Here is a 106785-nt window from a genome sequence, read left to right on the forward strand (position 1 = left end):
TTGCGAGGCGTTTTTTTGTTGGCGTCCGTATCACTTCACTTTTTGTGGGTTCATTGCGGCGCAGGGCAACTTTTGATGGCGGCTTGAAACGCCTTGTCGTAGTCCACGTAGGTTTCGGGGTCGTAGGGGATAATGTGTAAAGTAAAGCCTTCAGATTTTCCGTAGTAACTGATGGATTGATCGACGTTCACGGCCCAAAATCTGCCTGCGTGCTCGGCTATCAAATCGAATCCGTGAGAGCTCAGAACGCTATTCTCATCAAGCGCAGAGAAGCGATAGCGCAGAGGCTTATACCAGTCGGGCACGCTGGTAATCGCCGCCAACGCCTCCTTGGCGGGTTGTTCATCCGCCTTCTTTAGATACCCGTTCCAGATGGCGAATTTCTCGGTGCTTTCCAGTTCGGAATATGGGACTGGCAAGGGATCACGGCTGATCAATCGAGAGCCACCACAGTGAAATACCCAAAGGCCCGTCTTCACAAAGTCGTCAGCGTAGATCACCACGCCGTTGCCGAAATCGCTGTTATATTTGCTCGTCATCATTTCAAATCCACAATATCCCGGAACCAATGCGACGGCTGCTGCAATCCAGAAGAGCTTACTTCGGAAGAAATTCAATGTCATAAAGCGTCGCTTTATGTGGATTCATTGTGGCGTAGGGCAGCTTTTGATGGCGGCTTGAAACGCCTTGTCGTAGTCCACGTAGGTTTCGGGGTCGTAGGGTTCGATAGACAAGGTAAAGCCCTGAGTCTTGCCGTAATAGCTGAGAGATTGGCGGACTCTCACCCCCCATGACCGGCCAGCATGTTCGGCTATCAGATGGAATCTGTGGGCGCTCAAGCCGCTGTTATCGTTAAGTCCAGAATAGAGATAGCGCAGGTGCCTATACCAGTGGGGAACGCTCGTAATGGCCGCCAGCGCCTCCTTGGCGGGTTGTTCATCCGCTTTGCTTATGGGGGAATTCCATATCTTGAACTGCTTGGTGCGTTCCAGTTCGTCGAAAGGGACCGGAATCGGTTCTCGGCTGATCAACCGAGAATGGCCGCAGTGCAGCACCCATAGCCCCGTATTTACATAATCGTCGGCATAGATCACCACGCCGTTACCGAAATCGCTGTTATATTTGCTCGTCATCATTTTAAATCCACAATATCCCGGAAACAACGCGACGGTTGCAGCAATCCAGAAGAGCTTATTTCGGTAGAAACTCAAAATGACCTCCTGGTACGCCAAAGGGAGTCCCGCCGGAGATTACGGGATGACTCGCGCCACTGGTCTGATAGGTAAATTCGTGGTGCTTGTTGGATTTTTGTCGCTCCGCATCCAGCGCAACCCACTGCTTGCACCACGCTTCCGCGGGCACTGCGTTACCGGTGTTTTTGCACAATTTTCCCAATTGGCGCTCTTCGAACGTCCCCCAGGTGTTCTTGTAATCCGACCTGCGAATATAGGCGCGCACCTTCACTCGCAAATGGTTAGCCAGCAATTGCGCCAGGCTTTCATTGGTTTGCGGAAAGAATTGGACACCTTCCTCGATCGGGTAATCCGGGCGATTGCCCATACCGGTCCGGCAGGCATAGCTGTCGACCCGTGCCGAGCTGGAGAACGCCGACTGGGAAATCTTCTGGCAGTTCAGCACATCGAGAGACATTCGCGCATCGTCGCCGAGCTGATAACCGAAAGCGATGCGTTGAGGCACGCCATGACTGAACAAGGACAGGCGCTCGATCGGCGACTGCTTCCGGTCCTTGCCATGGTTCAGATATTGAATCAGCGCATCGGCGCTCGTTACGCGAACAAGAGCCGCCCCATAGACATCGGCCGACTTCGCCGCAGCTTCTAGCATGGCTTCGCTATACGCCGGCGTGAACAACACCAGCGTCCTTGTCGATGCGGCCTTGTGGCGCCTGAATTCGGCCAGCTCGCGCACGGCCTGACCGATAAACATCATCTTGTTACCTGAACCCCGGTCGTGCTGGCTCCCGGCGACCGCGATCCATTCGGGCGTCGATGAAGCGGCGATATTCCCGGGGCGCATCAACAATGCCCCCGCCATTGCGGCACGCTGCTCCAGATGCGGATCGGCCAATAGCGCGGCCATCAGCGATCGATTCACCAACCCACCCGGGTGCACGGCGCCCATCTTGGCAAAGTCGACGACGACATGGCTAGCCGTACCGCCCCAAAGGAAGCCTCCGGCCGTATCGAAGCTGCCTGAGGTGATGGTCCCGCCGTGAGTGGTCGGGCTGCCCGAATAGGCCAACGGCAAATTGCCGACGGTGATGGACGGAAAGCCTGCAGTCAGGACTGCACCGCAGGCGCAGGCGTCGCCAACGCGCGCGGCGCCAAAATGATTGACGTTGGAATCGGCGGAAGCGGATGTTATGGCTGAAGTGCCATGAATTGGGCAGAGATGCATATCGCCCAGTCGAGCGACAGGGAGCATGCATGTTTCCTCGTTGGCAGTTCGACGGAGAGCATCGACACTACCGAATCCACGCATGCCAACTATTGCTTTTGCTCAACTTGCTCCGCACCAAAAACAAAACCCCACACTCCGGAAAGTGTGGGGTTCGTCAGTGCGCCGCGACCTCGTGAAGGCGAGGCACACGCGTCAGCTGCGCACCGCTACTTTTTCTTCTCGAACTCGAACTGCGGCGCGGCCGGTTCGCTGTCCTGCGACGGTGCTGGCAACTCCAACTGCCCACTGCCCGAGGCACCCGGCGCTGGTGCCCCCGGGGCCGGGGAGGCCGGTGCCGATGGCGCCGCAGGCTGGCGGGATTCCAGGTCGATACTCAGGTCACGCGTGATGCTGCGGTCCTGCTGGACCACCTTGCCGGTGCTGACCAGCCCCGGGAACACGATGATCAGCGCCACCATGACCAGCTGGATCACGACGAATGGCACCGCGCCCCAGTAGATGTCCGTGGTCTTGACCTCGCGCGGCGCCACCGAGCGCAGGTAGAACAGCGAGAAGCCGAACGGCGGGTGCATGAACGAGGTCTGCATGTTCACTGCCAGCAGCACGCCGAACCAGATCAGGTCGATGCCGAGCTTGTCCGCCACCGGGCCCACCAGCGGCACCAGGATGAACGCCAGCTCGAAGAAGTCCAGGAAGAACGCCAGCAGGAAGAACAGCACGTTCACCGCGATCAGGAAGCCGGTCTGGCCGCCCGGCAGCGCCGTCAGCAGGTGTTCCACCCAGAGGTGGCCGTCCACGCCATAGAACGTCAGCGAGAACACCCGGGCCCCGATCAGGATGAAGATCACGAAGGCCGACAGCTTCAGCGTGGACTCCATCGCCTGCTTGGTCAGGCTCAGGTTCAGGCGTCCCTTGATCATCGCCAGCACCAGCGCGCCGAGTGCGCCCATGCCGCCGCCCTCGGTGGGGGTGGCAATGCCGAGGAAGATTGTGCCGAGCACCAGGAAGATCAGCGCGAGTGGCGGAATCAGCACAAACGTGACCTTTTCCGCCATGTTCGACAGCAGCTTCAGGTTCAGCGTCCTGTTGATTACCGCCACGACGAAGGCGAACAGGATGGCCGCGCCCACCGAAATCACCAGGCGTTCATCCAGCGGCGCCTCGGGCTTGTAGAGCTTGTCGACCGCCACGCCCACGGCGATGGACAGCACGGTCAGCACCAGCACCGAGCGCGAGCCGGTGGCCCCGCTGGACTCGCGGAAGGTGCGCGCCTCGATCGGCAGCGCCGGCGCGGCGGCCGGGCGGATCAGCGTCACCATCAGCACGTAAAGCATGTACAGGCCGGTCAGTACCAGGCCGGGCACGAACGCGCCCTTGTACATGTCGCCCACCGAGCGGCCGAGCTGGTCGGCCAGCACGATCAGCACCAGCGACGGCGGGATGATCTGCGCCAGCGTGCCGGACGCCGCGATCACGCCCGAGGCCAGCCGCTTGTCGTACTTGTACTTCAGCATCAGCGGCAGCGAGATCAGCCCCATCGAGATCACCGACGCCGCCACCACGCCCGTGGTGGCCGCCAGCAGCGCCCCAACGAAGATCACCGCGTAGGCCAGCCCGCCCCGGATCGGCCCGAACAGCTGGCCGATGGTATCGAGCAGGTCTTCGGCCATGCCTGACCGCTCCAGAATCAGCCCCATGAAGGTGAAGAACGGGATGGCGAGCAGGGTGTCATTCTCGATGATCCCGAACAGCCGGCTCGGCAGCGCCTGGAGCAGCGAGGGCGGCAGCATGCCCAGCTCGATGCCGACGAACGCGAACAGCAGCCCGTTGGCGGCCAGTGCGAAGGCAATCGGGAACCCGGACAGCAGGAATACGACCAGACTGGCGAACATGATCGGCGCGATGTTCGCGGCAAGGAAATGCGTCATCGTGGCGACCTCTTATTGTTTTTCCGACCGGCCGGTCGATGCGGCCTGCGCGATGGCGGCGATTTCCTCGGCCGGATCGGTCGCATGCTTGCGGAACGCCGAGAACGGCAGCAGGCCCTTCAGGTAGGCGATGCGCTTGATCAGCTCGGAAATCCCTTGCAGGATCATCAGGAAGAAGCCCGCCACGATCAGGAACTTGGCGGGCCAGCGGATCAGGCCGCCGGCGTTACCTGACATCTCGTGCCCGGCATACGACAGCCAGAAGTACGGAATCGCCAGCCAGAGGATGATGCAGCAGATAGGCAGCAGGAAGAACAGCACGCCGAAGATGTCGATCCAGACCTGCTTGCGCTCGGACAGGTGGCCTGCCACCACGTCGATGCGCACGTGCTCGTCGCGACGCAGGGTGTAGGGCGCCCCGAGCAGGAAGACCCCCGCGAACAGGTACCACTGCATTTCGAGCCAGGCGTTGGAACTGACACTGAAGCTGTAGCGAATGATGGCGTTCCCGGCGCAGATCAGCACTGCGACCAGGATCAGCCATTTCGCCCACTGCCCGATGAAATCGTTCACGGCATCGATAAGCCGCGAGATTTTCATGAGGAAAGACATGTGATCGTCCTAATGGGTACTAAGGGGGCTACTAACGGGGATACGGGGGTGGCGCGTTAGTCTACGTCCTTCGATGCACGGCTTCGCTAGGGTGAATCCCCAGTTCGTCACATTTTTGCCGCGATTTGAGGCAGGGCGCATTGCGCGAATCCCCAAAATGGTGTGCGCGGGGCCTGCGGGAGGGAGAAAGCGGGGGAGGGCGAGGGTTGGGGCGGCAGGACAGCCGCCCCGGTGCTACGAACTTCGTCAGGTCCGGGGCGGACCGATCAGCTTTGCAGCGCAGCGCGGGCGGCCTTGATGGCAGCGCGCACCTGGGCCGGCGCCGTGCCGCCGATGTGATCGCGGGCGGCCACGGAGCCTTCCAGCGTCAGCACGGCGTGTACGTCGTCGCCGATCAGGCTGGACTTGTCGCCCAGGCCCGAGACCTCGCGCAGCTCGGCCACGGTGAGGTCGGCCAGGTCGCAGCGGCGGTCGTCGCAGGCGCGCACGGCGTGGGCCACGGCCTCGTGGGCGTCACGGAACGGCAGGCCGCGCTTGACCAGGTAGTCGGCCAGGTCGGTGGCCGTGGCGTAGCCCTGCAGCGCGGCGGCGCGCATGGCCTCCGGCTTCACGGTGATGCCCGGCACCATGTCGGCAAAGATGCGCAGCGTGTCCACCACGGTGTCCACCGTGTCGAACAGCGGTTCCTTGTCTTCCTGGTTGTCCTTGTTGTACGCCAGCGGCTGGCCCTTCATCAGCGTCAGCAGGCCGATCAGGTGGCCGTTCACGCGGCCGGTCTTGCCACGGGCCAGCTCGGGTACGTCCGGGTTCTTCTTCTGCGGCATGATCGAGCTGCCCGTGCAGAAGCGGTCGGCAATGTCGATGAAGCCGACGCGCGGGCTCATCCACAGCACCAGTTCTTCGGAAAAACGCGAGACGTGCGTCATCACCAGCGCGGCGGCGGCGCAGAATTCGATGGCGAAGTCGCGATCGGACACGGCATCGAGCGAATTGCGGCAAACGCCGTCGAAACCGAGCTGGGACGCCACGAACTCCCGGTCGATCGGGTAGCTCGTGCCGGCCAGCGCGGCGGCGCCCAGCGGCAGGCGGTTGACGCGTTTTCGGCAATCGGCCATGCGCTCGGTGTCGCGCGTGAACATTTCCACATAGGCCAGCAGATGGTGGCCGAAGGTGACCGGCTGGGCCACCTGGAGGTGGGTGAAGCCGGGCAGGATGGTGTCGGCGTTCTGTTCGGCCAGGTCCAGCAGCGCGCCGCGCAGGGCGCCCAGCAGGCCGATGATGTTGTCGATCTCGCTGCGCAGCCACAGGCGGATATCGGTGGCCACCTGGTCATTGCGCGAGCGGCCCGTGTGCAGGCGCTTGCCGGCGTCGCCAACCAGCGCGGTCAGGCGGGCTTCGATATTCAGGTGGACGTCCTCGAGGTCGAGCTTCCACTCGAACGCGCCGGACTCGATCTCGCCACGGATCTGCGTCATGCCACGCTCGATCTCGGCGCGGTCCGCCTCGGCGATGATGCCTTGCTTGGCCAGCATGGCCGCATGGGCCAGCGACCCCGCGATGTCGAACAGCGCCAGGCGCTTGTCGAAGAAGACCGATGCGGTGTAGCGCTTCACCAGGTCGGACATCGGTTCGGAGAAGCGGGCGGACCAGGCTTCGCCTTTCTTGGCAAGTTGGGAGGTCATGGCAGGTGGGGTGGGGCAGGCGGAAAATCGGAAACCGCGATTATATCGCCTTGATGCGGGCGAAACCGGCTTGTCGGTACCTCCCCCTGCCAGGAAGGCACGGGGAGGCAACCGGCGTATACATCACATTCGGTCAGCCGCTGTTGCGCAGCCCGGCCGCCACGCCGTTGATGGTCAGGTGGATGCCGCGCCGCACGCGCACGTCGTCACCGTCCTTGCCAGCCCGGTAACGCTTGAGCAGTTCCACCTGCAAGTGGTTCAGCGGGTCCAGATAGGCAAAGCGGTTCTTGATCGAGCGCGCCAGCAGCGGGTTGTCGGCCAGCCGTTCGTGGCGGCCGGTGATCAGCGCGAGCATGTCGCTGGTCAGGTGCCACTCGGCGCTGATGCGCGCGAACACGCTCTTGCGCAGCGCGGTGTCCTCGCACAGCTGCGCGTAGCGGGAGGCCACGGCGAGGTCGGTCTTGGCCAGCACCATGTCCATGTTCGAGAGCAGCGTCGAGAAGAACGGCCAGCTCTTGACCATGCGGCGCAGCGTGGCCACCGTGGCCTTGCGCGATTTCTCGTCCGGCGCCTCGTCCACCAGCGCCTTGACCGCGCTGCCGAAGCCGAACCAGCCCGGGAGCAGCAGCCGGCACTGGCCCCAGGAGAAGCCCCAGGGAATCGCGCGGAGATCCTCGATCTTGCGGTTCTTCTTGTCCATCAGCTTGCGCGAGGCCGGCCGCGAACCCAGGTTCAGGTCGGCGATCTCGGTGATCGGCGTGGTGGCGAAGAAGTAATCCTTGAAGCCCGGCGTCTCGTAGACCAGGTCGCGATAGGCGGTGAAGGCGCGGTCGGACAACTGCTGCATCACGCCCTCGAACGACTCCAGGTCCTTCGGCGCGTTCTGCGTGGGCAGCAGCGAGGCCTCCAGCGTGGCCGCCACCACGGTTTCCAGGTTGCGCCGGCCGATTTCGGCATTGGCGAACTTGCTGTTGATGATCTCGCCCTGCTCGGTCAGCCGGATCTGGCCGTTCACGGTGCCGGGCGGCTGCGACAGGATGGCCTGGTAGGTCGGCCCGCCCCCGCGCCCCACGGTGCCGCCGCGGCCATGGAACAGCCGCAGCTTCACGCGGCGGGCCTCGAACAGCTTCACCAGCGCCAGTTCGGCCTTGTACAGCTCCCAGTTCGAAGTCAGGAAGCCGCCGTCCTTGTTCGAATCCGAATAGCCGAGCATCACCTCCTGTTCCACGCCATGGTGGGCGATGACCGAGTCGAAGCCGGGCAGGTCCAGCAGCGACTGCATGATGCCGGCCGCGTTGCGCAAGTCCTCGATGGTTTCGAACAGCGGGATGACCATCAGCTCCATGCGCGCCGGATCGGTCTTGCTGCCGAGCGTGCCGCGCAGCATGCCGGACTCTTTCTGGAGCAGCATGACCTCGATCAGGTCAGACAGCGTTTCGGTATGCGAAATGATGTAGTTGCGGGCCACGCGCTTGCCGTAGCGGGCGCGCAGGTCGCGCGCCATGGCGAAGATCGCCAGCTCGCTGCGCGTCTGCTCGGAATACTCGTGCCACGGCATGGTCAGCAGGCGCGGCTGGCGCAGCTCGGCCAGCAGCAGTTCGCGCTTGCGGGCCTCGGGCAGCGCGGCATAGTCGCGCTCCACGCCGGCGGCGGCGAACAGTTCGGCGATCACGGCCTCGTGGACGTCGGACACCTGGCGCATGTCCACCGAGGCCAGGTGGAAGCCGAAGATGGCGATGGCGCGCTGGAGTGCGTCGATGCGCGCCTGGGCCAGCGCCACGCCGTGGTGGGTGCGCAGGGAATCCATCACGACCTGCACATCGGCGGCGAATGCCTCGGCGTTGTCGTACGGCGCCACGTCTGCCACCGGGTGGCGCTGGGCCTCGTGGCCGGTGAGCTTCTGCGAGGTGGCGGCCAGCCGTGCGTACATGCCGATCAGTGCGCGGCGGTACGGCTCGTCGGAACGGTGGTCGGAATGGTCCGGCGAGGCATCGGCCAGCGCGATCAGCTCGGGGCTGACATCCACCATCAGCGACGACATCGACAACTCCGCGCCCAGCGCGTGCAGTTCGTCGAGATACCACCCCATGATCAGCTGCGATTGCTCGCGCGCGGCGTGCTGAAGCGTCTCTGAAGTCACATTCGGATTGCCGTCACGGTCGCCGCCAATCCACGAGCCCATCTGCAGGAACGGGGCGAGCGGTGCCGGCGCGGTGCCGGCCTTGCCCTTCTTGCTGGTCGGGAACACGGCGGCGATGTCTTCCTCCATCTCGGCCATCAGGCGCGGAATGCCGTGCAGGAAGGTGGTGCGGTAATAGGAGAGGGCGTTCTCGATCTCGTCCACCACCATCAGGCGGTTGTTGCGCAGCATGCGGGTCTGCCAGAGCGTGGTCACGCGGGCGCGCAGTTGCGCCGTGTTGTGGTCGCGCTCGCGGGCGGTCATCGGCAGGTCGCGCTCGGCCAGCAGGCGGGCGATTTCGCGCTCGGCGTCGAGAATACTCTTGCGCTGCACCTCGGTCGGGTGGGCGGTCAGCACGGGCACGATCAGCGCTTCGTCGAGGAACTTGCGCAGCTGCTTGCCGGTGACGCCGGCGGCGTCGATGGCTTCCAGCGCGCGGGCCAGGCTGCCCGGCTGCGGCGGCGAGCCGGCCAGCGCATGCACGCGGCGGCGGCGATTGTGGTGCTGGTCCTCGGCGATATTGGCCAGGTGCGAGAAATAGCTGAAGGCGCGCACCACCTGATTGGTCTGGTCGCGCGACAGCCGCTTGAGCAGGCGGTCCAGCTCGGCGCCGGCGGAGCGGTCGTTCTCGCGGCGGAAGCGCACGGCGGTCTGGCGAATCGTCTCAACCAGATCGAACGCGGCCTCGCCCTCCTGCTCGCGCACGCAGTCGCCCAGCAGGCGGCCCAGGAAGCGGATGTCCTCGCGCAGCGGCAGGTCCTTGTCGGCGGTACGGCGCGCGGGCGAGGCCGCGGCGGCGATGGCCGCATCGGCGACCGTCGCGCCATTGGCGGCCACCACGGCCAGCTTGGCACGGGCGGCGCGCGGCTTCGCTGGGGCGGCGGAAGTGCCTTTCGCTTCACGCGGAACGGGGTTTGACTTGGTGGACTTGCGGGCAGGGGTGGTACGGGTGCGGCCCGATGGGCGCGCGACGGGCTGGGTCATGCAGTCATCTCCTCTGTCTTTTATAGGGTGCCGGTCGCCTTGAAGGCGCCCTGGTCATGTCCGATGCACAGCGAAGCGATTTCTGGCGCATTCCGGGGCCTGAGGCCGCCGGGGTGCGTGCTAACATGCGCGCATGCAAGCACCTGCGTCTCCGTCTTCTTCGTCCGCTGCCGTATCCCGCAGCATGCCGCACAAGCTCGTGATCGCCTCGCGCGAAAGCCGGCTGGCGATGTGGCAGGCTGAACATGTACGTGCTGCGTTGCAACAATACTATCCCTCGTGCGATGTGTCTATTCTCGGCATGACGACAAGGGGTGATCAAATTCTCGACAAGTCCCTGTCCAAGGTAGGCGGCAAGGGGCTCTTCGTGAAGGAACTGGAGGTGGCGATGGCCGAGGGCCGCGCCGACCTTGCCGTGCATTCTCTCAAGGATGTGCCGATGGAGCTGCCCGCCGGCTTCGCGCTCACCGCCGTGATGGAACGCGAAGACCCGCGCGACGCGCTGGTCTCGTCGCAGTTCGCCTCGCTGGACGTGATGCCGCCCGGCACCGTGGTTGGCACGTCGAGCCTGCGCCGCGAGGCCGCCCTGCGCACCCGCTATCCCCATCTGGTCATCAAGCCGCTGCGTGGCAACCTCGACACTCGCCTGCGCAAGCTGGACGCCGGTGAATTCGGCGCGATCATCCTGGCTGCGGCCGGGCTGAAGCGGCTGGGGCTGGGCGAGCGAATCCGCGCGCTGATCGAGCCGGAGGCCTCGCTGCCTGCGGCCGGACAGGGCGCGCTGGGCATCGAGATCCGTTCCGATCGCCCCGAACTGGCCGCGTGGCTGGCGCCGCTGAACCATACCCCGACGCTGCTGGCGGTGTCGGCCGAGCGCGCCGTGTCGCGCCGGCTGGGCGGCAGCTGCCAGGTGCCGCTGGGCGCCCATGCCCGCTGGCGTGGCGATGCCCTGCAACTCGATGCCTTCGTGGCGCTGCCGGACGGCAGCCGCGACGTGCGTGCGCACGCAGCCCTCGCGGTGGACACCCTGGACGCAGCCGAGCAGCTCGGCGCGGCGGTGGCCGGCGACCTGCTCGCGCGCGGCGCCGAAGACGTGCTGGCGGCGCTTGCTGCGGCGGGTCCGACCTGAGGCGCGCGCGATGCCCCGCCCGACCGTCGTAGTTACGCGACCTGCCGGGCAGTCCCGGCAACTGACCGAGGCGCTCCAGTCCGCCGGACTGGACGTGCTCGGCTTCCCCCTGCTCGCCATCGGCCCGCCTGCCGACGACGCCGCGCTGCGTGCGGCGCTGGCCCGGCTCGCCGACTATGCGCTGGTGGTCTTCGTCAGCCCCAATGCGGTGTCGTTCGCGCTCGATGCGCTGGCGCACGTGCAGAACGCGCCGGCGCTGCCGCAATGGCCGGCCGAGGTGCCAGTGGCCGTGGTGGGGCCGTCGAGCGTGGCCGCGCTGGCCGAACGCGGCATTGCCGCGCCCGCCTATCGTGTGATTGCCCCGGCCGGGGCGCATGGCAACGCCGAAATCCACAACGAACCGGCGCGCTTCGATTCCGAGGCGCTCTGGTCCGAACTCGACACCACACCCGGCGCGTTCTCGGGCCAGCGCGTGCTGATCGTACGGGGGAACGGCGGGCGCGACTGGCTCGGCGACCGCCTGCGCGATGCCGGCGCCACCGTCGATGCCGTGGAGGCTTACAGCCGCACGCTGCCGGAACCCACGGCCATGCAATGGCAGGCCGTGCGCGACAACCTGAAACCGGGCGCGCCGCCCTGCGCATGGCTGTTGACCAGTTCCGAAGCCGTGCGCAACCTCGACGCGCTGGCCCGGTTGCACCTGTCGCCGCAGGAACACGAGCGTCTGAAGCAGATGCAGTGCATTGCGCCGCATGCGAGAATTGCCGCGCAGGCGAACGCGCTGGGCTTCGCCCATGTGCTGCCCGCCGCGCCCGGCGACGCCGGCCTGCTGGCCGCCTGCACGCAGTGGGCCGATGCCCACGCGGGGCCGGCGGAGGCGCTGGCCCGCCCAGATACATCCGACACCCCGGTGGTGGCCGTCGCCCCGACGCCAGCCCCGCGCGCGCCGGTTCCAGATTCCCCGTCAACGAAGGTTGATCGCGTGACGCCAGACACTACGTCCTCCTCCTCATCAGCCTCCGCAGCCGCCGCGGCATCGGCCCCGCCGCCGCACGTTGCGCCGCCCACAGGCGCTGCCGCCAGTGCTCCCGCTGGCTCCGCTGCCCCCGCCTTCAGCGCACCGCGCCGCATGAACCCGTGGTGGATCGTCGCCGCCGTGATCGTGCTGGCCACCGCGGCGGGCTTCTGGTGGCTGCAACTGCGCGTGGAACACCTGACCCAGGAGCTGGCGCGGCGCCAGCAGAACAACGACGCGCTGGTCCAGGAGACCCGGGTGCTGTCGCGCAACGCGCAGGAAACGGTTAAGGAACTCCAGGCCAAGGTCGGCGCGCTGGACGGCCAGGTGGTCGAGACCCGCGACAAGCAGGTGGCGCTCGAACAGGTCTACCAGGACCTGATGCGCAACCGTGACGACTGGGAGATCGCCGAGATCCAGCAGTTGCTGACCAACGCCGGCCAGCAGCTTCAGCTCAGCGGCAACGTGCAGGTGGCGCTGGCTGCCCTGCAAAGTGCCGACGCCCGGCTCGCGCGCGCCGACAAGCCGCAGTACAACCAGCTGCGCCGGGCCCTCGCGCGCGACATCGCCCGCATGAAGGCCGTGCCGGATACCGACCTGACCGGCGCCGCGATCAAGCTCGATGAATCAATCAACCAGATCGACGTGCTGCCCCTGCTGTCCGGTGAGCGCATGCTCGACCGCACGCCGGGCGAGAGTGGCAAGCCGGCCAGTGCGGCGCAAGCATCACAAAATGCCCAGCCGGCGCCCGAAGCCGGCAACGCCTTCACCCGCCTCTGGCACTACGTGCTGGGCGAGATGGGGCAGGTGATCCGCATCCGCAAGGTGGACGACGCCAACGCGCTGCTGCTCTCCGGCGACCAGGGCTGGTTCCTGCGCGAGAACGTGAAGCTGCGGCTGCTCAACGCGCGGCTGGCGCTGCTGTCGCGCAACGAGCCGGTATTCCGCAATGACCTCGCCGCCGCCCAGGCGCTGATTTCAAGATATTTCGATACCCGCTCGCGCCGCGTGCAGGGCGTGCTGACCCTGCTCAAGCAGGCGCAGGCCAGCGCGGTCTCGGTGTCGCTGCCGACCATGGCCGAGAGCCTTGGCGCGCTGCGTGCCCTGAAGAAGGAGTAGCCATGCGACTTCTGTTCTGGGTAGCGGTCCTGTTCGCCGGCGCCGTCGGGCTGGCGCTGTTCACGCAGTTCAACCACAGCAACGTGGTGCTCTTCTACCCGCCGTACCGGGTGGAAATGTCGCTGAATCTCACGCTGGCGCTGCTGTTGCTGCTGTTCTTCGTGGTGTGGACGATCCTGACCACGTTCCGCCACCTCTCCGAAATGCCGCGCCGCGCCGCCGCTTACCGCGAACGCAGCCGCATGAGCAAGGCGCAGGCCGCGCTGCGCGAGTCGATCGAAAACCTGTTTGCCGGACGTTTCGCCCGGGCCGAGCGCGCCGCGCGCGACGCCCAGGCCTGGCCGGAACAGGCGCAGACCGCCGCCCTGGTGGGCGCGCGGGCCGCGCACCGGATGCAGGAATCGGAACGCCGCGACGCGTGGATGGCGCAGGTCACGGACCCCGAGCGCGCCCAGGCGCGGCTGGTTTCCATGGCCGAACTGCTGGTCGATGCCCGTGACGCCGAGGGCGCGCTGGAAACCATCGCCCAATTGCAGTCACAGGGTGGGCGGCAGATCCACGTGCAACGGATTGCGCTGCGTGCGCACCAGCATCTGAAGAACTGGACGGAGGTCCTGCGGCTGGCGCGCTCGCTGGAGAAGCGCAACGCGCTGCACCCGGTGCTGGCGCTGCGGCTCAAGCAGCTTGCCGTGGAGGCGATGCTCGACGAGCGTCGCCATGACGCGGAAGGGCTGTACCACTTCTGGCGCTCGCTGTCGCCCGATGAGCGGCACGCGGTGCGCATCGCCGAGCCGGCGGCGCGCTACTTTTCGGCGCTGGGCCGCCAGAACGAGGCGCGGCGCATTGTCGAGGAAGCGCTCCGGGTCAACTGGGACAGCCGCCTCGTGCAGCGCTACGCCGAATGCGCCGAGCGCGGCAAGGCCCTGCCGCAGATCCAGCAGGCCGAGAAATGGCTGACCGAACATCCGGTCGATGCGGATTTGTACTACACGCTGGGCGTGCTGTGCCTGGGCGAGCAGCTCTGGGGCAAGGCCCAGTCGAACTTCGAGCGCGCGTTGAAGTACGCCGATCCCGAATCGCAACGCCGCCTGCGCGTGCGCACCCACCTGGCGCTGGCCCGGCTGTTCGAGGAAACCGAACGCCCCGAGGATGCCCAACGGCATTATCGGGAAAGTGCGATGTTGGCGGCCTGAGCCGCCAACCCACCCAGTTCTCTCGCCGGTCTCTCTCAGTTCTCTCTCAGTTCTCTCTCAGTTCTCTTCTTCGGCCAGCTTTGCCCGGGCGGCCGCCTTCGCCTTCGGCGTCTTGACCACCGCGTAGCGCGCCAGCGTCTCTTGCCGGGCGATGTCGTGCTGCACGATCGGCCTCGGATAATGCTCACCCAGCTTCACGCCCGCCGCCGCCAGCACATCGTCTGGCGCGGTCCACGGCGCGTGGAGGTACTTGTCCGGCAGGCTGGCCAGTTGCGGCAGGTACTTGCGGATGAACTTCCCGTCCGGATCGAACTTTTCCGATTGCGTGACCGGGTTGAAGATCCGGAAGTAGGGCTGCGCATCGCAGCCCGTGGAGGCCGCCCACTGCCAGCCGCCGTTGTTGGCTGCGAAGTCGAAATCGTTGAGCTGGTCGGCGAAATACTGCTCGCCGCGCCGCCAGTCCACACCCAGATCCTTGACCAGGAAGCTTGCCGTCACCATCCGCAGCCGGTTGTGCATATAGCCGCTCTGGCGGATCTGGCGCATCGCCGCGTCCACCAGCGGATAGCCGGTGGCGGCATCGCACCATGCCTGGAAGTAGCCCTCGCCGGTCTGCGGGGCGACCCAGCGCAGGCCGTCGTACTCGGGGTGGAACGACTTGCCGTCGGCCACGCGCGGGTGGTGATGCAGGATCATGAAGTAGAAGTCGCGCCAGATCAGTTCCGATAGCCATACCGCCGCCCCGGCGCTGGCGGCGCCGCCGCGCAGCACGGTTTCGTGGGCGGCGCGGGCCAGGGTGCGGATCGAGATCGTGCCGAAGCGCAGGTGCACGGACAGGTAGCTCGGCCCGCGCAGCGCAGGGAAGTCGCGGCGCTGGCCGTAGTCGCCGATCCGGGCCAGGAATTCGTCGAACAGCGCATGGGCGCCGTCCGAGCCGGTCGGCATGGCGATCTCGGCGAGGTTGCTGGGCGCGAAGCCGAGTTCGGCCAGCGTGGGCAGGTCCCGGGCATACCGTGCCGGCACCGGGGCCAGCGCGCGGCGGTACTTATCCACAGGGTAGGGGCGCAGGTCGAACGGCTGCACCGTGCGCAGCCACGCGTTCTTGTAGGGCGTGAACACGGCGAATGGCGCGCCCTGGCCGTTCAGGACCTCGTCGGCCTCGAAGATGACCTGATCCTTGAAGGTGAACAGGAGGCGGGCGTCGGCGGCCAGCGCGTCGCGCACGGCGGCATCGCGGGCGTTGGCGGACGGTTCGTAGTCGTGGTTGGCGAACACCGCCTCGGCTTCCAGGGCGGCCGCGAGTTGCGGGATCGCCTCGCGCGCCATGGCATCGAGCACGATCAGACCGCCGCCCCATTGGCTCAACGCCGCGTGCAGCGGGGCCAGCGAGCGCAGGATGAAGTCGACGCGCCGGTCCGCCTGGAGGCCCCGTTCCAGCAGGGAATCGAGGATCTCGCGGTCGAAGACAAACACGCACCATACCTGTCGGCAGTGCTTAAGGGCATAATGCAGCGCCGCGTGGTCGTCGGCGCGCAGGTCGCGCCGGAACCAGACCAGGCCGCGTTCGAAGCGTTGGTCGACACGATACGGCGCGCGGCCGGCGGCATCCGCTGATTGGGGCTGGGACGATCTTGGCATCGTCGTACCCTAACATATGGATACCCCGGCATCACATCCGCATTTCAGAGCATTCCCATGGCCATGACACTCGATCGAATTCTGCAATCCCAAGGCTTCGGCACGCGCCGTTATTGTGGCGACCTCGTGGCCGCCGGGCTGGTCGAGGTCAACGGCGAGCTATGCGAAGACCCCGGCGCACGCTTCGAGGTGGATGGCCTGCAGCTCACCGTGGACGGCGAGGCGTGGCTGGCCTGCACCAAGGCCTACCTGATGCTCCACAAGCCCGCCGGCTATGAGTGCTCGCAGCGGCCGCGCCACCACGAGAGCGTCTACAACCTGCTGCCGGTACCGCTGCGCCAGCGCGAAGTGCAGGCCGTGGGCCGGCTCGACCACGACACCACGGGCCTGCTGTTGCTGACGGACGACGGCCAGTTCATCCACGCCCAGACCTCGCCCAAGCGCAAGGTGCCGAAGTTCTACGAGGTGACCACGGCCGAGCCGGTAACCGAGGCGCAGGCCGAGGCACTGCGCACCGGCGTGAAACTCGACGACGAACCGGCCCCGATCGCCGCCGAAGGCTGCGAAATCACCGGCGAACGCAGCCTGCGACTGACCCTGATCCAGGGCAAGTACCATCAGGTGAAACGCATGGTGGCCGCCGCCGGCAACCACGTGAGCGGGCTGCACCGGAGCGCCATCGGCCGCCTGCAGCTCGACCCGGCACTGGCGCCGGGCGAATGGCGCTGGCTCACGGCGGAAGACCTTGCCGCGCTGAAGCCGGCCGACTGACGGGCCGTATCGACGAACCTCCGGTGACGGATGCTGCGCAGGCCGGCAGAAAGTTTCGGGCCGACCGGCGGCGATTTGATAAAATGCAGCCATGGCGACGCCCGAAGCTCCAATCAATCTCACGAATCAGTTCCTGATTGCCATGCCCGGCATGGCCGACCCGACTTTTTCGGGTTCCGTGGTCTACCTTTGCGAGCACAACGAACGTGGCGCGCTCGGCCTGGTCATCAACCGGCCGATCGATATCGACATGGCCACGCTGTTCGACAAGATCGATCTCAAGCTCGAAATCCAGCCCGTGGCCCATCAGCCTGTCTACTTCGGCGGCCCGGTACAGACCGAGCGCGGCTTCGTGCTGCACGATCCGGTCGGTGTCTATGTGTCGTCGCTGGCGGTGCCGGGTGGGCTCGAGATGACTACCTCCAAGGACGTGCTCGAAGCCGTGGCCAACGGCAGCGGGCCGCACCGGTTCCTGCTCACGCTGGGTTATGCCGGCTGGGGCGCCGGGCAGTTGGAGGAAGAATTGAGCCGCAATGGCTGGCTGACCGTCCAGGCCGATCCCGAGATCATTTTCAGTGTGCCGCCCGAAGAGCGGTTCGCCGCCGCAGTGCGCCTGCTGGGCATAGATTTCACGATGCTCTCGGGCGAGGCGGGGCATGCCTGACCAGGCGGGGCGCGCGACGCCCCCGGACGGCACCGTCCTCGCCTTCGACTATGGCGAGAAAAAAATCGGCGTGGCGCTTGGCAATTTCATCACCCGGCAGGCTCGCGCGCTGACCATTCTTCCCAATGTGACCGTGGAAGGCCGCTTCGAGGCCGTGGGCGCGCTGGTGCGCGACTGGACCCCGGTGCAGTTCGTGGTGGGCATGCCGGTCAACCCCGAAGCCGGCCCCGACGACGCCGAACAAGCTTCCATGCGACTTGCACGCCGCTTTGGCAACCAGTTGAACGGCCGTTTCGACCTGCCGGTGGCCTTTGTGGATGAGCGCTACAGCTCCCGCGCGGCCGCCATGGCCGGGGCGAAGCGCGGCGCGCTGGACGCCGAGGCCGCCCGCATCATCCTGCAACAGTATTTCGACGAGCTTCCGCTATGACCCAGACCTCCACTCCCGACGCCGAGGCGCTCTACCACGCGCTGCGCGACCAGGCCCAGGCGCTGATGCCGGCGGCCGAGCGCGCCAAGTGGTCCGTGGCCGGCATCTACTCCGGCGGCGCCTGGATTGCCGAGCGCCTGGCAGCGGACCTGAAGCTCGACAGCCACGGCGTGATCAACGTGGCCTTCCACCGCGACGACTACGCCAAGAAGGGCCTGCACAGCCAGGCCCAGCCGACCACGCTGCCCTTCGACGTGCAGGACCGCAACATCCTGCTGATTGACGATGTGCTGGCCACGGGCCGCACGATCCGCGCCGCCGTGAACGAATTGTTCGACTACGGCCGCCCGGGGCGCGTGGCGCTGGCGGTGCTGGCGGACCGTGGCGGCCGCAACCTGCCGATTGCCGCCGACTTTGCCGCGGCCACCATCGAACTGCCCCAAGACAAGACCCTGGTGCTGTCCCGCCAGGGCGAGGGTGCCGCCACGCGCTTCGCCTTCGCCACCGAAGCCCGTGCCTGACCGGCCCCGACCCGATACGCCGCAAGCCACCCAGACCGACCCTGCCCGCGCCCGACCTGCCATGACCAAGATGTTCCGCAACCCGCAGCTGACCAAGAATGGCGAACTGAAGCACCTGTTGTCGATCGAGGGGCTGTCGCGTGACATGATCACGCACATCCTCGACACCGCCAGCCAGTTCGTCTCGCTCTCCGACTCGGACCGCGACGTGAAGAAGGTGCCGCTGCTGCGCGGCAAGAGCGTGTTCAACCTGTTCTTCGAGAACTCCACGCGGACGCGCACCACGTTCGAGATTGCCGCCAAGCGGCTCTCCGCCGACGTGCTGAACCTGAACATCAACGCGTCATCCACCAGCAAGGGCGAATCGCTGCTGGACACGATCAACAACCTCTCGGCGATGTCCGCCGACATGTTCGTCGTGCGCCACGCCAGCTCGGGCGCGCCGTACCTGATCGCCGAGCACGTGGCGCCGCATGTCCACGTGATCAACGCCGGCGACGGCCGCCACGCACACCCGACGCAGGGTTTGCTGGACATGTACACGATTCGGCACTTCAAGAAGGATTTCACCAACCTGACGGTGGCAATCATCGGCGACATCCTGCATTCGCGGGTGGCGCGCTCGGACATCCACGCGCTGACCACGCTCGGCGTGCCGGAAGTGCGCGCGATCGGGCCGCGCACGCTGCTGCCGTCCGGGCTGGAGCAGATGGGCGTGCGCGTCTTCCACAACATGGAAGAGGGCCTGAAGGGCGTGGACGTGGTGATCATGCTGCGTCTGCAGAACGAGCGGATGAGCGGCGCGCTGCTGCCGTCCGCGCAGGAGTACTTCAAGGCGTACGGGCTGACGCCGGAGCGGCTGGCGCTGGCCAAGCCCGATGCCATCGTCATGCACCCGGGACCGATGAACCGCGGCGTGGAGATCGACTCCGCCGTGGCCGATGGCTCCCAATCGGTGATCCTGAACCAGGTGACTTTCGGCATCGCCGTGCGCATGGCCGTCATGGGCATCGTCGCCGGTAACAACGACTAAGACGCGCCTCCCAGAACAACCGAACGCCAAGCGACAGAACATGAAGATTCACATCCAGGGTGGCCGCCTGATCGACCCGGCCGCGAACCTCGACGCCGAGCAGGACCTGTTTATCGCCGCCGGCAAGGTCGTCGGCGTAGGCCGCGCGCCGGCCGACTTCAACGCCAACAAGACGATCGACGCCCGCGGGTTGATCGTCTGCCCGGGGCTGGTGGACCTCTCTGCGCGGCTGCGCGAGCCCGGTTATGAATACAAGGCGACGCTGGAATCCGAAGTGGCCGCCGCCACCGCCGGCGGCGTGACCAGCCTGGTCTGCCCGCCCGACACCGACCCGGTGCTGGACGAGCCGGGCCTCGTAGAAATGCTGAAGTTCCGCGCCCGCACGCTCAACCAGACCCACGTCTACCCGCTGGGCGCGCTGACGCTGGGCCTCAAGGGCGAGATCCTGACCGAGATGGGCCAGCTGACCGAGGCCGGCTGCGTCGGCTTCAGCCAGGCCGAGATGCCGATCCGCAATACCCAGGTGCTGCTGCGCGCGATGCAGTACGCGCAGACCTTCGGCTACACGGTGTGGCTGCGCCCCGAGGACCCGTTCCTCGGCGGCGGGGTGGCGGCAAGTGGCGCGGTGGCGTCGCGGCTGGGCCTCTCGGGCGTGTCGGTGATCGCCGAGACCGTGCGCCTGCATACGATCTTCGAACTGATGCGCACCACGGGCGCGCGCGTGCACCTGTGCCGGCTGTCGTCGGCTGCCGGCCTGGAACTGGTGCGGCAGGCGCGCAAGGAAGGGCTGAGGGTGTCGTGCGACGTCAACATGCATCATGTGGCGCTGACCGACATGGACATCGGCTTCTTCAATAGCCAGATGCGCTTCTCGCCGCCGCTGCGCAGCGCGCGGGACCGGGATGCCATCATCGCCGCGCTGGCCGATGGCACCATCGACGCGCTGTGCTCGGATCACACCCCGGTGGACGACGACGAGAAGCTGCTGCCATTCGACGAGGCTTCGCCCGGTGCCACCGGCCTGGAACTGCTGCTGCCGCTGACGCTGCGCTGGGCCAACGAGCACAAGGTGCCGCTGGTGAAGGCGCTGGCGCGCATCACGAGCGAGCCGGCCCGCGTGATCGGCCTTGGTGCCGGCACGCTGGCCACCGGCAGCGCGGCCGATGTCTGCGTGTTCGACCCGAAACAGGTGTGGAAGGTGGAGCGTAGCGCGCTGAAGAGCCAGGGCAAGAACTCGCCGTGGCTCGGCTACGAGATGGAAGGGCGCGTGCGCATGACACTGGTTGGTGGCCAGATCGTGCACGAAGCGCGCTGATCTGCGCGGATCTTCGTCGATCACTATCATCTGAGAGCCCCTGCGATGATCTGGTTACGCAAGACGCGGCTGATCCTGCTGATGCTGCGCGGCATGCTGATCTGCGCCACGGTGTTCCCGTGGGCCAGCGTGGCGATGCGCGAGCGGCTGATCCGCAACTGGTCGCGCAAGCTGCTGAAGCTGTGCGGCGTGGAGGTGGAAGTGCAGGGCCTGGCGCCCGGCCAGGCCGCGCCGCGTGGCGCGATGATGGTGGCGAATCACATTTCCTGGCTCGATATCTATGTGATTCATAGCTGGCATCCGGCGCGCTTCGTGGCGAAGTCCGAGATCCGGAGCTGGCCGGTCGTTGGCTGGCTATGCGAGAAGACCGGCACGATCTTCATCGAGCGTGGACGCAAACGCGACGCGCACCGGGTGCTCCATCACATCACCGAGGTGATGCGCGATGGTGACTTGGTGTGCGTGTTCCCGGAGGGGACGACGACGGATGGGACGGAGGTGCTGCCGTTCCATGCGAATTTGATGCAGGCGCCGGTTTCGGGCGGGTTGCCGGTGCAGCCTGTGGGGCTGCGGTATCTGGACGCGGCCACCGGCGAGCCGACGGCGGCGCCGGCGTATATCGGCGATTTGTCCCTGCTGGACTCGCTCGACATGATATTGCGGTCGCCGCCGATCAAGGCGCGGCTGACGCTTGGGCCGCAGCTGATGGCGCAGTCGGCCAGCCGGCGGGAGTTGGCGGAGTCTGCGCGGGAAGTGGTTGTTCACCTCGCACAGGGGACGCCGGAGGCTGCCGTCGCCGTGGCTGACCGGCTTCACCAGCCCGCGCCGGCACTGGCGCCGGTGTCCGCTGCCATGAACTGAGGTTCACGGCTTCCCCGCTGGCGCGGGGCTGACGGACTCAGGCGAGCGGATCAGAATACTGCGGGCAATCGACCTGGACGATGGTCCGGTCCGCCGGATCGGATGCGAGTCGGGCGGCCGTCAGCTTGCCACCCCAGACACAACCGGTATCGAGCGCCATGAGGTTGGGCCGCGTCACCAGTCCGAGCGTGGACCAGTGGCCGCAGACCACGGTGACATCGGCGGTACGGCGGCCGGGCACATCGAACCAGGGCATGACGCCGTTTGGCGCGCCGCCCGGACCTTCCTTGGTTTTCAGATCCATGACCCCGTCCGCGGAACAGAAGCGGAGACGGGTGAGGGCGTTCACGACCACGCGATGGCGGTGGATGCCGGTCAGGTCGTCTTGCCAGCGGTCCGCGGCGTTGCCGAAGACATTGCCGAGGAAGTCTTGCCAGTTGGGGCCTTGCAGTTCCGCTTCCACTTCGCGCGCGAGATCGACGACCTGTGTCGCGGTCCATTGCGGCAGGACGCCCGCGTGGACGATCAGGAAGTCATTCTCCAGGATCGCCAGCGGCTGATGGCGCAGCCATATGAGTAAGTCATCACAATCGGGGGCGGCGAGGATGTCGTCCAAGGTGTCCGATTTGCTCTTCTTGCGCACCCCGGCAGCGACGGCAAGCAGATGGATGTCGTGGTTGCCCAGCACGGTCTGGGCGCGTGGGGCCATGTCCCGGACCATCCGAAGGGTTTGGAGCGAGGCGGGGCCCCGGTTGACGAGGTCACCGACGAAGCGGAGGGAAGCCGTCGACGGAAGTTTGGCGAGGAGAGGGGGCAGGGACGGTGCGCAGCCTTGGAGGTCGCCAATGGCGAACGAGGTGTCTGTGGGTGCTGGATTAACAGGCATCGAGAATTTGCCACATTTGGGAGGGGTGGGCGCAAAGTGCCAGAATAAGCATTCTTTTGTCGACCCATAATCGATTTGATCGAAGGTTACAAGACGCTACAAAAAGTTGGGTATCACACCAAGGATGCAGGTCACGGTCAGCTAGAATAGCGCCACTTCCGAGAGGACTAGAAAAAGACCGCTATCCCCCACTGGATCTGGCGGACAACCGACGTTGTCGGGAACTCGAAACATATCGAATGGGTAAGGGAGCAAGGTTTTGTCGCATATTCTTGTCACCGGCGGTGCTGGGTTCATCGGGGCCAATTTTGTGCTCGACTGGCTTGCGCAGCCGAACGCGGACGGTGTTGTCAACGTCGACAAGCTGACGTATGCCGGGAACCTCAAGACGCTCGCATCGTTGAAGGATGACAGCCGCCATGTCTTTTCGCAGACCGATATTTGCGACCGAGCGGCTCTGGACCGTCTGCTCACCCAATACAGGCCACGTGCCGTCGTGCATTTCGCGGCGGAATCCCATGTCGACCGGTCCATTCACGGCCCGGCTGAGTTCATTCAGACAAATATCGTCGGTACCTTCACACTACTGGAAGCCGTGCGCGGCTACTGGAGTGGCCTGGACGATCCGGCAAAGGGCGCGTTCCGATTCCTTCACGTCTCCACGGACGAGGTGTTTGGCTCGCTCGGCCCTGCGGATCCGCAGTTCTCGGAGGCCACTGCCTATTCGCCGAACAGTCCGTACTCCGCGTCGAAGGCCGCGTCGGACCATCTGGTGCGTGCCTACCACCATACCTACGGCCTGCCGGTCCTGACGACGAATTGCTCCAACAACTACGGCCCCTATCACTTCCCCGAGAAGCTGATCCCGCTGATGATCACCAACGCGCTCACGGGCAAGGAGTTGCCAATTTATGGTGATGGCCGGAACGTGCGCGACTGGTTGTACGTACGCGACCATTGCAGCGCCATTCGCGAAGTGCTGGCGCGTGGCCGAGTGTGCGAAACCTATAACGTTGGCGGCTGGAACGAGAAGACCAATCTCGACGTCGTGCATACGCTGTGCGACCTGCTCGACGAGCTCAAGCCGAAGGCTTTGGGGTCGTATCGCGACCAAGTTGCGTTCGTGAAGGACCGCCCCGGCCACGATCGACGCTACGCCATCGACGCGCGCAAGCTCGAGCGCGAACTCGGCTGGAAGCCAGTCGAGACCTTCGAGACGGGGCTGCGCAAGACGGTTCAGTGGTATCTCGATAACCAGGAGTGGGTGCAGGACGTGATGTCGGGCGAATACCGGAACTGGGTGGCGAAGCAATATGCAGCGTAAGCCCGGCGGTATCCCCACGATTCTTGTAACAGGAAGCAACGGCCAAGTCGGTTTTGAATTGCGACGCAGCCTAGCGACGCTGGGCCAAGTGTTGGCCTTGGATCGGGGGGGGTGTGATCTGTCGAACCCTGATGCGATTCGCGGAGTGGTTCGCCGTGTACGTCCCGACGTGATTGTGAATCCCGCCGCCTACACTGCTGTGGACAAGGCGGAAAGCGAAGCGGCGCTGGCGTTCGCCATCAACGGCGCGGCGCCGGGTGTGCTGGCGGAAGAAGCCCGTGCGTTGGGCAGCCTGCTCGTGCACTACTCCACAGACTATGTGTTCGCCGGTATCGGCCACGCACCCTATACCGAGGCAGATGCCGTCGGTCCGCTGTCCGTCTATGGCAAGAGCAAGCTCGCGGGCGAGCAGGCGATCGAAACAGCGGGGGCGGCGGCTATCGTGCTGCGTACGTGTTGGGTGGCAGGCGCGCATGGCGGCAACTTCGCAAAGACGATGCTCAAGCTCGGGCGCGAACGCGACAGTCTGCGCGTGGTGGCTGACCAGTACGGCGCGCCGACCACGGCGGCGCTGATTGCCGACGTGACCGCGCATATTGTCGACCGCGCCTGGCTGCATAGTGACCGTGAAGCGTTTCCCGCTGGCGTTTATCACCTCGCAGCATCCGGGGAAACATCCTGGCATGGCTATGCAGTGGAAGTCCTGCGTTATGCGAAGAGCAAGGGCGTGGCACTGAAGGTGGATCCGGATGCCATCGAGGCGATCCCTGCCTCGGCCTATCCTCTGCCCGCGCCGCGCCCGGCCAATTCGCGGCTGGACACGCGCAAGCTCCGCGATACTTTTGACATCAATCTTCCGGAATGGCAGCAAGGCGTACGGCACTTGCTGGACCAGATTCTCTCCTGATACCGCACATGCATAAAGGCATCATCCTGGCCGGCGGCTCCGGTACCCGGCTTTATCCGATTACTCGTTCGGTGTCGAAGCAGCTCCTGCCTGTTTACGACAAGCCGATGATCTACTATCCGCTGTCCACGCTCATGCTGGCAGGGATTCGTGACATCCTCGTCATCTCCACGCCGGAAGATACGCCGCGATTCGCAGAGATGCTCGGTGACGGCAGCAGTTGGGGCATCAACTTGTCCTATGCGGTGCAGCCATCACCGGATGGGCTCGCACAGGCGTTCATTATTGGCCGCGACTTTGTCGGCCATGATCCGTCAGCCCTGATACTTGGCGACAATATTTTCTTTGGCCACGATCTCGCTCGGCAGTTGCAGAGCGCGGCAACGCAGGAGCGTGGCGCTACGGTTTTTGCTTACCACGTGCATGATCCAGAGCGGTATGGCGTCATCGAATTCGACGACGATTTCCGCGCCGTGTCGCTCGAGGAAAAGCCCAAGATGGCGCGTTCGAACTACGCCGTGACCGGACTCTATTTTTACGATAACCAGGTTTGCGACATTGCCGCGGATATCAAGCCGTCAGCGCGTGGTGAACTGGAAATCACGGACGTGAACAAGCACTATTTGGCGAGGGGCGAGCTCAATGTGGAAATCATGGGGCGGGGCTATGCCTGGCTCGATACTGGCACGCATGATTCGCTGCTGGAGGCGGCGAGTTTCATCGCCACGCTGCAGAAGCGCCAGGGTTTGATGGTGGCCTGCCCTGAAGAGATTGCGTATCGCAGCAAATGGATCAGTGCCGAGCAAGTGGAAGCGCTGGCCAGGCCGCTGTCCAAGAATGGTTATGGGCAATACTTGCGCCAGATTGTTGCGGAGGCGATCAAGTGAGCCTCAACGTGATTCCGACCAGCCTGCCCGAAGTGCTCATTCTCGAACCCAGGGTGTTTGGCGACAGTCGTGGTTTCTTCTTCGAATCGTTCAATCAGAAGGCATTCGAAGTGGCGACGGGGTACCAGGGAATGTTTGTTCAGGACAACCACTCCCGCTCGGCGCGCAATGTGCTGCGTGGATTGCACTACCAGATCCAGCATGCTCAGGGAAAGCTGATTCGTGTGGTATCGGGTGAGGTGTTCGATGTCGCCGTGGACATGCGTCGAAGCTCGCAAAATTTCGGGAAATGGGTCGGCGTGACCCTGTCGGCGGAAAATAAGCGCCAGCTTTGGGTTCCGGCGGGATTTGCGCATGGCTTCGTCGTGACGTCTGACGAAGCGGAGTTCCTATACAAAGTCACGGACTATTGGCATCCGGAACATGAACGAAGCCTGATCTGGAACGATCCGGATGTCGGCATTGAGTGGCCAATCGACCGCAATCCTATTCTTGCCGCGAAGGACGCCGAAGGCAAGCGCCTGGTGGAGGCTGATCTGTTCGAGTAATGCATCGCTGTGATTGCTGCAAGAGCCAGGGCGGAATGATAGTTTCGCCAGTAGAACGATGACAATTGGCTCGGCAGTAATCAATTGCAATAGCCAACAGTGGTGATATAACGCTTCCTATATGCTGACACTTTCGATTGCTTTTGTTCTCTCGTTTCTCTTTACGCTGTTGGTGATACGCTATTCGAGCGTGCATGCCCACATCACGGCGGACTGGGATCTGAACGGGGTCCAGAAATTTCATGCTCGTCCGGTTCCGCGGGTGGGCGGACTGGGCATCGCGCTCGCGCTGGTTGGGGTGAGTATCGCGCTGTTCTTTCTTCGCGACTCGAAGGCGCTCGGCTTCCCGTACCTCCTGTTGCTTTGCAGTGCCACGCCGGCATTCGCCGCTGGCTTTATCGAGGATCTGACCAAGCGCGTGAGCCCCCGCGAGCGACTCATTGCGACTATGATTTCGGCGATCCTCGCGGCCTATCTACTCGATGCACGCATCGTGCGCATCGATGTCCATTATCTCGATATGGCTCTCGCGCTGCCGCTGCTGTCGGGCCTGATCACGGTATTCGCGGTGGCTGGCGTTGCCAATGCCATTAACATCATCGACGGATTCAACGGTCTCGCCTCAATGGTGGCGATGCTCATGTTTGTGTCGCTGGCCTACGTGTCATTCCAGGTGAGCGATCCGCTTATCATCACGGTGGCCTTCGCGATGGTGGGGGCGATTCTCGGATTCTTTATCTGGAATTTCCCGGCTGGGCATATCTTCCTCGGCGATGGCGGCGCCTATCTCATCGGTTTTGTGCTCGCTGAGTGCGGGATATTGCTGGTCATGCGCAACCCGCAGGTGTCGGCCTGGTACCCCGTCTTGATGCTGATCTATCCGATCTTCGAGACCTTGTTCTCGATCTATCGTCGCCGCGTGCTGAAAGGCGTGCCGGCGGGATATCCGGACGGCGTCCACCTTCATACGCTGATCTATCAGCGCCTGATGCGGTGGGCCGTGGGTAGCAAGGACGAACGGAGCATGCTGCGCAGGAATTCGATGACTTCGCCCTATCTTTGGCTTCTGAGCCTGATGGCGGTGCTGCCGGCCACGTTGTTCTGGAATAACCGGATCGTCCTGCTGATTTTCATCGGTCTGTTCATTATTCTGTATGTATGGCTGTACTGGCGGATCGTCCGATTCCAGTCGCCGCGATGGATGATTATTAAGAGATAGCTTATGGAAATGAAATCTGTGCCTGCACCGAAAAGCGAGGAGGAGGGCATTGTTATCACGTTCGAGGATGTCATCCACTTCCTCAAGCGGCATGCCGCCAAGATCCTGGTCCTGAGTATGGTGGGACTGATCATCGGTGTTGGCGCGACGTTCCTGGTTTCCCGGCAGTGGGAGGCAAAGGGCGTCCTGCAGATTGGCCAGGTGTCGAACGAGGGGCAAAATGCGCCGCTCGTCACGCAGATCGAGCCGACCTTGCGCGCGCTCGAGCGGCTCAGGATTCCTCAGTTCACTGATGAAGTCTTGAGAGCGCTGGGTTTTTCGGTCGGGCTTGAAGAGCCTGCCGCCGCTGCACTGATTCGTCGCTCCTTGAAGTCCACGACGGTTGTTGGTACCGATCTCATCCAGTTCAGCGTGCGGGGCTATTCGCCGGAAGAGGCGAAACGCGCCGCCGAAGGCATTAGCGCAGAGATGATGCGCATCCACGCCGATCTTATGCGCCCCTCGCTGAGCCGATTGAATGCGGATCTGGCAGAGGTCCAGCAAGGTATCGCCAGGGAAGATAAGCGCCGGGAAATGCTGAACGAGCTCGTGCAAAGCCGTGGTCAGGCCGGGATTGCGTCGAAATTCTCGGAGAATGTACTGCTTAGCGAGATGGTCAGCGAAAATGAGAAGGGACTGCGAACGCTACGCCTTCGCCAGAACTCGCTCGGGGAGCTGATGAGCAAGGAGCGTACTTACAATACGCATTTGCTTGGGACGGTTGAAACCAGCCGGCGATCCGTCTTCCCAAGCAAGATTCTGTTTGGTCTCGCCGGCCTGGCGGCCGGTCTGGTGATCAGCCTGCTGCTGGGCGTCGCGATTGACGCACGTCACCGCCTGATTCAGGCGTGAGGCCATTCACGGCGCGACATCAGTCGCGCCGGTAGAGACACACCAAAACGTCGCTGGGAAAGAGTCGGGTGAGTGGGAGCAGCGCCATGGTTCCCAAGTATTGAATCCATACGCTCACCGGGCTCGCCGTATTATCGAACCGCATCCGCGCCAGCATTCCCTTCGCTCTCACCGAGGGGAGCTCAGTGCTTTTTTCTAGCCTGAATCCATGGCGCGAAACGACCCCGGTCAGATTCGTCGCGTTGAAGAAGTGGACATGCGGCGACGGGAATCCCTTCTGCCACAGCCGCTCAAAGGGTCCCGTCCATCCTGCGCGGGCAAACACCTTCGATAGCCGATAAAAGAAGCCTCTGCTGTTCGGGAGATTCAGGACAAGCAGGCCACCTGGCGCCAGGCGCTGGTGGCAGACAGCCGCGATCGAATGGACATCGGGAATGTGTTCGAACACGTCGTTGAATACGATCACGTCGAACTGTTCGTCAGGCTGTAGCGCTTCTGGAAAATATCCCTTGCGGACGGGCAGCCCTCTGGCCGCCGTCGCCTCAAACACTTTCGCATCGGGCTCGACGCCGAGAACCGAATAGCGGGCCGCGGCGGCCGCTTCGAGAAACCACCCGTGGGCGCAGCCAACATCAAGCACGCGGCGGGATGCAGACGCGGAATTCGCCTCGATCAGCGTGAGAATATCCTTGAAGTTTTCCAGCCGGATTTCCCGCAATCCCGCCTCGCGATCCTGTTCATCGATGGAATGGTGCGCGGCCTCGTCATTGATCATCGGCTGAAGGCCGCCGGATTCGTAGCGGCATTCGGGGCAGATCCGATGCCAGGACGAGAGCCCGGCTTCGGTTGCATGGCCACACGCCAGGCACGCGTTGTCGCTAGTTTGGGAAGACATTGCCTCAACAGTCATGAAAGATCGCGGGATTCATTGGCAGTCACGGAAGCGGGCTAGGCGTGCACCAACGACCTGCGGCCGCGCCAGGCTGCAGCCAGGAAAACGATAAACGATAGATTGGTGGCGATGATGCACCAGTACGCGTAGCGAAAATCGACGGACGGTACGGCCGCCAGCAAACTGGCATAACAGCCCAGCGCAGAAAGATTCAAGGCGAATACCTGTGTTCTCTCAATGGAGGGCCGCATGCGAGCACACAGTACCAGCATGATTACCGCAAGGGTCAGCCACAGGTATGGCTTGAAGAATTCGCTCAGTACACTGTTCTGGCTCAGGGTGACATACGTTTCCAGACGTTGGGCGCTATCCGGTCGTGCCAGCGCGATACCCAGGTCGTTTTGCATGATTTGTGGCTGCCACACGTAAGCCGGCGCGAGCTGAGGGGAGCGAAGGAAGTACAGGAAGGCATCCCATCGGATTTTCGCCGAGAGAATGGGATGCGCGAGTACCGTTTCCTTCCACAGCTTGTGCGTGGTTTCAACCGGCACTTCCGTTACCAGACTCCCGCCCGGGTCGTAGCCTCGGCTGATAAAGCACAAGGCTCGCTCATACAGAATGCGAGGCTTGGTGCAGGCCATCAGGTCGTCATGTTTGACCCACGGCAGCAGATTCTGTCCCGTCTGGGCGGAGATCATTGCGATGTCGTCGCCCATCAGAAATGTCTCCAGATGCCGTCGCTCGGCTTTCAGCAAGCCATAGCTGACCAGCGAACCGATAAGCCAGAACGCAACCGACGCCACAATGGCGATGAGGGCTGCATAAATGACCTTTCGCTTGTGGAGATAGCCCAGCGAGGCAACAAAGATAAGCGGAGCTGTGGCAAGAATGGCGTTGTGCCTGACCGCAAACGCGTAAAACAGAAAAGGCAGGCTCAGCAGCGCCAGCCGGATACTACGACGCTGGTTGAACAACAAGCCCGTGGCCACAAGCAGAGAAAATGCCATGCCGACATCTTTCCACAGCACGCCGGCGAAATTTAGTATCCACGGCAAAAAGAAGATGGCGGGAACGAGGACTTTCCAGCGGGGGCTGGGCATGTCCATTTGCCAGACGAAGATGCCGAGTACGAGCAACACCAGATGCAGCACCAGCAGACTCTCCGGCCCATGTATCAGGGACAGGCTCAGATGCCACACGTAGGACATGATGGCAGGGTGGTTGTCCGCGTAGCTTTGCGCCAGGGCGCTGCGATACTGGCTGACGGAGTCGTTGGACATGAACCCAGGCGCGAACGCCGTCCAGATCGTCACGATCAGGAGCGCGGTAATGGCGATCGACAATGCCGTGTACTTCTTGCTCATGTCGGCGCGGTAATTTGGATTGGAGTGCATCGAAAAGGGCGTCATGCGCTGGTCGTCAGTATTACGCCGATCAAGATGAAGACGACGCCAAACAGGTATTGTGGCTGAAATCGCTCGCCGAAGAGAAAATATGTGCCGAGCGGCACGAACACGAAAGCCAGGGCCATGAAGGGATAGACCTTGCCCAGAGAAATGCGCTGGAGCACCCACACCCAGACAATGGAAGTCACGCCATAAAGGCACATCGCTGCGAACAACACGGCAAGGGGCTTGAACGAGAAAAGGCTGCCGGTTTCCTGGGAAGCACTCGCGCTCATCTTGAACAGTATCTGCCCCAACGTCATGCCAAGCGTGCAGACGAGTGCCACTGCGTAGGTGAGAATCATTGTTCCCCTCCGGTTGAACTTTCAGTCGCGCTGCGTCCGATTCGACGTCGGTGGAGTGGCCGCCGAGGAACGGACGCGATGTCATAGGCCAGAAACGCCAAAACAAACTGCAGGCCGACAATCACGGGCAGGCCGGCAAGCATGACGGTGCCGGCGGAAGCGGGCGCGTGGGCCTGGAACGATCGCATCCATTCGATTCCGCCGAAAATGAAACCGAACGCAAGCATCGCCACCCCGAGAGGGAGTTCCAGGGAGGCAATCGAAAGATCGCGCAGATAGTAGTTGTAAAAGACTCGCTTCACGAAGTTTCTCGCGTGCTTCACGAGGAATTCGCCGACCACCTTGCCGATCTTCAGATTGCTGACTTCGTCGCCATACTTCGCGTCCATGGGTATATCGAGCACCACCGCGCGCAGGGTATTCAGTCGGAAGAGCATGTCCGACTCGAAGAAATAACGATGGCTGATCTTCTTCATTGGCAGATGGCGAGCCACTTCGCTGTGAATCGCCGTATAGCCGTTAGTGGGATCAAACAAATCCCAGTAGCCCGACGACAGCTTGCTCATGAACGATAGCGCAGCATTCCCGATCAGGCGGGCTTTCGGCATCTGCTCCAGGCTGTCGAGGTTGAAGAAGCGGTTGCCCTTCGTGTAATCCGCTTCTCCCGCCAGAATAGGCTCGACGAAGTTGGCGATATACCGCGGGTCCATCTGCCCGTCGCCGTCGACCTTGACCATGACATCTACGCCGTCCTGAATAGCCGCCTGATACCCGGCCATGACGGCGCCGCCCACTCCGACATTTTTCGGCAGACGGATCACCTGTACGCGGGGGTCTTGACACTCGCTGGTGACAAATGCACCGGAGTTGTCCGGGCAGCAGTCGTCAATGACGTAGATGTGCGTCACCAGGTCACCGATGTTCTCGATGACGCTCATGATCTGGTTGCGTACCCTGTACGCCGGTATCACAACCGCGATCCTGGGGGAGTGGTTGCTGGTCATATCAGATCGGCCTGGCGGTCGGTTTCAATGGCGTGCCTGCAGCAAACGGGCCACAACGTCGTCGTATTGGTCGAGAATGCGACGCCAGAGGAACTGATCCACGCAACGCTGCTTGGCGGCGGCAATCATTGACGCACGGACTTCCGGATCCGGCGGATTATCGAGGTGGACGGCGAGGTCGTCGGCGCCCTTGAAAAACAGCCCCGATACGTCGCCACCCATTACCCACCGATTGAACGGGTTGTCGTGGGCCACCAGCAATGCCCCTGCGGCCATGGCTTCGATTAGGGAAGGATTGGTACCCCCGACCGAATGGCCGTGAATATAGAGGGAACTGCGGCGTCGCAGTTCATTCAGGACTGGTGCGTTATACACGCCACCAGCGAAATGAACGTCGGGGTGTTTGGCGCGTAGCTGACGACCGTATTCGTTGATCTCGAAATTGCCGAGCACGACCATCGGACGCTTTTTCCCGCTTCGCTCGAATGCCTCGAGCGTGACGTGAATCTGGTTTTCCGGCTCCGGTCGTGCCACGACAAGGGAAAAGCCTTGGTCCGGATACTGGCTCAGCAGCGGGTGCGAGAATTTGCTTCGGTCGCCGGGCTCCAGGGCGTCGTCATCCACACCATAGGCAATCATGGTGGAATCCTTGCCAAGCGCTTCCTGCAGATAGCGTTGGATTTCGGGATGGTCGGCAATCAGGATATCTGCCTGACGGGCAGCGGCACGTTCGTTCCAGCGCAGCCAGATGCGGGCGATGCGCCCCCACTTCTCGCGCCGCCATTCGATGCCATCCATGTTGACCGCATGCGGAACGCGATGCTGCCTCAGATAACGCTGAAAAATCCCGGTTCCGTAACCGAAAATCAAGGCGACCGCGCCCGGCGGCACGTCCTTGAAGGATCTCCAGTCATATTCGATGGTGCCAAGGGGACCGCTGCTGCGAACGGAAACAAAACGACGCCGGACACCCATCCAGCGGTCTTCCTCTGCGCCTGTCTCGTTAACAGTGGGATCGTTATTGCAATACACGGTCACTTCGTGACCCTGGTTTGCCAGGTGCGGAGCGAGGACTTCTACCAGTCTTTCGAAGCCGCCATAGCGGTTCGGAATGCCCCGTACACCGATCAGATAAACAGTTGCCATAATCCCGACTTAGCGAAAATATCGTCCGCGCAGGACGTCACTCGTTATTCGAAGAAGCCCCGCCATGCAGCCAAGGCAGTAGCGCGGGAGGCCGGAAGGCCAGGGAGATTTCAGGAGGACCTGACGGGCCGCGAACTCGCCTTTGCGCATCTTCCATATTGCACTGGACAGGCCACCGCTGGTCCCAACGGGCCGATAGACGATGGAGAGTTCCTGCTGGAGAAAGCAGATTCGCGTATCGGGTTGAACGTACCGAAGCAGGAAGCACCAGTCTTCGCAGTGCCGCAGGCGCACCAGGCCGAGGCGTCGCTCACGCCGTATCACCAGCGTTGGTGTCACGACGGGATTCAGAAGCGCAATCCACCAGCCAAATGGTAGCCAGCGGCTCAGGGAGCGCGTCCAGAGGCGGGCCAGCTTACCATACTTGGGCATCCCCTGGACACCATGAAAAAGCAGGTCTACGGGGCCATTATCGAGTTGTTCCAGGATCAGATCGATTTTCTCGGGGGTGAAGGCGTCGTCAGAATCCAGGAAAGCGATATGGCTGAATCGCGCTCGTCGGATACCGAGATTTCGCGCAGCTTGCGGACCCCGGTTGCGCATAAACCGATAACAACGGATCGGAATGCCCCAGTCATTGCGCGTGGGGAGCTGCTGGCGAAGATCTTCGCTGGATCCGTCATCGATAACAATAATCTCCACCCGGTCGAGCTGGGTCGAGCGTACCGACTGGCACGCGCGCAAGACCATTTCAATGCGATTCAACGTGGGAATCACGACCGACAGACCGCTCGGTCGCGAGGGTGTATTCAGTTGCATGATCAGCCGATAAAGGGGAGTTCGCGCATATAGGTCGAGCCAGCTGCCCAGGCGAGCAGAATCACGACATTCATTGCGCAGAGGGAAAGGAACTTCTTCCCGGCATCGACATAGGGCTCGAGGGAAGGGCTGAGCGTAAGGAACAGAATGACCGGATACATGCCATAAATGAAGCGATACCCAAAATAGGGCAGCGCAAGAAACGGTGTGCAGACGATAGCCATGCGAAGCGCAATGGCATAGCGCCGGTCAGACGCGATCGTACGTACGGTTACGCCAGTCCGCCGGCACAGCAGCGGTGCCAACAACGCGGCTACCACGCAGGCAAGCGAAAGAATGCGAATCCACAACTCACTGTCCTGATGCGCGAGATACTTGTTGATTTCGTACAGGAATCGGGACACGAATGGCAGCTCGACCGAACTGCTCAGGAAATGGACAGTGAGCAGGAGCAGGCTGGCCATCAGGGCGAGAAAGATTCTCCAGTTCTGTCGTGCCAGCAGGTATCCAATCAGCACGAGGCCGGCGCTGGGATGGAAGACCATGGCGAAGGCGCCAAACAGCAACGTGAGTAGCGCGCTGACCGGTGTCAACGATACGGCAAGTACCATCAGCCCCGTGGACAATCCTTGCCGCAAGGCGTTGGTGGACAGTTCAATGCCGATCAGTGACAGCAGGAGTGCCGATATATAGCAGAGGCGGACGCGCCAGGGGGTCCGGAAAAACAGCGCCGGCAGCACGATCAGGAATATCCACACAGCAGGCAGCAACTCCGTGTCGCAACTGCCAAGCATCGTGAAATTGAGCACTTCCGTCGCGATCTGGAAACTGGACTCGCGGTCGGTGATTAGTCCGCCCTTGCAGAAATCAGCGAATATCTCGGCATATGCGGCCGTATCCACGCCAAAGCTCAGGCTGCGGAAGCACATCATCAGGACGATGAAGCCGGCCGCAGTCACGCCACCCACTACGTATGGCGATGGTTGCTGCACCTTTAGCGCGCGCAAGCCGAAACCCGAGGACAGTCCCAATGCCGTGGCCAGCAGGACGATTTCGGTCAGAAACATGGATGGAGTCGTCCGGCCTTCACCGATTGGGCAGCGAATGTATGATGACGTTGCACATGACGCGTCATGAACCGCTCTTCGTCAGTTCCAGTTTCTTGCCCAGTTTCTGGATGTACTGCGAAGCGACCTCGAAAGCCTGTTCGGTATCAGCTACGTCATGCAGCACCACAGTATTATCCGGCTTGAAGCGATTCAGTTGCCGTTTGACAAGCATGCGACCAATTCGGGTTGCCTCGCGCACCGTCGCGCCGAAGAACTCGATCCCGGTCGCAATATAGCCGGACGTGCGGGCATGTTGCTTAAGGCATTGCAGCACCATGTCCTTGTATTGCGGATCGCTGATCAGGCAACGCAGATACAACATCGAAAAATCGGCCTTACGCAGCCATTGCGGCTTGTCCTCGATGCCCTTCAGCAGCGAATATCCCCAGACCGTGGGAACGCTGTAATACTCGGGCACCCGTTCGTCCCAGACGAGGTTCTTGAACGCGCCAATATGGGCGTTGTCGCGCAGCCCACCGACATGACGGCCACGAGCGCTTTTGCCCGAGGTACTGCCGGCGCATGCGCCCGGCACAACGATGGGGAAATTGACGTGATAGCTCTTTTTGCTTTCGAGGGAGATTAGCGCGGCACTGTAGATATCCGGGCTGACACCGCCGAACAATGCGCCGTGCGTCGCAATAATGCGATCGACCAGCGAGCGGGAAATCATGCCTGCGTAGGCGCGCGGCATACCGAGCACGCCCGAGCCCATGTTGCGCAAGGCCGCGGACAGTTCAGACTTGGCGTCGAACGGCGTGATGCGTCCGTCGAAATCGCTTACCACCAGCGTGCTGCCTTCCGCCTTCCATCGCGTGGTACTGGAAAATGTCGGCCAGTAATACAGCATGGGAAACGTAAAGCTGAATGCATCGACCTGATTGGCGATGCCCCAGTGGGCAATCTCCGCGATTTGCGGCGATACCAGATCATCATCCCCAATGAAAGCGAGGTATTCCCCGCTGGCATGGCTCAGCGCGAAATTGAAGTTGTCGACGACACTGAGCGGTTCACCGGGTCGCAGAAGCTTGAGCCGGGCAATGTCTTGCCCGGCGAATGCCGGCGTGATGCGGTCTTCGCTGCTTGTGTCGCTAACGACAACTTCCAGTTCCCCGGACGCCGCCAGGACGGCGCGAATCGTCGACACCGCGCATTCGGGGCGACCATGGGTGGGGATAATGACTGATACCAACGGGCGCATTAGATCTTCACCTCTTCCTGGACGTAAGGAAGCGTAAGAAGCAATTGCTTGATGCGTTCTACGTTAAGGCGCTCGGTATTGTGCGAGGTGTAATCGTCAACGTCGTTGGCGTCGGGCTGACCTTCGAGAATGAACTTGTCGTAGTTCAGGTCGCGATTGTCGGCGAGGATCCGGAAATAGCGTCCCATATCCTCCGCCTTGGCCATTTCTTCCCGGGATACCAGCGTCTCGTAAAGCTTCTCGCCATGCCGGGTGCCGATGATTTCCACCGGCACGTTGCTGCTGAACAGTTCCTTGAGCGCCTGGCCCAACTCTTCGATCGTGGAGGCGGGAGCCTTCTGCACGAAAATATCCCCCTGCGTGCCATGCTGGAAGGCATGCAGCACGAGGTCGACCGAGTCTTCCAGCGACATCAGGAATCGGGTCATCTTGGGGTCGGTCACGGTCAGCGGCTTGCCGGCCTTGATTTTGTCGATGAAGAGGGGGATGACGGAGCCGCGGGACGCCATGACGTTGCCATAGCGCGTGGCGCAGAGCACCGTACCGCCTTCGCGAACCGTGCGCGACTTCGCGACCATGATCTTTTCTGCCATGGCTTTCGAAATCCCCATGGCGTTGATCGGATACACCGCCTTGTCCGTGCTGAGCACGACCACGCGCTTCACCTTGTTGGCAATCGCCGCGTTCAACACGTTTTCCGTGCCGATCACGTTGGTCAGTGTCGCCTCCATGGGGTAAAACTCGCAGGAGGGCACCTGTTTCAGCGCGGCGGCGTGAAAGACATAGTCGACGCCCTCCATCGCGCGGGCGACGCTTTCATAGTTCCGGACGTCGCCGATGTGAAACTTGACCTTGCGATTGTTAATGGCGATTCGCATGTCCTCCTGCTTCTTCTCGTCGCGGCTGAAGACGATGATCTCCTTGACGGAGGAATGGAGGAAGCGGTTGAGGACCGTGTTGCCGAACGACCCGGTACCGCCGGTGATCATCAAGACCTTGTTATCGAACATTGTGAGAATCTCTTAGTAACTTTGAATCAAAAACTGAGCCAGAATCGCAATGCCAATTAGCGGAACGAAGAGCTGCAATGCCAGTACTGCCGAATATCTTGCCGCGGCGCGAACCTTTTCCAGCGTCATGGCGCGCACCCAACTGATGAGCGTGGATGTGGTGTGATAAGTGGCGTATATGTAGCACACGCTCTCGACACTCTGCTTATACGCAGCCACTGCGGTAAGTACCAGCGTCACCACGCTCATGGCAATCGATGCAACTGCCTGGAAACGAAAATCCTTGGCATAAAGCAGCAGCGTGTAAGGAATATAGCCGAACGCCCCCACCACAAAGCCCGGCAGAAGTATTTTTACATAATGGGCGACCGTGCCACTGTCCTGTCCGTGACCCACCCAAAGACCGATCAGCGGTTCGCGTGCCAGCCAGAGAACCAAAGACGGCACCGCGGTGATCATGATTGTGCCGAGTACAAATCTTTGGATGGTCGATTTCGGGAAATCCTTGCCCGAAAAATCCTGGTTCAGCACGCGCGGCTGGAAATACTGGCTGATCGGGCCAGCCAGCAGCGAGAGCGGAACCATGCACAGGGTCGTCGCCAGAAAATACGGCGACACGCTGTTGGCGGAAATCAGGCCGGACACCAGCGGCTTGTCCAACTGGGTGACAGCCGCTCCGGCCGCCGAGAACAGCACCAGGGAACGCCCTTTCATGATGAGTGCCCATGCGTCGCGGATCGTCGGGTGCTTCAGCAGCGTGGCGCCGGATGTGCTTCCCCCCCAAAAGGCAAAGCACCGGTGACGCGTGACGAGCGCCTGCGTAGCCGCGAAAACCAGTTGGGTGACGATGAACGCCGTCATTGTGCTGGACACGGCAGCCAGCACATAGGCCGTGGCGCCTGCGCGGGCGGCCACCCCCACCACCTGGATCGTACTGGCCGCCGCATATTCGCGACGGGCCAGCATGGCGCCGTAGTACATATTCTGGAGCACGAGTACCCAGAACAGCGCGATGGTTCCGAGGATCGTACTCCAGTCGATACTGCCGAAAGCACCCGCTGCCTTCAGACAGATGGCGGCCGGCAGCAGCAGGAGATAAAAGCTCGTCAGGCTCATCTCTGCCGTACGGACCAGCGATACCAATTCGCTGGGTCCGGAATTCGCCACGGCAATATCGCGGCCAACCAGCGTTGACATCCCCAGGTCGAGCATGATCAGCAGGCCCTGGAGCGAGAGGATGACGGCAACAATGCCAAACTGCTCGGCCCCGAGCAGATGTCGATAAAGCGGCAGGAAGATAAACCCGACGAGGACTGCCGACACCTTGCCGGCATACAGCATGACCATGTCGAGCACTGCGGCGCGGAGCAATTTCATCAGACCTTGCCAGCTCGCGAAGACGTTGCGGCGTCCGCTGTCGCGCGCTCGCAGGCATTGCCGATGGCATCGACATCGGCATCACTGAGCCACCATCCGCAGGGCAGGGCAATAATGTGATCCTGCAAATAGGTCGTTTCGCTGCCGGGTTCCATCCGCGCCGCATGGAACCCGCTGTAGGTGTCATTGCGATGATGCAGAATGGACGCGGAGACGTCCTGATCCTTCAGATACTGGAGCAGCGCGTCGCGGTTTTCGGCCAGGCACAGCATGACCCAGTAGGCCGGCAGGGCGCCATCGGCGGCAGGAATGGGCTGAATACCGTCGATGTCGGCCAGGCGAGCGCTGAGTCGGCGCACGTTGGCACGGGCCTTCTCGACCTTTTCCGTGACCTGCGCCAGCTGCGTCGCACCCAGGGCCGCGCAGAGGTTGTTCATGGTGTATGCCCAACCAATCTCGGGAATATCCGCAAGCGGATTGATCTCACCCTGCGGCGTACGGAACCCCGCACCATCAATGCCGAACCGACGCAGTTGACGGGCTTTCGTGGCCATGTCCGCGGATTTGCAGACTAGCGCGCCGCCTTCGGTGCAGTTAATCTGGCGATTCGGATAGAACGAATAGATCGAGAAATCGCTGTACTGGCCCACATGCGCGCCATCCTGTGTGGCACATAGCGCGTTGTCGCAGTCTTCGATAAATGCAATGCTGCGCGTCTTGCACAGATCGGCCATTTTCCTGGCCGGTCCCGGATAACCCGCCACGTGATACATGATGACTGCCTTGGTCCGCGCGGTAATCTTTCGGGCGGCGTCATCGACATCCATTTCCACGGAGCGGGGGCCTACGTCGACCCACACCGGCGTGGCGCCGAGTTGCGCGATCGCGGAATTCGTCGCCATGCAGGAGAACGCCGTCGTCAAGACTTCGTCCCCGGCGCGAACGCCGGCCAGATACAAGGCGAGGAATACTGCGTTCGTCATGTCGTGGGTGGACACGACATGTGGATTGCCGACGATCTCCCCAAGGCCCTTCTCGAACTTGCCAACATAATCGCCGCTGGCGATGCGGCCGGAGCGCAGGACCTCCAGCGCCACCGCTTCCATTTCGGGGGTGTGTACCACCCCGAACAATGGGATTTTCTTCATTTGATGTCTCCTTAGCCCTTGCGGATGACGTCGACGATGCGCGCGCGGTCTTCGTCGCTCACCCACCAGCCGCAGGGAATATGAAGCAGGCGCTTGTAGAACGTGTCGAGTCCGGGCAAATCTCGCCGGGATGCGGCGAAGATGCTGTGCAGGTTATTGGGCCGATGAAGTTTCGATGCCGAGATGCCTGCACCATTGAGAGCCTTTTCCAGATTCGCACTGTCGTCGCTCAGCAGGGTGTAGAGCCAATAGCTCGGCTCGGCCGAAGCGTCGCAGCGCGCAAAATCCACGCCGCTGATCGATTCGAATTGCGCATCGAAGTATTTGCCGTTCTCGGTGTGCCGGTTGAGCACGGGGGTAATGTTCTGCAACTGCACCAGACCGATCGTCGCGTTGACGTTGTTCATGTTGTACTTGTAGCCAACGCTGGTGATATCGATCTCGGTGCGCGGAACGCCCTTGAGCATGCCGAACCAGCGGAACTTCTTTGCCGCTTCCAGTTGCGCCTCATCCCGGAATGTCAGCAGACCGCCATCGACGGTCGTCATATGCTTGATTGCCTGGAAGGAGTAAATGCCGTAATCACCGATCGTCCCGATCGGCTGGTCCTGATAGGTCGCGCCCAGTGCATGGGCGCAGTCTTCGATCAGGGCGATGCCGCGCTCGTTGGCGATTTGCCGTAGTTCGGCAAGGCGCACCGGATAACCCGCATAGTGGACGCAAACGATGGCCTTGGTCTTGTCCGTCACGCATTGGCGGACCGAGTCGGGGCACATATTGCCGGAAGCCGGATCGACATCGGCCCATACCACTTTGGCGCCGGTGTACAGGATCGTCGTATTGGTAGGCTCCGCCGTCATTGGGGTGGAAATCACCTCGTCGCCCGGGCCAACGCCTGCCAGCGTGAGCGCGGAATGCAACGCGCCGGTCCCGCTGCTCATGGCGAGCGACCGCTTCAGGCCAAACCGTCGGTTGAACTCGGCTTCGAACTGATAGACCGATTCCCCTTCCGCGATCATGCCGCTGTACAGCACGGTTTCCAGCGCGGGCATCAGGGCCGATTTCGGTGGCATTGCGACTTTGACGATCGGAATCATGCTTATGTTTTCCTCAGATGCGGTTGAGCAAAGGGATATACGGCAGGCGGGAATGATCCCGGCCCGAGAGTTCATGGACCATCCGGTAGGAGCCCGGCGAGAGATCCGACTTGTATGCCCGGCTGTGCAGTTCGGCCAGGATGGCGGAATCTGCCAGTGCGTTCAGGCTCCAGGCGGCCGGCAAAACCTGCTCGATCAGGCGGAACACGCCATCCCAGTCGCCTCGCCAGTCCGCCAGCGTGTATCCCTGCACCGTAGGCAGTACGGTAATCGCGGCGCTGTCGCCGCTGAATACCAGCACGCTTTTTGCGAAAGCCGGAATGCCCCGGGCGGAAATGTCCTCGGTCTTCAGCCCGGCCAGATCGTGGCAGAAGGGCCGGTCCATGCCCTCATGCGCGGGCGTCCACACCGGACCATACCGGTCAGCGCTATCCACGGCGAAGCCATGCTTGGCGTAGACGTTGGGCTTGTTGGTCCACAGCACCAGCGTATCGAAGGCCTGGTTCCGGCCGACTTCTGTCGCGGCGGCAACCAACTGGTGGCCCAGCCCCTTGCCACGGAACGCTTCGTCGACGCAGACCAGGCCCACCAGGCCAACCTTCCTGCCGTCAGCCATGGGGGCTTCCTTGATGACCAGTCCGGCGGCCGCCTTCGGCTCATCGCCCGGCTGGTCCGCGCCGATCAGGATGGTCGTCACGCCCGTGCTGTCATCGATCCACGGGGAGTGCGCCGGAAGGTCGATGCCGCGCCCCCTGGACCTGAAAAACACCTCCCAGATCAGCGTCCTGGCGGCGTGCGGTACGCCCTCGTGTACGGAATGCTGCATTGCTTCGGCCATGTTGCTGGTCTCCGACTATTCTGACTGTTCAGTCTGTTCTGCCTGCTGTCCCTTTGCGACCTCACTGCCAACCTCTTCCCGCAGGGCCTCGATCTCGGCTTTCAGGAGTTCGTATTCCTCCATTTTCCGTTTGAGGAACCGGCTGGTCAGGGCCGCCTTTTCGGCAATGCCACGCGGCGTAAGGATGTAGACGTAGCCGAACTTGTTCTTGGACTGGCTGAAGTTCTGCACCTTGACCCAGCCTTTCTCCATCAGGGCCTTCAGGCAATAATTCAGGCCGCCGACACTGACGCCGAGTTCCTTCGCCAACTCGCGCTGGGTCAGGTCCGGATTCTCCTGCAAGATGCGCATGATCCGAAAATACGTGTCTTCTTGTATCTTGGCTTGGCGGCTTGTCATGGAATGAACACAATGCTTGTTCCCGGCGCGAGCGGATTTGGCGATATGCCGCTCCCGTCATGTTTCACGAGAAAACGACCGAAAAGTGCAGTGAACTGCTTGTTTGTTTGAACTTGAACGATTCTACTTCGCTCAGCCCATTCGGTCCAGAGGGTGAGTCAGCCAAGCAACGCGACCCAGCTATCTGTGATCTGCGCGATGTCGAAGCGCCGGGCGTTCTCCCTGCCCCGACTGGCGAGTTCATTCGCCAGGGCGGGCGCCTCGATCACACGGCGGAGTGCCCGGGCAAGCGCGGGCGCGTCTTCCACCGGCACCAATAGTGCGTCGTCGGGGCCAAGCAACTCCCACGGGCCCCGTTCGCATTCGGTGGAGACGATGGGCAGGCCGAAGGCCATGGCCTCGATCAACACCAGCCCAAAACCTTCGTAGCGCGAACTCAGGCAGAAGACGGCACCGTGCGCGTAGGCGCCCGTGACGTCGGCCAGCACGCCGGGCAGGGCAATGCGTGTCTCAAGTCCCAGGCGGGCGCGCAGGGCTTCCAACCTGCCGCGTTCCTCGCCTTCCCCAATGATCACCAGATTCCAGTCGGGTGCGGTCTGTGCGACCGCCGCCCAGGCTTCGATCAGCACGTCAAAGCCCTTGGCGGGCGTCAGTCGGCCCACCGCCAGCACGGTCTTCGTGTCACGGGGCGCCGGCGTGGCGGGGATCGGAAAGGGGAGTGGATTCGGGAGATGGACGATCTTCGCCCGTGGACGCAGCGCGTCTTGCCAGCGACGCGCATCCCCCTCCGTCAGCACCACGATGTGCGTATGTGTCCGTGCCGCCAGCGAGCGTGCAACCTTGCGCGCCGGCTTTCCCAGATCCTCATCGAAGTGGCAGTGTTCCCACGCAATCCGCCGGACCCGTTGGCCCCATGTTGCCGGCATCGTGAACAGGGTCAGCATCGTGTCGACCTCGACCAGCACATCGATGCCGTGCGCCCGCACGAAGCGCCGAATGCCGAGGACAGTAGATAGATATGCCCGCTTGAACGACGGTCGATGCTCGAACAGTGCGTGATGCTGCACATTTTCGTGCAAGGGGAACACGCTGGCACGATCCCACAGGCTCAGGATGAACACCCGATACCCGCGCGCCGCCAACGCATTGGCGATGACCGCCGTCATGCGCTCGGCACCCGCAAACGCGTTCAGCGTGCCAGTCAGGAAACAGACGGAGGGCAGGGCGGTGCCGCTCACGCCGCTGCCATGTCGCGAACGGGGCGGTTGCGCCACCACAGGGCCATGCCGACGATCACCGCGACACCGTTGCCCAGGACATAGCCCGCAATCGCGCCCCAGTTGCCGAACCGGGGGATGACCGCCAGATCGAAGGCGAGCGTCGTCGCCAGCACCAGCGCCCACTTCATCGCCACCCAGCGCGGGCGGCGCAGGTAGACCGCCAGCAGGGTCAGGGCGACGTCCGCGAAGACGAGCGCAGATGCCACGGCGGCCACCCGTAGCAGCGTCACGGTGGCCTCGAAGGCGCTGCCGTAGAGGAGGCGGACGATCCACGGCGCGCAGGCGGCAATCGCCAGCCCGCCGACCAGCCCGAGCGCGCCCAGCGCCGCAGCAATCCGGCCGATGTTCGCGTGGGCATCGGCAAATGCCCTGCGCGCATAGACGTAGCTGGGGGCGATGCCCGCCACGAGGATGGTCGCGAGCATCGAGAAATTGTCGAGCAGTTGCATGCACGCCGCATAGGCGCCGAAGTCCGCCGCCGGCACCGCTGGCTGGAGCACGAGTTGGTCGACCCGGCGCGCGCCCATCATCAGGATGAAGCTGACCCAGAACAAGGCGCCCGCCGAAAACAACTCGCGCGCCTGGCTCGCCTGCCAGGTCAAGGGCTGTCGGGGCGCCCGGGTCAGGTAATAGGCCGCGAGCAGTGCGGCCAGAAGCACGGCCTCGAGCGCGAACGCCGTGGCGTAGCCCGACACCGTGGTCACGCCCGCGGCGAACAGCCCGCCGACCAGCGTGGCCTTGACGGACAGCGCGGCGAGGCTCGCCAAGGCGCCGGGCCGATTGTTGGTATGGGCCTGCATCCAGGCATTGACCACGCCGAAGGGCTCGCGCAGCAGGATGGCCACGCCGAGCCACAGCGCCGCCTGCCAGACTTCCTGCGTGGGGGATGTCAGCGCCAGATACGCGCACATCAGCAAGTACCCCGCCACACCGCCCGCAAGACGCAGCACAAACGCATGGTCGATGATGCGGGCCTGGGCCTCGGGCGCCGCCGCCACGAGCCGTGGCACCACCACCTCCGCACCGCACACCAGCGCCAGCGAAGCGGCAATCAGCACCACTGACTGGGCGTACTGGAAATGCGCGAACCCGGCTGGCCCGAGCGCGCGCGCCAGCATGGCCACCACGCCGATCCCGATGCCTACCTGCAGGCCGCGCTCGGCCAGCATCCACAGCACATTGCCCGCGATGCGCCGATGCATCACGCGGTCTCCGCCGGAATGACGCGCGCGCCGTGCGTCAGGCTGGTGTAGTGAGCCAGCCAGCGTCGGGCGATGCTGTCGATCGAAAACGCGGACAGTACGCGCTCCCGCCGCGCCGCCGCCTGCGCCGGGGTGCCGCGACCCGCGCGCAGGGCTTCGGCCATCGCGCCGGCAAGCGCCGCCGCGTCGCCGCGCGGCACGATCACGCCCTGGTCGCGCAGGACTTCGGCCACGCCGGGTGCGTCAGTCGACACCACCGGGCATCCGCAAGCCAGCGCCTCCACCAGCACCATGGGCAGTCCTTCGATATTCGATGACAGGACGAACAAGTCGGCCGCGTTGAGCAGGGCAGGGATGTCGTCACGCGGGCCGAGGAGGGTGACTGACGATGTGAGCCTCTGCGTTGCGATCTGCCGGGCCAGCGCCTCGGTGAGCGCGCCGCCGCCCGCGATCATCAGGCGCGCTGGCGCGGCGGGTGAGAGTTGGCCAAACGCACGGATCAGCAGATCCTGGGCCTTCTCCGGCGCCAGCCGGCCGACATTGAGGATCATCCGCGTATCCGGCGCGAGACCCAGTCTGGCGCGGGTGGCATCGCGCAGCGCCGGATCGGGCCGGAATCGTTCGACGTCGATCCCGTTGGGCATGACGACGATGCGGTCGTCCGGCACACCGCCGGCGGCGATCATGCCGGCGCGGCCGTCCTGGCTGACGTGGGTGGTCAGCGCTGTCCACCGGTCGGTCAGCCGGTAGGCCAGCATCCGCATCGTGCCGCCTTCGCGGAAACTGTGCGCGGTGCAGACCAGCGGCGGACTATCGACCAGCCGCGTTAGCAGCCGGGCGAACAGGTTGGCGTGGACCATGTGGGCATGCATGACATCGGGCCGCCATGCTTTGACCAGCGCGCGCGCCTGCCCCAGCGCGGCGACCATGCCGCCGGGTGTCTTCCGCATGTTCAGCTCGAAGACCTCGGCGCCGGCAGGCGTGTCGATCTCCCGGCCCGGCGACAGACTCAGGATCGCCACCGCGTGCCCGAGCGCCAGAAAGGCGCGCGCCAGCGCGACGACCTGATGCTCGGCGCCGCCTACCTTGAGGCCCGTAGTGATCAGCAAAATCCGCATGGTGGCTGGCGCCATCACCGAGCCCCGTAGCCGGTCAGCAGCGTGCGCAGCGTCTTGACTACGATCAACAAATCGAGCGCGAACGAGCAATGCTTGACGTAGTACAGGTCGTAGCTCAGCTTGGTGACGGTTTCCTCGTGCGTGCCGACATAGCCCTGCTGCACTTGCGCCCAGCCGGACAGCCCCGGGCGCACAAGGTGCCGGTACGGATAGTAGGCAATCGTCTCGGCGAAGGTGTCGACCATCGGCACCTGCTCGGGGCGCGGGCCGATCAGGCTCATATCGCCCGTCAGCACGTTCCACAGTTGCGGCAGCTCGTCCAGCCGGTACTTGCGGATCACGCGGCCCACGCGTGTGACGCGGGCATCCTGGCGCGCCGCGAAGCGCGCGGTGGCGTCGGGCTGGACGCTCATGCTGCGAAACTTGAGCATCGTGAACGCTTCGCCGAAGCGCCCGGCGCGGGCCTGCCGGAACAGCACGGGCCCCGGCTGTTCGAGGCGGATGGCCAGCGCGGTCAGCGCCGACAGCGGCAGGGCGAGCGGCATGAGGCACAGCGCGGCTGCGATGTCGATCAGACGCTTCACGAAGCCATAGAGATAGTGCCGCGCGTAGTCGTCCAGGAAGTTCTCGTCGATATGGTCGAGCCCCACGCGGCCGGTGAGCATTTCGCCAATCCGCTCCACCGAATACAGGCGAACGTGGCTCATCTTCAGTCGCGCCAGCGTGCGCGTGCGCTCGGGGTCGGCGGTGCCCGAGCGGTCAAGCATCAGGCCGTCGCAAAACACGGCATCCTCGATCGAACGGATGAAATCGAAGCGGATCGGTGCCGGCGGGGCGGCGCCCGGCATGGCGAGGATCGCCTCGAGTTGCTCCAGCGCGCGGGGGTCCGTGTAGCCGATCACCGGCACATAGTTCTGCACGAAGCGCCGGTAGCCGATGCCGCTCCAGACCAGCGTGGTGAGGTAGCCGAGCAGCAGCGCGCCGCGCGAATACTCGATATGCCAGCCGGCAAAGACGAACAGCAGCAGCGCAAACGGCAGCGTGGCCGAGATGCCGACCAGACTGTTGCCCTCGATCGGCGGCAGGTGCAGCGAGCGGTGCAGCAGCAGGAACGTGCACAGGTAGGGCACGATGCCCCAGAGCAGCGTACGCGTGAAGACGTAGGTGACGATGCCCGCGTGGTGCAGGGTCTCCGCCGCGATCGTGTTGAGCCCGAACAGCGCGAGCCCGAACGCGGCCCATGACAGCATGCGGCTGGCCCGGCGGATGGTCTCGGAGGCGCGGCTGGCTGTTGTGGCGCGTGACGCGCCGGCGAGACGGGCGGTTTCCTTGTTGGTGCTCATGTCAGGCACGCTCCGTGGGCATGGGCTCGCTCACCCGCCGTCCCAGTGCCTGTCGATAGACCGCCCACGTGGCATCCGCCATGGGGCCGATCCCGAACGCCTGCTCCCATCGGGCGCGAGACAGCTGGCCGAGGGCGGCCCGGCGCGCGCTGTCGCCTGCCAGCATCGACAGATGCCGGGCCAGCGTGGCGTCATCGCCCTCAGCCATCAGCAACGCGTCTGGCATGTCTCCAAACTGCTCACGGATGCCGGGCAGGTCGGACGCCACCACCGGTAGGCCGGCCCGCATCGCTTCCAGTACAGAGAGCGGCAAGCCTTCGTGATCGGAGGCCAGTACGAATACCTGCGCTGATGCGAGCAAGGCGGGTATGTCTGCCACGTTGCCCGGGAGGCGTACCCGGCCGGGTGCGACGGCGTTGGCCAACGCCTGCATGGCCCCGCGCATCGGCCCTTCGCCGGCGATTACGAGTTCGCAATCGCTCAGGTTCGCCTGCCCGAAGGCCCGGATGACCGTGTCCGGTCGCTTTGGCGCGGCCAGGCGCGCCACCATGACGATCCGCGTGAGCGGCGCCGCCGGCTGTGCCCGCGCGGTGTCGTCGGGAATCCCGTTGTGGATCACGCTGATGCGTGACGCGGGGATTGGCAGGCTGCGGGCCAGTTGCCGTTCCGCCTCCGCCACGCAGATCAGGCGCGCCGTCAGCGGCGCCAGGCACCATTCGGCAACGCGCGAGGCCAGCCGTCGCGCCAGGGGCGCGGCTGGCTTGAAGCCGAAACCGTGTACCGTGTAGACGACCGGGATGCCCAGCAGCCATCCGGCCAGTCTGCCGAGCGCGCCGGCCTTGGCGCTGTGCACGTGAATCAGGTCGGGCGCGGCGTGGCGCAGCGCCGCCATCAGTTCGCGCAGGGTCTTCAGTGCACGCAGCGGCGACATGGCGTTGTCGAGCAGGGCCAGCCGCACTGTCGCTGCCCCGGCGGTCTGCGCAGTGGCGAAGAGCGGTCCGTCGCCGCCCGCCAGCACCGTGGCGTCGATGCGGCCTCGCAGTGCGCGCACGAGGTCGGCGACGTGCGATTGGGCGCCGCCGATCTCGGAATTCGTGATGACAAAGGCGACGCGAGGCCGGGAGGAAGGCAAGTTCTGCACGAACGCGGAAGAAAGTTGGATAGGCGGCACGGAATCGCGCGAGAAATGCCGGTTTGCAGACGGTTTGCAGGGTGCCCGGTGATTATAAACTGGCGCGGTTTGCACAATCCGGCAAAATACACCTTTTTGGCGCCCTGCCCGCGCCCCGCCCAAGCCACTCTCCGGGCGGTATCGCACCATGAACTCGTACACGGGAAGCCACATGAAACTTGACCCCTCAATCTTCAAGGCGTATGACATCCGCGGCATCGTCGGCAAGACGCTGACCCCCGAGGTCGCCCGCCAGATCGGCCTGGCCTTTGGCTCTGCCGCGGTCGAACTTGGCGAGAAAACCGTCGTCGTGGGCCGTGACGGGCGCCTGTCGGGCCCGGATCTGCTCGGCGGACTCGTGGAAGGGCTGCGCGCGGCCGGTGTCGATGTGATCGACCTCGGCATGGTCGCCACCCCGATGGTCTACTTCGGCACCAATATCGAGCTGGACGGCCGCCGTGCCGGGTCTGGCATCATGGTCACCGGCAGCCACAATCCGCCTGACTACAACGGTTTCAAGATGGTGCTCGGTGGCAAGGCCATCTACGGCGACCAGATCCAGGCGCTGCACCAGCGCATCGAGGCCGGCAAGTTCACGCAGGGCAGTGGCGGATACAAGCTAGTCGATATCCGACAACAGTACCTCGACCGTATCGTCGGCGACGTCAAGTTGGCCCGTCCGATGAAAATCGCCCTGGACGCCGGTAACGGCGTGGCTGGCGCCTTCGTCGGCGACCTGTTCCGGGGGCTTGGCTGCGAGGTCGTCGAGCTGTTTTGCGATGTCGACGGCCATTTCCCGAACCACCATCCGGACCCGGCCCACGTCGAGAACCTGCAGGACCTGATGCAGTGCCTGCGCGACACCGACTGCGAGCTGGGCCTGGCCTTCGATGGCGACGGCGACCGCCTGGGCGTGGTCACCAAGGACGGCGAGGTCATCTTCCCGGACCGCCAGCTGATGCTGTTCGCCGAGGAAATCCTCTCGCGCAACCCGGGCGCGCAGGTCATCTACGACGTCAAGTGCACCGGCAAGCTGGCGCCGTGGATCCGCGACCACGGCGGCGAGCCGCTGATGTGGAAAACCGGCCATTCGCTGGTCAAGGCCAAGCTCAAGGAAACCGGCGCACCGATCGCCGGGGAGATGAGCGGCCACGTGTTCTTCAAGGACCGCTGGTACGGCTTTGACGATGGCCTCTACACGGGCGCGCGCCTGCTGGAGATCCTGTCGCGCCACGCCGACCCGAGCGCCGTGCTGAACGCGCTGCCGAACTCCAACTGCACGCCTGAATTGCAACTGAAGTGTGCCGAAGGGGAGGCGTTCACGCTGCTCGACAAGATCCGCGCCAACGCGAAGTTCGACGGTGCGCGCGAAGTCATCACGATCGACGGCGTGCGTGTGGAGTACCCCGATGGCTTCGGCCTGGCGCGTCCGTCCAACACCACGCCGGTGGTCGTCATGCGTTTCGAAGCCGATAACGATGCCGCGCTGGCGCGCATCCAGGCCGAGTTCAAGCGCGTGATCCTGGCCGAGAAGCCGGATGCAAAGCTCCCGTTCTGAGGTGGGGCAGCCGGCCGGCGCCGCAACGTCGAACCCAACCGCGCCGCTTGCGGCGCCGATGGTCGTGAGCTCGCCGTTCGCGTTGCCGGCCCGGCCGCGCATCCTGGTCGTCAAGGTGTCGTCGCTGGGCGATGTGGTGCACAACATGCCCCTCATCCACGACTTGCGCGCGCGTTGGCCCGATGCCGAGATCGACTGGGTGGTGGAAGAGGGCTATGTCGACCTGGTGCGGCTGCTGCCGGACGTCCACCGCGTGATTCCGTTCGCGCTGCGCCGCTGGCGCAAGCGGTTCTGGCAGGGCGATACCTGGGCCGAAGTCGGCGCGCTGCGCGATGCGATCCGCGCGCGGCCCTATGACGCGGTGCTCGAGACCCAGGGCCTGCTGAAGACCGCCATCGTGGCGCGCACCGCCGCGCGCACGGCTGGCGCGCCCGTGATCGGGCTTGGCAATGCCACGCAGGGCTCCGGCTACGAGCCGGCGTCGCGCCTGTTCTATACCGCGCCGGTCAAGGTGCCGCGTCAGACCCATTCGGTGCGGCGCTCGCGCCTGCTTGGGGCCGCGCTGACGGGCGGCACGCCGCCGGAGCTGCCGCGCTTCTTCGGCCCGGCGGCAACGTCGCTGCATGCCGATGATCCGCTCTGGGCCGGGCTGCCGGCCCGGTACGCGGTCTGTTTCCACGCCACGGCCGGCGCGAAGAAGCGCTGGCCAGTGGCGAGCTGGCACGCGCTGGGCCAGAAGCTGCACGCCGAGGGGCTGACCGTGCTGCTGCCCTGGGGCAGCGAGTCGGAACGCCGCGATGCCGAGGCGCTGGCCACCGGCATGCCCGGCGCGCAGGTGCTGCCGCGCTTCTCGGTCATGCAGGGCTTTGGCCTGATCAACCGGGCCGAGGTGGTCATCGGCGTGGATACCGGCCTCGTGCACATCGCCGCAGCGCTGTGCCGGCCCACCGTCGAGATCTACACTGCCACCTGGCGCTGGAAGACCGAAGGCTACTGGTCCGACCGCATCGCCAATGTGGGCGACGACGGCATCGTGCCGTCCGTCGATGAGGTCTACGCCGCCGCCGTGCGGGTACGCGGAGTGCCTGCCTGATGCTTCGTCTGGTTTACACGTTGTTGTGGGGGGTGATCCTCCCACTGGCGCTGCTGCGCCTGGTCTGGCGGTCGCGCAAGGAACCCGGCTATCGCCGCCACATCGGGGAGCGGCTTGGCCGATATGGCGGGTTGTCGGCCAGCGGGCCGTGGCTCTGGGTTCATGCGGTGTCCGTCGGCGAGACGCGCGCCGCGCAGCCGCTGCTCGACGCGCTGCTGGCTGCGTATCCCCGTCATCGTATTTTGTTGACCCACATGACGCCGACCGGCCGCCAGACCGGTCAGCAGCTCTATGGCGACAACCCGCGCGTGCAGCAGTGCTACCTGCCGTACGACGTGCCGGCGTTGGTGCGCCGCTTCCTGGCCTACTTCCGGCCCGAGGCGGGGCTGATCATGGAGACCGAGGTCTGGCCCAACCTGGTCCACGTCACGCGCCGGGTGGGCGTGCCGCTGTTCCTGGTCAATGCCCGGCTGTCGCCGCGCAGTTATCGGCGGACAGCGCGCTTCGGCGGCGCGGCGGCCTCGTTGTATAACGATTTCACGGCGGTGCTGGCCCAGACGGCTGGCGATGCCGAGCGCTATCGCGCGCTCGGCGTGAAGGCCGTGCAGGTGACCGGCAACCTCAAGTTCGACATGCAGCCGCCGGAAGCCGGCATCGCGCGCGGCCATACCCTGCGCCGCGCGTTCGGCGCCCGCCACGTGCTGGCCGCCGCGAGCACGCGAGAAGGGGAGGAGCCCCTGATCCTGGACGCCTTCGCGCGCTGGCCCGGCGCGGCGCGTCCCGCGCTGCTGCTGGTGCCGCGCCATCCGCAGCGGTTTGACGAGGTAGCTGCGCTGGCCACGCGTGCCGGCTTCAGCGTGCAGCGCCGCAGCCAGCTGGATGTGGACGCCCTCGACGCCCCGATCACGGCCGACATCGTGCTCGGCGACTCCATGGGCGAGATGGCGATGTACTACGCCGCCTCGGATATCGCCTATATCGGCGGCAGCCTGATCCCGCTCGGTGGACAGAATTTGATCGAGGCCTGCGCCGTCGGCACGCCTGTGCTGATGGGCCCGCACACCTTCAACTTTGCCCAGGCCACCGAGGATGCCATCGCCGCCGGCGCCTGCCTGCGCGTGGCCGATGCCGACGCCCTGATGGCCGCCGCCTCGGCCGTGCTGGCCGATGAAGCGCGTCTGGCCGACATGCGCGCCCATGCGCTGACGTTCGCCGGGCTGCATCGGGGTGCCACGCAGCGCACTTTGGCAGCCGTCGCGCCAGTGTTGCGCTGACATACAGGCGCCACGCGGGCGTCTACACTGGTTGCATAGTGAGGAAAAGTGCGACATCCACCGCTTTATCGCGGCATGCGCAATCAGGAGCTCGATCGATGCAACATCCCTTCTCCATGCGTGGTGTTTTCGCAACATTGATGCTCGGTGCCGTGGCGGCGGTGGCCGGCTGCGCCACCGGCCCGGCACCCGACCAGGCATCGGCCAACGCCAGCCTCAACGAAACCCGCGCCGGCGGTCCGAGCCGCTGGGAATTGATCCGCTGGCAGAACGCCGATGGCACCGTCCGTGACATTCCGCATGGCGACAACGGCCAGCCGGTCATCTTCGAATTCAATGACGGCATCGACGCCTCGCAAGGCACGGTGAGCGGCACCAGCGGCTGCAACCGCTTCACCGGCGGGTATGGCAAGACCAGCTCCGGCATCCGCTTCGACCGCATCGCCGGCACCCGGATGGCCTGCACGGGCATGCGGATGGAGGTGGAGGGCGCGCTGTTGAAGGCGATGCAATCGCCATTCACGACGGTCGGCACGCAGCCATCCGCCGGCGCCACGGGGCGCCAGATCATCTGGAAGACCGCCGACGGCGATCTGCTGCAATTTGTTGAACGAGAAGGCGTGGGCCGGCGCGGCGCCAAGGCGGACGCCGCAGCGGGGCACGAGAAGATCGTCTATATCGACTCCCAGCGCGTGGAGTGCTCGGGCGCGGGCCGCATGCAGTGCTACCGCTGGCGCGAATCGCCCGATGCCCCGTGGCAACTCTGGTACGGGCCAATCGAGGGCCTGGACTTCGAATCCGGCGTGAGCTACAAGCTGCGTGTGCGCGAGTACCAGGTGCCGAATCCGCCCGCCGATGCCTCGGCCATCCGCTGGCAGCTGTTGAGCGTGGAGGAGCGCAAGCGCGGGGGTTGACCTGGTCGATCGTTTAGAATGCCGGGCTATCTCTAGCGCACGGACGCCGGCCGTATTGCCGTCTCAAACAAGCTGATATGTCTTTCCCCAAACATTGGGTGTCCTCCCTGGCGGACCTCCTGGTATTCGTGTTTCCGGTGTTGATCCTGTGTGTACCGCGCGGAGCCGGGGTATTTCTGGCCGGGGTTGGCGTGCTGGCCTTGCTGGGATGGGATGAGATGGGGCGCGCGTGGCGGCAACACGTCACAATTTTGCGGCCGTTGGCGATGTCAGTGCTCGCCTTCATCGGCGTCTATGTGGTGTCGAAGTTTCTCCACAACACGCCGTGGGATGTGATCGACAATCCCTCCCGCACCCTGCTTTCCGTCCTTGCCTGCTGGGTGATCTTCCGCGCCGCGCCGAATCCGGCCCTGCTGTGGCGGGGCATCACCATCGGCCTGTTCCTTGCCCTGCTGATCGTCGCTTACCAGAAAATCCAGCTGGATCTGGACCGGCCCTCGGCCTGGACCCAGGCCATCGCCTTCGCCAACATGGTGGCGGCGCTGGCCCTGGTGGGGTTCGCGCGGCCCGGGGACTCCCGCCGTGACCATGCCGAGGCATGGTTCAACGTGCTCTGCGCGCTCCCCATCCTGGTCATGAACGGCACCCGGGGCGCGATGATCGGCATGCTGGTTACGCTCTTCCCGCTGCTGCTGGTCCGCTATCGTCGCTTCAGCGCGCGGATGTTCATGTTCGCGCTGGGCGGCGTTGCCGCGCTGCTCATCGGCCTGTACCAGATTCCGGGCAGCCCGGTGGCAAAACGGGTGGATCTGGCGGTCAAGGAGGTGCAGCAGTTCCAGCATGGCAATGTGGAGTCGTCGGTCGGCGCGCGGCTGATGATGTGGAAGGTTGGGATGCAGTACTTTGTCGAGCACCCGTGGGCGGGCGCCGGCGTGGGGCAGTTTGCGCGGATTCTGCGCGCGGACCCGTATTGCGAGCAGCGGCGGGAGTCGGACGCGTGCCGACTGGAGCACGCCCACAATGATCTGGTCGAGGCGGCGGCCACTACCGGTATCCCCGGCCTGCTGGCCACGCTGACCCTGTTCCTGGTCCCCGCCGGCCTGTTCTGGCGCGCACTGCGCACCTGCCATGCCGACAACAACTATGCGGGGGTGAGTCTGGGTGGCGCGGGATTGGCGGTCGTGATGGCGTCGCTGATCTCAGGCCTGACGCAGGTGACGACCGCCCATCAGGCCAACGTGGTGTTCTACGCCGGCGCCATTGGCATGCTGCTGGGGCTGGCGGGGCGTGAGGCCTGGGTCACCCGGCTCTCCAATGCGGCCACACCTACCGGCCAGCCCAAGGCCGCCGCTGCACCGGGCGAGTCGCACGCGGTCAGGACCGCGGCGTAGCCCCCGGAACCGGGCTTTCGCGCCGGCCCTGCTCGGCGCGCTTGCGGGCCGGGGCGGACGCCGACCCCACCCGCGCCTTCTCCGGCAGCTTGTACATCGCCCCCGGCACCGACGTCAGCAGCGTATTGATCTGCACGACGTCTTCCTCGCTCAGCACCGCCGTCGATGCCTTCAGGCGCAGCCCGTTCATGATTGTGTCGTAGCGGGCCTTGGCCAGGTCGCGGCGGGTCGAGAACAGCTGCGCCTCGGCATTCAGCACATCGATATTGATGCGCACACCCACCTCGTAGCCCAGCTGGTTCGATTCCACCGCGCTCTGCGCCGAGCGTTCGGCGGCCTCGAGCGCCTTGACCTGCGCCAGCCCGTTGGACACCCCCGAGTATGTCTGCCGCGCGGTCTGTGCGGCCGTGCGGCGGGCGAATTCGAGGTCGCTGGCGGCCTTGTCGGCCAGCGCCAGCGTCTCGCGCACGCGCGACTGGATCTGTCCGCCGGCGTAGATCGGAATGCTCAGCTGCACGCCGACCACGCCCGAGTTGTAGCGGCTGCCGACATTGCTGAGCTGGGTGGCCGTGCCTTGCGCGTTGGTATAGCCGTACGACGCAACGAGGTCGACGGACGGCAGGTGGCCGGCCCGGGCTTTGTTCGATTCCCGCTGGGCGGTCTCGAGGTTGTAGCCGGCCACGCCTACCTGAAGGTTGGTCTGCTCCGCCTGCGCGGCCCAGGCGTTCACGTCGGCCGGCATCGGGCCCGGAATGGCCGCCTCGGGGCGCAGCCCCATCAGTTCGTCGACCGGCTTGCCGGTGATCTGCTGCAACGACGCGCGTGCCACTTCGAGCGCGCTCCGGGCCGAAATCTCGGTGGCCGTGGCCAGGTCGTACCGGGCCTGGGCGTCGTTGGCATCGGTAATAGTGGCCGTGCCCACCTCGAAATTGCGTTTGGCCTGCTCGAGTTGCTCGCCGATGGCCTTCTTCTGGGCGCCGGCCAGGTACAGGTTGTCCTGCGCGGCCAGCACGTCGAAATACGCCTGGGAGGCCCGCGTGATCAGGTCGAGCTGCGCCTGCTGGAACGTGACTTCACCGGCCAGCGTGGCCAGTTCGCCCTGCTTGTACGTCTCCCAGCGATCCCAGCGGAACAGCGGCTGCGTCAGTTGCAGCGCCCAGGTGTTGGCATTGAAGTAGCGCGTGACGTCCACGGGCGAGCTGTAGTCGGCCATGGTGCGCTGCACGCCCGCCGTGCCGAGCACCTGCGGTAGCAGGCCGGCGCGTGCCTGGGGCAGGCGCTCGCGCGTGGCCAGCAGTTGTGAGCGGGCGCTCGCGAACTGGGCGTCATTGGCTTGCGCATCGCGGTAGACCTGGAGCAGGTCCGCCCCCGCAGCGGCCGGAACATGCAGCAGGGCCAGCAGGGACACGGCCAGCGCCAGGGGTTTCCTGGCTGCACCGGGCACGGCGAGAAGCGCGAAACTCATGACATCTCCAGCTCGGCCAGCGGGCGCGCGGCCATCGTTCTTGTTGGTCTACGGGTGCTACTGCAGAGGCGAGCGATTTGCGAGGGGCGGCGTGACAGCGGGGTCCGGACAAACGCCCGGACCGCCTCCCTCAATACTGCGGAACGGACGGGTCCACCTGCGTGGACCACGCGTGGATGCCGCCGGTCAGGTTGTAGACGTTGGCGTAGCCCTGGCGCTCGAGGAAGCTGGCTACCTGCATGCTGCGCGCACCGTGGTGGCAGATGCAGACGATTTGCGCTTCGTCGTCGAGTTCGCCGAGGCGGGCCGGAATCTGGCCCATCGGGATGTGGGTGATGCCGGGCATCGCGGCGGTGCGGATCTCGAGATCCTCGCGCACATCGAGCAGCACCGGCTTGGCGCGGCCGGCGTCAGCCAGCCATTGCGCGAGTTCGGGGGCGGTAATGACCTGCATGGTGGCTCCCGGCGGCTCAGAACTGGAAGCGCGACGGCTGGGCGGCGCCTTGCAGCGGCTTGACCAGCGTCTCGAACAGGTTCACCGACTGGTAGCCGGCTTCCGAGGTGCGGGTGATGATGCGCGCTTCCATCACCGGCGCGGTGCCGACGATGACCGCGATGCGGCCGCCCACCTTGACCTGCGACAGCAGCGACTGCGGAATCTCCGGCACCGAGCCCGACACGCAGATCACATCGTACGGTGCGGCGACAGCCCAGCCCTCGGCGCCATTGCCTTCGGCCACTTCGGCGTTGCTCACGCCGGCGGCGGCCAGGTTCTGGCGGGCCAGTTCGGCCAGTTCGGGCACGATTTCCACGGTCAGCACATGGCGGGCGCGGTTGGCCAGCAGGGCGGCCATGTAGCCGGAGCCGGCGCCGATTTCCAGAACATTCTCATGCTTGCGCACGTTCAGGTCCTGCAGCAGGCGGGCTTCCACGCGCGGGGCCAGCATGTTCTGACCGGCCGGCAGTGGGATCTCCATGTCGACGAAAGCCAGCGCGGCGTATGCCTGCGGCACGAACTGCTCGCGCTTGACCACGGCCAGCAGGTCCAGGATTTCCTGGTCCAGCACGTCCCACGGACGAATTTGCTGTTCGATCATGTTGAAGCGGGCTTTTTCGAGATCCATCTTGCCTTTTCCTTCCAATTCCAGTGCTTGCGGAGAGCCCGCCATTTTACCCCTGCGGACTGCCGCAGGATGTTTACAGATTATTGGCAACGACTTGCACGGGGCCAGTTGTTGCGCGTTGGCACAGCGCCGGCGCTCAGCCGTCCTCGCCGCCCGCCGGCTCGGCCGCCTGGGCGGCCAGCATTTCGTCCCGGATCTGCTCCCAGACCCAGGGGCCGGACTTCGCCGGCAGCGGCGTGTCCCGGGCCGGGCCCGTGGTCAGGCCGAACAGCAGCATCTGGATCAACTGGTCCACGAACGCCACCGGATCGATCTCGTGCACCGCCACCTGGCTGAACGCGCGCTGCCACAGCATCAGGAAGACCAGCGGGGCGCAGATCAGCGTGGTGGTGGGGTTTGCCGGCGTCTCGCGGAACTCGCCGCGCGCCACGCCACGGGCCAGCACACGGGCGAACAGCTCGTCCCCGGGGCCCATCACCTCGTCCTGGTAGAACTGGGCGATGTCCGGGAAATTGCCCGATTCAGCCATGATCAGCTTGGTCAGCCCGGCGGCGCGCGTGGCGCCGATCAGGCCCCACCAGCCCAGCAGCAACTCGCGCAGCAGTTCGGGCGTGGACCCCTCGTAGGTCTCGACCAGATCGCCCCCCCGGGCCAGCGCCGGCACCATGTTCTCGCGCACGACGGTCTTGAACAGCTCTTCCTTGTTCGCGAAATACAGGTAAACAGTGCCTTTCGAGACACCTGCTGCGGCGGCAACGTCCTCGAGCCGGGTCGCGGCGTAGCCGCGCTCCACGAACAATTCCAGCGCGGCCGCCACCAGTTCCTGCGGGCGGGCGGCCTTGCGCCGGTGCCACCGGCGCGCGTCGGGATCTTTCTTGGGCGAGAGTTCGGTCACAGGGCAGGGAACGCGAGGCGGCCGGCGCGCGTCCGCGTGGCACCGCATCGAAATTAAATAACTTGTGGGTCAGTAATGTAGAGGAGCGGTCTTGAGCGGTCAAGCCAGCGCCATTCCGCATTGTGACGCATCCGGCGCAGGTTGCGCTTTGTTGCAGGTTCGACGGGGCCTCTCAGGCAGAATGACGCCTTTCGCGTGCCTTTTCCGATGTCTTGCATGACGACATTTGCGCCAGAACCTTGAGCATGGCCTGCCAGTCTGAACTTTCCTGCCGCGATGGTTGCGGCGCCTGCTGCATCGCGCCGTCCATTACCTCGCCTTTGCCGGGCATGCCGCACGGCAAGCCGGCGGGGCAGCCCTGCGCCCAGTTGCTACCCGACATGCGCTGCGCGGTGTTCGGCCAGCCCGGGCGGCCCGCGTTCTGCGGCGGGCTGCGTCCTTCGGCTGAGATGTGTGGCAACTCCCGCGACGCGGCGCTGCACTGGCTGACCCGGCTTGAGGTGCTGACCGCGCCATCCACCGTTGCGGCCTGATCGGCATCAGGCCGCAGCCCGTCTTTTGGAGGTTCTACGATGATCGCGATGACACGCCGGCGCTGGCTGGCGGCCGCAGGCATCGCCACGGCCGCTGCCGCCACCGCATGGCTGGCGGCTTGCGGTGGGTTCATGAACGAATACACGTTCTCGCAAAGCCAGCTCCAGTCGGCGCTCGAGCGCAAGTTCCCGTTCAACAAGCGCTATATGGAGTTGTTCGATATCCAGCTCGCCAACCCGCAGTTGGCGCTCGACCCCGCGCGCAACCGCGTGACCGTGCAGTTCGACGCCACCATCGACAACCGGCTCTTCTTCCGCCAGCCGCTGACTGGCCGTTTCGCGCTGGACAGCGCGCTGCGCTACGACCCGCCCTCGCACTCGCTGGTGCTGCAAGACCCCGAGGTGCGCCAGTTCGACGTGCAGGGCATGCCGGCACAGTTCTCGCGTCAACTCAATGCGCTGGGCGGTATCCTGTCCGAGCAGCTGTTGCAGGGCTATCCGCTGTATACCTTCAAGCCGGAGCAGTTGCGGCTGGCTGGCGCGCCGGCGGAGCCCGGTACAATCACGGTCCTGCCGGACGGCATCAACGTCAAGATCAATCGTCCGTAAACACGGTTTTCCAATAATAATGCCGAGGGTTCGCGTGTTACCGCGCGGACCGGACCGCGCCTGACCCTCTCCTGAATCCGCATGGATATCGCACTTGCCCTGAAAGCCGTGATCCTCGGCATCGTCGAAGGACTGACCGAGTTTCTGCCCATCTCCAGTACCGGCCACCTGATCCTTGCCGGCCAGTTACTCGATTTCAACGACGAGAAGGGCAAGATCTTCGAAATCGTGATTCAGTTCGGTGCGATTCTGGCGGTGTGCTGGGAATTCCGGCGCAGGATTGGTGCGGTCGTCAGTGGTCTCGGGTCCGATCCGAAAGCCCAGCGCTTCGCCATTAACGTTATTGTGGCCAGCGTGCCGGCCATTGTGCTGGCCTTTGTCTTCGGCAAGTGGATCAAGGCCCATCTGTTCAATCCGATGAGCGTGGCCATGGCGTTTATCGTCGGCGGCGTGGTGATTCTGCTCGCCGAATGGCGCGATGCGCGCCGGGGCACGGTTTCGCATCCGCAGGGCAATGCGCTGCTGGAGGCGGCCAAGGCCGGGGCGCCGCGCATCGAATCGGTGGATGACCTGAACTGGCGCGACGCGCTGAAGGTTGGCCTGGCGCAATGCTGCGCGCTGGTGCCCGGCACGTCCCGCTCCGGCGCCACGATTATCGGCGGCATGCTGTTTGGCCTGTCGCGTCAGGTGGCGACCGAATTCTCGTTCTTCCTGGCCATTCCGGTGATTTTCGGCGCGACCGTCTACGAGCTGTACAAGGCGCGCGCGCTGCTCTCCGCCGACGACCTCGGTATTTTCGGCATCGGCTTTGTCTTCGCGTTCCTGTCGGCGTTCCTGTGCGTGCGCTGGCTATTGCGCTTCGTCGCCACGCACGATTTCAAGCCGTTTGCGTGGTACCGGATTGCCTTCGGGATTATCGTGCTGGCCACGGCGTGGACCGGGATGGTGTCCTGGCACGCTTGAGGGTAGCGCGCCGAGTGAGGCGATAAAAAAAGCGTGGCTGTTATCGGCCACGCCTTTCCTGTTTCTGCCGGTACCTCGGCGATCAACGCTTGCGGAACACCACGTCCCAGACGCCGTGTCCGAGCCGGACGCCGCGTTTCTCGAATTTTGTCACGGGACGGTAATCCGGCCGCTCGGCAAAACCGCCCTCCGCCTGCGAGGTATTTTCCAGCGCCGGTTCGCCCGACAGCACTTCCACCATCTGGTAGGCATATTCCTCCCAGTCCGTAGCGCAGTGGAGATAACCACCGGGCTTCAGGCGGCTCGCCAGCAGCTTGACCAGCGGTGGCTGCACCAGCCGCCGCTTGTTGTGTTTCTTCTTGTGCCACGGATCGGGGAAGAAGATATGCACGCCATCGAGACAATTCTCAGTCAGCATGTGCGCGATGACCTCGACGGCATCGTGCTGCATGATGCGAACATTCTCAATGCCACGCTCACCGGCCAGCTTCAGCAGGGCGCCAACGCCGGGCTCGTGCACCTCGCAGCCCAGGAAGTTGTCCTGCGGACGTAGTTGGGCGATATGCGCCGTGGTCTCGCCCATGCCAAAGCCGATCTCCAGGATGGCCGGGCCCGGGCGGCCGAAGGTGGCCGTCCAGTCGAGCGGGGTGGGCGCATAGGGCACGATGAAGCGCGGGCCAAGGTCGTCGATGGCGCGCTGCTGCCCGGTCGAGGTGCGCCCGGCGCGCCGCACGAACGAGCGGATGCGGCGCGGATGCGCAACGTCTTCGCCGGGCTGGCGAGGGGCGTCTGACGCGGCCTCGGCGTCGTCTGCCGGCTTCGGTTCGGTACTGGCGTCTTGGGGGAGCATGGCAACAAAAAGCCGCCGGGCGGAGTGCCGATCGGGGGATCGACCGGTGCCAGAGGCGGCTTGTTCAATCAGAGGTGGAGCGGGCGATGGGAATCGAACCCACGTCTTTAGCTTGGGAAGCTAAGGTAATGGCCATTATACGACGCCCGCAAGAAGCGCGATTCTACGCGGGAAGGGCGGACGAGCGCAAGCTGCCAGGGTGATGGCGAGATCACTGCAACAGAACTCGCACTATTCCGAGGCGGCTGCGCACGGAGCGCGAAGCGGGCGCAAAATAGCCGTCACCACAAGCCTCCACATCCGCCGTGCACCTCGCCCCCGCCCAGCGTTTCAATGCCGAATTCCTGCCGCGCATTATCGCGCGCATTCACGCGCTGTCTCACGGCACGCTTCAGACCGAGGTGCGGCCCGCCGACCGCCCGCATTTGCCCGCCTGCCTGCGGGTCTCCGCCGCAGCCCGCACCGGAGGCGGGCGCTATGCGCATCCGCTCGATATCACGCTGTCCTGGGATGGCTACGAGGTGGAGCGCCTGTTCGAGGCGGGCGGCGAATCGCGCTTTGCCGCCTATCTGGAAGCGCTGCCGGCCAAGCTCGATGCCTGGCAGGACGCCCGCCAGCTCGATCTGAACACGCGGACCCAGGCCGATCCGGCGGTGTTGATCGGCGGGCTCGATTTCGAGCATCTGCTGCGATAGCCGCGCGGCGGCTCAGATCACCAGCCGGCAGACCGCCGCTTCCGTCTTGCCCGGTGCCAGCCACCGCAGTCCTTCTCCATTCCCGATCGCGTTGGGCAGCCCCAGCCACGGCTCCACGCAGTAGAAATCAGAATCTTCTCGCTCGGACCACGTCGTGATCGCGTGCCATGGCGCACGCCCCGGGACATTGAGGACGAAGTCGATCTCTCGCGCGGGCATCTGCAGCCGCAACGTGCCCGGCCCGCGCAGGACGTGGAAGGTGTCCTGCAGCCGGGCGTCATCCAGTCGGTAGGTGCGCTCGCCCGGTTCGGCGCCGGTCAGGCCGCCGTCCGGGGTTTGCCGCACGCGGTCTGCCGGCGGCAGGGACAGTCGGCTTGCCGACCGCTCCGCGTGAGGCAGCGCGAAGTAGAAATGATGGCCGGCGTACCACGGCAGCGGCGCCGAGCCTGTGTTCCTGACCTCCAGTTCTGCCTCCAGCCCTTCGGGCACGAGCCGGTAGCTAACCGTGAAGACGAAGTCGAACGGATAGCCCGCCCGTGTCGCATCGGACGAAGCCAGCGTCATGCTCACCGCAGACTCGGAGAAATCCGATACCGCGAACGCCATGTCGCGGGCAAAGCCGTGCTGGGGAAGCTCGCGTACCAGGCCGTCGGCATCGCGCCATTTCCCCGGTTCGCCGTCGACGAAATGCCGGCCGATAAACGGGAACAGCAGCGGGTTGCCGCCGCGCACCTTGGCCACGCGGGACCAGTCGGCATCGTCCGGCCAGTAAAGGATGTCCTGGCCGCGATGGACCCATCGCACCAGTCGGCCGCCATGCGCCGGCGCCAGCAGCAGGTAGTTGTCACCCGTGCCGATGCGCACCAGATCCTGCCCTTGAAAGCGTTCCATGCCGACCCGCGCCATGCGTATGTCCCCCGCAGAAATTCGGAAAACCACGAGGGTATCGCAACTTGCCCCTGGTACGCCTCGCCGGTACGCCTCGCAGGTACCCCTTTGGGGCGGGCCGCATCGTTTCGGCGCGCGCCGCCGATCAGCGCCGGTGCAGGCCACCGCCGCACCCGTGCGCGAGGGTCCCTGCCCGCCACATTCGCCCCATTCTCGCCCGGCGCGAATGTTGCAGCGCAAGAGGGCCTTGCCGCCATGCTTCGCTGATCAGGAGGTCACCATGTCACAGCTCCCCCCGAGCCAGACGACCGCACTGCTGTCGCCGGCCCAATCCCCCACAGACTTTTCTCATGTACGGCCGCGCGACACGGCTTTTGTCGACCAGGGTTTGAGAGATTTCTTCCTCTACCGCGATCTCGGCATTGCCGATGCCACGCACGGCAAGGTGCTCGTGCAACTGGTGAAGGCCAACCTGCCGCCGCAGCAGGGCACCGGCTGGCACCGGCACGTGGCGGATTTCCACATCGTGCTCATGCTCAAGGGCTGGGCGCGCTTCATGTACGAGGACAAGGAGACGCTGGTCGCCGCCGGCGACTGCGTGCACCAGCGGCCCGGCATTACGCACTACCTGTTCGACTATTCGCCGGACATGGAATACCTGGAGATCGTCGGCCCCGCCGATTTCAAGACCATCGATGCGCCCGCGCCGTGCCCCGTGCCCGCTGTCACACCCTGGGCGTCGTCCGGTACCGAATCCTGGCGCGACGTGCCGGTCTGAACCGCGCGCGACCGGCCATCCGTAATTCTCGCTATTCGGCCATGTAGATCGTTTCGCGCACCAGCGGATATACCTGCGCCTCCCAGTGCCTGCCGTTGAACACGCCGTAGTGCCCCACACCGGTCTGGATGTGATGCATGCGCATGTAGGGGCGCACGTTCGTACACAGGTCCTGCGCCGCCATGGTCTGGCCGATGGCGCAGATGTCGTCGCGCTCGCCCTCCACGGTGAGCAGCGCCGTGCGGCGGATGGCCTGCGTGGCCACGCGGCGGCCGGCTACGTCGAGCAGGCCCTGCGCGAGCAGAAATCGCTGGAATACGAGGCTCACGGTCTCGAGGTAGAACTCGGCCGTGAGGTCCATGGTGGCGAAGTACTCGGCGTAGAAGGTCTGGATGGCATCGGCCTTGTCGTGCTCGCCGCGTGCGCGCAGGTCGTAGAGGTCGCGCAGGGCTTGCTCGTGGCGCTCCCGGTTCATGCTCATGAACGCGATCAACTGCACGAAGCCCGGATACACGCGACGCGTGGCGCCCGGAAAGCGCCACGGCACGTAGCCGATCAGTGTCGATTCGAACCACTCGATGGGCCGGCTCATGGCCAGCTCGTTGACCTTGGTCGGATTCACGCGTGCGTCGATCGGGCCAGCCATCAGCGTCAGGCTCGGCGGCTGCGCCGGGTCGCCGTCCTCGGCCATCAGCGCCACCGCCGCCAGCGCTGCCACGGTGGGCTGGCACACGGCCATCAGGTGGGTATGGCCGCCCAGCGCGTGCAGGAAGGTGATCAGGTGCTGCACGTATTCATCGAAGCCAAACCGTCCGTACAGCACCGGGACGTCGCGCGGGTTGTGCCAGTCCGTAATGTAGACGTCATGGTCGCGGAGCATGGTTTCCACCGTGCCGCGCAGCAGCGTGGCGAAGTGGCCGGACATCGGCGCCACCAGCAGCACGCGCGGCTGCGCGGGCGCGCCTTCGCGGCGGAAGCGCAGCAGGGTGCAGAACGGCGTGCGTGTGACGATTTCCTCGACGACCGATACCTCGTCGCCATTCACGCGCACGCTATGAATGGCGAACGGCGGCCGGTAGTGGGTCAGGCGGGCCAGCGCCAGCACCTCGCAGGCGGCGCGGACGGATCTCAACGGTTCGCATTCGTCGGCGCCGGGATAGCCGGCGATCAGCGTGGCGGCGATATCGGCCAGGGAGCAGGCCGGCTGCATCATGTCCGCGTAGGTCTGGTAGGCCTGATAGAGCATTGCTCGATTTCCTCCGCGGCATGGCGCCTCGCCTCATGTAATCGTAGTGCGCCGCAATATATATGCCACCGATAATTGAACTTGGCACGCCGCTTGCGCGTGGCGAGTGGCATGACAAGCAGGGCAGAGGGAGTGCGGCAAGGGGCGCTTCCACAGGCCATGCGCCACTTCCGGTGGCGTGATGTGGCCTCGGACTGGTGCCGCGCCGCGCACCGCACGGGTGCTTGGCGATGCGGCATCCGCCACCGATACTGCAAACGATGCATCGCGCACTGGCCCGGGGGGCCGAGGAGGCATGATGGCGAAGACCACGCTGACCATCAGCAGCAAGACCTATTCGTCCTGGTCGCTGCGCGGCTGGTTGCTGGCCCGGTTCGCGGGCCTGGAGTTCGAGGAAGTGCTGGTGTCGCCCGAAGATCCGGCGGCGCGTGCCGAAATCCTGCTGCTGTCGCCGTCGATCCTCGTGCCCTGCCTGCGCCATCAGGGCGTGACGGTGTGGGACACGCTGGCGATCGCCGAATACCTCAATGAGATTCGTCCCAAGGCGGGACTGCTGCCCGACGACCTGGTCGCGCGCGCCCACTGCCGGGCTATCTGCGGCGAGATGCATTCCGGCTTCGCGGCGATGCGCGCCGCCTTGCCGATGAATCTCAAGGGACATTTTCCCGGGCTTAAGGTCTGGTCGCGCGCCCAGGCCGACATCGACCGCATCGTCACGATCTGGACCGAGTGCCTGACCCGCTACGGCGGCCCGTACCTGTTCGGCGAGCGCCGCACCATGGCGGACGCGATGTACGCGCCCGTGGTCACGCGCTTCGTCACCTATGGCGTGATGCTCGACCCGGAGCCGGTGGCCTACTGCAAGGCCATCCTCGCCATGCCCGAGATGCAGGAGTGGATCAGCGCCGCGCGCGAGGAGCCCGACGAGATCAGCGAACTCGACGTCGAATTCTGATCCTTTCCGATCCTTCTCCCGGCCCTAGGCGGCCGCCGTCCTCGCCAGATAGGTGGCCGCGTAGGCAAAGTACCAGTCCAGGCAGTCCGGATTGGCCATTGCGTCGCGGTTGGCGATCTGTTCCGGCGGATGGCCGAGCAGCAGCTTCTTGATCGGCACCTCCATCTTCTTGCCGGACAGCGTGCGCGGCACGCCGGGCACCTGCACGATGTCATTCGGCACATGGCGCGATGACAGCCCGGCGCGAATCCGCGCCCGCAGCGTGTCGCGTAGCGCCTCATCGAGCACATTCCCCTCGCGCAGCACGACGAAGAGCGGCATGTACGACTCGCGGCCCAGGTATTCGAGATCGACCACCATGCTGTCGAGCACGTCGGGAAGCTCTTCCACCACGCGATACAGCTCGCTGGTGCCCATGCGGATGCCATGCCGGTTGATCGTGGCGTCCGAGCGCCCGTAGATGATGGCACCGCCGCGCGGCGTGATGCGAATCCAGTCGCCGTGGCGCCAGGCGTTCGGATAGGTGTCGAAGTAGCTGTCGCGGTAGCGCTTGCCGTCGGCGTCGCCCCAGAGGTAGAGCGGCATCGACGGCATCGGCTCGGTGCAGACCAGTTCGCCCACCGCGTCGATCATCGGCCGGCCCTGTTCGTCGAAGGCTTCCACCTTGGCGCCCAGGCAGCGGCACTGCATTTCGCCCGCGTACACCGGCAGCAGCGGACAGCCCGCCACGAACGAGCCGGCGAAGTCGGTGCCGCCGGACATCGGCGCAAGCCAGATGTCGGCGCGCACGTGGCGATAAATCCACTCATAGGCCTCTTCGGGCAGCGGCGAGCCGGTGGAGCCCAGCCCGCGCAGCCGGGACACATCGGCAAAGGCGGCCGGCTCCAGCCGGGTCTTCATGCAGTTGGTGAAAAACGCGGCGCCGGCGCCGAACATCGTCACGCGCGCGTCATCGACGAAACGCCACAGCACGCCGGCGTCCGGCCAGGCGGGGTTGCCGTCGTAGAGCGCCACGGTGGTGCCGAGCAGCAGGCCGCCTACCTGCGCGTTCCACATGATCCAGCCGCTGCTGCTGTACCAGTGGAAGACGTCGTCCGGGCCGAGGTTGTTGTGGAACGCCAGCAGCTTGAGCTGCTCGATGACGATGCCGCCGTGGCCATGGACGATCGGCTTGGGCATGCCGGTGGTGCCGGACGAGTAGACGATCCAGAGCGGATGGTCGAACGGTACCGGCTCGATGCGCAGCGGCTCGTCATGCGCCAGCACCTCCGCCCAGTCGTGGCGGCGGACCGGGCCGGCTACGTCGACTTCGCTGCCGATGGCCGGAATCAGCACGAGGTCGGTCAGCGAGGGCAGGGCGGCGACGAGATCGGCGATCACCGGCGCGCGGTCGTAGGTCTTGCCGCCGTAGCGGTAGCCGTCGACGGCAATCAGCACCTTGGGCGCAATCTGCCGAAAGCGGTCGATCACGGCCACCTGGCCCATGTCCGGCGCGCAGCCGGACCAGACCGCGCCCAGGCTGGCCGTGGCCAGGAAGGCGACGATCGTGGCCGGCACGTTGGGCAGGTAGCCGGCCACGCGGTCACCCGGCGTCACGCCCATCGCGCGCAGGGCATGGGCGAGGGAGGCGACCTGGGCTTCCAGGGCATCCCAGCTCACGTCGGCCAGCGGCTGGGCCTCGCCGGCATGGCGGATGGCCGGGCGCTGGCGTGCCTCCCCGGTGCCGGCGTGGCGGAAGACCTGCTGGACGTAATTGAGCGTGGCGCCTTCGAACCAGCGCGCACCGGGCATGGTGCGGCGGTCCAGCACGCGCCGGGCGGGGGTGTCGAAGTGGAGGTCGAAGTAGACGCGGATGGCGTCCCAGAACGCCTCGATGTCGGTGACCGACCAGCGCCAGAGGCTGTCGTAGTCATCGAAGGCGAGGCCGCGCTCGCGGCGCAGCCATGTGATGAAAGCGGCCAGCTGGCTGCTCTCGGCAAAGTTGGCGGACGGCGTCCACATCAGCTTTCCGGATGCCACGGTCATGCCTGTCTCCTCCTCTTCCCGTCTGCGCGGGGGTTTGGGGTGCGCCGCTGGTTTGTCGCTGGTGCGTTGACAGCAGCGGCGCGGCGCGATGCGTGGTCACATCATAACCGTCTCCGGCGTCACCTGGCGGCGCCGCCCGATTCGAACAGCGTGCCCCACATGGCGTCCACCCGTGCCTTGACGGCCGGGTCCATCGAGATCGTCCGGCCCCATTCGCGGGTGGTCTCGCCGGGCCACTTGTCGGTGGCGTCGATGCCCATCTTCGAGCCCAGGCCCGAGACCGGCGAGGCGAAGTCGAGGTAGTCGATGGGCGTGTTGTCGACCATCACCGTGTCGCGGCTCGGGTCCACCCGGGTGGTGATCGCCCAGATGACCTCCTTCCAGTCGCGCACGTCCACATCGTCATCCACCACGACGATGAACTTCGTATACATGAACTGGCGCAGGAAGCTCCAGACGCCGAACATCACCCGTTTGGCGTGGCCGGCGTACTGCTTTTTCATCCGCACCAGCGCCATGCGGTAGCTGCACCCCTCGGGCGGCAGGTAGAAATCGGTGATTTCCGGGAACTGCTTCTGGAGCAGCGGCACGAAGACCTCGTTCAGCGCCACGCCCAGCACGGCGGGCTCGTCGGGCGGCTTGCCGGTGTAGGTGGAGTGGTAGATGGGGTCGCGCCGCATGGTGATGCGGTCGATCGTGAAGACCGGGAACCAGTCCTGCTCGTTGTAATAGCCGGTGTGGTCGCCGTAGGGGCCCTCCAGTGCATGCTGGTAGCCGGACGGATGGGCCGGGTCGGGCTGGATGTGGCCTTCGAGGATGATCTCGGCCGAGGCCGGCACGGACAATTCGGACAAGGTCGGCGTCAGGCAGCCGGCCAGCGCGGTGCGGCTGCCGCGCAGCAGGCCGGCGAACTGGTATTCGGAGAGCGTGTCGGGCACCGGGGTCACGGCGCCGAGGATGGTGGCTGGGTCCGCGCCCAGCGCGACGGCGATCGGGAAGGGCTTGCCGGGGTTGGCGAGCGCGTGCTCGCGGAAGTCCAGCGCGCCGCCGCGATGCGCCAGCCAGCGCATGATCACCTGGTTGCGGCTGATGACCTGCTGGCGGTAGATGCCCAGGTTCTGGCGCTTCTTGTGCGGGCCCTTGGTGACTACCAGGCCCCAGGTGATCAGCGGGGCGGCATCGCCGGGCCAGCAGGTCTGGATCGGCAGGCGGCCCAGGTCAACGTCGTTGCCTTCCCAGACGATCTCCTGGCAAGCCGGGCTGCTCACGCGCTTGGGCGCCATGTCCCACACTGACTTGGCCAGCGTGAACAGCTTGCCGGCCTCACGCAGGCCGCGCGGCGGCTCAGGTTCCTTGAGCGCGGAGAGTACCCGGCCGATGTCGCGCAGGTCTTCGAGCGAGTTGGCGCCCATGCCCATCGCCACCCTGCGTGTCGTGCCGAACAGATTGGCGAGCACTGGCACCTTATAGATAGCGTCATGGCCCGCGCCGGCATCGTTCCGAGATTGCACGCTCGGCTTCTCGAAGAGCACGGCGGGACCTTCCGCGCGCAGCAGGCGGTCGCAAATCTCCGTCATTTCGAGGTTGGGCGAGACCGGCGTGGCGATCCGTTTCAGCTCGCCAAGCTGTTCCAGTTGGCCGATGAAATCGCGCAAGTCTTTGTATTGCATAGTGAAATCTGTGAAGGTTGCCGCGCTGCGCCAATCCATGGCGTGCCCTGGCGAGGTGTGTGACGATACACATCAGCGTTCGGCGGCGCAAAAAAATCGTGTCGGAAGCGTACGAGAAATGTAAATTTTTGGCGGCCTGGGCAGGTCCTCAAAGGAAGGGTAACCCTAGGCCAGTCCTACGATTCCGAGCTTCCGGGTGATGTAGCCGCCGCTTAAATAACGTCGTTACATATTTCCAAAAGTAGTGACATGTTGAATCGTTATGCTTGACGGGTTATAAAAGGGTTCCTACAATCCGGTCTGCTCTGTGGGGTGTTGCGCCGCAACATGGCTTTGAGGCTTCTGTCAAGAGGCACTCTTTAAAAAGGCCAGCGTGACCACACCTCCTTTGACCGTGATCGCGGTACGTGTAGCAAGCGTGCGCGGCGGGGTCGTCCGGCGGGATGCCGGGGCGTAAAGAGTCTTTAGTGGCAGGGTGCGTTTCCCCAAGAGCGTACCCTGTTTCTCGTTGGGCGCATGGGGAGCGCCCGCCAACAGGTGCTGGACACCCCTGCTAGGTGGCGCAGCATCCTTACTTGAGTACGTTGAGATCGGGCACGCGTGGCAGTTCGCACGCGCGCCGCGGGCAGCGGATGGAGGTAAGTATGAGCGGTTGGAAAACCCTTCATCTTCCCGGTGTCGGGCGGGCGTTGCAGGTCCGCTTCAGACAACCGGTTCCCGGTGTGAACCGTGCGCTGCAAATGCGCCTGGCCCACCCGGTGGCGGGTCGCGCCTTGCTGCGCGGCAGCCGGACAACCTTGAAGTACACCCTGAACAGTCTGGGCGTGCTTTCCGTGGCCGCAGCGGTCACCCTGACCGTCAGCCAGCAATGGCGGACGTCGCTCGCCGGCGCGCTGGCGGGCAAGGAAGCGCCCTCGGTGCTGCTCGGCGCGGCCCTGCCGGCCACGACGGCCCATGCCAGCACTGGCGTGCCGCCGGTCTCGGCGGACGTGGCCGCCGCGCGCCTGGCGCATGCCACCAACGGCCTGCCGACGGTATCCGGCGTGGACGAGTGGAGCGTGTCGGCCGCGGGCAAGGTCCCGTCGGTGGCGCACCTGGCCGCGCAGATCCCGGTGCAGCGCGTGGCGCTGGACGCCCGCAACACCACGGCGCTCGGCTCCGCACGTGAGCAGGCCGCCGTGGCGGACTACATCGCCCGCAAGTACCGCGTGGCGGCGCAGGCCACCGGCCAACTGGTGAAGGCCGCGTACATGACTGGCCGCGAGGTCGGCATCGACCCGCTGCTGATCCTCGGCGTGATCGCCATCGAGTCCAGCTTCAACCCGTACGCCGAAAGTGGCGTGGGCGCGCAGGGCCTGATGCAGGTCATGACCAAGGTCCACCAGGACAAGTACGAAGCCGTGGGCGGCGTGTCTGCCGCGCTGAACCCGTACGCCAACATCAAGATTGGCGCGCTGGTGCTGAAGGATTGCATCGCCCGTGCCGGTTCGCTGGAAGGCGGCCTGAAGTACTACGTGGGTGCCGCCACGACCAACACCGATGGTGGCTACGGCGCCAAGGTGCTGGCCGAGCGCGCCCGCCTGCGTCAGTTGCTGGGCCTGCCCGCCAACGACACGAAGCCGGTCGACGCCAAGCCGACGACGGCCGAGAAGCTGGAAGCGGCCACGGCCACGGCCCAGGCGGCCTGATCGCCGCCCAGCTGGGCACGGCATGAAAAAGAGCACCCCTCGGGGTGCTCTTTTCATTTGCGCTGCTATCTATATAGATAGCGGTGCCGACCCGGCCCTTAGCGCATCACCGCAGGAAATGGTGGAGCCGCTGCATCGCTTCCTCGATGTTTTCCATGGCGGTTGCGTACGAGATGCGGATGTAGTCGCGCGCGGTGTGCGGGCCGAAGTCCGTGCCAGGCACCATTACCACGCCGGCGTCATGCAGGATGGCCTGCGTCAGCTTGTCGGCATCGCCCGCATGGGGGTGGTTCACGTGGCGGCAGTCGGCGTAGACATAGAAGGCGCCGTCCGGCTTTACCGGCACCCGCAGCCCCAGCGCCTCCAGCGCCGGCACGATGGCATCACGGCGGCGGCGGAATTCGGCCTTGCGCTCGTCGTAGATGGCCAGCGCCTCGGGCGTGAAGCAGGCCAGCGCCGCGTGCTGCGCCACCGCCGACGCGCAGATGAACAGGTTCTGTGCCACTTTCTCGAAGGCCGGCACCAGCGCGTCCGGCACCACCAGCCAGCCCAGGCGCCATCCCGTCATATTGAAATACTTCGAGAAGCTGTTCACGGTGATCACGTTGTCGTCCAGCGACAGCGCGGAGACCGGCGGGGCATCGTACGACAGACCCTGGTAGATCTCGTCGAGGATGGCGAAGCCGTTGCGGCGGCGGACTTCGGCGAGGATGCCGCGCAGCTCGTCCGGCAGGATCGACGTACCGGTGGGATTGCTCGGCGACGCCAGCAGCACCCCGCGCGTGTCCGGCCCCCAGTTGGCGGCCACCTGGGCGGCGGTGAGCTGGAAGCGCTCGGCCGGCCCGCTCGGCACCATGCGCGCCCGGCCGTCGAAGGCGGCCACGAAATGGCGGTTGCAGGGGTAGCTCGGATCGGGCATCAGCACCTCGGCGCCAATCTCCACCAGCACCGCGCAGGCCAGCAGCAGGGCGCCGGAGGCGCCAGCGGTCACGATCACGCGGCGCTCGGGGATGTCGATACCGTAGGCGGTCTTGTAGTAGCCGGCGATGGCCTCGCGCAGCGCGTGGATGCCCAGCGCCCCGGTGTATTGCGTCACGCCCCGGCGCATGGCCGCCTCGGCGGCATGCACGACCGGCGCGGCGGCAGTGAAGTCTGGCTCGCCAATCCCCATGTGGATGATGTGGCGCCCGGCCCGTTCGAGTTCGGCGGCCTGCTTGGCCAATTCCATGACGTGGAAGGCGTCGATATTGGCGAGGCGGGAGGCAGTGGCAAGGCGCTGGTGGTCCATGGCGGTCAGGATGGGCGGAGGGCTCGGGAGGGTTGAGGGTAAGGGTAGGCAGCGCGGCGCGGATCCCAAAGGATCAAGCGATGCGCGGAAATATCGCGCTGAAACAAAAACACCCGCCGGGGCGGGTGCTCTGGGCTAGTGTCAACCAGCAGTGACGGCAGGCTTAGCGGCGCGCGGCAACTTCCGGCGCGCGAACCTGGGCGGCGAGCTTGTCCAGCACGCCGTTGACGTACTTGTAGCCTTCCACGCCGCCGAAGGTCTTGGTCAGCTCCACGGCCTCGTTGATGACGACCTTGTAGGGAATGTCCAGACAATGCACGAGCTCGAAGCTGCCAACCAGCAGCGCGGCGCGTTCCACGGGCGACAGTTCGGCCACGGGGCGGTCCAGGAACGGCTCGAACGCGGCCGTCAGGCGCGCTTCCTCGCGCACGGCGCCATTGAGCAGGGCGTCGAAGTGCTCGCTGTCGGCCTTGTTGAAGCCTTGTGCGTCATGCAGGTGGGCCTGAATCGCACCAATATCGTTACGATTCAGCAGCCATTGGTAGAGGCCCTGCAGCGCCAGCTCGCGCGACCGGCGGCGCGCGCTCTTCGGCGGGGCCTTGGGCTCGGTGCGGGCCGGCTTGGCGCCGCCCGGCTTGCCGGCGTCGCCGGTGTCGGTGGCGTCACTCATCATGCTTCCTCGTCTTCGTCTTCGTCGTTCTGGCCGCTGCGCAGGGAGTCCAGCGCGACCACCAGGTTCGCCATTTCCACGGCGGCGCGGGCGCAGTCGCGGCCCTTCTCGCGCGTGCGGGCGTGTGCCTGCGCATCGGTATCCACGGTCAGGATGCCGTTGGCGATGGGCACGTTGAAATCCAGGCCCACGCGCGTGATGCCGGCGCCGGACTCGTTCGAGACCAGCTCGAAGTGGTAGGTCTCGCCGCGCACCACGGCGCCGAGCGCGATCAGCGCGTCGAACTGGCCGCTTTCGGCCATCTTCTGCAGCGCCAGCGGAATTTCCAGCGCGCCGGGCACCGTCACGACCAGCGTGTCTTCGCCTTCCACGCCGAGTTTTTCGAGTTCGGCCACGCAGGCCTCGCGCAGCTCGTCGCAGACGGGCTCGTTGAAGCGACCCTGCACGATGCCGATGCGCAGGCCTTCACCTTCGAGGTTGCTGGGGTAGAAGCCGTGATCCATTGTCAGTTCTCCAATTGTTCGGGGAAGGGTGGCTGGCCGCGCCGGATGGGCGCTGGCTGCCATCGATGTTCGTGAATGTTCGTTGGTTTTAGTCGCAGTTGGCTTCGCCGTGCATCGGCTGGCAGCCGGTCACTTCGAGGTCGTAGCCGGTCATGCTCGGCATCTTCTGGGGCGAGCCCAGCACGCGCATCTTGCCCACGCCGAGGTCGCGCAGGATCTGGGCGCCCATGCCGTAGGTGCGCAGGTCCGGCTTGCGGCGCGGACGGTCTTGCGGGGCGTCCAGCGCGGCGAACTGCGAAAACAGCTGCTCGGGCGAATCGCCCACGTTCAGCAGCACCATCACGCCTTGCTCGGCGCCGTGCAGTACCTCGAGCGCGGCCGGCAGGCTCCACGAGTGCGTGGTGCGGGCCGATTCCAGCAGGTCGAGCACCGACAGCGGCTCGTGCACGCGCACCAGCGTTTCCGTGTCCGGGCGCGGCTGGCCCTTGACCAGCGCCAGGTGGGCGCGGCCCGTGGGCTTGTCACGGTAGATCACGCCCTGGAAGCTGCCCCACGGCGTCTGCATGGTGCGCTCGCCCGCCCGTTCGATGATGCTTTCGGTGCGGCTGCGGTAGTGGATCAGGTCGGCGATGGTGCCGATCTTGAGATCGTGCTCGCGCGCAAACTCGACCAGATCCGGCAGGCGCGCCATGGTGCCGTCGTCCTTCATGATCTCGCAGATCACGGCCGCCGGCGTCAGGCCGGCCAGGGCGCCGAGGTCGCAACCGGCTTCGGTATGGCCGGCGCGGATCAGCACGCCGCCGGGCTGCGCCGTCAGCGGGAAGATGTGGCCGGGCTGCACGAGGTCGCTGGCCTTGGCGTCGCGGGCCACGGCGGCCTGCACGGTGCGCGAGCGGTCGGCGGCGGAGATGCCGGTGGTCACGCCCTCGGCGGCCTCGATCGACACCGTGAAATTCGTGCCGTGCACCGTGCCGTTGCGCGACACCATCGGATACAGCTCCAACTGGCGGCAGCGTTCGGCGGTCAGCGTCAGGCAGATCAGGCCGCGCCCGTACTTGGCCATGAAGTTGATGGCTTCCGGCGTGACGAAGTCGGCCGCCAGGACCAGGTCGCCTTCATTTTCGCGATCTTCCTCGTCAACGAGGATGACCATGCGGCCGGCGCGAATGTCGGCAATGATGTCTTCGGTACGGGCGATAGTCATGGCTGGGGCAACGTCAGGGAATACGGCGGGTGGCAGTAGGCGGGCAGGGCCGGAGGCAGGGGCAACAAAGCCGGCGAAATCAAGCCCGCTATTGTACGCCAAGCCGCGGGGTTCGGGCCTGCCCCGGGCTGACTCAAATATGTCGCATCAGGCACTTATGCGTCATGGTGTGACGGACGACAGGTACGGGTGCGGCTGACCGCTTACCATGTCACCCACAGCATACGAATCAGGAGCCTGCCGCATGACCTTGCCGCTGAACGGAATTCGCGTCGTTGAGTTTGAAGGGATTGGCCCCGGCCCGCTGGCGGGCCGGATGCTGGCCGACATGGGGGCGGAGGTCATCGTCATTGCGCGCAGGCAGAAGGTGGCCGTGGCGGCGCAGCTTGGCGGCGACAAGGACAGTCCGCTGCGGCGCGGCAAGACCATCGTGCCGCTCGACCTGAAGGACCCGGCGGGGTTGGCGGAAGCGCTGGCGCTGGTGGCTGGCGCTGATGCATTGATCGAGGGCAACCGGCCCGGGGTGATGGAGCGGCTGGGACTCGGCCCCGCCGACTGCGCGGCGCGCAACCCGCGCCTGGTCTATGGCCGCATGACTGGTTGGGGGCAGGCCGGACCGCTGGCCCAGTCGGCCGGTCATGATCTCAACTACGTGGCGCTCACTGGCATGCTGTCACTGTCCGCGCGGCCCGGCGAGACGCCGGCCATCCCACCAACCGTGCTGGGCGACGCCGGCGGGGCGCTGGGCCTCGCCTTCGGCATCGCCTGCGCGCTGGTCGATGCGCGCGCCAGCGGCCGGGGGCGCGTGGTGGACGGCGCCATCGTCGACATGGTGGCCATGCTCGGCGGTATCGCGCTCTGGGTACGCAACAACGGCCAGATCGACGGCCCCACGCCGAGCCCCTTCCATCAATCGCCGTTTTACGATGTTTACGCCTGTGAGGACGGTGGGCATATCACCATCGGCGCGCTGGAACCGCAGTTCTACGCGCTGCTGCTCGACAAACTCGGCATGACCGATGTGGACCCCGCCACGCAGTACGACCACGCGACATGGCCGGCGTTGAAATCGCGATTCGCTGATGTGTTCCGCAGCCAGCCGCGTGCCCACTGGGACGCGCTGCTCGGTGGCACCGATGTCTGCTACGCGCCCGTGCTGAGCGTGGCGGAGGCCGCCAGGCATCCGCACAACGTGGCGCGCGGCATTTTCATCGAACGCCCGGACGGCACGCTCGACGTGGCCGGGGCGCCGCGGTTCTCGGACCTGTCGCCCTCAGAGCAGTGAGACGGACTCGCCCTGCGAGGCGGACAGCATCCGCTCCACGTACCGCGCGATCAGGTCGATCTCGAGGTTGACGCGCGCGCCAGCCTTCAGTTCGTTCAGCGTGGTCACTTCCACGGTGTGCGGGATCAGGTTGATCGAGAACTCGCAGCCTTCGGCCACATCGCTGACGCTGTTCACGGTCAGCGAGACGCCGTTGACCACAACCGAGCCCTTGTAGGCCAGGTAGCGGCCCAGCTCGCGCGGGGCGCGGATGCGCAGCTCGTGCGATTCGCCAACCGGGGCAAAGCGCACGACGTCGCCAAGCCCATCGACGTGACCGGACACGAGATGACCGCCCAGCCGGTCTGCCAGCCGCAGCGCCTTCTCGAGATTGACGCGGCCCGGCTTGTCGAGGCCCACGGTCTTGTCGAGCGATTCTCGGGAAACGTCTACGTCGAACTGGCCGTGCTGCAGGGCCACGACGGTCATGCAGGCGCCCTGAATGGCGATGCTGTCGCCGATGATCACATCGGTCAGGTCCAGCTCGCCGGCGGCGATGCGCAGGCGCACGCCAGCGTCGGCGTTGCCCAGCGGGGAGACGGTGTCGATGCGGCCAACGGCCGCCACAATGCCAGTAAACATGCTTGCCTCGGAATACGTAGGGTCTGTCTGTTCAGGGGGATGTCAGTGCTTGCTGTCGCCACGTCGGGCAATCAGCCGGAGGTCGTCGCCGATCTGGCGCACCTCGTGCCAATGGAAGGCGGCGGCGTCTTCGAGCCTGGCCAGCGGGGGCAGGTTGAACATGCCCTGCGCGTCGCCCAGCAGCCGGGGCGCCAGATAGATCAGCAGCTCGTCGGCACAGCCCTCGCGGATCAGGGACCCGTTGAGCTTGAAGCCGGCTTCCACATGCAATTCATTGATGCCGCGCTTGCCCAGTTCCTGCAACATTCGGCGAAGTTCGACCTTGCCGTGCGGATTGGGCAGCACCACCACCTCGGCGCCGCGTGCCTCCAATGCACGCTGCCGTGCGGCGTCTTCCACGGCGCAGAAGACCAGCACGGGCTTGGCGAAATCCCCGGAGTCGCGGTTCAGGATCTGCGCGTCTAGCGATACCTCGAGGCGGGAGTCCACCAGCACGCGCTGCGGCTGGCGCGGCGTGGGAATCGCCCGCACGGTCAGCGCGGGGTTGTCGTCCCGCACGGTGCCGATGCCGGTCAGGATGGCGCAGGCCCGGGCGCGCCAGGCATGACCATCGTCGCGCGCGGGTTTGCCGGTGATCCACTGGCTGGTGCCGTCATGCAGCGCCGTGCCGCCATCGAGGGAAGCGGCCACTTTCACGCGCACCCATGGCAGGCCGCGCGTCATGCGCGAGACGAAGCCGATGTTGAGGTCGCGCGCTTCCTTTTCCAGCAGGCCGCAGCGTACGTCGATGCCGGCATCGCGCAGTCGTTGCAGGCCGCGCCCGGACACCGCGGGGTTGGGGTCTTCCATGGCGGCCACCACGCGGGCGATGCCCGCGCGCACCAGCGCCTCCGCGCACGGCGGCGTGCGGCCGAAGTGGCTGCATGGTTCCAGCGTGACGTAGGCGGTGGAGCCGGAGGGATCGTGGCCGCGCGAGAGGGCATCTTTCATCGCCTGGATCTCGGCGTGGTCCTGGCCCGCCGGCTGGGTATAGCCCTGCCCGATGATCTCGCCATGCTTCATCAGCACGCAGCCAACGCGCGGGTTGGGCGTGGTGGTGAACATGCCCCGCGCGGCGAGCGCGAGGGCCAGTTCCATGGCGGTATGGTCGGAGTCGGAAAACATGGCGGGGCAGGCTGTGCCGTTAGGTGAGAAAGCAGGGCGGTCAGTCGCAGTCGGCATCGGGGCCGGCGCCGCAGATCCGGATGCGCCCCTGGGCGCCGAGCCTGACCTGCCGCTGCGCACCGCGGCATCGCACATGGAACGTGGCCGCGTAGAAACCGCCGCGTTCCGATCGAGAGTATCCCACAGGTGTCAAGCGGAGCGCAGGCGGCCCCTTGGCGCCATCGGTGCCACGCAGGGTCACGCGCAGGCAGGCGGCGTCCAGCGCGGTGACGGCGATGGGCGGCCCGGGGGGCGCCAAGGGCACCACCGGCGCGAGCTGCCATCCGCCATCCAGCGTGGTGGCGCCCGGCAAGGGCCCCAGCCGGATTTCGACGCGCCGGTTGGCCGCCGTGGTGCGTGCCATGGCCAGCGATGCCGCCAGCCGGTCTGCGGCATAGGTCACGGTGTGCTCGGCCAGCATGTGGCGCAGGGCGGGCAGGGCGATGGCCGCGAGGATGGCGGCCACGGCCAGCGAGACGAGGAGTTCGGTCAGCGTCATGCCGCTGCGCTGGCGGACGTGCGCGATGGCGGTCTGTTGCATTTCAGCATCCTTCGGGTGGTCGAGCGGGCGGACTTTCCGTGGTGAGCAGGGAAAGCCACTCGCCGGTGCTCCGCAGCACGAGGGTGCCGCAGCGCGTATCGACAAAAGTGGGTGTGGCGCGGACTTCGACGCAACGGGACAGGTCGAGTCCGGCGCAACTGGTGGCCGTTAGCCAGTGCCGGACCGGGGCGGGCGGCGCGGGCACAGGGCGGGGCCAATGGCCGGCCGGCACGGTTGCGTCGCGGGCGCTCGCAAAGGTCGACGCGTTGAGTGCGTGCCGCTCGAGCGCCAGCATCGCGGTGACCGCTTCGGCACGTGCCTGCATGCGCCATGCCCGGTGGAAATGCTGCTGCCATGCCGGTAGCGCCATGGCAGCGAGGATCGTGACGATCATCAGGGTGACCATCAACTCGACGAGGCTGAATCCCTGTTGGGTGCGCGGCAGGCAGGATCGGTGCGGCATGGCGGTGGTCATAGCGGTGTCCGGATCAGTTCGCGCCAGCCGAGCCGGCCGCGCCGGCGTGTCACGTAGGCGTGCTGTTGCAGGTGGGCGCCGTCGCCATGGACCTGCCACAGGGCGAGGGAATGGACATCCCGCCGGCTGGTGCCGGGAGCGACGGCGGCGCCTTCGATGACTGGCGAGAGGCCGACGATCGGACCGCCGAAGGCCGGATCGAACGGCAATCCCGTGATGGCGGCGCCCGGCTTGCCATCGGCCAGCAGAACAGTGACGGACTCCCCGGTGGCGGCGTCGATCAGGTAGCTCCGCGCGCGGCCATCGGGTCCCAGCGTGGTGAAGGCAAGATGGGCGGGGCTGGCCGCGTGCAGTGTCTCGATCCGTTCGCCGGGATGGGGAAGCGCCAGCGTCCATCCTGTCGTGCCGGGCGGGTCTGACGAGGGCGCGGCACGCAGCACCACGCCATTGCCGCTTGGGATGGCATGGATCTGGCGGGGATTGGCGCGTTTGCCGGTGCGGTCCGGGATGGCGGAAATGGCGTCGCCGGTGCCGTAGACGACGAGCGGGGTGGCGCCGGTGTACGTGATCACCGGTGGTTCGACACTGCCGCGTGTGCTGGCGGACTGGCGATGCAGGCACGTTGCCGCCTGGGGTGGCGTATTGGAACCCAGGGTGTCGAAGGGGAATCGCCAGAGACGGCCCACATCGTCGATGACGTACGCGGCGCGGGCGGCGCCACTGGCGTCGCTCCGCACCGTGACGGCCAGCAGTTGCGTGGTGGCCGTCTTGCTGTCGCAGCCTTGCTCCGGCAACGGCAGTCGCGGAACACGGCCGGTGGTCGCCCACGCGCCTGACGGCCGGTCCAGTGGAAGCAGCGCCAGGCCTGCTCGTGCGCCTGCCGGCGTGCCCGGCGCGAGGATGCCGACCGCGAACCAGCGGCGTTCGTTATCGACTGTGTACATGGCGGCGCGTAGTGGGCCGCTGCCGGTCAGCGGCAGGGCATCGTTTGCCGTCACTTCCCAGATCAGTTGGATGGGCGTGTCGGCGCCCAGGGTGGATACGTCGAGAACGAATGCGGTGCCGGGCGTGCGCGCCTTGGCGGGGGTGGTGCACAGGAGAAGGGTGCGCCAGCGGCCGTTTGGGTCAGCATCTACGCTAGTGGGCCGTGGGCACGATGGTGCCGGCATCCGCGTGCCTACGGCAGTCAGCGCGGCGGCTTCGGCCAGCGCGGCGAGCGGCAGGTAGCCGGTGAGTTCCTGTCCCGTGATCGCGTGGAAACCGTGCAGGATGCCATCGCGCGTGCCCAGCCAGACGGTAGTTGGCCGCAGCGCGTGTGCATTGCGGAAGGCAGTGTGGCCCGGCTGCATAGGCTGCCAGGCTGGCGGCGACACCACGTGCACGCGCGCGCCAGTGGCGCTGGCAAGCCGGGTGTCGCGTGGGCGCAGCAGGGCGGGTTGATTGCCGCGAAGCCAGGAGAGCCGGTCCGCGCCATGGGTGTCGGGCTGGTTGGTGGCGGGATCGATATTGAGGCGGTGCTTGGCCTCGGTATCGATGGCCGGCCACCGCAAAGGTGTCAGCCGTGCTCCGCCCAGATAGAGGCGGCGCGTGTCCGTGGCGCGTTGGTCGAGTAAATCGCCCGCTTCCCAGAGGTGCAGTACCCCACGCCGGTTGGCGTCGGCGGTAGTGCGGAAGCCGATGGCATGGAGACGGCCTGTCCAAGCGTAGGCGGCAGGCGCCACACGGTAGCCCATCGGCAGATGGCCCGCCTCATTGGCAACGGCGCTGGCGCCGCCGCAAAGCCCTAGCGCCAGTGCCATGCAACCGATGACTAAGCGGATCATGGCTGGAACTCCGCCTGGAGCAGCACGCGCACGGACGGATCGCGGCCAAGGCCGAGTGCGGTAATGCGGAAGCGCGGCCACTGCGCGGCGCCGGCCAGTGTGTGGAGAGGGTGGTCGAGGACTTCGATGAGGTAGCGCGGCGGATGCGTCGCCCCGGCAACGCCTTCGGGCAGATCGGGGAGGCGCACCCCGGTGAGCGCGCCAATCGACAGGGCCGGAACGCGCTCGGCCGGGCTGCCTTCGATCCACGGCCACCAGGCCGGCTGGCCGGTGCCCGTTCGACAGATGCCGCGCTGGGCCTCGTCACCACAATGGCCCGCGCCCGGCCACGATGCCAGCCGAGCATGCGGCGACGCGGCGGCCGCGAGCAGATCCGCCTCCGCATCGAGCAAGGCCGCCTCTGCCGCGCGGAACGCGATCTCGCGGTCCAGTTGCAATCCTGCCAGTTGACGGCCGGCGTGGAGGAAGTGCATCGCGGCGGCGCAAACGCTGGCCGTGAGCACCAGCATCGTCGTGACGAAGGCGAGGACGGCGATACCTTCTTGCGCACGGCGGCTCAACATAGGGCCTCCAGGCAGGGCGAAGGGTTGCGCAGGCGGAAGGTGGCGGTGAAGGCGCGCCGGCGGACCGCATGCCGGGTGGCAGGGGGGAACGACAAGTCTTCGTCGGCGTCGCCATGGGTCAGCGCAGGCAGCAGGGTCAGCGGCTCCGGTCGCGTCGTCTGCCCGGTAGCGCGGTCGCCCCGAATCACCAGCCCGATCTGCACGGTACGCACGCGATGCCAGCCGGCATCGCCCTGCGCGCGGATGTCGCGGGCGCGCAGGTAAGTATCCGCCTCACCGTCGCCGTCCTGATCGACGCCATAGCGCAGCTGCATGGTCTCCACGCCACGGACGAGCGTGCCCGAGGTGTAAGTGACGGCTTGCATCTGGCGCCCCTGCCGGCGCGGATAGCGGCACAGCAACTGCGGCACGCCATCACTGCCGAGGCCGATGTACAGCAGATTCATCGCGGCGTGATGCGAAGCGGGCACGCCATCGACCGGTTGGGCCGTTGCCGCCAGCGCATGCCCGCCACAGTCGGTCATGGTGCCGTCCGGCCGTGTGGTCGTCTCGCCGCTGCTGCTGCCGGAGAAGCGCAGGCGCAGCGCGTCGCTGTAATGCCGGCCCCGGGCGCCGCACGGGGCCGAAAGATCGATGGCGGGCTGGCCGCAGTCGTCGTGACCCTCGAGCGGCGCGGTGGGCGCCGGATGCCCGGGGGCAAGCGCGGCCTGGCCGGGAATCCAGCCCGCCTGACGCACCAGTTGGGCGACGATGCCCAGCGCCCGATGGCCGCGCTCCGCCATCATCACGCTGTCCGCGACGTTGGCGTACGCGTGCCGCACCACCTGGAACGTGGTGATGGCCAGCACGGATGCCAGCAACCCGAGCACCATCCCCACCATCATCCCGGTGAGCGTGAATCCGCGCAGGCGATAGCGGCGCTTCATGGCGCCACCCAAAGCGCCACGTGGGCGGGAGGCACCGCCATCCCGGGAGAGGCGTCAGGCGAGATGCGGACCGGGCCAGCCAGCACGATGCGCACGCCGGGCGCGCAGACCGGCTGAGGTCCGGACCCTGCGCTGAGCGCGCCGCACAACTGCGCGTGGCGGGCGCCGGGCGGCACCGTCGAACCGGCACCGGCCGTCTCGGCAAATTCCGACGCCCACTGGGTGGTCTGCGCCAGGCTCTCCTGCTCGCCCGCCAGCCGGAGCCACAAGGGGCCGAGCACCGCCAGCGGCATGGCGCCAATGCCGATGACGGCAAGACAGATCAGCGATTCAAGGAGGATGTAGCCGCGAGAGCGTTGCCGAGGGCGGCTGGGAGTGGAGGGCGGAGCAAGGGACATGGCGCATCGGTTCGAAGAGAACAGATGGCCACGATAGCCTCGGGCGAGGCCCTAAAACGTGTCCGGATGTGGAGGTTTTGTGGAAGTTTGTGTCCGAGGTCGGCTCGGAACACACCCAGGTCAGGAGTAGCCGGCTCGGCCCGCGCACAGGTCATGCGCGGGCCATGCAAGCTGCTACCAGCAATCCGCCTGGCTTCCGGTGCCCGTCTCGGTTTTGTTATTGAGATTGTCGATGCCGAGGTTTCCGCACAGCGCGTCGGCCAGCTTGGGCGTGGCGGTGAGGGTGTAGCCGGTGGCGTCGGCGCCGCCGGTCACGGCGATGGTGATCACATGGCTGCCTTGATCGCAGGTATCCCCGGACCCCGTGGTCTGGGCGGCGCATGCCAGCACCTTGAGATCGGCAGGGTTCGACGAATACTTGTTGTTCACCGTGAAATACCTCTCCTGGGCGCCCTGCACGCGCGCCAGGGCGGCCTTGGCTTCGGTGCGGCGCGCCTTGGTCACGTACTGCCCGTACTGCGGGTAGGCGATGGCGGCCAGGATGCCGAGCACCATGACCGTGATCATCAGTTCGATCAGCGTGAAGCCTTGCGCGTGCTGACGCAGTCCTGTCCGGGTCATTGCCGTCCTCCGTCTTGTTTCATGTTGCGCCACCATCAGTGCAGGATCTCGCGCCACGACAGACGGCCGCTCGGCTTGTCCGCGCTTTCCGTGATGGTCTGCGTGCCACCGCTCGAACCGGACATCAGCTTGCACTCCTTGCCCGGGCCGCAGTCGATGATAGGCGGCTTCGGCGTGATACCCACCGTCGAGCCGATGCCGCTTACTACCACGCCATTGACCGTATCGTTCGCGTCGATCTTGCCGTCGCCGTTGAGGTCCACCGGCGATTCATCCAGGCGCGCGCCGCTGAACGTGCCGACTTCATAGACGAAGCTCGAGCCGCCGCTGTCGCAGACCTCGGTGGACGGCGTCATGGTGATCAACACGACGCGTTTGCCACGGATCAGGGCGTCCGTGACCATGCGCTCGCCGAGTTGAGCGTAGGTCGGGCCGATCAGCAGGTCCATGTACCAGCCCTGGATGCCACCGGCGGTCAACTGCACCTTCGTGTCGGTCGTGATCCGGTAGGGCTTGCCGTAGGCGACTCCAGCCGACAGCGTCTTCTGTTCCTGCAGCATGCTGCGCGTGATCGTGCCCTGCGCGGTGATGTTCTGGTCCCAGATACCGTACAGCGTTTGGGTCGAGAAGTTCGAGGGGTCGCTATTGTCGACGTACCGGCCCGTGCCGAACACCACCATGTAGCCGCCGGTGGGGTTGCGCGCCACGTCCGGCTGGCCGGTGATCGGCTGCCGGTTGCCCGCGCTGTCCTTGGCCGTGAACATCAGCTTGCGCGTGGACTGCCACTTCGAATCGGTCTTGTCTGTGACATCGAACTTCCAGAGGTTGCCGAGCAGGTCGCCGGCGTAGAGGAAGTCCACGGTACCGTCGCCGTTGACGTCGGCCGGGAGCACCGAGGCAATCCCGTTGGATGCCGTTGCAGTGGCGTCGTCGAGCGTCAGCTTGAGGTAGTCCGTGCCGAGTGTCCAGCGCTTGGAGCCCCGCACGCGGTCCAGGTAGACGATGAAGATGGAGCCACGGCCCGCCGTGCTGTTGAAGCCGTTACCGAAGATCGCCACCCACTTGCCGTTCGACATCTTGACGATTTTTGGCTGGCCCACGACGTGGCCGAGATCGGCGTCGGCCGAGCTTGGGAACTCCCACAGCACGGTGCTGGCGGCGGTGCTCTCGCTGATGGATTCCGGATCGGTGACGTCGAGCGCGAACACGCCACGGCCGCCCAGGCCGAGGCCGCTGACCAGCACGGTGCGCCAGGCGCTGTTGATCTTCGCATCCTTGACGGCAGGTGTGCCGTCGACCGTGTAGGTGTGGACGTAGTCGAGGTTCGTCAGGGTGGGCAGCTTGCTGTACACCAGCGACGGCACGTAGGCGAACAACTCCTTGCCGCCGTCTTCATCCTTGGCGGAGAACGCGTGCATCATGCCGTCGTTCGCGCCCACGTAGAGCACCGGCTTGCGGGACCGCTTGCTCAGCACGAACTCGGCGTAGTCGTTACCGGCGTAGCCGGCGTTGGGCGGGCCCACGTACTGCGGGCTGGAGTTGACGATGTCGCCCAGGATGGTGGTGGGGCGGGTGCGGAACTTGCCGGAGGCGTCGCCCTCGTTGCTCTGGTCCCCGCGCAGCCAGTTGACGCGCTTCGTGCCGTCCGCGCCGCCCGTCGTCATGATGGTCTGGAAGTCGGTGGGCAGGCTGTTGTAGCGGAACGGAATGCCAGTGCCATCGGCATCTACGCTGTTGTACGTGAGGATCGCGCGGTTGGTGGGGGCGATGCTGCGGAGCGTCTGGCCGGCGTCCCAGATGGCGGGGAGGACGGTCTCGCCCTTGGTATCCAATGCAAAGTTGAATAGCTGGCCTGACCAGTCGGAGCCGTTGAAGCGCGCCTGATAGGACCGTGTGTTGATGTCCAGTCGGGATGAGCTTGCCGCGACGGAGGAGGACGACGAGGTGGCCAGGATCGAGATAAAGGCGCGCTCCAGCGCCGCGCTCAGCGCGCCCGGGTTGGTGGCGTAGAAGTAGTTGTCGGGCAGGCCATCGGAGCCGCCGTCGCCATTGGACAGGCGGACGTCCCATTCAGTCTGCTTGTTCGGGGTCTTGTCGCCGTCGCCGTCCTTGAAGCCGCCCCACTTGGCGGCGTACTGCAGCGGGTCGAGGAACTGCGAGCCCGAGTTGCCGGTTACGCTGTAGGTGACGCTCGTTTCTGCATCGCCCAGAATGCAGTTGCTGCAGCCCTTCACGCCGGTCGGGTCGGTGTAGTTAAAACCGTAGATGCCGGAGTGGAAGTGCGGGCCGTCCTTGTCGGTGCCGGATACCACGTAGCCGAAGCCCTGGCCATTGCTGGAGGAGCCGGACACCACCTTCGTCGACACCGTGATGTTGCCGCCGGTGACGGAGTAGCTCAGGATGCCCCAGACGTCCTGGTCGTAGTCGCCGCCGGCCACCGAATCTTCCCAACTGACGTAGAAGCGACCGCTGCTGGCGTCCTGCGAAATCACCTTGAAGTCGACCAGCGTGCCGGTGCTCGGGTCGACGTTAGTCGGGTGCAACTGGTAGGACGGCATGATCGTCACGGTCTTGCCACCGACATTCACGTTGATCTTGGGCGTGTTGGTCGCCAGCTGCACGGCGTAGGTGGAGACCTTCAGCGCGGCGTTGCGGGTGGTTTCATCGGCGGAAGTGACGTCGATGTCCGTCCGGATGCGGTTCATGTGCGCGAACAGCGCCGCGCCCGCGATCTGGAACGTGCCCTTCTGGGACGGTCCTTCCGGGCAGATCCCGAGCACGTTGCTGAGCGAGCCGACCTTCTTGGCCGAGCAGACATTGTCGATGATGCCACCGCTGACCCCGCCCGCGAACCAGTTGCCGTTGTCGATGCCTTCACCGGCGCCAACCTTGTTGGTCCAGTCGCTGATTGCCGGCGAGCCGGCCAGATCGCTCAGGCCGCCCAATTGGTCGTTGTCGTAGGAGGAAACGCTCGAGTTGAACACCAGCGCATTGAGCGGCGAGCAGTAGGGTGCCCGCTTGGGGTTCGACGCCGGCAGGTTCATCGGGTTGGCCCACGTCGCGGTCGTCAGGCCGAGGGCCACATCCTTGCCATTGGTCTTGGGTGCGAAATCGGCGTTGGCCGTCTTGCCGGCGAAGTAGCGGAGCGTCTCGACATAAATTTCCGAGATCGGATTGCCCCACGTGGAGCAATTTCCCTCGTTGGCCGGCTTGTTCTGGGCGTTCTGGCCGCCGCTCGGTTGAATGGCGGTTTGCTGATAGTTGCAGCTGTCTGCACTGGTGTAGCCCCCATCGCTATAGCTGTAGCCGTATGGGCGCAGCTTGTCGATGTTCCAGACAATGCCTTTCACGGGCGTGGCAGCGCGATAGGTAAAGACGCCGGTATCGGGGTTGATCTCGGTGGAGAAGTTCGTCACGTTCTGCCGAAGCACACCACCTGAGATGTTCTTGTCGTAGGTGCCCGTCATCAGCCCGAACAGCATCTGGCCGGTCTCGCCGTACTTCTGCAGCAACCCGTACGGCTTGTAGGCATTGCCGTACTGTTTGCACGATTCGCCGCCGATCAGGCCCGTTACGCAGGCCTGCACACGCGCGTTGAACGTGCCCTTCGCCTGCCCCGTGCCGGTGCCCCGCACCGACTGCGATGGGTTTTCTGCCGACGCGTTGATGCCCGATGTTGCGGCGCGGTTGCCGTTCGAGGAACCAGAGACAGTCTTGCCGTTGGTCTGCGGCAGAAAGCTGCTTTGGGTGTTGCTGGCCTCGCTGTACCAGTTGCACTGCCATTTCTCGCTGGCGCCCCAGGTGGCATAGTTGCCTTTGACCACGCGTAATTGCGGGGCCTGCGTGTTGGCCTGTGAGTTGATATTACTGCTGTCTTTCGGGGTGACGTTGCAGATCGTCAGCCCGCCGCGCGTGAGATTGGTCACGGTCCACGACGAATAGCTGTTGCTTGCGCCGGCCGGCTTGGAGACGCTGTCCGCGTAGATCGCCATCGTGATGGCGTTGCTGTTGCCAATACTGCTGATCCAGCCGGTCAGCGATGTGCCGGCCGGAGCGCTGCCGCGCGGAACCAGCCGAATCTGGTCGCCGATCTGCATCTTGGAGTTGTCGCTCACCGTCAGCGTCACCACGTCGGCGCGCAGTGTGATCTGGGTGGACGACGTCTGGGTCTCCACCTCGGAAGGCAGCTCCAGGTCTACAGGCACCAGTTTGCGCAGGTCGGCGCCACCGTAGTACTTGGCCCAGGCGTGGGCGTCCATCGGCAGGAAGGCGCGTTCCAGCACCGTGGTGGTGGCGTTATCGGTCGACCGAGTGCCGCCGTAGAGGATCTTGCGTACTTCGTCGATGCGGCTCATCGACACCCAGTTCAGGAAGTTGCCGCTCCACTTGGTGCCGTCGCAGTACTTTGCGCTGTCAGCCATCGCGGCAGGCACGAAGCCCTGGATGCTGCTGCTGTCATAGCTGTAGCATTTAGCCGAATCGAAATAGCCCGCGTAGCTGATGGTCGACCTATAGGTCGAATCCAGGATGCCGTCGCCGTCCAGGTCGGAGTAGTCGTTGTACGCCTTCTGGTGGAGCGAATGATCCTTGGAGAGATCGATCATCACCATCGGCGAAACGCCGCCGCCTGCATAGAGGGGCTTGGTGGACAGGTTGAGCTGCGCCGCCGAGGCGGAGGCTACGGCGAGCAGGAACGATGCCGCAAGCAGTACGGCTTGCAGGCGGCTCGCGGGTCGATGCGGGAGGAACGGTTTCATGGTGCGCCCAGCGGTTGGAGGGTTGCGCGACACGGTTCGGGAAGAATCACAAACGCACGACTTCCTGGATCATCACCTTCGTGCTCGGGTTGGCCCCGTAGCCGATGGCGCTGACGCGGAAGACGTACTTGATGTTGCCGGCCTCGAGGCTGCCTTCGTTGATGTCCGGGATCGATTCGATCAGGTAGCGCGGCTGCTTCGAGACGCCGTTGGCGCCCCCGGTCGGCATCTTCTGGTCGGCGGTCAGCAGCGTTATTTCGCCAAGTTCCACGGACCGGGCAGGATCTTCGAGGTACAGGTCCCACGCCGGCTTGCCCGTCACGGCGGGCAGGCAAAAGCCCTTGAAGCCGGCGACGTCGCAGGTCAGCGCGGCGCCGGTGACGCCGGAGATGAAGCGGATGTTGCGGATGTCGTTGCGGGCATCTCGCAGCGCCGCCTCGGCGGCCTGGAGCGCGATGTTCTGGTCGCGCGTGTTGCGGGCCATGCGCTCGGATGACAGGCTGGACATGCTCGCGGCCAGCCCGACCAGCGTCAGGATGATCAGGAACAGCAGCACCAGCACCAGCGAGATGCCGCGCTGCCCCTGGCGTCGATGCAGGCGGGCGCGCGGACGGGGAGGGATTCGCGTCATGTCGTGTCAGTTCAGGCGGTTGCGGAGGGCGATGAAGAACGTGGCGTGCTTGCGCAGGCGGCCGTCGTTGGCCATGTTCATGACGCTGCCGGCATCACCGGCCGGGGCGACGTCGTTCTGCGCATACACCTTGCCGAAGTGGTTCATGACCAGCGAGGTCGGCGCGGCGTTCGTGGTGCTCTTGCCGCGCAGCACCAGCGAGACGCGCAGGGCGCGCACGTTGGCCATGTTTGCCGCGCCGGGCGGGACGAAGCGGTTGACGGTCTGGTCGCCGTCGGTATCCTCGCCCAGCAGGATCTGGAAGGCCTCGACATTGGGGAACAGCGGCGTGGCGGCCCCGTTGACCGTGCACTGGAGCCAGGGCACGCCGGCCGCGTCGTTGACGATCGAGAACACCTCGGTCACCAGGATGTTACCGTTCACATCGTTGCCGGCGCAGTCGACCATGGTGCCGTCCGGCGTCGGGGCCGTGGGCGTGCCCGGTACCGCTGCGGGGTCTGCCCCCGGCGGCGACGAGCCGAAATAGCGCACGGTCAGTGTGTCGCTGGTATTGACACCGGTATCGTTGGTGGCTTCGAGCGTCTCGTTGACACCGAAGCTGTTGTCCAGGAAGGTGAAGTCGGAGTATCCGGCCTGGCGGCCCTGCCGTTGCAGCAACTGCGCAATGGCGCGCGAGTTCTCCTGCACTTCGGCGAGATCGCCCTGTGTGTTGTACGAGCGCTGCTGCGCCAGGTAGAGCGAGATCACCACGATGACCAGCAGCATGCTGATCACCATGCCGACCATGAGTTCGACCAGGGTGAAACCCTGCGCGCGGCGCCTCGGCTTGCGGATGGACGTAGTCATGGCACGAAGGCGGTCACGAATCGTTGAGGGGTGTCCTGGCCGTCTTCGCGCCACCAGATCTTGATGACGTAGGGTGCGCCGTTGACGTTCTGGCACTGCGGGTCCGCGGCGTCGCCGTCATTGGGGGACGCATCGATGCAGACCATTCCGCTGGCGGCGGGCAGCGCTTCCTTCAAATCGTCCAGCCAGGCCGCGAAGCTGGCCCCGGCCATGGCGGCCGGCGTGCAGCCCTTGGCCGCATAGCAATCGGCATTGGGCACGCTATTCGGCTTGTCGAACGCGCCAGCCGTCAGCGCGACCTCGTTGCTGCGCATCTGGTCTGCCAGGTTGTAGGCCATGGTGGTGGCCACGTTGCGCATGGACGCCGTGCGGGTATCGACCAGCGTGCGGAGCTGCAGCATGGCCAGCGCCAGGACGCCGATGGCGAGCACGACAATCGTGATCAGTGACTCAATCAGCGTGAACCCGTCATGGCGCGCGCGCGCGGGCGTGCGCAGTCGAACCGGGCGGGCACGTCTCGGTAGGCCGTTCTGTTGGGAGGGCGACATGGCGTCAGATGCAGGGCGTCTGCTGCTGGGTTTGGGGGCGGCCGCTGCCGGTCATGCTGACGGTCTGGCCGGGCAGTTCGGAATTGCGTTCGCAGAACTTCCAGGTGGCCGTGGGGGAGGTGGAGGCGCCCGAGGACCGGAATCGCACCAGGTCGGACGTGGCGCCCAGGTTGCTGGCTTCCAGGGTCAGGGTCGGGGTCGGGTCGTCGCTGTAACGCAGCACGTCGTCTGTGGGATCGACCACGCCGTCGGCGTTGAGATCGGCGAAGATCACGCGCCGCTGGTTCCAGTCGGCGGAGCAGGCGCTGCCGGTGCCCACGGGGCAGATCGTGACGGTGCCGTTGCGCCGTGCTGCCTCGCTGCGGGCCGCTTCGATTTCGGTGAAGAACTTCGACGATTCCGTCGCGATGCGGCTGTTATGCAGGAAGGAGCGGAAGTTGGGGATAGCCGCTGCCGCGAGGATGCCGAGGATCGTCACGGCAGTCAGCAGCTCGATCAGCGTGAACCCGCCGATGATGCGCGTCTGAGAGCGGTGGAGACGCCCGATGCGGGCGCGGCTGTGCGGCTGGCTGGCATGCCGCGGCGACCCCATGCCAGCGGGCATGGACGCAGGCCGAGCAGGCGTCAGCAAGCCCACTGCCCAAAGGCAGAAAGACTGACCCATTTGTGACTCCCGTCCAAAAAATCGAACTGTTCTTTTGCTTTTCTATGGGCGGCGCGTTGGAGTTTTGCTGCGCCGGAGCCTCTGTTGGGCTCCGTTTACGCCGTGCACGCGTTCGCCATCCGGCCCCCTTACCCGAAGGAGGTCAGTGCAGATTAGACAGCTTTTTTTACGAAGTAGCTACCCCTTTCGTGGGGTAGGCGGGGAAAATTCGTCGAGTACGTCGCGGAATTCCGACACATCTTCAAAACTGCGATAAACGGAAGCAAAGCGGATATAGGCAATTTTGTCGAGTTTGCGCAATTCGCGCATGACCAGCTCGCCTACCTGGCTGCTGGCGATCTCTTTCTCGCCCAGCGCCAGCAGTTTTTCCTCGATCCGGGTGATGGCCTGGTCGATGGCCTCGGCGGACACCGGCCGCTTGCGCAGGGCCAGCCGCATCGAGTCCTTGAGCTTGCCGCGCGTGTAGTCCACGCGTGAGCCGTTTTTCTTGACGATGGCGGGGAAGAAGAGCTCGATGCGCTCGTAGGTGGTGAAGCGGCGGTCGCAGGCTTCGCAACGCCGGCGGCGGCGCACCGTGTCACCGTCTTCGGAGACACGACTGTCAAGCACCTGGGTGTTGGAATGACCGCAGAAGGGGCATTTCATGCCGGACCACCTGAAGATATATGCCGGGCCGCATTATCGCCCGCGGTGTGCAAAAGGTAAAACGGCGCTGCCGGGGCAGCGCCGTTGGTCACACGCACTATATAGATAGGCGCGATGCCGGTTACGAGCCGGAAATCAGCCGTAGACCGGGAAGCGGCGGGTCAGGGCGGACACCTGCTCGCGTACCTTGGCGATATTGGCTTCGTCGTGCGGGTTGTCCAGCACGTCGGCGATCAGGTTGGCCACCTGGCGCGCCTCGTCTTCCTTAAAGCCGCGCGTGGTCATGGCCGGCGAGCCCAGGCGCACGCCCGAGGTCACGAACGGCTTTTCCGGATCGTTCGGGATGGCGTTCTTGTTCACCGTGATATGGGCGTCGCCGAGGATCTTCTCGGCTTCCTTGCCGGTGATCTGCTTGGCGCGCAGGTCCACCAGCATCACGTGGCTCTCGGTCTTGCCGGACACGATGCGCAGGCCGCGCGCGATCAGCGTCTCGGCCATCGCGGCGGCGTTCTTCACCACCTGTTGCTGGTAGGACTTGAACTCCGGCGTCAGCGCTTCCTTGAAGGCGACGGCCTTGCCGGCGATCACGTGCATCAGCGGGCCGCCCTGGATACCCGGGAAGATGGCCGAGTTGATGGCGCGCTCGTGCTCGGCCTTCATCAGGATCACGCCACCACGCGGGCCGCGCAGGCTCTTGTGGGTGGTCGTGGTCACGAAGTCGGCGTGCGGCACCGGGTTCGGGTACACGCCGGCGGCGATCAGGCCGGCGTAGTGGGCCATGTCCACCATGAAGTAGGCGCCAACATCCTTGGCCACCTTGGCGATCCGCTCGAAGTCGATGCGCAGGGCGAAGGCCGAAGCGCCGGCGATGATCATCTTCGGCTTCTTCTCGTGGGCCAGCTTCTCCAGCGCATCGTAGTCGATGTCTTCCTGGGCGTTCAGGCCGTAGCTGACGACGTTGAACCACTTGCCGCTCATGTTCAGGGCCATGCCGTGGGTCAGGTGACCGCCTTCGGCCAGGCTCATGCCCATGATGGTGTCGCCCGGCTTGAGCATGGCGAAGAACACGCCCTGGTTGGCCTGCGAGCCCGAGTTCGGCTGCACGTTGGCGGCTTCGGCGCCGAAGAGCTGCTTCACGCGGTCGATGGCCAGCTGCTCCACCACGTCCACGTACTCGCAGCCACCGTAGTAGCGCTTGCCGGGATAGCCTTCGGCGTACTTGTTGGTCAGCTGCGAGCCCTGGGCGGCCATCACGGCCGGCGAGGTGTAGTTTTCGGACGCGATCAGCTCGATATGGTCTTCCTGGCGCTGGTTTTCCTTCTGGATCGCGGCAAAGACTTCGGGGTCGATCTGCTCGATGGTGAAACGGCTGCGTTCAAACATGGCGTGACTCGTCTGTAAAAAAGGGATGCCGATGCACTTTTCGGATAGCGAACAGGCAATCGGTATACATCTCGGGGGTTTCGCGGAACTTCGCGATTAGGGCGCGCGGGGAAGGCATCGGCGTCCGGCACCAGTGACCCCTATATATATAGATGTCGTCCGGTGCAGGGCGCACCCTGCTTCCCATTCGCTGCCCAGGCGAGCGGCAGGCGTTTGTGATTCACGCCAGTGAACTTGCGCTTCCTCGTGGTAGTACCCACTGACTTCGCCAGTCGCGCAAGGTGGAATGGTTGCCGCAGAGTTTACGCGAGGCCGCGCCGCGCCGCAAGGCGGTGCCCCGGGGGCAAGGGCGGGGCAGGGCGGTGCGGAGTGTGGCGGTCGTGCATCGGGCCAGCTTCCCGCCAAGCCGCGCGGCGCCTGGCTCGCAACTTGCTGTTGCATTTCTCCTGCGGGTTTACCTGTGGCGGGCCGTTGCGGTCCGTTACAATGCCGGCCATGCCGAACTTTGTCTGGCCGCTGCGCGTGTACTGGGAAGACACGGATGCCGGCGGCGTGGTGTTCTACGCCAACTACCTGAAATTCTTTGAACGGGCCCGGACCGAATGGCTGCGCTCGCTCGGAATCGGCCAGCAGGATCTTGCCGATACGTCCAATGTGGTCTTCGTGGTACGCAGTACTGCTGTGGAATACAATGCGCCCGCCCGGCTGGACGACCAGCTGGAAATCCGCACCGTGATTGAACGGGTGGGGCCGGCATCGGTCCAATTCGCCCAAGAAGCGTGGCGCGACGACCTCCAACTGGCCAGCGGCAAGATCCGGGTGGGATGTGTCGATAAAAGCACATTTCGTCCGGCCCCGATTCCTGCTCCTGTTCTCGCAACTATAAGAAACGCTCGATGAATCCGGTGACCGTCACGCAAGACCTGTCGATTATCTCGCTGGTGCTGCACGCCAGCCTGCTGGCACAGGCCGTCATGGCGCTGCTGCTGGTGATGTCCCTCTTCTCGTGGACCTATATTTTCCGCAAGCACCTGGCGCTGCGCGCCGCGCGCAGCCAGACGGAAATCTTCGAGCGCGACTTCTGGGCCGGCGGCGATCTCCAGGCGCTCTATAACAGCGCCGTCAACAATCGCCATAACACCGGCGCGCTCGAGCGCATCTTCGAGTCCGGCATGGGCGAGTTCCTGAAGGCCCGCGAGCGCAGCAGCGACGCCGGCGCGCTGCTCGATGCCGCCCGCCGCGCCATGCGCGCCGCCTACCAGCGTGAGATGGATGTGCTCGAGTCGCACCTGCCGTTCCTGGCATCGGTGGGCTCGGTGAGCCCGTACATCGGCCTGTTCGGCACGGTGTGGGGGATCATGAACGCGTTCCGCGGCCTGTCGAATGTGCAGCAAGCGACGCTTGCATCGGTTGCGCCCGGTATCGCCGAAGCCCTCGTGGCCACGGCCATCGGCCTGTTTGCAGCGATTCCGGCCGTGATCGCCTACAACCGATATGCAACGGAGATCGACCGTCTGGCCATCCGTTTCGAGAGTTTCATGGAAGAGTTCCTGAACATTCTCCAGCGCCAGACCCGCTAACCCACCTCATTCATCGCATTCGGAGCACCAGCCATGGCAGCCATCCAGCGTCGCGGCGGCTCGCGCCGCCGGGCCAGCGCCGACATCAACGTCGTGCCGTACATCGACGTGATGCTCGTGCTGCTCGTCATCTTCATGGTGGCGGCCCCCATCGTGAACCCGGCCGTGGTCGACCTGCCTTCCGTGGCCCAGGCCACGCCGCAGCAGAAGGCGCCGCCCATCGTCGTGTCCGTGCATGAGGACGGCACGCTGACCGCGAGCGGCAAGGACAATGCCGGCAACGCCTTCGAGCGCAAGCTCGACAAGCGCGGCCTGCTGGATTTCGTCCACCAGCGCCAGAATGAGAACCCTGACCAGCCCGTGGTGATCGCCGCCGACCGTGCCGTGAAGTACGAGGCGGTGCTCGACGTGATGTCCGTACTGAAGGCCGACGGCGTGAAGCGCGTGGGCCTGATGGTCAAGTCCAAGTAAGCCCCGCGACATCCAGTGGCCAGTCTCTCGTCACGTCATCCGCAAGCCCGGCCGCAGCGCCGGGCACAGGCCGCCGCCTACCCCTACCAGCCGGTGAAGGAGCGCGGCACCACGCGCTCGTTCCTGATGGCCCTGTTCATGCACCTGCTGCTCGGGCTGGTCCTCTACTACGGCGTGCGCTGGCAGAGCAGCACGCCGGTGGGCGCTGAAGCCGAGCTGTGGGACGAGATTCCCGACACCACGCCGGCCCCGCCGCCGCGCCCGGTAGAGCAGCCGCGCCCGACGCCGCAGCCCGAGCCAGCCGTACGCAGCAAGGCCGAGGAAGACGCGGACATCGCCCTGGAACGCCAGAAGCGCAAGCAGGCCGAGGAGGCCGCCGAGCGCGAGGCCGCCCGCAAGGAACAGGAAAAACGCGACGCCCAGCGCAAGGAAGAGCAGCGCAAGGAAGACCTGCGCCAGCAACAGCAGCGCGAAGAGGCGCAGCGCAAGGAAGACGCCAGGAAGAAGGCTGAGCAGGATCGCAAGGAGCAGGCCGAGCGCGACCGCAAGGAAGCGGCCGACGCGAAGGCGAAGGCTGACGCCAAGGCCCGCGCTGACGCGGAGCAGAAGGCGAAGGCCGCCGATGCCGAGCAGAAGGCCCGTGCGAAGGCGGACGCCGATGCGAAGGCCAAGCGCGAAGCCGCCGCCAACGCCCAGCGCAAGAGCGAGCTGGCGCGCCTGCAGGCGATGGCCGGCGGCAGCGCCACCTCCAGCGGCGGCGGCGTGGGCAATGCGGCCGGCTCCGGCGCGGGCTCGGGCGGCAAGGCGTCGCCGGGCTACGCCGACCGCGTGCGCCGCAAGGTGAAGCCGAACATCAACTTCGGTGGCGATGTGGACGGGAATCCGGCCGCCGTGGTGTCGGTCTCGCTGGCGCCGGATGGCTCGCTGCTGTCCGCCCGCCTGAGCAAGTCCAGCGGCAACGCGGACTGGGACAACGCCGTGCTGCGTGCGGTACAGCGCTCCGACCCGCTGCCGGTTGACGAGAACGGCAAGGCGCCTTCGAGCTTCACGATCACGTTCAAGCCCAAGGACTAGGCGCCTCATCTGCCATGTTTTGCAACATAATGCAACCTTCATCGATGGCGCTGGGTCGCATTGCTACCATGAACGGTTGCCTGACGCGGCCGGCAGCGTGCAATTGCGCGCAGAACGGGCCATGCGCCAAGCGGCGCGTTGCCCGTCCTGCTGTAGTTGCTGTGCCCGCCGCACCGATGAATCCTGATATCGACTGAGGAGCAGCATGCGAAAGCTTTGGGCCCCCAACTGGCTGTCCGCAAGGCGGCACAACGCTCAATCCACATCGTCGCCCGCCACCCAGCCCACGCGCGAGCAAAGCCGCTACGCGCTGATGGCATGGCTGGCGGCCGCGCTGATGTCTGCCGGCGTGGCACACGCGCAACTGAATGTGGAAATCACCGGGGTGGGTTCGAACCAGTTTCCGGTGGCCACCGCCAACTTCCAGGGCGAGGCGCAGGCCCCGCAGAACCTGACCGCCATCATCCGCAGCGACCTGGTCAACAGCGGCCGCTTCCGCAACGTGGATCCGGGCGGCGCCACCGTGGCCGAATCGGCCCAGGTGGACCTGGGCAGCTGGAAGTCGCGCGGCGCCGATGCCTTCGTGGCTGGCAGCGTCACCCCCGCCGGCAACGGCCAGTACGAGGTGCGTTTCCGCCTGTACGACACGGTCAAGGGCCAGAGCCTGGGCGGCCTGGCCTTCACGGTCGGCCAGAACCAGCTGCGCGTGACCGCGCACAAGATCGCCGACTATATCTACGAGAAGCTGCTCGGCGAGCGAGGCGTGTTTGCCACGCGCCTGTCGTACGTGTCGAAGGTGGGCAACCGCTACCAGCTGCTGATCTCCGATTCGGACGGCCAGAACGCGCAGATCGCGCTGACCAGCACCGAGCCGATCATCTCGCCGTCGTGGTCGCCTGACGGCCGCCGCGTGGCCTACGTCTCGTTCGAGGCGCGCAAGCCGGTGGTCTACGTGCACGACCTGGCCACGGGCAAGCGCACGCTGGTGTCGAACCAGAAGGGCAACAACAGCGCGCCGTCGTGGTCGCCGGACGGCCAGCGCCTGGCGCTGGCGCTCTCGCGTGACGGCAATACGCAGGTGTACCTGGTCAACGCCGATGGTTCGGGCCTGCGCCGCATCTCGCGCAGCAGCGCCATCGACACCGAGCCGCAGTTCTCGCCGGACGGCCGGAGCATCTACTTCACGAGCGATCGCGGCGGTGCGCCGCAGATCTACCGCATGCCGGCCTCGGGCGAAGAGGGCGGCGCGGCGCAACGCGTGACGTTCAAGGGCAACTACAACGTCAGTCCGCGCCTCTCGCCGGACGGCAAGTACCTGGCCTTCATCTCGCGTTCGGGCGGCTTCAAGCTACAGCTGCAGGACCTCTCCAACGGTGACGTGACGTCCCTCACCGATACGTCCAATGACGAAGCCCCGAGCTTCGCCGCCAACGGCAAGTACATTCTTTACGCCACCCGCGTGGGCGGCCGCTCGGTGCTGGCGGCGGTGTCCACGGATGGCCGTACGAAGCAGGTGCTGTCTCTCCAGTCCGGCGAAGTTCGCGAGCCGTCCTGGGGTCCTTTCATGCAATAGTGCAATAGAAAAAAGAGGAGTTATTGCCATGTCCCAAATGATGACCAAGTCGCTCGCCCTCGCCGCCCTGCTCGCACTGGGCGCCTGCAGCTCCGGCGTGAAGCTGGATGACACCGCCAAGTCGGGTGCCGGCGCTACGCCGACCACCGACCCGCGCGCCGTGGCGCCGGTTGACGTCTCGCGTGACCCGCTGAACGATCCGAACAGCCCGCTGGCCAAGCGCAGCGTGTACTTCGACTTCGACAGCTACAGCGTGAAGTCCGACTACCAGAGCATGCTGCAGGCCCACTCGCAGTACCTGGGCGCCAACAAGGGTCGCAAGATCCTGATCCAGGGCAACACCGACGAACGCGGCACCAGCGAGTACAACCTCGCCCTGGGCCAGAAGCGTGCCGAGGCCGTGCGCCGTTCGCTGTCGTCGCTCGGCGTGCCCGAGTCGCAGATGGAAGCCGTGAGCCTGGGCAAGGAAAAGCCGAAGGCCACCGGTCACGACGAAGCGTCGTGGGCCGAGAACCGTCGCGCCGACATCGCCTACTGATCTACGGATAAGTCTTCATGAATGCTCGCGCATCCACCCTGTTGTGGCTGGCGGCCGTCTCAGGCGGCTTGCTGGCAGCCACGTCCGCGCACGCCGGCGTCTTCGACGACGACGAGGCGCGCCGCGCCGTGATCACGTTGCGGGACCAGTTCAACGGTTTCCAGGCAACGGCTTCCCAGCGCATCGACCAGAACAGCAAGGCCCAGCTCGACATGCAGAACCAGCTCGAAGGTCTGCGGCAAGAGGTGGCCCGCCTGCGCGGTCAGAACGAGGTGCTCCAGAACGCGGTGGATACGCTGCAGAAGCAGCAGAAGGACTACTACGCTGACCTGGACGCGCGGCTCAAGAAGTTCGAGCCGCAACAGGTGACCGTGGACGGCCGCGAGGGCCTGGCCCAACCGACCGAGAAGCCCGAGTACGACGCGGCGCTGAAGCAGTTCCAGTCGGGCGACTTCAAGGGTGCGGGCAATGCGTTCTCGGCGTTTGCCAAGAAGTATCCGCAAAGCCCCTACCTGCCGCTGGCGCAGTTCTGGCTCGGCAATTCGCTCTACGCGCAGCGTGACTACAAGGGCTCGACGACGGTCCTGCAGAGCATGGTGTCGGCCAACCCGACGCATCCGAAGGTGCCGGACGCCATGATCGCCATCGCCAACAACCAGCTCGAGTCCGGCCAGAAGGCCGCGGCGAAGAAGACGCTGGAGACGGTGGTGGCCAAGTATCCGGGCACCGAAGGGGCCCAGGCCGCGAGCAACCGGCTCAAGACCCTGAAGTAACCGGCCTGCCTGGCAGTACCGTTGCAGGAGGAAGCCCGCTGGAGATTCTGGCGGGCTTTTTCTTTTGGAACGATGGGAGGACCCGGCGATGGGCACCATCAGCCCGGCCTGATTGGGGGCGGCCCGCCGGCGCGCTAAAATACGCGCTTTCGCAGTCAGCGACCCCCATTCCGCGCCGTCCGCGCCCCCTGATCATGACCAAACGCGCCATCGTCCTGCTTTCTGGCGGACTTGACTCCGCCACCGTCCTCGCCATGGCCAACGCCGCCGGGTTTGAAACCTACGCGCTGTCCATGCGCTACGGCCAGCGGCATTCGTCCGAGCTGGAGGCCGCGAAGCTGGTGGCGGCGGCGCTGGGCGCGAAGCGCCACGAGATCATCGACCTCGACCTGCGCCGCTTCGGCGGCTCCGCGCTGACCGACGACACCCTCGACGTGCCGACCGACGGCGCCACCGGCGGCATTCCGATTACCTACGTGCCGGCCCGCAACACGATCATGCTGTCGCTGGCCCTGGGCTGGGCCGAGGCGATCGGCGGCCGCGACCTGTTCTTCGGCGCCAACGCCGTGGACTACTCCGGCTATCCTGACTGCCGCCCCGAGTACGTGTCCGCCTACGAGGCGCTCGCCAACCTCGCCACCAAGGCCGGCGTGGAGGGCGACCGCTTCCGCGTGCACGCGCCCATCATCGACATGACCAAGGCCGAGATCATCCGCGCGGGCGTGAAGCTGGGCGTGGACTACGGCCTGACCGTCTCCTGCTACAAGGCCGACGACGCAGGCCGCGCCTGTGGCGTGTGCGACTCCTGCCGCATCCGCCGCGCCGGCTTCGAGACGGCGGGCGTGCCCGACCCCACGCGCTACCAGGCCGCTGCCTGATTGATTCCTGCACCAGCACATCATAAAAATACGAGTCACCCCCGGTCCACCATGCCTGACATCGACATTCCCGCGCTCACCCACACCGTGCTGTGGAGCACGTTTGCCCTGACCTTCCTGTTCGGCGCCATTCTCCAGCGCACGCATTTCTGCACGATGGGCGCCATCTCGGACATCGTGAACATCGGCGACTGGAGCCGCATGCGCATGTGGGTCATGGCCATCGGCGTGGCGATGATCGGCACCGGCGCGCTGGCCTGGGCCGGCCTGATCGACCCGACCAAGACGATCTACACCTCGGCGAAGCTGGCCTGGCTGTCGGCGGCGGTGGGCGGGCTGATGTTCGGCTTTGGCATGGTGCTGGCCTCCGGCTGCGGCAGCAAGACGCTGGTGCGCATCGGCGCGGGCAACCTGAAGTCGCTGGTGGTGTTCGTGTTCCTGGGGCTCTCCGCCTATATGACGCTGCGCGGCCTGTTTGGCGTGGTGCGCGTGAACACGGTCGATGCAGTGTCCGTGGCGCTGCCGGCCACGCAGGACCTGCCGTCGCTGGTGGCGCAGGGCAGTGGCATGGCGCGCGGCACGCTGCAACTGGCGCTGGGCGGCGCGATCGGTGCGGCGCTGGTGCTGTGGGCGCTGGCGGGACGCGGATTCCGGACCTTCGACAACGTGCTCGGGGGCCTCGGCGTGGGGCTGATCATCGTTGGCATGTGGTACGTGTCCGGCCATCTCGGCTATGTGTCGGAAGACCCGAACACGCTCGAGGAACTGTTCGTCGGCACGAACAGCGGCCGCATGGAAAGCCTGAGCTTCGTGGCGCCGTACGCCTACACGCTGGACTGGCTGATGATGTTCAGCGACAAGAGCAAGGTGCTGACCATCGGCATCGTCAGCGTGATCGGCGTGATTGCCGGCGCGGCGGTGTACGCGCTGGCCACGCGCTCGTTCCGCTGGGAAGGCTTCGGCAATGCCGAGGATGTGGCCAACCACATGGTGGGCGGCATGCTGATGGGCGCGGGCGGCGTGACGGCACTGGGCTGCACCATCGGGCAGGGGCTCTCGGGCGTCTCGACGCTGGCCGTGGGGTCCTTCATCGCGCTCGCGGGCATCGTGATCGGCGCGTGGCTGGCCTTCAAGTACCAGATATGGCGACTGGAGCGCATGGCCTGAGGGTTGACGCCTGACAGGTACCTCTCTATAATCGCGGATTCGATTTTTGCGGGTCGTTAGCTCAGTCGGTAGAGCAGCGGACTTTTAATCCGTTGGTCGCGTGTTCGAGTCACGCACGACCCACCAGCATTGCAGAAGGGCCTGTGGCGCAAGTCACAGGCCCTTTTTGTTTTTGTTTGGCCTTTCCGCCCCCGGCGTGTGCCGCCGCACAGAACTCCTGCGCCGTGCGTCCAAAATCCATGGTTCATCCCGTGCGCCTCTGCCGGCGCGCGAACCCCTCATTTCGGATGCGATGAGACGACACGATGAACAGCCTTCTGGCTCGCCTGGCCGCGCTGCTGGCGTGGGGGCTGGTCGCTGTAGGCGCCGCGCAGGCGTCTGACATCGCCTGCCAGCCAGCGCCGCAGTCCGCCACGGCGCGCTGTGACGATCCGGTGTCGCCCGGCCAGCGCTGCGGCAGCCCGCCGGACCGCCGCCCCGTGGCCCAGCGCATGATCTGCGAATACGCGATGCTCCACATGGGCTACCTGCGGATCGACGACGACCAGCGCCGCCAGTTGCGTGCCGGCACGCTGCGCATGGGCGACTTGCAGGCGTGGCGCCGCAAGCGCGATGCCTGTACCTCCGTGCCGTGCCTCGATGCCGTGTTCGCCGAATGGTGGCGCCACCGTGGCGACCGGCTGACTGCCGGCAGGCCGCCCGCGCAGCCGCCGTCCAGGCCGGTGCAGGCGCGGCCGGCGCCGGAATTCTCCGCGGCGACCCGCCCGGAGGTGCCGCCCGCAACCCTCGTTCCCGTCTCGCCGCCCACCGCCGAATCGACGCCTGCATTGCCCGACGCGGCCCCCGTGCTGGCGCTGACGATGGCGGCGCCGCCTGACGCCCTCCCGCAGTCGTCGCTGCTCTCCTCGGTGCACGATACCCGGCCGCCACTGCCCAAGGAGGAGGTCGGTGGCGCCTTCGCGAACTTCTCCACCCGGCATGCGATGGCCTGGGCCTGGCTGCTGTGGCTCGGGCTGCTGCTGGTGGCGAGCGTCGGGCTGGACTGGGTGCTGAAGCGCCGCGAACGGCCATCCCGGGCCGAGGGCCAGCCGGAAGCGGCCGGCGCCGCCAGCGAGGTCCGCCATCGTCCGGCCATCCCCCGCGTGGCCATCGTGCTCGGCACGCTGCTGGCGCTGAACGCGATTCTGCTGCTGGCGGTGTTCGTCAGCCGCTAGGGGCCAATTAACCAGTCTGAGTTAGAGACAGCGCCGTTCCCGGTCATCGAAAATGCACTTGGCACGCCGCACCCCGGCGTGGCCATCGCTTCATTCGTCCACTGGGTCAGCGCCGCACGCCGGCGCGGGATGTCTCTATGCAGCAAGGCGGTACCGCCCTCCCGGCCAATGAGCATGTTCTGCGCATCATCTGGCCGTTCCTGCCCGTGGTGCTGGCGCTCGCATTGTTCTGTCTGGCCAGCGTCGACATGTTGTCCGCCGCGCGCGGTTTCGTGGCTGGCGAGAGCCTGTGGTCGAAGGGGCAGAAGGACGCGGTGATGCACCTGCTGCGCTATGCGGATGCGCGCGACCCTGCCGACTTCGACGCCTACCGGGCCGCCATCGCCGTGCCCCTCGGGGACAGGCAGGCCCGTCTCGAACTCGAAAAACGTCCCGATTTCAATCGCCAGGTGGCCGTGGAAGGGCTGCTCATCGGCGGCAATCACCACGACGACATCCCCGGGATGATCCGGCTGTACCGCTATTTCCGGAATGTGACGGAAATCGACCGGGCGATTGCCGTCTGGGCCGCCGCCGACGTGGACATCGCCCACCTGACGGTGGTGGCGAACCACTTGCGCGAATGTGTCGGCACGCCGGCGGAACCGGCCTGCCTGCCCCCGCTCCAACGCGAGATTGCCGAACTGGACGCGCGGCTCGGGCCAATGGCGATGGCGTTCTCGGCCGCGCTGGGCCAGGCATCGCGGCGCGTGCGGGGTGTGCTGCTGTCCGGCACCGTGCTGCTGACGATCCTGCTGCTGGGCTGTGCCTCGTGGCTGTCGATGCGCACCCAGCGCAAGGAGCGCCAGCTGCGCGCCGCGCTGGCCAAGAGCGAGCAGCGGCTGCAACTGGCCGTGGCGGGCAGCAACGATGGCCTCTGGGACTGGCATCCCCACCATGGCGAACTCTATTTCTCGCCGCGCTGCGCCGAGATGCTCGGCTTTGGCGCCGACGAGCTGCCGCACGCACGCGAAACCCTGCTGGCGCTGATGCATCCGGCCGATGTGGCCGAGTTCGACCGCCAACTGGCCCGCCACGTGCGGGAGGGCACGCCCTACGATGTGGAGATCCGCCTGCGCCGCAAGCCGGGCGGCTACCTGTGGGTCCGCGCGCGCGGCCGCATGGTGCGCAGCCCGGTGGGCAAGGCGGTGCGGATGGCGGGCTCCCTGAGCGATATTTCCGACCGCAAGCGCTTCGAGGCGCAGCTGTTCGCCGAGAAGGAGCGTGCCCAGGTCACGCTGCGCGCTATCGGTGAGGCGGTGGTGACGACCGATGTCTGGGGGCGCATCGATTCGATGAACCCGGCCGCCGAGCGCCTGACCGGCTGGTCCGAGGCCGAGGCGGCCGGCTGTTTCCTGGCCCAGGTTTGCCCGCTGCTGGACGAATCGACCAGCATGCCGGTGACCGACCTGGTGCCGCGCGCGCTGGAAGACTGCTGGCCGAGCCAGTCGGTGATGCTGCTGGCGGGCCGCGCCGAAGAAGGGCCGGTAGTGGTCAAGCCTTCGGTGGCGCTGATGCGCGACAAGGGCGGGCACGCCATCGGCGTGGTGTTGGTGCTGCACGACGTGAGCATGGAGCGCGCCCACGCTGCCCAACTGGCGCACGAGGCCAGCCACGATGCGCTGACCGGGCTGGTCAACCGCGTCGAATTCGAGCGCCGCGTGGCGGCCGCCATCGCCCGCGTGCGGCAGGAGGGCGCCGCGCACACGTTGATGTACCTCGATCTGGACCAGTTCAAGGTGGTCAATGACACCTGCGGCCATGCCGCCGGCGACGAGCTGATCCGCCAGATGGCCGCCGTCATGCGCCAGCAGCTGCGCAAGGGCGATACGCTGGCGCGGCTTGGCGGCGATGAATTCGGCGTGCTGCTGGAACATTGCGAGGCGGGCGATGGCGAACGCGTGGCCGAGGCCCTGCGGCGTGCCATTGCCACGTTCCGCTACGCGCATCGACAGCGAATCTTCTCATTGGGGGTCAGCATCGGACTGGTCCGAATCGATGCCGGTACCGGCAAGGTCGAGGAGGCGCTGAGTGCTGCCGATGCGGCCTGCTACATGGCGAAGGAGGGTGGCCGCAACCGCGTGCAGGTGTATCTGCCGAACGACAGCGTGGTACGCGCCCGGCACGGCGAGATGGAGTGGGTCAGCCGGGTGCACGCGGCGCTGAGCGCGGGGCGCTTCTGCCTCTACGCGCAGGACATCGTGCCGCTGCAGGCGTCAGAACCGGGCACGGCGGGTTCGGCTGGCGGGGCGGGCCGGCATATCGAGCTGCTGCTGCGCCTGGTGGACGAGCAGGGTCAACTGGTGCCGCCAATGGCCTTCGTGCCGGCGTGCGAGCGCTACAACCTGATGCCGATGATCGACCGATGGGTGGTGGAAACTGCGTTCGCGGCGCTGGCGCGGATGCATGCCGAGCAGCCCGGCGAGATCGGCATGTGCTCGATCAACATGTCCGGCGCTTCGCTGGCCGATGCACACTTCCCAGGCTTCGTGCGGCAGCAGGCTGTCCGCCATGACATCGCTTTGTCCGGCATCTGTTTCGAAATCACGGAAACGGCGGCGATCAACAACCTGGCGCAGGCGGCGGCCTTCATTGAGCAACTGCAGGGCATGGGCTGCGTGTTTGCGCTCGACGACTTCGGCGCGGGCATGTCGTCATTCGCCTATTTGAAACACCTGCCGGCGGCTTACCTGAAGATCGACGGCAGCTTCGTGCGCGAGATGCTCGATGACCCGGTCAACGCGGTGATGGTGGAGGTGATCCAGCGGATCGGGCACGCGATGGGCAAGAAGACCATCGCCGAGTTCGTCGAGTCGGAGGCGATGCGGGAGCGGCTGCGGGCGTTGGGCGTGGACTACGCCCAGGGCCAGTTGATCGGCGCGCCGGCGCCCTTCGCACGCGGCAACGCCGTGGTGGTGGACGGCGCCGAGCGGTTCGCCGTCACCCTCTGAGGTAGCTTCAGGCCAGGTTCAGTCCAGGTTCAGGGCTGGGCCGGCGGCGGTGCGTTCGGCGTGGGGGAGGGCACGAGCGGGTCCCGGAAGCCGGTATCGAATGCCTTGGCGGCGACGACCTCGGCCGCGCTGGCCGGGGTCCTTGTATCCTGCCAGGTCTTGTAGGCCCAGTATCCGGCGCCGGCGACCATGCCGTATTTCGACAGCTTCCAGGCCATGCGGCCAATGGCGGTCCGGCGCAGCAGCGGCATCGCCAGGGTGATGGCGGTGCTCAGCATCGGGTAATCGCGCGTCACGCCCAGCATCTTGAGCCAGCCCGAGGGCCGCGTCAGCCGGGGCAGCCAGGCGCCCACATTGGTCATGCGGCGCGCGCCGCCGCGCACCTGGCGCAGCGCCTGCACGGCGTCGTAGCGTTCCAGCGCCGCGCGGGTGATCAGCAGTTCCTTGCGCACGGCCAGCGGGAGTTTCACCTCGCGCGAGAATCGTACCGGGCGCGGATGGTCGGCGCGGCGTTCGTCCATGGAGTCGTCGTCGGGCGTGGTCATCGGCGCAGCATCTCCCGGTCTTTGTCGAGTTCGGCGAGTGTGTCCGCGAACAGCGGCGGGGCGTTGCGCACCATGCGGCGCGCGGTAAGCAGGCAGGCGGCCATGCAGACGAGATAAATCACGACGATCGCGCCGATGGCCTGCCAGCGGTAGGTTTCCCAGAACAGGATGGCGACGAGGATCGTGAAGGTCATCAGCGCCATGCCGAAAAACACCAGCCCGAAGCAGGCCAGCAGGGCGACTTTCATCAGCCGGGTGCGTTCCTCGGCCAGCTCCACGCTGGCAAGCTCCAGGCGCGTCTGGACCATCGACACCATCGAACTGGTCAGGTTGCGGAGGGATTCCAGGAACTTGGGGGATGGGGATTCGCTCATGCGGCTCCGGCGAAGAATCGATGCGCCGGCATTGGCGGCATCCTCGATGAGCGGACCGGGTGGCGGCATGGCGCCGCGCCTCCCGGGCCTTCGGCGCGGGCCGGCGCGGGCGCTGAGCCCGTATGCCGGCCGGCTTGCGCCTGTCTTACTTGCGGTTCAGCAGCAGGCCGATGAGCAGGCCCACGCCGGCCGCCACGCCCACGGCCTTCCACGGGTGGTCATGCACGTAGTCATCGGTGGCGCGTGCGGCGGCCTTGCTCTTGGTGACCACGGCGTCCTGCAGATCCTGGGCTTTTTCCTTGGCCTGCTTCAGCAGGCCCATGCCGCGCTCGCGCAACTCGGCAGCCTTCTCGCCGGTGGTCGAGGCCGCTTGCTTAAGCAGTTCTTCGGCATCGGACAGAACGGTCTTCACATCGCTCATCAGTTTCTCCTGTTTGCGGGCGGTTGGTTCGAATGGTGACATTTTGCCTTGCTCGCTCTCGCTTGTGGCGCTTTCTGTCTTCCACTTAGGATATGTGGCGGTTGCCCATCGTTTCAAGGCAAGCCGTTCACCCGAGCGTCTTTATGACTTCGAGTGATTTTATAGTGACTTTATATTCGTTTCGGTTGGATCGCAATCCAACTAAGCTGGTTCCTTCAACCTTCCCCTGGAGATTTTCACAATGGCACTGCGTCTTGGCGACATCGCACCGGACTTCGAGCAAGAATCGAGCGAGGGCCGCATCCGCTTCCACGATTGGCTGGGCGACGGCTGGGGCGTGCTGTTTTCACACCCGGCGGACTACACCCCGGTCTGCACCACCGAACTGGGCCTGACGGCCAAGCTGAAGGGCGAGTTCGAGCGCCGCAATGTCAAGGCCATCGCCCTGTCCGTGGACAGCGTGGAGTCCCATAAAGGCTGGATTGGCGATATCAACGACACCCAGTCGACCTCGGTGAATTTCCCGATTCTGGCCGATGCAGACCGTAAAGTGTCTGAGCTTTACGACATGATTCACCCGAACGCCAGCGAGACCCTGACCGTGCGTTCGCTGTTCGTGATTGATCCGAAGAAGAAGGTAAGACTGATCATTACCTACCCGGCCAGTACCGGTAGAAATTTCAACGAAATCCTGCGCGTCATCGATTCCCTGCAGCTGACCGACCACCACAGCGTGGCCACGCCGGGCAACTGGCAGGATGGTGACGACGTGGTGATCGTGCCGTCGCTGAAGGACGAGGAAGTCCTCCGCCAGAAATTCCCGAAGGGCTACAAGGCGGTTCGCCCCTACCTGCGCCTGACGCCGCAGCCGAACAAGTAAGCCGGCCGGTAGGCAGGCAGACGCAAAAAAGCCCGGC

General features: G+C 65.3%; 101 protein-coding genes, 2 tRNA genes and 1 riboswitch. Of the genes, 42 read left to right on the forward strand and 61 right to left on the reverse strand.

The annotated features are described in order from the left end of the window. Positions 1-50: 50 nt before the first annotated feature. The 7 genes from KHO18_RS11220 to ppc form a co-directional block, all read right to left on the reverse strand. Positions 51-623 carry a hypothetical protein gene (locus KHO18_RS11220; protein ID WP_211943190.1) on the reverse strand — a complete coding sequence of 191 codons (573 nt, stop codon included), beginning with the start codon at positions 621-623 and terminating at the stop codon, positions 51-53. Positions 624-644: 21 nt separating this feature from the next. Further along, complete coding sequence (locus tag KHO18_RS11225) at positions 645-1211, reverse strand: hypothetical protein (protein WP_211943191.1); 567 nt, start codon at positions 1209-1211, stop codon at positions 645-647. Further along, on the reverse strand, positions 1192-2445 hold the full coding sequence (locus KHO18_RS11230) for a PAAR domain-containing protein (protein ID WP_211943192.1): 1254 nt from the start codon (positions 2443-2445) through the stop codon (positions 1192-1194). Before KHO18_RS11230 ends, KHO18_RS11225 begins: the two co-directional genes overlap by 20 nt. 182 nt (positions 2446-2627) lie before the next feature. Then, positions 2628-4349: a TRAP transporter large permease gene (locus tag KHO18_RS11235; RefSeq protein WP_211943193.1), complete on the reverse strand. Its 1722-nt coding sequence runs from the start codon at positions 4347-4349 to the stop codon at positions 2628-2630. A 12-nt stretch (positions 4350-4361) separates the two neighbouring features. Beyond that, a complete protein-coding gene (locus KHO18_RS11240; RefSeq protein ID WP_144197967.1) occupies positions 4362-4961 on the reverse strand; it encodes a TRAP transporter small permease subunit in 600 nt (199 codons plus the stop codon). A gap of 266 nt (positions 4962-5227) precedes the next feature. Then, positions 5228-6643 carry an argininosuccinate lyase gene (gene argH / locus KHO18_RS11245; RefSeq protein WP_149135361.1) on the reverse strand — a complete coding sequence of 472 codons (1416 nt, stop codon included), beginning with the start codon at positions 6641-6643 and terminating at the stop codon, positions 5228-5230. Positions 6644-6776: 133 nt separating this feature from the next. Further along, the gene (gene ppc, locus KHO18_RS11250; protein WP_211943194.1) at positions 6777-9806 is read right to left on the reverse strand and encodes a phosphoenolpyruvate carboxylase; all 3030 of its coding nucleotides are present in this window, start codon (positions 9804-9806) and stop codon (positions 6777-6779) included. Between the two features lie 133 nt (positions 9807-9939). Between ppc and hemC the strand changes: the two genes are divergently transcribed. From hemC to KHO18_RS11265, 3 genes are read left to right on the forward strand one after another with little or no spacing between them, the layout of a single operon-like run. After that, entirely contained in the window at positions 9940-10935 is a 996-nt protein-coding gene (gene hemC, locus KHO18_RS11255; RefSeq protein ID WP_144197970.1) for a hydroxymethylbilane synthase, read from the forward strand. 10 nt (positions 10936-10945) lie between these two features. Then, positions 10946-13069, forward strand: a complete 2124-nt coding sequence (gene hemDX, locus KHO18_RS11260; protein WP_144197971.1) for a fused uroporphyrinogen-III synthase HemD/membrane protein HemX — start codon at positions 10946-10948, stop codon at positions 13067-13069. Between the two features lie 2 nt (positions 13070-13071). After that, positions 13072-14262, forward strand: coding sequence for a heme biosynthesis protein HemY (locus tag KHO18_RS11265; RefSeq protein WP_144197972.1), 1191 nt, complete (start codon positions 13072-13074; stop codon positions 14260-14262). Positions 14263-14319: 57 nt separating this feature from the next. On the opposite strand, the gene KHO18_RS11270 is transcribed toward KHO18_RS11265, so the two are convergent. After that, entirely contained in the window at positions 14320-15900 is a 1581-nt protein-coding gene (locus KHO18_RS11270) for a cryptochrome/photolyase family protein (protein ID WP_211943195.1), read from the reverse strand. Between the two features lie 63 nt (positions 15901-15963). Between KHO18_RS11270 and KHO18_RS11275 the strand changes: the two genes are divergently transcribed. The 7 genes from KHO18_RS11275 (at position 15964) to KHO18_RS11305 (ending at position 21495) form a co-directional block, all read left to right on the forward strand. Then, positions 15964-16671 carry a pseudouridine synthase gene (locus tag KHO18_RS11275; protein WP_144197974.1) on the forward strand — a complete coding sequence of 236 codons (708 nt, stop codon included), beginning with the start codon at positions 15964-15966 and terminating at the stop codon, positions 16669-16671. 91 nt (positions 16672-16762) lie between these two features. Continuing rightward, complete coding sequence (locus tag KHO18_RS11280) at positions 16763-17335, forward strand: YqgE/AlgH family protein (RefSeq protein ID WP_092290645.1); 573 nt, start codon at positions 16763-16765, stop codon at positions 17333-17335. Next, on the forward strand, positions 17328-17765 hold the full coding sequence (gene ruvX, locus KHO18_RS11285; RefSeq protein ID WP_144197975.1) for a Holliday junction resolvase RuvX: 438 nt from the start codon (positions 17328-17330) through the stop codon (positions 17763-17765). Before KHO18_RS11280 ends, ruvX begins: the two co-directional genes overlap by 8 nt. After that, entirely contained in the window at positions 17762-18286 is a 525-nt protein-coding gene (gene pyrR / locus KHO18_RS11290; RefSeq protein WP_144197976.1) for a bifunctional pyr operon transcriptional regulator/uracil phosphoribosyltransferase PyrR, read from the forward strand. The genes ruvX and pyrR overlap by 4 nt, the downstream gene beginning before the upstream one ends. A gap of 61 nt (positions 18287-18347) precedes the next feature. After that, positions 18348-19319, forward strand: coding sequence for an aspartate carbamoyltransferase catalytic subunit (locus KHO18_RS11295; RefSeq protein WP_092290639.1), 972 nt, complete (start codon positions 18348-18350; stop codon positions 19317-19319). Positions 19320-19359: 40 nt separating this feature from the next. Next, positions 19360-20634 carry a dihydroorotase gene (locus tag KHO18_RS11300; RefSeq protein WP_144197977.1) on the forward strand — a complete coding sequence of 425 codons (1275 nt, stop codon included), beginning with the start codon at positions 19360-19362 and terminating at the stop codon, positions 20632-20634. A 45-nt stretch (positions 20635-20679) separates the two neighbouring features. Beyond that, entirely contained in the window at positions 20680-21495 is an 816-nt protein-coding gene (locus KHO18_RS11305; RefSeq protein WP_211943196.1) for a lysophospholipid acyltransferase family protein, read from the forward strand. Positions 21496-21532: 37 nt separating this feature from the next. On the opposite strand, the gene KHO18_RS11310 is transcribed toward KHO18_RS11305, so the two are convergent. After that, positions 21533-22381, reverse strand: coding sequence for a symmetrical bis(5'-nucleosyl)-tetraphosphatase (locus KHO18_RS11310; RefSeq protein ID WP_211943197.1), 849 nt, complete (start codon positions 22379-22381; stop codon positions 21533-21535). Positions 22382-22640: 259 nt separating this feature from the next. On the opposite strand from KHO18_RS11310, the gene rfbB reads away from it, so the two are divergent. The 6 genes from rfbB (at position 22641) to KHO18_RS11340 (ending at position 28157) form a co-directional block, all read left to right on the forward strand. Continuing rightward, entirely contained in the window at positions 22641-23705 is a 1065-nt protein-coding gene (gene rfbB / locus KHO18_RS11315) for a dTDP-glucose 4,6-dehydratase (RefSeq protein WP_211943198.1), read from the forward strand. After that, positions 23695-24612 (forward strand): dTDP-4-dehydrorhamnose reductase, encoded by a 918-nt coding sequence (rfbD, locus tag KHO18_RS11320; protein WP_211943199.1) that lies wholly within the window; start codon positions 23695-23697, stop codon positions 24610-24612. Before rfbB ends, rfbD begins: the two co-directional genes overlap by 11 nt. 8 nt (positions 24613-24620) lie before the next feature. Continuing rightward, positions 24621-25499 carry a glucose-1-phosphate thymidylyltransferase RfbA gene (rfbA, locus tag KHO18_RS11325; protein ID WP_211943200.1) on the forward strand — a complete coding sequence of 293 codons (879 nt, stop codon included), beginning with the start codon at positions 24621-24623 and terminating at the stop codon, positions 25497-25499. Beyond that, positions 25496-26047: a dTDP-4-dehydrorhamnose 3,5-epimerase gene (rfbC, locus tag KHO18_RS11330; RefSeq protein WP_211943201.1), complete on the forward strand. Its 552-nt coding sequence runs from the start codon at positions 25496-25498 to the stop codon at positions 26045-26047. Before rfbA ends, rfbC begins: the two co-directional genes overlap by 4 nt. A gap of 121 nt (positions 26048-26168) precedes the next feature. After that, entirely contained in the window at positions 26169-27266 is a 1098-nt protein-coding gene (locus KHO18_RS11335) for an MraY family glycosyltransferase (protein ID WP_211943202.1), read from the forward strand. Between the two features lie 3 nt (positions 27267-27269). Further along, positions 27270-28157, forward strand: a complete 888-nt coding sequence (locus tag KHO18_RS11340) for a GumC domain-containing protein (RefSeq protein WP_211943203.1) — start codon at positions 27270-27272, stop codon at positions 28155-28157. A gap of 19 nt (positions 28158-28176) precedes the next feature. On the opposite strand, the gene KHO18_RS11345 is transcribed toward KHO18_RS11340, so the two are convergent. The 19 genes from KHO18_RS11345 to KHO18_RS11435 form a co-directional block, all read right to left on the reverse strand. Then, positions 28177-29067: a class I SAM-dependent methyltransferase gene (locus KHO18_RS11345; protein WP_244844709.1), complete on the reverse strand. Its 891-nt coding sequence runs from the start codon at positions 29065-29067 to the stop codon at positions 28177-28179. 38 nt (positions 29068-29105) lie between these two features. After that, entirely contained in the window at positions 29106-30458 is a 1353-nt protein-coding gene (locus KHO18_RS11350; RefSeq protein ID WP_211943204.1) for a hypothetical protein, read from the reverse strand. After that, entirely contained in the window at positions 30455-30799 is a 345-nt protein-coding gene (locus KHO18_RS11355; protein WP_244844711.1) for an EamA family transporter, read from the reverse strand. Before KHO18_RS11355 ends, KHO18_RS11350 begins: the two co-directional genes overlap by 4 nt. Next, complete coding sequence (locus tag KHO18_RS11360; RefSeq protein WP_211943205.1) at positions 30796-31803, reverse strand: glycosyltransferase family 2 protein; 1008 nt, start codon at positions 31801-31803, stop codon at positions 30796-30798. The genes KHO18_RS11355 and KHO18_RS11360 overlap by 4 nt, the downstream gene beginning before the upstream one ends. A gap of 24 nt (positions 31804-31827) precedes the next feature. Then, positions 31828-32949: a DUF1972 domain-containing protein gene (locus KHO18_RS11365; RefSeq protein WP_211943206.1), complete on the reverse strand. Its 1122-nt coding sequence runs from the start codon at positions 32947-32949 to the stop codon at positions 31828-31830. A gap of 9 nt (positions 32950-32958) precedes the next feature. Beyond that, the gene (locus KHO18_RS11370; RefSeq protein ID WP_211943207.1) at positions 32959-33768 is read right to left on the reverse strand and encodes a glycosyltransferase family 2 protein; all 810 of its coding nucleotides are present in this window, start codon (positions 33766-33768) and stop codon (positions 32959-32961) included. Positions 33769-33770: 2 nt separating this feature from the next. Beyond that, on the reverse strand, positions 33771-34835 hold the full coding sequence (locus KHO18_RS11375; RefSeq protein ID WP_211943208.1) for an EpsG family protein: 1065 nt from the start codon (positions 34833-34835) through the stop codon (positions 33771-33773). Positions 34836-34899: 64 nt separating this feature from the next. After that, positions 34900-36078: a glycosyltransferase family 2 protein gene (locus tag KHO18_RS11380; RefSeq protein ID WP_211943209.1), complete on the reverse strand. Its 1179-nt coding sequence runs from the start codon at positions 36076-36078 to the stop codon at positions 34900-34902. Beyond that, complete coding sequence (locus KHO18_RS11385) at positions 36078-37088, reverse strand: polysaccharide biosynthesis protein (protein WP_211943210.1); 1011 nt, start codon at positions 37086-37088, stop codon at positions 36078-36080. Before KHO18_RS11385 ends, KHO18_RS11380 begins: the two co-directional genes overlap by 1 nt. A 12-nt stretch (positions 37089-37100) precedes the next feature. Then, entirely contained in the window at positions 37101-38465 is a 1365-nt protein-coding gene (locus KHO18_RS11390; protein ID WP_211943211.1) for a lipopolysaccharide biosynthesis protein, read from the reverse strand. Next, positions 38465-39613 carry a DegT/DnrJ/EryC1/StrS family aminotransferase gene (locus tag KHO18_RS11395; RefSeq protein WP_211943212.1) on the reverse strand — a complete coding sequence of 383 codons (1149 nt, stop codon included), beginning with the start codon at positions 39611-39613 and terminating at the stop codon, positions 38465-38467. The genes KHO18_RS11390 and KHO18_RS11395 overlap by 1 nt, the downstream gene beginning before the upstream one ends. A gap of 11 nt (positions 39614-39624) precedes the next feature. Continuing rightward, on the reverse strand, positions 39625-40710 hold the full coding sequence (locus KHO18_RS11400; RefSeq protein ID WP_211943213.1) for a DegT/DnrJ/EryC1/StrS family aminotransferase: 1086 nt from the start codon (positions 40708-40710) through the stop codon (positions 39625-39627). A 13-nt stretch (positions 40711-40723) separates the two neighbouring features. Next, the gene (locus KHO18_RS11405; RefSeq protein WP_211943214.1) at positions 40724-41548 is read right to left on the reverse strand and encodes a GNAT family N-acetyltransferase; all 825 of its coding nucleotides are present in this window, start codon (positions 41546-41548) and stop codon (positions 40724-40726) included. Positions 41549-41563: 15 nt separating this feature from the next. Continuing rightward, positions 41564-41947: a MarR family EPS-associated transcriptional regulator gene (locus tag KHO18_RS11410; RefSeq protein ID WP_211943215.1), complete on the reverse strand. Its 384-nt coding sequence runs from the start codon at positions 41945-41947 to the stop codon at positions 41564-41566. Positions 41948-42105: 158 nt separating this feature from the next. After that, positions 42106-43185, reverse strand: a complete 1080-nt coding sequence (locus KHO18_RS11415) for a glycosyltransferase family 4 protein (RefSeq protein WP_377732504.1) — start codon at positions 43183-43185, stop codon at positions 42106-42108. Beyond that, complete coding sequence (locus tag KHO18_RS11420) at positions 43182-44429, reverse strand: lipopolysaccharide biosynthesis protein (RefSeq protein WP_211943216.1); 1248 nt, start codon at positions 44427-44429, stop codon at positions 43182-43184. Before KHO18_RS11420 ends, KHO18_RS11415 begins: the two co-directional genes overlap by 4 nt. Then, the gene (locus KHO18_RS11425; RefSeq protein WP_211943217.1) at positions 44429-45547 is read right to left on the reverse strand and encodes a glycosyltransferase; all 1119 of its coding nucleotides are present in this window, start codon (positions 45545-45547) and stop codon (positions 44429-44431) included. The genes KHO18_RS11420 and KHO18_RS11425 overlap by 1 nt, the downstream gene beginning before the upstream one ends. 14 nt (positions 45548-45561) lie before the next feature. Beyond that, complete coding sequence (locus KHO18_RS11430; protein WP_211943218.1) at positions 45562-46890, reverse strand: exopolysaccharide biosynthesis polyprenyl glycosylphosphotransferase; 1329 nt, start codon at positions 46888-46890, stop codon at positions 45562-45564. Between the two features lies 1 nt (position 46891). Then, positions 46892-48031: a glycosyltransferase family 4 protein gene (locus KHO18_RS11435; protein ID WP_377732526.1), complete on the reverse strand. Its 1140-nt coding sequence runs from the start codon at positions 48029-48031 to the stop codon at positions 46892-46894. A 202-nt stretch (positions 48032-48233) separates the two neighbouring features. Between KHO18_RS11435 and KHO18_RS11440 the strand changes: the two genes are divergently transcribed. From KHO18_RS11440 to KHO18_RS11460, 5 genes are all read left to right on the forward strand, one after another. Further along, a complete protein-coding gene (locus KHO18_RS11440) occupies positions 48234-49619 on the forward strand; it encodes a phosphomannomutase/phosphoglucomutase (RefSeq protein WP_211943219.1) in 1386 nt (461 codons plus the stop codon). 58 nt (positions 49620-49677) lie between these two features. Next, positions 49678-50712 carry a lipopolysaccharide heptosyltransferase I gene (gene waaC / locus KHO18_RS11445; RefSeq protein ID WP_377732524.1) on the forward strand — a complete coding sequence of 345 codons (1035 nt, stop codon included), beginning with the start codon at positions 49678-49680 and terminating at the stop codon, positions 50710-50712. Beyond that, entirely contained in the window at positions 50712-51986 is a 1275-nt protein-coding gene (gene waaA / locus KHO18_RS11450; RefSeq protein WP_144198010.1) for a lipid IV(A) 3-deoxy-D-manno-octulosonic acid transferase, read from the forward strand. Before waaC ends, waaA begins: the two co-directional genes overlap by 1 nt. 116 nt (positions 51987-52102) lie before the next feature. After that, positions 52103-52900, forward strand: coding sequence for a DUF4377 domain-containing protein (locus KHO18_RS11455; RefSeq protein WP_377732522.1), 798 nt, complete (start codon positions 52103-52105; stop codon positions 52898-52900). Between the two features lie 266 nt (positions 52901-53166). Beyond that, complete coding sequence (locus KHO18_RS11460) at positions 53167-54291, forward strand: O-antigen ligase family protein (RefSeq protein WP_244844714.1); 1125 nt, start codon at positions 53167-53169, stop codon at positions 54289-54291. Here the strand turns inward: KHO18_RS11460 and KHO18_RS11465 are convergent. The 4 genes from KHO18_RS11465 to KHO18_RS11480 all read right to left on the reverse strand — a co-directional run bounded on the left by KHO18_RS11465 (position 54275) and on the right by KHO18_RS11480 (position 57775). Next, positions 54275-55756: a TolC family outer membrane protein gene (locus tag KHO18_RS11465; RefSeq protein WP_211943223.1), complete on the reverse strand. Its 1482-nt coding sequence runs from the start codon at positions 55754-55756 to the stop codon at positions 54275-54277. The genes KHO18_RS11460 and KHO18_RS11465 overlap by 17 nt on opposite strands. A 130-nt stretch (positions 55757-55886) precedes the next feature. Continuing rightward, entirely contained in the window at positions 55887-56210 is a 324-nt protein-coding gene (locus KHO18_RS11470; protein ID WP_092290575.1) for a rhodanese-like domain-containing protein, read from the reverse strand. A 16-nt stretch (positions 56211-56226) separates the two neighbouring features. Beyond that, on the reverse strand, positions 56227-56880 hold the full coding sequence (locus KHO18_RS11475) for a protein-L-isoaspartate O-methyltransferase family protein (RefSeq protein WP_144198014.1): 654 nt from the start codon (positions 56878-56880) through the stop codon (positions 56227-56229). A 136-nt stretch (positions 56881-57016) separates the two neighbouring features. Next, positions 57017-57775: a TetR/AcrR family transcriptional regulator gene (locus KHO18_RS11480; protein ID WP_244844715.1), complete on the reverse strand. Its 759-nt coding sequence runs from the start codon at positions 57773-57775 to the stop codon at positions 57017-57019. Positions 57776-58020: 245 nt separating this feature from the next. Here KHO18_RS11480 and KHO18_RS11485 point away from each other — a divergent pair, with 245 nt between their 5' ends. The 3 genes from KHO18_RS11485 to KHO18_RS11495 all read left to right on the forward strand — a co-directional run bounded on the left by KHO18_RS11485 (position 58021) and on the right by KHO18_RS11495 (position 59880). Continuing rightward, positions 58021-58308, forward strand: a complete 288-nt coding sequence (locus KHO18_RS11485; protein ID WP_144198016.1) for a YkgJ family cysteine cluster protein — start codon at positions 58021-58023, stop codon at positions 58306-58308. Between the two features lie 39 nt (positions 58309-58347). After that, a complete protein-coding gene (locus KHO18_RS11490) occupies positions 58348-58917 on the forward strand; it encodes a DUF1439 domain-containing protein (RefSeq protein ID WP_144198017.1) in 570 nt (189 codons plus the stop codon). 81 nt (positions 58918-58998) lie between these two features. Beyond that, a complete protein-coding gene (locus tag KHO18_RS11495) occupies positions 58999-59880 on the forward strand; it encodes an undecaprenyl-diphosphate phosphatase (protein WP_144198018.1) in 882 nt (293 codons plus the stop codon). Positions 59881-59962: 82 nt separating this feature from the next. On the opposite strand, the gene trmB is transcribed toward KHO18_RS11495, so the two are convergent. Next, the gene (gene trmB, locus KHO18_RS11500; RefSeq protein ID WP_144198019.1) at positions 59963-60730 is read right to left on the reverse strand and encodes a tRNA (guanosine(46)-N7)-methyltransferase TrmB; all 768 of its coding nucleotides are present in this window, start codon (positions 60728-60730) and stop codon (positions 59963-59965) included. A 75-nt stretch (positions 60731-60805) separates the two neighbouring features. Then, a tRNA-Gly gene (locus KHO18_RS11505) sits at positions 60806-60880 on the reverse strand. A 155-nt stretch (positions 60881-61035) separates the two neighbouring features. Between KHO18_RS11505 and KHO18_RS11510 the strand changes: the two genes are divergently transcribed. Next, positions 61036-61425, forward strand: a complete 390-nt coding sequence (locus KHO18_RS11510; RefSeq protein WP_144198020.1) for a DUF5594 family protein — start codon at positions 61036-61038, stop codon at positions 61423-61425. Positions 61426-61437: 12 nt separating this feature from the next. Here KHO18_RS11510 and KHO18_RS11515 read toward each other — a convergent pair whose 3' ends face one another. Next, entirely contained in the window at positions 61438-62316 is an 879-nt protein-coding gene (locus KHO18_RS11515; protein WP_244844716.1) for an aldose epimerase family protein, read from the reverse strand. Positions 62317-62593: 277 nt separating this feature from the next. Here KHO18_RS11515 and KHO18_RS11520 point away from each other — a divergent pair, with 277 nt between their 5' ends. After that, positions 62594-63091 carry a cupin domain-containing protein gene (locus KHO18_RS11520; protein ID WP_144198022.1) on the forward strand — a complete coding sequence of 166 codons (498 nt, stop codon included), beginning with the start codon at positions 62594-62596 and terminating at the stop codon, positions 63089-63091. Between the two features lie 31 nt (positions 63092-63122). Here KHO18_RS11520 and KHO18_RS11525 read toward each other — a convergent pair whose 3' ends face one another. Further along, entirely contained in the window at positions 63123-64337 is a 1215-nt protein-coding gene (locus tag KHO18_RS11525; protein ID WP_211943225.1) for a polyhydroxyalkanoate depolymerase, read from the reverse strand. 298 nt (positions 64338-64635) lie between these two features. On the opposite strand from KHO18_RS11525, the gene KHO18_RS11530 reads away from it, so the two are divergent. Beyond that, positions 64636-65292: a glutathione S-transferase family protein gene (locus tag KHO18_RS11530; protein WP_144198129.1), complete on the forward strand. Its 657-nt coding sequence runs from the start codon at positions 64636-64638 to the stop codon at positions 65290-65292. Positions 65293-65316: 24 nt separating this feature from the next. Here the strand turns inward: KHO18_RS11530 and KHO18_RS11535 are convergent, their stop codons facing one another. Then, positions 65317-67317: an acetoacetate--CoA ligase gene (locus tag KHO18_RS11535; RefSeq protein ID WP_211943226.1), complete on the reverse strand. Its 2001-nt coding sequence runs from the start codon at positions 67315-67317 to the stop codon at positions 65317-65319. 119 nt (positions 67318-67436) lie between these two features. Continuing rightward, positions 67437-68987 carry a 4-hydroxy-3-polyprenylbenzoate decarboxylase gene (gene ubiD / locus KHO18_RS11540; RefSeq protein WP_144198025.1) on the reverse strand — a complete coding sequence of 517 codons (1551 nt, stop codon included), beginning with the start codon at positions 68985-68987 and terminating at the stop codon, positions 67437-67439. A 644-nt stretch (positions 68988-69631) separates the two neighbouring features. Between ubiD and KHO18_RS11545 the strand changes: the two genes are divergently transcribed. Further along, positions 69632-70675 (forward strand): lytic transglycosylase domain-containing protein, encoded by a 1044-nt coding sequence (locus KHO18_RS11545; protein WP_144198026.1) that lies wholly within the window; start codon positions 69632-69634, stop codon positions 70673-70675. A gap of 106 nt (positions 70676-70781) precedes the next feature. Here KHO18_RS11545 and KHO18_RS11550 read toward each other — a convergent pair whose 3' ends face one another. The 4 genes from KHO18_RS11550 to ribBA all read right to left on the reverse strand — a co-directional run bounded on the left by KHO18_RS11550 (position 70782) and on the right by ribBA (position 74340). Beyond that, positions 70782-71963, reverse strand: coding sequence for a pyridoxal phosphate-dependent aminotransferase (locus KHO18_RS11550; RefSeq protein WP_211943227.1), 1182 nt, complete (start codon positions 71961-71963; stop codon positions 70782-70784). 163 nt (positions 71964-72126) lie between these two features. Then, a complete protein-coding gene (gene nusB, locus KHO18_RS11555; protein ID WP_092290545.1) occupies positions 72127-72633 on the reverse strand; it encodes a transcription antitermination factor NusB in 507 nt (168 codons plus the stop codon). After that, positions 72633-73136: a 6,7-dimethyl-8-ribityllumazine synthase gene (gene ribH / locus KHO18_RS11560; RefSeq protein ID WP_144198028.1), complete on the reverse strand. Its 504-nt coding sequence runs from the start codon at positions 73134-73136 to the stop codon at positions 72633-72635. The genes nusB and ribH overlap by 1 nt, the downstream gene beginning before the upstream one ends. An 88-nt stretch (positions 73137-73224) precedes the next feature. Then, the gene (gene ribBA / locus KHO18_RS11565) at positions 73225-74340 is read right to left on the reverse strand and encodes a bifunctional 3,4-dihydroxy-2-butanone-4-phosphate synthase/GTP cyclohydrolase II (protein WP_144198029.1); all 1116 of its coding nucleotides are present in this window, start codon (positions 74338-74340) and stop codon (positions 73225-73227) included. A gap of 244 nt (positions 74341-74584) precedes the next feature. Here ribBA and KHO18_RS11570 point away from each other — a divergent pair, with 244 nt between their 5' ends. After that, the gene (locus tag KHO18_RS11570) at positions 74585-75625 is read left to right on the forward strand and encodes a CaiB/BaiF CoA transferase family protein (protein WP_144198030.1); all 1041 of its coding nucleotides are present in this window, start codon (positions 74585-74587) and stop codon (positions 75623-75625) included. Here the strand turns inward: KHO18_RS11570 and KHO18_RS11575 are convergent. The 16 genes from KHO18_RS11575 to glyA form a co-directional block, all read right to left on the reverse strand. After that, on the reverse strand, positions 75614-76246 hold the full coding sequence (locus KHO18_RS11575) for a riboflavin synthase (RefSeq protein WP_211943228.1): 633 nt from the start codon (positions 76244-76246) through the stop codon (positions 75614-75616). The genes KHO18_RS11570 and KHO18_RS11575 overlap by 12 nt on opposite strands. A 42-nt stretch (positions 76247-76288) precedes the next feature. Further along, positions 76289-77410, reverse strand: a complete 1122-nt coding sequence (gene ribD / locus KHO18_RS11580; RefSeq protein WP_144198032.1) for a bifunctional diaminohydroxyphosphoribosylaminopyrimidine deaminase/5-amino-6-(5-phosphoribosylamino)uracil reductase RibD — start codon at positions 77408-77410, stop codon at positions 76289-76291. 40 nt (positions 77411-77450) lie between these two features. After that, entirely contained in the window at positions 77451-77990 is a 540-nt protein-coding gene (locus KHO18_RS11585) for a GspH/FimT family pseudopilin (protein WP_211943229.1), read from the reverse strand. Position 77991: 1 nt separating this feature from the next. Further along, positions 77992-78465 carry a type IV pilin protein gene (locus tag KHO18_RS11590; protein ID WP_186296837.1) on the reverse strand — a complete coding sequence of 158 codons (474 nt, stop codon included), beginning with the start codon at positions 78463-78465 and terminating at the stop codon, positions 77992-77994. Beyond that, a complete protein-coding gene (locus KHO18_RS11595) occupies positions 78462-80288 on the reverse strand; it encodes a pilus assembly protein (protein ID WP_244844717.1) in 1827 nt (608 codons plus the stop codon). Before KHO18_RS11595 ends, KHO18_RS11590 begins: the two co-directional genes overlap by 4 nt. Next, on the reverse strand, positions 80285-80851 hold the full coding sequence (locus KHO18_RS11600; protein WP_211943230.1) for a pilus assembly protein: 567 nt from the start codon (positions 80849-80851) through the stop codon (positions 80285-80287). The genes KHO18_RS11595 and KHO18_RS11600 overlap by 4 nt, the downstream gene beginning before the upstream one ends. Further along, a complete protein-coding gene (locus KHO18_RS11605) occupies positions 80845-81777 on the reverse strand; it encodes a PilW family protein (RefSeq protein WP_244844718.1) in 933 nt (310 codons plus the stop codon). Before KHO18_RS11605 ends, KHO18_RS11600 begins: the two co-directional genes overlap by 7 nt. Further along, entirely contained in the window at positions 81774-82175 is a 402-nt protein-coding gene (locus KHO18_RS11610; protein ID WP_211943231.1) for a type II secretion system protein, read from the reverse strand. Before KHO18_RS11610 ends, KHO18_RS11605 begins: the two co-directional genes overlap by 4 nt. A gap of 174 nt (positions 82176-82349) precedes the next feature. Continuing rightward, positions 82350-82796: a type IV pilin protein gene (locus KHO18_RS11615; protein WP_211943232.1), complete on the reverse strand. Its 447-nt coding sequence runs from the start codon at positions 82794-82796 to the stop codon at positions 82350-82352. A gap of 35 nt (positions 82797-82831) precedes the next feature. Continuing rightward, positions 82832-87553, reverse strand: a complete 4722-nt coding sequence (locus KHO18_RS11620) for a pilus assembly protein (protein ID WP_211943233.1) — start codon at positions 87551-87553, stop codon at positions 82832-82834. Positions 87554-87599: 46 nt separating this feature from the next. Continuing rightward, on the reverse strand, positions 87600-88184 hold the full coding sequence (locus KHO18_RS11625) for a pilus assembly PilX family protein (protein ID WP_211943234.1): 585 nt from the start codon (positions 88182-88184) through the stop codon (positions 87600-87602). A 6-nt stretch (positions 88185-88190) separates the two neighbouring features. Next, positions 88191-89030 carry a PilW family protein gene (locus KHO18_RS11630; protein ID WP_211943246.1) on the reverse strand — a complete coding sequence of 280 codons (840 nt, stop codon included), beginning with the start codon at positions 89028-89030 and terminating at the stop codon, positions 88191-88193. Then, complete coding sequence (pilV, locus tag KHO18_RS11635; RefSeq protein ID WP_211943235.1) at positions 89027-89578, reverse strand: type IV pilus modification protein PilV; 552 nt, start codon at positions 89576-89578, stop codon at positions 89027-89029. Before pilV ends, KHO18_RS11630 begins: the two co-directional genes overlap by 4 nt. Positions 89579-89582: 4 nt before the next feature. Then, positions 89583-90182 carry a GspH/FimT family pseudopilin gene (locus KHO18_RS11640; RefSeq protein ID WP_211943236.1) on the reverse strand — a complete coding sequence of 200 codons (600 nt, stop codon included), beginning with the start codon at positions 90180-90182 and terminating at the stop codon, positions 89583-89585. 237 nt (positions 90183-90419) lie between these two features. After that, a complete protein-coding gene (gene nrdR, locus KHO18_RS11645; protein ID WP_092290516.1) occupies positions 90420-90887 on the reverse strand; it encodes a transcriptional regulator NrdR in 468 nt (155 codons plus the stop codon). A 135-nt stretch (positions 90888-91022) separates the two neighbouring features. Next, positions 91023-92270 carry a serine hydroxymethyltransferase gene (glyA, locus tag KHO18_RS11650; protein ID WP_211943237.1) on the reverse strand — a complete coding sequence of 416 codons (1248 nt, stop codon included), beginning with the start codon at positions 92268-92270 and terminating at the stop codon, positions 91023-91025. 185 nt (positions 92271-92455) lie between these two features. Then, a riboswitch (ZMP/ZTP riboswitch) is annotated at positions 92456-92556 on the reverse strand. Between the two features lie 209 nt (positions 92557-92765). Here glyA and ybgC point away from each other — a divergent pair. The 12 genes from ybgC to KHO18_RS11710 all read left to right on the forward strand — a co-directional run bounded on the left by ybgC (position 92766) and on the right by KHO18_RS11710 (position 104528). Next, positions 92766-93170, forward strand: a complete 405-nt coding sequence (gene ybgC / locus KHO18_RS11655) for a tol-pal system-associated acyl-CoA thioesterase (RefSeq protein WP_144198043.1) — start codon at positions 92766-92768, stop codon at positions 93168-93170. Beyond that, positions 93167-93850: a protein TolQ gene (gene tolQ / locus KHO18_RS11660; protein WP_186296838.1), complete on the forward strand. Its 684-nt coding sequence runs from the start codon at positions 93167-93169 to the stop codon at positions 93848-93850. The genes ybgC and tolQ overlap by 4 nt, the downstream gene beginning before the upstream one ends. A 33-nt stretch (positions 93851-93883) precedes the next feature. Then, a complete protein-coding gene (tolR, locus tag KHO18_RS11665; RefSeq protein ID WP_092290512.1) occupies positions 93884-94321 on the forward strand; it encodes a protein TolR in 438 nt (145 codons plus the stop codon). A 15-nt stretch (positions 94322-94336) separates the two neighbouring features. Continuing rightward, on the forward strand, positions 94337-95395 hold the full coding sequence (tolA, locus tag KHO18_RS11670; protein ID WP_144198044.1) for a cell envelope integrity protein TolA: 1059 nt from the start codon (positions 94337-94339) through the stop codon (positions 95393-95395). Between the two features lie 205 nt (positions 95396-95600). Further along, a complete protein-coding gene (tolB, locus tag KHO18_RS11675) occupies positions 95601-96968 on the forward strand; it encodes a Tol-Pal system beta propeller repeat protein TolB (protein ID WP_144198045.1) in 1368 nt (455 codons plus the stop codon). A gap of 28 nt (positions 96969-96996) precedes the next feature. Beyond that, complete coding sequence (gene pal / locus KHO18_RS11680) at positions 96997-97506, forward strand: peptidoglycan-associated lipoprotein Pal (RefSeq protein ID WP_186296839.1); 510 nt, start codon at positions 96997-96999, stop codon at positions 97504-97506. 17 nt (positions 97507-97523) lie between these two features. Beyond that, positions 97524-98279, forward strand: coding sequence for a tol-pal system protein YbgF (gene ybgF / locus KHO18_RS11685; protein ID WP_144198046.1), 756 nt, complete (start codon positions 97524-97526; stop codon positions 98277-98279). A gap of 194 nt (positions 98280-98473) precedes the next feature. Beyond that, positions 98474-99157 carry a 7-cyano-7-deazaguanine synthase QueC gene (gene queC, locus KHO18_RS11690; protein ID WP_144198047.1) on the forward strand — a complete coding sequence of 228 codons (684 nt, stop codon included), beginning with the start codon at positions 98474-98476 and terminating at the stop codon, positions 99155-99157. Positions 99158-99208: 51 nt separating this feature from the next. Next, positions 99209-100324 carry a YeeE/YedE family protein gene (locus tag KHO18_RS11695; RefSeq protein WP_144198048.1) on the forward strand — a complete coding sequence of 372 codons (1116 nt, stop codon included), beginning with the start codon at positions 99209-99211 and terminating at the stop codon, positions 100322-100324. A 50-nt stretch (positions 100325-100374) separates the two neighbouring features. After that, positions 100375-100450, forward strand: a tRNA-Lys gene (locus KHO18_RS11700). Between the two features lie 179 nt (positions 100451-100629). Continuing rightward, entirely contained in the window at positions 100630-101538 is a 909-nt protein-coding gene (locus KHO18_RS11705) for a hypothetical protein (RefSeq protein ID WP_144198049.1), read from the forward strand. A gap of 137 nt (positions 101539-101675) precedes the next feature. After that, positions 101676-104528, forward strand: coding sequence for an EAL domain-containing protein (locus tag KHO18_RS11710; protein ID WP_211943238.1), 2853 nt, complete (start codon positions 101676-101678; stop codon positions 104526-104528). A 29-nt stretch (positions 104529-104557) separates the two neighbouring features. Here KHO18_RS11710 and KHO18_RS11715 read toward each other — a convergent pair whose 3' ends face one another. The 3 genes from KHO18_RS11715 to KHO18_RS11725 form a co-directional block, all read right to left on the reverse strand. Continuing rightward, positions 104558-105073: a DUF3318 domain-containing protein gene (locus KHO18_RS11715; RefSeq protein WP_211943239.1), complete on the reverse strand. Its 516-nt coding sequence runs from the start codon at positions 105071-105073 to the stop codon at positions 104558-104560. Next, positions 105070-105447 carry a phage holin family protein gene (locus tag KHO18_RS11720; protein ID WP_144198052.1) on the reverse strand — a complete coding sequence of 126 codons (378 nt, stop codon included), beginning with the start codon at positions 105445-105447 and terminating at the stop codon, positions 105070-105072. The genes KHO18_RS11715 and KHO18_RS11720 overlap by 4 nt, the downstream gene beginning before the upstream one ends. A gap of 145 nt (positions 105448-105592) precedes the next feature. Continuing rightward, a complete protein-coding gene (locus KHO18_RS11725; RefSeq protein ID WP_313818631.1) occupies positions 105593-105910 on the reverse strand; it encodes a DUF883 family protein in 318 nt (105 codons plus the stop codon). Positions 105911-106109: 199 nt separating this feature from the next. Between KHO18_RS11725 and KHO18_RS11730 the strand changes: the two genes are divergently transcribed. Next, positions 106110-106748, forward strand: coding sequence for a peroxiredoxin (locus tag KHO18_RS11730; RefSeq protein ID WP_211943240.1), 639 nt, complete (start codon positions 106110-106112; stop codon positions 106746-106748). Positions 106749-106785 lie beyond the last annotated feature (37 nt).

The organism is Cupriavidus campinensis (assembly GCF_905397395.1).
In the GTDB taxonomy this organism is placed as follows: Bacteria; Pseudomonadota; Gammaproteobacteria; order Burkholderiales; family Burkholderiaceae; genus Cupriavidus; species Cupriavidus campinensis.

Coding starts and splice junctions, on each gene's coding strand:
- KHO18_RS11220 (WP_211943190.1), bottom strand. CDS start 623: ATGACATTGAATTTCTTCCGAAGTAAGCTCTTCTGGATTGCAGCAGCC.
- KHO18_RS11230 (WP_211943192.1), bottom strand. CDS start 2,445: ATGCTCCCTGTCGCTCGACTGGGCGATATGCATCTCTGCCCAATTCAT.
- KHO18_RS11235 (WP_211943193.1), bottom strand. CDS start 4,349: ATGACGCATTTCCTTGCCGCGAACATCGCGCCGATCATGTTCGCCAGT.
- KHO18_RS11240 (WP_144197967.1), bottom strand. CDS start 4,961: ATGTCTTTCCTCATGAAAATCTCGCGGCTTATCGATGCCGTGAACGAT.
- argH (WP_149135361.1), bottom strand. CDS start 6,643: ATGACCTCCCAACTTGCCAAGAAAGGCGAAGCCTGGTCCGCCCGCTTC.
- ppc (WP_211943194.1), bottom strand. CDS start 9,806: ATGACCCAGCCCGTCGCGCGCCCATCGGGCCGCACCCGTACCACCCCT.
- hemC (WP_144197970.1), top strand. CDS start 9,940: ATGCAAGCACCTGCGTCTCCGTCTTCTTCGTCCGCTGCCGTATCCCGC.
- hemDX (WP_144197971.1), top strand. CDS start 10,946: ATGCCCCGCCCGACCGTCGTAGTTACGCGACCTGCCGGGCAGTCCCGG.
- KHO18_RS11265 (WP_144197972.1), top strand. CDS start 13,072: ATGCGACTTCTGTTCTGGGTAGCGGTCCTGTTCGCCGGCGCCGTCGGG.
- KHO18_RS11270 (WP_211943195.1), bottom strand. CDS start 15,900: ATGCCAAGATCGTCCCAGCCCCAATCAGCGGATGCCGCCGGCCGCGCG.
- KHO18_RS11275 (WP_144197974.1), top strand. CDS start 15,964: ATGACACTCGATCGAATTCTGCAATCCCAAGGCTTCGGCACGCGCCGT.
- KHO18_RS11280 (WP_092290645.1), top strand. CDS start 16,763: ATGGCGACGCCCGAAGCTCCAATCAATCTCACGAATCAGTTCCTGATT.
- ruvX (WP_144197975.1), top strand. CDS start 17,328: ATGCCTGACCAGGCGGGGCGCGCGACGCCCCCGGACGGCACCGTCCTC.
- pyrR (WP_144197976.1), top strand. CDS start 17,762: ATGACCCAGACCTCCACTCCCGACGCCGAGGCGCTCTACCACGCGCTG.
- KHO18_RS11295 (WP_092290639.1), top strand. CDS start 18,348: ATGACCAAGATGTTCCGCAACCCGCAGCTGACCAAGAATGGCGAACTG.
- KHO18_RS11300 (WP_144197977.1), top strand. CDS start 19,360: ATGAAGATTCACATCCAGGGTGGCCGCCTGATCGACCCGGCCGCGAAC.
- KHO18_RS11305 (WP_211943196.1), top strand. CDS start 20,680: ATGATCTGGTTACGCAAGACGCGGCTGATCCTGCTGATGCTGCGCGGC.
- KHO18_RS11310 (WP_211943197.1), bottom strand. CDS start 22,381: ATGCCTGTTAATCCAGCACCCACAGACACCTCGTTCGCCATTGGCGAC.
- rfbD (WP_211943199.1), top strand. CDS start 23,695: ATGCAGCGTAAGCCCGGCGGTATCCCCACGATTCTTGTAACAGGAAGC.
- rfbA (WP_211943200.1), top strand. CDS start 24,621: ATGCATAAAGGCATCATCCTGGCCGGCGGCTCCGGTACCCGGCTTTAT.
- KHO18_RS11335 (WP_211943202.1), top strand. CDS start 26,169: ATGCTGACACTTTCGATTGCTTTTGTTCTCTCGTTTCTCTTTACGCTG.
- KHO18_RS11340 (WP_211943203.1), top strand. CDS start 27,270: ATGGAAATGAAATCTGTGCCTGCACCGAAAAGCGAGGAGGAGGGCATT.
- KHO18_RS11345 (WP_244844709.1), bottom strand. CDS start 29,067: ATGACTGTTGAGGCAATGTCTTCCCAAACTAGCGACAACGCGTGCCTG.
- KHO18_RS11350 (WP_211943204.1), bottom strand. CDS start 30,458: ATGACGCCCTTTTCGATGCACTCCAATCCAAATTACCGCGCCGACATG.
- KHO18_RS11355 (WP_244844711.1), bottom strand. CDS start 30,799: ATGATTCTCACCTACGCAGTGGCACTCGTCTGCACGCTTGGCATGACG.
- KHO18_RS11360 (WP_211943205.1), bottom strand. CDS start 31,803: ATGACCAGCAACCACTCCCCCAGGATCGCGGTTGTGATACCGGCGTAC.
- KHO18_RS11365 (WP_211943206.1), bottom strand. CDS start 32,949: ATGGCAACTGTTTATCTGATCGGTGTACGGGGCATTCCGAACCGCTAT.
- KHO18_RS11370 (WP_211943207.1), bottom strand. CDS start 33,768: ATGCAACTGAATACACCCTCGCGACCGAGCGGTCTGTCGGTCGTGATT.
- KHO18_RS11375 (WP_211943208.1), bottom strand. CDS start 34,835: ATGTTTCTGACCGAAATCGTCCTGCTGGCCACGGCATTGGGACTGTCC.
- KHO18_RS11380 (WP_211943209.1), bottom strand. CDS start 36,078: ATGCGCCCGTTGGTATCAGTCATTATCCCCACCCATGGTCGCCCCGAA.
- KHO18_RS11385 (WP_211943210.1), bottom strand. CDS start 37,088: ATGTTCGATAACAAGGTCTTGATGATCACCGGCGGTACCGGGTCGTTC.
- KHO18_RS11390 (WP_211943211.1), bottom strand. CDS start 38,465: ATGAAATTGCTCCGCGCCGCAGTGCTCGACATGGTCATGCTGTATGCC.
- KHO18_RS11395 (WP_211943212.1), bottom strand. CDS start 39,613: ATGAAGAAAATCCCATTGTTCGGGGTGGTACACACCCCCGAAATGGAA.
- KHO18_RS11400 (WP_211943213.1), bottom strand. CDS start 40,710: ATGATTCCGATCGTCAAAGTCGCAATGCCACCGAAATCGGCCCTGATG.
- KHO18_RS11405 (WP_211943214.1), bottom strand. CDS start 41,548: ATGGCCGAAGCAATGCAGCATTCCGTACACGAGGGCGTACCGCACGCC.
- KHO18_RS11410 (WP_211943215.1), bottom strand. CDS start 41,947: ATGACAAGCCGCCAAGCCAAGATACAAGAAGACACGTATTTTCGGATC.
- KHO18_RS11420 (WP_211943216.1), bottom strand. CDS start 44,429: ATGCATCGGCGCATCGCGGGCAATGTGCTGTGGATGCTGGCCGAGCGC.
- KHO18_RS11425 (WP_211943217.1), bottom strand. CDS start 45,547: ATGCGGATTTTGCTGATCACTACGGGCCTCAAGGTAGGCGGCGCCGAG.
- KHO18_RS11430 (WP_211943218.1), bottom strand. CDS start 46,890: ATGAGCACCAACAAGGAAACCGCCCGTCTCGCCGGCGCGTCACGCGCC.
- KHO18_RS11440 (WP_211943219.1), top strand. CDS start 48,234: ATGAAACTTGACCCCTCAATCTTCAAGGCGTATGACATCCGCGGCATC.
- waaC (WP_377732524.1), top strand. CDS start 49,678: ATGGTCGTGAGCTCGCCGTTCGCGTTGCCGGCCCGGCCGCGCATCCTG.
- waaA (WP_144198010.1), top strand. CDS start 50,712: ATGCTTCGTCTGGTTTACACGTTGTTGTGGGGGGTGATCCTCCCACTG.
- KHO18_RS11455 (WP_377732522.1), top strand. CDS start 52,103: ATGCGTGGTGTTTTCGCAACATTGATGCTCGGTGCCGTGGCGGCGGTG.
- KHO18_RS11460 (WP_244844714.1), top strand. CDS start 53,167: ATGTCAGTGCTCGCCTTCATCGGCGTCTATGTGGTGTCGAAGTTTCTC.
- KHO18_RS11465 (WP_211943223.1), bottom strand. CDS start 55,756: ATGAGTTTCGCGCTTCTCGCCGTGCCCGGTGCAGCCAGGAAACCCCTG.
- KHO18_RS11470 (WP_092290575.1), bottom strand. CDS start 56,210: ATGCAGGTCATTACCGCCCCCGAACTCGCGCAATGGCTGGCTGACGCC.
- KHO18_RS11475 (WP_144198014.1), bottom strand. CDS start 56,880: ATGGATCTCGAAAAAGCCCGCTTCAACATGATCGAACAGCAAATTCGT.
- KHO18_RS11485 (WP_144198016.1), top strand. CDS start 58,021: ATGGCCTGCCAGTCTGAACTTTCCTGCCGCGATGGTTGCGGCGCCTGC.
- KHO18_RS11490 (WP_144198017.1), top strand. CDS start 58,348: ATGATCGCGATGACACGCCGGCGCTGGCTGGCGGCCGCAGGCATCGCC.
- KHO18_RS11495 (WP_144198018.1), top strand. CDS start 58,999: ATGGATATCGCACTTGCCCTGAAAGCCGTGATCCTCGGCATCGTCGAA.
- trmB (WP_144198019.1), bottom strand. CDS start 60,730: ATGCTCCCCCAAGACGCCAGTACCGAACCGAAGCCGGCAGACGACGCC.
- KHO18_RS11515 (WP_244844716.1), bottom strand. CDS start 62,316: ATGGAACGCTTTCAAGGGCAGGATCTGGTGCGCATCGGCACGGGTGAC.
- KHO18_RS11520 (WP_144198022.1), top strand. CDS start 62,594: ATGTCACAGCTCCCCCCGAGCCAGACGACCGCACTGCTGTCGCCGGCC.
- KHO18_RS11525 (WP_211943225.1), bottom strand. CDS start 64,337: ATGCTCTATCAGGCCTACCAGACCTACGCGGACATGATGCAGCCGGCC.
- KHO18_RS11530 (WP_144198129.1), top strand. CDS start 64,636: ATGGCGAAGACCACGCTGACCATCAGCAGCAAGACCTATTCGTCCTGG.
- KHO18_RS11535 (WP_211943226.1), bottom strand. CDS start 67,317: ATGACCGTGGCATCCGGAAAGCTGATGTGGACGCCGTCCGCCAACTTT.
- ubiD (WP_144198025.1), bottom strand. CDS start 68,987: ATGCAATACAAAGACTTGCGCGATTTCATCGGCCAACTGGAACAGCTT.
- KHO18_RS11545 (WP_144198026.1), top strand. CDS start 69,632: ATGAGCGGTTGGAAAACCCTTCATCTTCCCGGTGTCGGGCGGGCGTTG.
- KHO18_RS11550 (WP_211943227.1), bottom strand. CDS start 71,963: ATGGACCACCAGCGCCTTGCCACTGCCTCCCGCCTCGCCAATATCGAC.
- nusB (WP_092290545.1), bottom strand. CDS start 72,633: ATGAGTGACGCCACCGACACCGGCGACGCCGGCAAGCCGGGCGGCGCC.
- ribH (WP_144198028.1), bottom strand. CDS start 73,136: ATGGATCACGGCTTCTACCCCAGCAACCTCGAAGGTGAAGGCCTGCGC.
- ribBA (WP_144198029.1), bottom strand. CDS start 74,340: ATGACTATCGCCCGTACCGAAGACATCATTGCCGACATTCGCGCCGGC.
- KHO18_RS11570 (WP_144198030.1), top strand. CDS start 74,585: ATGACCTTGCCGCTGAACGGAATTCGCGTCGTTGAGTTTGAAGGGATT.
- KHO18_RS11575 (WP_211943228.1), bottom strand. CDS start 76,246: ATGTTTACTGGCATTGTGGCGGCCGTTGGCCGCATCGACACCGTCTCC.
- ribD (WP_144198032.1), bottom strand. CDS start 77,410: ATGTTTTCCGACTCCGACCATACCGCCATGGAACTGGCCCTCGCGCTC.
- KHO18_RS11585 (WP_211943229.1), bottom strand. CDS start 77,990: ATGCAACAGACCGCCATCGCGCACGTCCGCCAGCGCAGCGGCATGACG.
- KHO18_RS11590 (WP_186296837.1), bottom strand. CDS start 78,465: ATGACCACCGCCATGCCGCACCGATCCTGCCTGCCGCGCACCCAACAG.
- KHO18_RS11595 (WP_244844717.1), bottom strand. CDS start 80,288: ATGATCCGCTTAGTCATCGGTTGCATGGCACTGGCGCTAGGGCTTTGC.
- KHO18_RS11600 (WP_211943230.1), bottom strand. CDS start 80,851: ATGTTGAGCCGCCGTGCGCAAGAAGGTATCGCCGTCCTCGCCTTCGTC.
- KHO18_RS11605 (WP_244844718.1), bottom strand. CDS start 81,777: ATGAAGCGCCGCTATCGCCTGCGCGGATTCACGCTCACCGGGATGATG.
- KHO18_RS11610 (WP_211943231.1), bottom strand. CDS start 82,175: ATGTCCCTTGCTCCGCCCTCCACTCCCAGCCGCCCTCGGCAACGCTCT.
- KHO18_RS11615 (WP_211943232.1), bottom strand. CDS start 82,796: ATGACCCGGACAGGACTGCGTCAGCACGCGCAAGGCTTCACGCTGATC.
- KHO18_RS11620 (WP_211943233.1), bottom strand. CDS start 87,553: ATGAAACCGTTCCTCCCGCATCGACCCGCGAGCCGCCTGCAAGCCGTA.
- KHO18_RS11625 (WP_211943234.1), bottom strand. CDS start 88,184: ATGACGCGAATCCCTCCCCGTCCGCGCGCCCGCCTGCATCGACGCCAG.
- KHO18_RS11630 (WP_211943246.1), bottom strand. CDS start 89,030: ATGACTACGTCCATCCGCAAGCCGAGGCGCCGCGCGCAGGGTTTCACC.
- pilV (WP_211943235.1), bottom strand. CDS start 89,578: ATGTCGCCCTCCCAACAGAACGGCCTACCGAGACGTGCCCGCCCGGTT.
- KHO18_RS11640 (WP_211943236.1), bottom strand. CDS start 90,182: ATGCCCGCTGGCATGGGGTCGCCGCGGCATGCCAGCCAGCCGCACAGC.
- nrdR (WP_092290516.1), bottom strand. CDS start 90,887: ATGAAATGCCCCTTCTGCGGTCATTCCAACACCCAGGTGCTTGACAGT.
- glyA (WP_211943237.1), bottom strand. CDS start 92,270: ATGTTTGAACGCAGCCGTTTCACCATCGAGCAGATCGACCCCGAAGTC.
- ybgC (WP_144198043.1), top strand. CDS start 92,766: ATGCCGAACTTTGTCTGGCCGCTGCGCGTGTACTGGGAAGACACGGAT.
- tolQ (WP_186296838.1), top strand. CDS start 93,167: ATGAATCCGGTGACCGTCACGCAAGACCTGTCGATTATCTCGCTGGTG.
- tolR (WP_092290512.1), top strand. CDS start 93,884: ATGGCAGCCATCCAGCGTCGCGGCGGCTCGCGCCGCCGGGCCAGCGCC.
- tolB (WP_144198045.1), top strand. CDS start 95,601: ATGCGAAAGCTTTGGGCCCCCAACTGGCTGTCCGCAAGGCGGCACAAC.
- pal (WP_186296839.1), top strand. CDS start 96,997: ATGTCCCAAATGATGACCAAGTCGCTCGCCCTCGCCGCCCTGCTCGCA.
- ybgF (WP_144198046.1), top strand. CDS start 97,524: ATGAATGCTCGCGCATCCACCCTGTTGTGGCTGGCGGCCGTCTCAGGC.
- queC (WP_144198047.1), top strand. CDS start 98,474: ATGACCAAACGCGCCATCGTCCTGCTTTCTGGCGGACTTGACTCCGCC.
- KHO18_RS11695 (WP_144198048.1), top strand. CDS start 99,209: ATGCCTGACATCGACATTCCCGCGCTCACCCACACCGTGCTGTGGAGC.
- KHO18_RS11705 (WP_144198049.1), top strand. CDS start 100,630: ATGAACAGCCTTCTGGCTCGCCTGGCCGCGCTGCTGGCGTGGGGGCTG.
- KHO18_RS11710 (WP_211943238.1), top strand. CDS start 101,676: ATGCAGCAAGGCGGTACCGCCCTCCCGGCCAATGAGCATGTTCTGCGC.
- KHO18_RS11715 (WP_211943239.1), bottom strand. CDS start 105,073: ATGACCACGCCCGACGACGACTCCATGGACGAACGCCGCGCCGACCAT.
- KHO18_RS11720 (WP_144198052.1), bottom strand. CDS start 105,447: ATGAGCGAATCCCCATCCCCCAAGTTCCTGGAATCCCTCCGCAACCTG.
- KHO18_RS11725 (WP_313818631.1), bottom strand. CDS start 105,910: ATGTCACCATTCGAACCAACCGCCCGCAAACAGGAGAAACTGATGAGC.
- KHO18_RS11730 (WP_211943240.1), top strand. CDS start 106,110: ATGGCACTGCGTCTTGGCGACATCGCACCGGACTTCGAGCAAGAATCG.